Origin of the sequence: Siphonobacter sp. SORGH_AS_1065 (genome assembly GCF_030818595.1) — a bacterium.
Classification (GTDB): domain Bacteria; phylum Bacteroidota; class Bacteroidia; order Cytophagales; family Spirosomataceae; genus Siphonobacter.
On record NZ_JAUTAM010000004.1, the window covers coordinates 3,066,788 to 3,182,130 of the forward strand.

Below are 115,343 nucleotides of genomic sequence, written 5' to 3' on the forward strand. Positions count from 1 at the left end.
CCACCAGCCGAAGTGAATGGAGTGGGGGAGAACCGGGTCAGGAAATCATCATTGGCGATAACTATTACGATAGCCGTAATGGAAGCCGTATTCCCTGGTACCATCGACTGGATTTATCGGTAACGCGTAAGGCGAAGAAGAAGCTCTTTGGTAAAGGCGATGCCGAGTGGGTGTATTCGATTTACAACGTTTATAATCGTCGGAATCCTTTCTCGGTTTTTGTTCGTCAGAATGAGAACGATCCGCTTCGCACCGAAGCCGTTCGTTATGCCGTACTAGGCTCGCTGATTCCTTCTATTACCTACAACTTTAAGTTCTGATTCAACCATGAAACGATATAGTTTTTTTCTTCTGCTTTTACTGAGCATTTCTTTGATGTCTTGTGAGGACGTTATTAACTTAAAAACTGAAACGGCCCCGACCCGATTAGTAATCGATGGCTGGGTAACCGACCAGTCTGCACCTCAGTATATTAAGTTAACACTTTCTCAGAATTACTTTGATAACTCACGGGCTTTACCCGCCACTGGAGCCACCGTAACCGTTACGGATGATCAGGGGAAAGTGTATACTTTTCTGGATGAGACCCGGAATGGAACGTATACCTGGAAGCCCGTCGCCAAAGAAGCGATTGGTCGCGTAGGGGGTAGTTACAAACTGACGGTAATGTATAATAACGAAACCTACGAAGCTCAAACGCAGGTAAAACGCGTGCCCCCCATTGACTCGATCACGTATTATTATGATAAGCCCACTTTCGTGGCTGAGGATAGTCCGAAAGAAGGCTATGTAGCCGAGTTTTACAGTACTGATTTTAAAGGGTCCGATGATTGTTACTGGATTAAAGCCTATAAAAACGGAACACGGTACGATAGAAAAGCAACCGACCTGAACATTTCTTACGATGGTGGCTTCAGCAAAGGCGGAAGCACCGATGGTCTGGTTTTTATTCTCCCGATTCGTCGGTCCATCAACCTGAATAAGCTGTTCAGCGAAAATGACTCCCTTCGGGTAGAGTTATTTAGCATTACCCCAGCCACGCACGAATTTATTAACGCAGTTCGGTCAGAGGCGGGAAATCAGGGCTTGTTTGCTACGGCTCCTGCCAACGTTCCCACTAATATCTCCAACAAAAGAGCCGATGGTCCAAGAGCGATGGGCTGGTTTGGAGCTTCGGCGGTCAGCCGCCGATCAACGGTTTTTAAACGGGAAAACGCCATTCCAAAACCCTGATTTTTGCTGAAGTAGATTGTAGTTACTGAACTAAAAAGGGGAAACACTTTGGGATAATAATAAAAGACTAACGGCAGGTGAAAACCTGCCGTTTTTGTTGGAACAAGAGGCAGTCTCACACCAGAGGTGAAAAGGGACATGCTTTATTGCTACCAGCGTGGCCCGGCCCGTTTTTTGTGGATAGCTACTGATTCGCCTCCTATCGGCTAGAGCCGAACGACTTTGGCAGTTTTCATGACCAAGTAAGTTCCTTAAGTCAATAAGGTCCTTCGCTTCGCTCTGGATGACAGGTCAGGGGATAGAACGACAGGTAGAATCTGCCACTAGGGTAGGAACGAGAGAGAATCTAGCTCCAATAGTCAAGTTCGTATAAACATCTCACCTGTCCTCTCGAACGAAGTGAGAGACCTTCTGTAGAATGGGACGGTGTGAGGGTTAATAGAGTTTCTATAATGACAAGTACGTTCGCAAACCTATTATAAGGTTCTTCGCTTCGCTCTGAATGACAGGCTCCAGGAGAATGGCAGGCAGGAACGTGGCGTTTTTGAGGAATGAGATGCAATCTCGCACCAGTGATTTATTAGTTGTTAATCCAATAACTAATACCCATCAACGAACAACTACAAAGAGTTACAATAGCGAAATAACTCTACCACGGGTTTTTCGTCGAAGTTGTACCATTTCACGCGGTTAACGAAAAAAGCTACGTCTTCCCGGCGGTCATTCAGTGTTCTATAAATCTGTTTGAGGCGGCCTTTATACTTTACAATTTCTCCATTCGGTTGCTGGAAGTAATAAACATTCCGCTTTTGTTTTTCTTCCTGAAAAGGTACACGAATGACTTGTTCCCGACCAAGTAAGCGAATTCGCCCGTCTACTAACAACTCAAAAAAGGTAGGAACGAAGTGATCGTTATGCTTGAAAGACTCGACGACGAAATTTCGCATTCGATTGGCCTGATAATCGAAAAAGTAGAAGGACGCTACTTTATGAGCCGAAAGTACAGTAGTAACGCCATCAAGATTAAACTCCAGAAGACCCAGATCGGCGTTGAAATGCAATTCTCCACTCAGCCATTCCCCATTTTGTAATTGCACCTTTCCAGAGTTCCAGTGGGTTTCAGGGTCTGAAAGTGCAAAGCTTAAGGTAGCAATAGAAAGGCAACAACTGACCAAAGCAAATTTTAAGATAGTAAACGTTTTCATGGCAAATATTTCTCAGAAACTGAATTGAAGAAATTTATTAGAGGTACTTTTTGTATTATACCCAATAATCTTTGATTTATTTTGTACTCGTCAAAGTAAAAATTGGATTAATTAAACAAATGTGTCAAAATTTATCGATTACTTCCAAAGAAAATATCGATTTTTTAGTCCTTATTTTCAGAGGGTTAGGGGTTATTGATAGGGGAATTAATTCATAAAAAAACGTCTTCCCAAAACTTGAGAAGACGTTTTCATTTAATGATATATGTAATAAGTAAGTTCTTAGCATCATTGAACCATACATGGTACGGTTGTAAAACGTTGACTATCGATCAAGTACTTATTAAATCAAAGGCTTAAGTCCATTCAGTAAATGACCCATTTTATCACGCTTCGTTGTCAGATAACGCTCATTGTGCGGATTAGAAGGAATTTCGATAGGCACGGTTTCTACAATTTCGATTCCGTATCCCGCCAAAGCCGAACGCTTTTTGGGATTATTGGACATCAGACGGAGTTTGCTAACGCCTAGATCGCGAAGAATCTGAGCTCCTACGCCGTAATCACGCTGATCCATCTGGAAGCCTAACTCAAGGTTAGCTTCAACGGTATCGCGGCCCATTTCTTGAAGCTTGTAGGCTTTCAGCTTGTTCAATAAACCAATACCACGCCCTTCCTGAAACATATAGAGCACTACACCTTTGCCCTCTTTTTCTACCATCTGCATGGCCCGGTGTAACTGTTCCCCGCAATCACAACGGCAGGAGCCGAAGATATCGCCTGTTACGCAGGAGCTGTGTACGCGGGTCAATATGGCTTCACCTTCCTCCCAGGTGCCTTTCACCAAAGCCAGATGCGTGTCGTTTGTAGCTACCTGCGTGTAGGCAATCAGACTAAAATTACCCCATTCAGTAGGCATATCCACACCAATTTCCCGTTTGATGAGGGATTCAGTGCGTAAACGGTAAGCAATCAAATCTTTGATACTTACCAGTTTCATGTCGAATTTATCGGCGAAGGCTCGAAGCTGAGGTAAGCGAGCCATCGTGCCGTCTTCGTTCAGAATTTCGATGAGCGTACCGGAAGGTTTCAAACCAGCAAGAACGGCAAAATCAATTGCAGCTTCGGTATGGCCGGGACGACGCAAAACGCCTTCTGCCCGAGCTTTCAGGGGAAAAATATGGCCGGGGCGACCTAAATCTTCGGGTTTCGTTTCGGAATCTACCAGAGCCCGAATCGTTTTAGCCCGGTCAGAGGCTGAAATTCCGGTGGTACAGCCATTCCCTAATAAATCAACGGAAACGGTAAAGGCTGTTTCGTGATTGGATGTGTTATTCCCAACCATCATATCCAGGTCCAGTTCCCGGCAACGTTCTTCCGTCAGGGGAACGCAAATGAGGCCCCGGGCTTCCTTAGTCATAAAATTGACCATCTCGGGTGTGATCAACTCCGAGGCACAAATCAAATCGCCTTCATTTTCACGATCTTCGTCGTCAACAACAACAATGATCTTTCCGGCTTTAATGTCTTCTATAGCATCCTCGATGCGATCTAATTGAATGGGACTCTCTTCCATGGCTGCTTACCTATAATCGGAGTTTTAATGTCGGGTTTTGCCAAAATCAGCTTTAAAATATACGCCTGAGGCGATCTGATGCGTTGTGACTACACTGAACACGCAAAATTGGCGTTAGGTTTCGTCGGTAAAAAATGGTGTTTGGATATTCAAAACTACGGCCCTATTTTGGAATGATGGCAGGATTAACGGAAATTTGATTCGCCATACAGCTTTGACACAACCTTCAGATGCGAATACGGATACTTTTTTTGATTTTAGGAATAGCGTGTAAAAGCTGGGCTCAGTGCCCGACAGTAAAGGGTACTCAAGAAACGGGAAAGCTAGAAGTGAGGATTGGAAGTCAAAATGCTACTCCTATATCGATCACAGGGACCTCTAAAAATGTTCTGAAAATATGCAAAGGAGATAAGGTTTATACGAGTGATCTAACAACGGGCGGCGGAAATACAGGTTTTTGGTACGAATATCAAGACCCTACCATTGACTTTAATAATAACCTTAAATCTGAAACGGTTACCACGAGTCACCAATATGATAAAGCAGGGACTTACGGCCTGATAATGGTTGGTGCTGCGGGTTCAGGTTACTACGCTTGCCAAACTATTCAGGTAGTCGATAACCCCAAACCTCTTTTTACCGCCAAATCCTGTTCTAATCGTCAGGTAACTATAGAAATTCCACAGGATGCCTCGAAGAATCCTTACGATACGTTCATTATCAATTGGGGAGACGGAACTTCCGAAACGCTTACCAAGGACAAATTACCTTATACCAAAACCTATACGTACACCGCAAGTACCCCCAATACCGTAAACATAATTGTGTCGGGGGGATACACCGGAAGTGCCTGTACGAATACCAGCGACCCTTTAAGTGTTAATATCAACACACCCGCTACGTTTACCCCGGCTATTACGCAATTAGAGCTTGCTAATGATAAGAAAGCCGTAACCATTCAGTTTGTAGGAAGTACAGCTTTTAACCAAAACATTTACCAGAAAGAAGTAAATGGAATGTATCAGGCAACGGGTTTGGGCTCAGGCAATGGGGGAGCTACTTCGTTAACGGTTAATCAGTTAGATCCAGCGAAGCAATACTGCTTTCAGGTAAGGACGGAAGTGCCAGCGGGTTGCGGGAATAGCGGCATTTCGCCCGAAGTTTGCACGATTCCCCTAACGGTATCAGCCAGTTCTCAAAAAAATGGATATTAACTGGAAGGGGTATCCTAATGCTCCAGATTTTGAGTCATATACCGTTTATAAAGATAACAAAGAGGTAGCCGTTATTACAGATATTACCAAGCTGAGTTTTACTGATCCAGATGTAGTTTGTGGGAAGTCTTATTGCTATCGGGTAGTAGCTAGCGTAAAGGGGGTAGAGTCTATTTCAGATGCTATATGTAAAGAAATAGATTCCAATGATAAGCCCGAATCCATTTCGGACTTATACACAACAGTAGCCAAACAGGGAGTACTGGTAGACTGGAGCATTCCTGGCGGTGGAGAAGCCTTAAGCGAACGTATTCGGAAGGCCAATGGTGGCGGAAATTTTCAGGACATTCCTGCCAGTCAGGTTAAAAAACCGTTTGCGGATAGTGCCGTGGATGTCAATCGCTTATCCTATTGTTATCAGGTGGCTTACCAGAGTGCCTGCCGTACCAACTCCGATTTTTCATCATCTGTCTGCACTATTTTTGCCAGTCAACAAGACAATTACATTCAGTGGACTTCCGCTAATCCCTTTACAAGTGCCCTGGTCTCATACCGGGTTCAGGTGGTCGATGCTCAGGGAACTGTCATCGGTTCTCAGAACGTAGGGCTGCAAACGAAGGTCAGTTTAACGAGTTTAACCATTCCGATTCAGTCGGGGTATGCATACCGGATTGAAGCCCTTTCGGAGAGTGGGCGTGTAAGCGTTTCCAATACCATTCCCCTGTTCGAATCCGTTCGGATTTACGTTCCGCAGGCTTTTTCTCCCAATGGGGATGCCCAGCATGACATTTTTCTGCCGAAAATGCTGAACGTAACCCAAATGAAAATGGTCATTTTTGATCGATGGGGAAATCCCATTTTTTCTTCGGAGGATATGAATCGGGGTTGGGATGGTTTAGTGAATGGTTCCCCGGCTCCGGTAGGTAGTTATTCGTATCGGGTCGATATTCGTAACGATGCCGGTAACTCCTTCACCAAAAGAGGCGTTTTTTCAGCTCATTCGGTAAGGGAGGAATGTCCTATTGTCAGGTCTGCATTCGGCGGCAGGACTTTTTTGATGCTGAATTACCTACTTTTGCAATTAGTTAACAAAAACGACAACAGCACATGTTTGATATGATGGGCATGATGGGCAAGATGAAAGAAATGCAAGCCCGCATGAAAGACGCTCAGGAATCTCTGCCTTCCATTACGGAAACAGCCGAAGCCGGTGCCGGATTAGTAAAGGCAACCGTGAACGGTCGTAAGCAACTGATTCATTTGGAAATTGACCCTGATCTGGTGAAACCCGAAGACACGGAAATGCTTCGTGACCTGATCGTGGCTGCCACCAATAAAGCTCTGGAAGCCGTTGAGGCCAAAGTAGCAGATCATCTGAAACAGGCTACCGACGGATTATTACCCAATATCCCCGGCATGGACAGTCTGTTTGGTAAGTAATCATTCTTTATATATTTCAGAAAGAGAAAAGGCTGCTATCGGTCTTTTCTCTTTGAGTTTATTTCCCCCTTGCTCGGCTATCAGGCCCCGCAACATGATATGGATCTTTTAGCCATTGTTATTCTTAATTACAACGGTAAGGCTTACCTCGAAAAATTCCTTTCTTCGGTTGTCAGGCATTCCGGCGAGCACGCGGTGTATGTGGCTGATAATGGCTCGACGGACGAATCCGTTCACTGGCTGAAAGAACATTTTCCGCAGGTTCGGTTGCTCGTCAATGCTTCCAATTTAGGTTTTGCCGGAGGGTATAACGAAGCTCTGAAACAGATTTCGGCGAAGTATTACTGCCTTCTGAATTCAGACGTGGAAGTAACGGCGGGCTGGATTGATCCGGTGCTGAGTTTACTGGAGAATAATGAAAAAATTGCGGCGGTTCAACCCAAAATTCTGGACTATAACTACCGTAAACACTTTGAGCATGCCGGCGGTGTGGGGGGGTATCTGGACGTATTGGGTTATCCTTTTACCAGAGGACGGATGTTTAATTTTCGGGAAGAAGACCTGGGGCAATACGATACCGATAAACAATGTTTCTGGGCTTCTGGAGCCTGTTTTTTTGTTCGGGCGGATATTTTCAAAGGCTTGCATGGATTTGACAGCGACTTTTTCGCCCACATGGAGGAGATTGACCTGTGCTGGCGAATTCAGTTACTAGGCTATCAGGTCTGGGCGACGCCGAAATCAACCGTCTACCACGTCGGGGGCGGCACGCTGGATTACCAGAATCCGCGAAAGACTTTTCTGAATTTCCGCAACAGCCTGGCGATGTTATATAAAAACTTACCTGCTCATCACTTGTATCGGCTGGTTCTCATTCGACTGGTGCTGGATGGTACTGCCGGAATCCGATACTTTTTCGCGGGCTTCCCACGTTCTTGTTGGGCCATTGTTCAGGCTCATTTTTCCTTTTATGCCGAATTGCCCAAATGGCACCGCAAACGAAAAGAGATTAAAACATTACGCAATCTGGGCAATCCAGTGGAGCGGTATGAGAAGAGCATTGTATCGGCATACTTTTTTCACAGATACCAGAAGTTCTCGGAATTAAAGGGCATAAAGTAAGTTATTGATTATACGATAGTTTACTGGGCTCAACTAAAGTATATGAATAGCAAATCAGTCCAGTTTCAGTATCCAGCTGAATTTCCCGAGCAAGTCCGAATGCTTGAGAAACTGAATCTGCTATTTACGGGGATTGTCCACGTGTACGATCTCGAAACCCGCCGTATTATCTACATCAATCATCGTTTCACGGAGTTATTAGGGTATTCTTTACAGGAATTGGAGGGTTGGGACGGTAATCTGGAAGTGCCCGTATTGCCCGATGATTTATGGTCCCAGAAAGAGGAAAAGCTTGAAGCTTTATTACGGAAAGAACTAAACGCGATCGAGTGCGAAACCCGGCTGAAGCACAAAGACCAGTCCGAGCGGACCTATAAAACCCGGCTTACCATTTTTCGGGAAGACGAATACGGCAAACCACTGGAGTTAATCGGGATTTCGGAAGACATAACCGAGCAGGTAAATCGTTACAAAACCCTTTTGCAGCAACAGGAAATGCACCGCATTACTGAACAGGCTTTCCACTTCGGCAGTTGGGAGAAAAACCTGGAAACCGGGGAGTTAGTCTGTTCGGATGGACTGTATAAAATCATGGGTCATTCGCCAGAAATGATGAGTAGTAACTGCGAAGAGTACACCTCACTATTCACTTTTCTGGATAAGAGAGATGACACGATGGTGAGCCAGACGGTGCAGGAAGCCATTCGAAATCATCAACCTTTTCGGTTGGAACACCGGGTATTAACTCAATCGGGCAAGAAAAAAGTATTAATGGTGGTGGGTCGCCCCGTACTGAATGAAAACGGCACGGTAAGCCTGTTGGTAGGAAGTATTGCGGACATAACCATGCTCCGCCAGTACGAACAGGAGTTGCGATTGAAAATAGAAGAATTACAGCGTTCGAACGGTGAGCTGGAACAGTTTGCGTACGCGGCTTCGCATGACTTGCAGGAACCCCTGCGGAAGATTTCATCCTTTGTTACGCGGCTGCGGGCCAAGTTAGGAGATACGCTGGAAGACGAAGCCGAAGATTACATGCGACGCACGCTACAGGCTATCGACCGCATGAAAAGCCTTATTGATGCGTTGCTTTTATTATCCCGGGTAACCCGACAGGGAAATGTCAAGGAAAGCGTTTCCCTGGCTCATATCGTGCAGGACGTGTTGGATGATCTGGACACTCAGATATCCGAGAAAAAAGCCTTTATTGAGATAGACGAGCTGCCGACGATAGAAGCGGTACCCGTACAGATGCGGCAGTTGTTTTATAACCTACTGGGAAATGCTCTTAAGTTTACGGACCCTTCCCGCGTGCCGCATATTCAGCTAAAGGCCACGCCTTTGCCGCTGGAAGAGGCCCGCGAAAAAGGGTTATCAACTCATTTTCAGTGGATGAAAATAACCATTAAGGACAACGGTATTGGTTTCGAGCCGGAATATAAGGAACGCATCTTTCAGGTTTTTCAACGCCTGAACGGACGTTCCGAGTTTGAGGGTACGGGCATTGGGTTGGCCCTTTGCCGAAAAATCGTAGAATTCTGTGGAGGCACCATTACCGCCGAAAGTCAGTTGGGCCAAGGCACTTGCTTTACTTTTTATTTACCTGCCGCCCTTTAATTCAAGGTACTGGGTCATGCCCATGACCACCCCAGGGATGACAACTGGCGATGCGGCGAATCGCCAGCCAGCCTCCTTTCCAGGGACCGTATTTTTCAATGGCCTGAATGGCGTATTGCGAGCAGGTGGGCGTATAACGGCAGGAATTACCCAGGTAAGGGGAAAGAGCTCCCTGATAAATTCGCACCAGAATGATCAAAAACCTACGCATAAGTGTGGTATAGTAGGGTAGTTTATTTTTAAAGTAATTGTTAAAGCGGGAAATCAGTTCTTAGAAATGAAACGTTCTATGAAAAAAATGGATCGCTAAAGTGAATATTTTCTTACTTTTGCCATATATCCCCAACAGTTCTTCCTCAAAATAGAGAGCATCGTGACGTTGATTAAATCTATCTCCGGAATCCGGGGAACCATTGGTGGAAACGTGGGTGAATCCCTAACCCCCGTTGACATAGTTAAATTTTCCGCAGCATTCGGAACGTGGTTAAAACTTAATTCTCCCGAGAATAAAAAAATTGTCATTGGACGTGACGCCCGTCTTTCGGGTGAAATGGCCGTACGTCTGGTTTCTGCTACTTTGCAGGGACTTGGACTAAATGTGATTGATCTGGGATTATCAACGACTCCAACCGTTGAAATGGCTGTTCCCGCCGAGCAGGCTGCTGGTGGTATTATTTTAACGGCCAGTCATAATCCGATCCAGTGGAACGCTTTAAAGTTATTAAACGCAAAAGGCGAATTTATTTCAGCCGAAGAAGGAGCTCAGGTTTTGGCAATTGCTGAGGCAGAATCTTTTTCTTTCGTAGAAGTGAAAAAACTAGGTAGCTACCAGCAGGATGATACCTATCTTCAGAAGCACATTGATGCCATTCTGGCTCTGCCGCTGGTAGATAAAGAGGCCATCGCTGCGGCTAATTTTAGTATCGTTGTGGACGCCGTCAACTCTTCAGGAGGGATTGCCGTTCCTATGATTCTGGAAGCTTTGGGGGTAACTAGAATTGTAAAACTTCACTGTGAACCAACGGGTTACTTCGCTCACAACCCTGAGCCCTTACCCGAACACCTGACCGACATTCGTAAAGAACTTCGTTCTGGAAAGCATAGCCTGGGTATTGTCGTAGATCCTGATGTAGATCGTCTGGCGTTTGTGGCTGAAGATGGCGAACCTTTCGGTGAAGAATACACGCTGGTTGCTGTCGCGGATTACATCCTCAAAAACAACGTAGGTAATACGGTTTCAAACCTTTCATCGACTGTTGCTTTGCGGGATGTTACCCAAAAAGCCGGTGGTACTCATTACTCGGCTGCCGTTGGCGAAGTGAACGTAGTCACCAAAATGAAAGAAGTAGGAGCCGTGATTGGTGGTGAAGGAAATGGCGGTATCATTTACCCTGAGCTTCACTACGGACGCGATGCATTGGTAGGAATCGCCCTCTTTCTGACGCACTTAGCTAAGTTTGGTAAATCTGTTTCGATGCTGCGTCGTTCCTATCCAAATTATTATATCTCAAAAAACAAGATTGAGTTAACTCCAGAACTGAACGTTGATGTAGTGCTGGAGCGAATTCAAAGCAAATACGCTCGTCAGCCGATTAATAGCGAAGACGGGGTGAAAATTGAGTTTGGTAACGAATGGGTTCACTTACGTAAGTCAAATACCGAACCCATCATTCGGATTTATTCAGAATCTGACTTTATGACGAAAGCAGAAAATCTGGCTAAAAAGATTATTCAGGATATTAAAGAAGTAGTTGCTACGCTTTAATAAGCTTACTTCAGGTGAATAACGAAGAAACCCGACGACAACCGTCGGGTTTCTTTTGCTTTATAGCTATAGCGACTAGACACCAATTTCATTACTTAGTCCAAATGCTTTGGCACTGGCCTGAATGGTTTGCAAGAGCTCGGTATAACTAAAAATGCGTCCCTCGATATAATCCCGTTCGGAAGGATCACAGAAGGCCAGGTGATCCCGAAGTTCGTGAATGCCACTATGAACCGTAATGAGTACATCGTGAATGAATTCCAGGTATGTCTCGGGCTGCTGCATGGATATTATCGGTTAATAACGGCTTCAAAATGATTCCAGTCAATTTCCCGGAAGTCGGCAATGACCGCTGAAGTAATGGGTGCGAGTTCGTCTTCGCTGTGACTGGTAGAGACCCCAATGACGGGCATACCTGCCGCTTTTCCAGCCTGAATTCCCAATAAGGCGTCTTCAAAAACAACGCAATTTTTGGGATGAACTCCTACTAACTCCGCTGCTTTCAGGTAAATATCGGGAGCAGGCTTGCCATTCTGAACCATCGAAGCATCGACCACTACATCAAAAAGTGGACGTAAGCCCGTTCCATCAAGCGTGAACGCTACGTTTTCGATAGGAGCAGAAGTGGCTACGGCACATTTCACCCCGTGTTCACGTAAGACATTCAGAAAGCCAATCAAACCCTCGGCAGGTTCCAGGTGAGGGCCATAATTGTTCCGATACATTTCTTCTTTTTCAATGGACATCTCCCGAAGTTCTTCGGCTGAAGGCTCACGACCCAGCAGAAACGCAAAAGAATCGAATGAGTTTTTGCCATTGAGCTGGGTATAATACATTTCCTTACTGAAAGCAAACCCGTGAGCTTCACAGAATATACGCCAGGCAGTTTCGTGGTAAGGCATATTATTGACAATCACGCCGTCCATGTCAAAGAGAGCGGCAAGGGTAGTGGGATCAGGTAAAATACTCATGCAATGAATGTTTTGAGAAATTATCTAAAATGTATAATCGTAAAACCATACTACGAGTGATGGTTTCTGAAACCTTTACCGATTAAGCATCGGAAGGTTTCTCTGTTCATCTGCGACGCTCAGCGTTACAAACGCTCTTTTTTGCGTAATCCGAGTTGGAAACGCGGAATAACGCCTGATAAAAAGTACATAGAGAAAACGAGCAGGCTCCTTCGCTCTGGATGACAGGGAGGAATGAAAATGCTTCCTCGAATGAATGGAGAGAAAATGCACGGTCTCTCTATTTCATTAAAATGTCTTTTTCAGACCAGTTCCTAAAATCAGGAAACAAAAAATCGGTACCACTCGGGTCGAAGTGATCGCTGAGTAAATGCAAGAAACAAAGAAATGCGTAAGGAGGAATAGATTATTCCAGGGTAATTTTCAGCCCATCATACGCCAGATGCACGTGTGGAGGTAGCTCGGCCTCAACAGCCGCGTGTAGTCCCATATTATGGCTAATGTGAGTAAGATAAGCGGTTTCGGGCTGAACCCGCTCAATTACTTCCAGAGCTTCTGGTAAGGTATAATGCGAAAGATGTTTGGGGCCTTTATGCAAGGCATTAACAACCAGAACCCGCGTACCTTTCAGCTTTTCCAGTTCTTCTTCCGCAATAAAATTAGCGTCAGTAATGTAGGAGAAATCGCCAATCCGGTAACCAAAGACGGGCAGCTTATGATGCATGACCTGAATGGGTGTGAGGGTGAGACCTAACACTTCAAAAGGTTCGTTCTGAATGGGATTTAGCTCCAGACGGGGAATGCCAGGATATTTTTTTTCAGCGAAAGCATAGGCAAATTCAACTTTAATCTGCTCCAGTACTTCAGGCTGACCATACAGAGGAATATCCGAATTCTGACGGAAATTGAAAGGGCGTACATCATCCAGACCAGCCGTGTGATCTTTGTGAGCATGCGTAAACACAACCGCATCCAGATGCAGAATATGCTCCCGAAGCATTTGCATGCGAAAATCTGGTCCGGTATCAAAAACCAGACTACGACCTTCGACTTCCACATGAATGGAAACGCGTAGACGCTTATCCCGAAAATCAAGCGAACGGCAGACCACACAGTCGCATCCAATGACCGGAACGCCTTGAGAAGTACCCGTACCAAGGAAAGTGACTTGCATATAAAACAGGCAAAGATGAGCGGAAGCTTCCGCTCATCTTCTAAAGAATGATGGATAAATCGAGGTAGAAAAAACTATTCTACAACGCCACCCGTGTATTCACGAACTTTAGCTACGAGAGCATCAAAGTTAAGGGGCTTGATCAGAATGTCGTCAAAACCAGCAGACTTGAACTCCTCGGGAGAATAATTGCGGGCATTACCTGTGATGGCAAGAATAGGGGTTTTGGCCTTGTTTGCATCGGGTAATTTCCGAATCTGACGGGCACATTCCATTCCATCCATAACGGGCATGTTGATGTCTAACAACACCACGTCATAATTTTCTTTTTCAAGGAGTTGTAAAACTTGCTCGCCGTTTTTCACGGAAGTAATCTCGAAATTCTGAAATTCCAGGATTTTCTTAGCCAGGTTTTGAATGACGGAGCTATCTTCAGCAATAAGAACGCGTTTGAAGGCCATTGTCGAAATATTGGGTTTCGGAGTAAAATGATAAAGCGAAATAACAGCTAATTACCGGAGAACCTTCAAAAAAATAAAAAGGAATCGTCCTGTCCTGTGGGTGTATTTCCAAAAACGTAAAGATAAAGTCGTGGTTGACAGTAGCTTGTCTTTCAGAAAAACAAATAAAAATAATCAGCGGGTCTACAGGTCATCCTGCTTCATTACCTACAGGACTTTATGTACCTTCTGATACCCTATCTAACCAAAAATTTAACCCTGAAGTTTCGGGTTATTCAAATGCCGGGTCGCGTCGCGGATGTTTTTCTTTTCGAGGTTACGCTCAAAAGCTTCCGTCAGATTAATTCCGGTTTGATTAGCCAGACAGATTAATACCCAGAGGACATCAGCCATTTCATCGCCCAGATCTTTGCCTTTGTCGGATTCCTTTTCGGATTGTTCTCCGTAGCGGCGAGCCATAATCCGGGCCATTTCGCCGACTTCCTCCATCAGAATAGCCGTGTTGGTTAACTCATTAAAGTAACGAACACCGACGGTTGTAATCCATTCGTCGACTGTTTTCTGAGCTTCTTCTAAGGTCATTTAGATGCGGTTTTTTGAATCTATGATAATCGTAACGGGACCGTCGTTCAACAAGGCGACTTTCATATCCGCCCCAAATTCGCCCGTTTGAATGGATTGTCCTAACTCTTCTTCCAGTTGGAGAATCATTTTTTCGTACAAAGGAATCGCCACTTCGGGTCGGGCAGCCTCAATGTAACTTGGGCGGTTACCCTTTTTGGTGCTGGCAAATAATGTAAACTGACTGATTAATAGGATATTACCATTGACGGATTTTAAATCCAGATTCATCTTTCCTTCTTCATCCCCAAAAATGCGTAAGCCCGTAATTTTTCGGGCGAGCCACTGCAAATCTTCTTCCGTATCGGTATGGGTAACGCCCAATAACACCAGTAAGCCTTGGTCAATCTGACCTTTGATGAGTCCATCAATCGTTACGGAAGCCTGAGTAACCCGTTGAATCACTGCAATCATAATTTAGTTTTCAGTTTACGGTTTTCCGTTTTCAGTGGTAGAGACGCGATTGCTCGCGTCTGGGTAGGGTTAGTTTTTAGTGATTCTTTTTCAGTTTGCCATTACCATACGCCGATCTATTTATTGATGCTTAGTCATTTACGAAATGAATTATAGTCTGTAAACATATTCCTTTTTCTCTCGATTAGGTTGTTATACCGCTACCAGCGTGGCCCGACTGGCTTTTTGGCTGGTCGCAACAGCTTACTTCACTAAAATAGACCTCCTAGCCTAAGTTAGTGCTGCCAGCGAAAAAAGCTGGCAGCGGGTTTGTCGGTTAATTACTATCAGCGAAAAAGCTGGCCGGGCCACGCTGGCAGCAATGAACTAGAGACTATTTTTTTGAGAAATAAATTTATTTGATAAACAACTAACAACTAACAACTAACAACTAACAACTAACAACTAACAACTAACTAACAACCCCTCACCAGTTATAAAGCAAATAAGCAATTCCAAAATAGACACTGTAGCCTAGAAAGTCGTTGGCGGTGGTGATAAAAGGCCCGGAAGCGACAGAGGGGTTAATGCCGTATCGATTCAGAATGATGGGCGTAACGGTTCCGGTGAAGGATGAAAGTAATACCACGGCCATCAGCGAAACAGCTACCACCAACGAGAGCTTAACCGGGTGGGAGAGAATCAGATAGGTAATCAGAAATACAAATGCTGCAATCATCACGCCTTTTAGTAAGGCAACCGTGGCGATTTTAAGCATTCGGGGCCAGAATTCACCCGTAAAACCCGACTTGTCGCTCAGAATCTGCACCATGAACGAGGAAGACTGAATACCTACATTTCCGCCCGTTGAACCGATAATGGGAATAAACAAAGCCAGAGCCGGAACCATCATTAGCAGGTCGTGCTCGAAAATACCGAGGAACTTGGCTGCCAGCAAACTGCCGATCATACCAATGCCCAGCCAGGGTAAACGCGAACGCGTGATCTTCCAGACGGAATCGTCCTCTTCGACTTCTTCCGAAACCCCGGTAATGGCCGCAATATCTTCCTGTGCCTGCTCGGTAATAACATCAATGACGTCATCAATTGTAATTTGTCCAAGTAAGCGTTTCTGAACATTTACTACGGGCAGGGCGTCCAGGTCATAGCGTCGCATGAGCTCGGCTACGTCTTCGGCGGAATCATAAGTAGAAGTATAAATTACTTCATGATCGTAAATCTGTTCAATGCTGCTGCCTCGTTTGGCCAGAATAATATCCTTTAGAGAAACAATACCGAATAAGGTATTCTCGTCGTCAACCACGTAAACCGTATATACTTTCTCTACCTCTTCGGCCTGCCGACGAATTTCCTCAACGCATTCCGTTACCGTTTGCCGAACGTTGATTTTTACTAACTCCTTCTGCATCAGCCCTCCGGCTGTGTCGGGCTCGTACGGTAACAGATCTACAATAAAACGGGCCTGTTCACGGTCTTCAATCAGGGCAATAACTTCCTCCCGAATTCGAACGGATTGCTCGATTAATAAATCAACGGCATCGTCCGAGTCCAGCACATTGACGTATCGGGCCATCTGAGCGGAGTCAAACAGAGCCAGTAAGTCCCGACGAATACTGGCATCCATTTCCGCCAGAATTTCGGCCCCCGTTTCAATATCCAGCAATTGAAGCACATAGTAAGCCTGCTCGGGTTCGAGTTCACTCAGTAATACCGAGATATCCGCCGAAAACAGATGCTCCAGTTCCAGCCGAATAAAAACCTCATCTCGTTGATCAACGGCGTTACTTAGCTGTTCAACATACTCTTTAGTAAGCTCGAAAGCCATACAAAAGGGGCTATTTGAAGGGTGGAAGAAAGGATAAAAAAGTGGTCAGGAATTTAAGGCTGAGCTTTTTTGGCCTGTTGGATGGTTTGCGTGATGTCCACAAATTCGGCTACCCCTAACTGTTCGGCCCGTTTATCCAGCAAAGGATGATCGAAGATCACCCCGATGGGCTTAAGAGCGTTTCGAAGCGTCTTGCGGCGTTGGTTAAAAGCCGTCTTTACGACATTAAAAAACAGTTTCTCATCACAGGCTAACTCGGCTACGGCGTTGCGTTCCAGACGAATTACGCCGGATTGTACTTTTGGTGGAGGATCAAATGCTCCGGGAGGAACGGTGAAGTGATACTTAATGTCGTAAAAAGCTTGAAGTAACACGCTCAAAATGCCGTAATCCCGGCTCCCCGGAGGTGAGGCAATGCGTTGAGCTACTTCTTTTTGTAGCATGCAAACAACCTCGGGAATCAGATCCCGGTGTTCGAGCACCTTAAAGAAAATCTGGCTGGAAATGTTATACGGAAAGTTTCCAATCACCCCAAAAGGCTCTGTGGAGAACGTGTTGAGATTCCAGCGTAAAAAATCGTAGTTATGAATTCGGGGTGATAACTCCGGGAAATGGACGTTCAAGTAATCCACCGACTCGCGGTCAATTTCCACAACGTGCGTTTCAAACTGCGGTTTCTTCAGCAGAAACTGCGTTAATACTCCCATCCCCGGGCCGATTTCCAGTACCGTGCGGTAGTTCTGATATCCCGACAGCAAATCAGCAATTCGCTCGCAAGCGTGTAAGTCGCGGAGGAAATGTTGCCCTAAATGCTTTTTTGCTTTTACTTTCATTCAAGAAGTTAGTAAAATATTCAGTCGTGCTTCCTTCTGAATACGAATCCTGGCTTGTTACTGAACTCAAAAACTGGATTTAATCTTTAATAAAAAGAATTAAATTTAGATAGACTTTAGTTTAGTTTGAAAGCCGTTATTGAAATGTAGGCCAAAATTACCCTGATTTTTGTAGTTTTAACGAAAATGGGACGTTATAATCCGTAAATCAGATGCTGATACCTGAGTATATCGCATTTTACGAATCGCCGCTGGGTTGGATGGAGTTGAAAGCTTCGGCAGAACAGTTACATTCGGCACGGTTTGTAACGGCAAAAGGCCAGCAGAGGCTAACGCCACTCCTGAAGGATGCTCATCGACAATTGCAGGAATATTTCGTTGGAAAACGGAAGGATTTTGACCTGCCGCTGTATCTGAACGGAACGGCTTTTCAACAGAGCGTCTGGCAGCAATTGCGGAAGTTACCCTACGCCGAAACGATTTCCTACATCAATCTGGCCCGCACGATGGGCGATGAAAAAGCGACCCGAGCCGTAGCGGCGGCTAATGCCAAGAACCAGATTGCTTTGATTGTTCCCTGTCATCGGGTGATTGGTTCGGATGGAAAACCCGTAGGTTACGCCTGGGAAATCTAGCGGAAACATTGGCTGTTGCAACACGAACAGCGAAATGCAGAGAAAGGCCAATTGTCATTATTTTAAAACGAAAAAGCTAAACGTCTGCGATTAACCGGGCGTTTTATCATCATAACCCATGAGTAAAGTTAGTATGGCCGAACCTGTTTCAACCTTGCGACAAACTTCGCCGGGGTTACCCCTGAGCTCGGCCTCTTCAGAACTACAGGATCTGATCCGTAATACTACGGATTTGATCCAGATGATTGATTTACAGGGACGCTTTCTGTACGTAAACAAAGCCTGGAAAGATACCATTGGTTATCGGTCGGCGGAGTTGAATCAGATGAATCTTCGGGATGTTATTCACCCGGAGTTTATGGAAGAGACACTGAGTAGATTTGACCGGGTGAAGAATGGGGAGCAAATCCCTGATTTTGAGGCGGTCTACCGTCGGAAAGACGGTCGCCGGGTGTATGTGTCTGGTTCGGTTAACTGTCGGTACGATGAAAATGGTAATCCTATCGTTTTTCGGTGTATTTTTCACGATACCACGGCCAAAAACCGGGCCGAAAATGCTCAGAATCTTTATTACCAGATTGCCAACTCGACTTTGAGTACGCGAAGTCTGGACGATCTGTATCAGTTCATTCATGAGGAATTGGGGAAGGTAATTGATACCAAAAACTTCTTCATTTCGCTTTACGATCCTTCTAAAAGTTACCTCTATTTTCCGTATTACGTGGATGAATATTTTGATAAGAATATTCGATTTACAAAGCGGAAACTGGGGAATGGATTAAACGAATACGCCATTGTGGCCAACCGGCCTTTGATGCTAACGGAAACAGAAATCCAGGAACTGGCCCGTCAGAAAGTATTATACATCTACGGACAAATTCCGAAGGTAATGTTATGCGTACCGCTTCGGATCGGGGATCGGGTCACGGGGATTATCGGGGTTAAATCCTACGAGCGTACCAACAAATACGATATCCGGGATCTGGAGTTACTGGAGTTTATTTCGGGTCAGGTTGCCGTTGCGATTGAAAGAAAGCAGGCGGAATCGGATCTGGCTAAACAAACGGCTCGTCTGCATGCCATTTTTGAATCATCGAGTCACCTAATGTGGACGGTGAACCGTCGTTTGCAGCTAACCTCCTTCAATGATAATTACCTGAACCTGATTCAAAGTCAGCTTCATGTACCACCGCAGGTAAACGTCACGACCGACCAGTTTGCCTGGCGACTGATGAATCCGGCGAACCGGAAAATCATGGAGGATAAGTATAAAGGGGCATTTCGGGGAAAAGCCGAGTCGTATGAAGTACACATGGATAACATCCGGTACGGCGAAGATATCTGGCTGGAGGTATACCTGAACCCCATTTTGCTGGCCGATGGTCGCATTGAAGAAGTAGCAGGTATTGCCCGGGATATTACGCCGTTGAAGCGATCTGCCCGCGAGTTACTGAAGGCCAAAGAAGAAGCCGAGCGTTCGCTGAAAGTAAAAGAACGGTTTCTGGCGAACATGTCGCACGAAATCCGTACGCCCATGAACGGGGTTATCGGGATGATTGACTTACTGAGCAGTACGCATCTGGAAGAAGAGCAGCGGGAATACGTTCATACGATTAAAAAATCTTCGGAAACGTTACTTAATATTCTGAATGACATTCTGGATTTATCAAAAATCGAAGCCGGAAAAATGGTGCTGCACGAAGCTCCATTTGAGTTCAGAAGTATTTTCGATAAGTTAACCAGCCTGTTTGGACAGACTGCCCGAATCCGGAACAATACCCTGAGTTATGACTTGGGCGAAAATCTACCGCAGTACATCATTGCGGATGAAACACGGTTACTGCAAATTCTTTCCAACCTGACTTCCAACGCCCTGAAATTTACCGAGCATGGTTCGGTTCAGGTACGGGTAACCAATTTGTCGACGCACGGCAAGTGGCACAAAATCAAGGTTGAGGTTATTGATAGCGGCATCGGAATTTCTTCTGAAGGCTTGAAACAGCTTTTTGGAGCCTTCCAGCAACTGGATAATACGACTCGCAAATCCTTCGGAGGAACGGGGCTTGGGCTGGCGATTTCCCGCGAGTTATCCCGACTGATGAAGGGAGAAATGGGCGTGGAATCAGAAGTAGGGAAGGGAAGTACCTTCTGGTTTACGGTGGAATTAAAAGAAACCATGATTGCTCCGTTTCAGGAGAAAAAATACGCGGAAGAGTTTCAGATTCTGAATTACCTGGCTCAGGAGAATCCCCACATTTTGCTGGTGGATGATAACGCAGTAAACCGGAAAGTAGCCAGTGAAATTCTTTCCAAAGCGGGTTGCCGGGTTCAAACAGCCGATTCTGGGCGGAAGGCTATTCGGTTGGTTGATGCCAGTGAAAAAGCGGAACGCTATGACCTCATTCTGATGGACATTCAAATGCCAGATATGGATGGTCTGGAAACGACGCATGAGTTAAGGAGGTTGTTCGGAGAAAAATTGCCGCCCGTGCTGGCCATGACGGCTTATTCCATGAAAGAAGACCGCGAGCGGTTCCTGAGTCAAGGCATGAACGATTACGTGTCCAAACCCATCCGAGCCGAAATGTTGGTGCTGAAGGTGAAAGAATGGGTAGATCGAATGGCCAGTCGCCAGCGGGAAGCGGTTCGACTAGAAACCAAAGTAAAAGAGCCTGAGCCTGTTATACAAAAACCAGCCTCTGCGGAACTGAACGAGCTGTACGATTTTGAGGTCGTGAACCAGTTAGCCGAACTGGCGGGAAAAGAAATGGTCGAGCAGGTATTTGCCGAATTTGAACAGGAAGCAATCGAGCAAATCAAACTAGCCCAGGAATTTTTCGAGACGCAGGATTTTCAGGGCGTTGAATCGAATCTGCATACCCTGAAAGGTAATGCCGGAACGCTGGGCATCACGCGATTACACGAAGCCGTGAAAACGCTGGAGCATAAAACAAAAGTGGGTAACTTCAGCACCTTTGCTACTGAATTTCCACCCATTAAAGATGAGTTTAACATCTTCCAGGAAACCTACACGCAGGTGTTGGAAACGTTAGCCTAACTCTAGAAATCTACCAAACAAAAGAGCGATCAGAAGACAGCCTTCGGATCGCTCTTTTGTTTAAATATCTTCGGAGAAACTTTATTTACGAATCAGCTTCGCCACGTACGCCCACATCCGGGAAGGAATGGACAAAAACCAAACAAGCACATTAAACGCTAAATAGAAAACCGCAATAATGGGGTAAGCCAAAATAAAAATGATGTTGAAAATAATGGCACCGGGCGTTATGTATTTGGAGCGTTCGGGTCTTTTGATCATATACGTGTGTTTTTACAAGATAGTAACGATAGAACGAAAGAAAGGTTCCGGTCAGGATTTGAGTTTTTTATGAATCAGCCAGTTAAGGCTTTAAATGCTGATTTACAGGATAATTATTATTGTTCAACGGCCAGATAGCTTACTTCTGCACGGACGCGGCGGTCTGTAGGCATGAGTTTCTCAAAGGCCCGGGCTGAAAGTCGCACAATCACGCCCCCGGCTGGACCCGTATCGGGTAACTTGCCAATTACTTTCACAATCACACTTTGGTTATTCGCCTCATTCCGAACGGTTAACATCGTTCCGACGGGAGCTGAGCGGTGCAAGGCCAGATACTTACCCGATTTATCCTGAGCATCAATTAACTCGCACAAACCGATCTCTGTAACTTTCTTCGCTCCCGTGCTTGCATTGGGAACGGGGTCATTTTCGGTACGAACGGGAGTTAATACTTCGGCTTCTGGTTTGGGAGTGGTAACGGGTTTGCTCCCCGTGGGTTGAGGGGCGGCTTCGGGCTTCGTTTTTGTCGTCGTATCCGCTTTTTTAGGGGGTTCCTGAACGGCTACTTCGGGTTTATTTACTACGACAGGAGCTTTGGGTGCTTCCGTTTTTACGGGCTCTGCTTTGGTTGGTTCTGGTTTACGGGGTTCCGTTACGGGTGTTTTGACGGGAGCTGCCGCTACTTCCGTTTTACCAGAATCAGATTTACTCGGATCCGAAACGTACAAAACCTGACCGAATTTTACGGTACCATCGGCTGGAATATTATTCCATTTTTTCAATTCAGCCGTTCCTACTTCATACTTACGGGCAATGCTGAATAACGTTTGACCGGACTCTACTTTATGCGTTTTGGCTACCGAAGTAGTTGCCCCAACGGAGGTTGCCCCAACGGAGGTTGCCCCAACAGAAGTTGCCGTTGCTGGTGCGGCATGGTCTGAACGACGCCAGGGTCGTGGAATTCGTACAACGGATTCTGACCGCAGATTACCCGAGAAATCAGGATTAACGGCTTTGAATTCATCCAGGGTGACGTTATACTTCTTCAAGAGGCTATATAAAGTCTGTCCGGGCGTTACCTGATACACAATCAGCGTTTTACCATTCTTCCACTCCGTCCCGATAGAATCCAAAGGAATGGATCGGGCGGAAGTTTGTAACGAATGAAGACAAAAAAGGCCGAAGAGGGGGAGTAAAAAATTATGATACCGCATAGCAGCAAAGATAAACCTGATCTTTTATATAAATGAGTTGGTGTCGCCAGTTGATAAAGGTCGTATGCCCTTGTGCATCGCCGAGTGAAAGCGGCTCATGAAACTGAACCTGCCCCGTATTAGTAACGACTAAGAGGTTGTTTTTAAGCTTTTCAGACTCGTAAAAATAATAAGAAATAATGATCAACGGTGTTAATTCCAGATAATCACAGGCACCGATGGGGTGGTTTTCAGTGGTATAACGTATTAATTTCTGTAAAGTCGCCAGGTGCACATTTCCTTCCGGGTAATGAACCGGAAGGCGGATTTCATGCAGAGCAGACTGAGAAGGCATTTGGGGAACGGATTGTCCCGTTCTCAAATCCAGAAACTCATAAGATTCCTCCCCAGACTGTACCCGAACGATTGTATCCAGCGTTTCCTGCCAGATTCGGTTAGATACCGTCCAGAGGAATTCTCCCGTACGTCCATCCAGAGCATGTAGAGCAGTGGGACGGGGCACTTCCGGTTCTTCGAATGAATGATACAAAATAACCCCATGAAAACAGCCCAGCATATTAACCCACCAAGCAACCTCTACCAGAGGAGTCTGATTTTGGGAGAAAAAATGCCCATCTTCAGCACAGGCCAGTGACTGGACGTAAGCCTTTCGTTGCTCCGAATCCCGAATTTCAATGCCTACGTAGGGATCATAGGGATCTGGAGAAATTTTATAGATGGGATGGGAAAATTCAAGACGCTGCATACCGATACACTGGAATAAAAATTTTGAATTAACAATCTTATGCTTTTCGCTGCCGTTACTTCTATACAGGTGTATTGAAAGCAGCGAAGCTTCCTTAACTTGCCAGCAGAAGGATAAGGTTCCTTCTGGCTTAACCTTCCATTCTTTCAACTGAGTAAAACTTCAGTTTATACGTATGCAAAAGTATTCCATCCTTTGGGCCGATGACGAAATTGACCTGTTAAAACCATATATTCTTTTTTTACAGCAAAAAGGCTATGAGGTAACTCCCGTTAACTCAGGGGCCGATGCCCTGGAACAACTCGAAAATAATACGTTCGATTTAGTCTTCCTGGACGAAATGATGCCCGGTTTGACGGGCCTCGAAACGCTTGCTCAACTTAAACAGCAGTGGCCAAACCTTCCGGTGGTCATGATTACCAAGTCCGAGGAAGAGCACATTATGGAGGGAGCTATCGGTTCTAAAATTGCCGATTACCTCATTAAGCCACTCAACCCGAATCAGATTCTGCTTTCGGTACGTAAGATTCTGGATTCAAGACGATTAGTAGAGGAAAAAACCAATTTGAGCTACCAGCAGGAATTCCGTCAGTTATCCATGCAGTATCAGGATCGTATTGGTCATGAAGAATGGGCTGATATTTACAAGAAGCTGGTTTATTGGGAGTTAGAAATTGATGATACTCCTAATAAAAGCATGGAAGAAGTAATGAATATGCAGAAGTCGGAAGCTAATGCAAACTTCTGTAAATTCATTGAAGATAATTACGAAGACTGGATTAACGAGCCCAAAGCCGACAAACCGATTCTTTCGAATATGTTACTTCGGAAAAAGGTTTTCCCACATTTGCAGGCTGGTAATCCCTTATACTTTATCCTGATTGATAATTTTCGCTATGATCAGTGGAAACTCATCGAGCGAACCTTGACGGAATACTTCACCATTGATGAAGAAAGTCACTATTACTCGATTCTTCCCACGACAACCTCCTTTGCCCGTAACTCCATATTCTCGGGTTTATTACCCAGCGAAATAGAGAAACAATACCCACGTCTCTGGGTACACGACATTGAGGGTGATCAGAAAAATGATGAAGAAGGTCTGAATGTGCATGAGGAAGAGTTTCTACAAATGCAATTGCAGAAAAGTCGTTTAGGCCATATTAAAATGTCCTATCACAAAATTCTGAACGTCAATCAGGGAAAAGCACTCGTCGAAAACTTTAACAATGTCTCCAATAACGATCTGATCGCAGTAGTTTACAATTTCGTAGACATGCTTTCCCACGCTCGGACGGACTCGACGATGATTAAGGAACTGGCTGCCGATGAATCAGCTTATCGAAGCCTGACTAATTCCTGGTTCCAGCACTCGCCTTTATTGGATTTCCTGAAAAAAATTGCGGAAAAAGGAGGACGAGTAGTACTAACAACCGACCACGGAATGATTCGGGTTCAGAAGCCCGTTCGCATCATTGGCGACCGTTCCGTTAATACCAATCTTCGCTATAAGCAGGGTAAAAACCTGAATTTTGATGAAGATCACGTTTTGGTTTGTCGCCGTCCCGAAGCCTTTGGCTTACCGAAATTTAACGTTTCTTCGGCCTATGTCTTTACCATGGAAGATTACTTCTTTGCCTATCCCAATAACTACAATTATTACGTCAATTATTATAAAGACACTTTCCAGCACGGAGGAGTGTCGCTGGAAGAAGTAATTGTGCCGGTAGTACAGTTAAAAGCAAAATAAACGCCCTGTTTCTGAATAGCTATAAAGCCCATTCTTATCTTTGAATGGGCTTTATAGCTATATAATTGTATACCCCAGAATAATATATTTTTAAGGTTTACGCCGTGGTTGGTGTCTCACCAACCACAGTTTGCGTACAAATGGCTGGTGAGACACCAGCCATGGCAGGGAAAGCTAAACGCAATGAAGTCGCGTCTTACTTAATGAAACTTTCTTATAACCCGCTGTGCGTATAAACAAATCGCAGATGACTGGTAGGATTTTGGATCGCTAATCGCTGTATTTTAGATCAAAATGATGGGCCTATTCGAAAGTTTTGCGAGGGGAAATGTTAGAATTTTGTCTTTTTTTGTGCCTTCACTGCTAGGGAATGGTCATACGCACAATGGGTATAATTGTATACCCCAGAATAATATATTTTTAAGGTTATAGTCGAGAGAGTCTAGTGTGAGCTAAAATTTCTTACTTTGCATACATTAATAAGGTAAGGAGTTTTGTACAATTCCATATCTTTACGGTATCCACCTAACCCATGCTTTATGCGTTTTTTTACCTACCTGTCTTTAGGTATTCTACTAGGCTTTTTCAACCCGGTCTTCGCTCAGGACGACGACGAAAGTAAATCTTCAGGATCTTATTATGTACAGGCCGCTACGACGGCTCTTTCTACGTCAGGACGAACTCCGTTCTGGTTGCAAACCAATCAATACGGAACCATTCCAATTAAACCCCAGGCTGGTTTATTCACGATCGGAGCTAAATACCACGTCCCCCTTTCGCCTCATACCCATCACTGGTCTGTAGATGGAGCTTTCGAGGGCCTTCTTCAAACGCAAAACCCTAATGTGAAAGGAATTATCACGGAAGGATATTTACGTCTGAACTTTAAAAACTGGGAATTATACGGGGGGCGAAAAAGAGAATACGTTGGTTTGTCAGATACCTTAACCGGGACGGGTTCTTTGAACTGGTCTGGTAACGCCTTGCCTATTCCCCAGATTCATCTCGGGACGAAAAAGTTTGTCCCTGTCCCTTTTATTGGCAAATGGCTGAAATTCAAAGCCTATTTTGCCCACGGCTGGGTTTGAAAACTATAATTCTTTTTCCAAAGATGCTTACCTCCACCAAAAAGGATTTTACCTGAAATTTGGTAAGGAAAACTGGCTCATCAATTTGTATGGCGGATTGAGTCATTTTGTTCAGTGGGGTGGCTATGCTCCAAGTCTGAAAGGTGACCCGGGCATTTTATCTAAAGATGGGAAGTTCAACGACTCTTGGTTTGCTTACTGGAATGGCGTGGTGCTGGCTAAGAGTATGCAGGTTAGATATGGCTATAAAGGATATCCTATGGATGACTTTATTTCGATTGATGTAAACCGGATTGGAAACCATTTAGGGACAGTGGACGCTGCACTTGAGGTGAAACATTGTGATTTTAACCTGTTTTTCTACCGTCAAAGTATGTTCGATGACGGCTCCCTATACTATCTCATTAATATTGATGACGGCCTGAATGGAGTGCGGTATATTAATCACATACAGCAGGCTTCAGACGTTCATTTGGAACGGGTAGGTTTTGAATACTTAAGCACGATTAGTCAGGGCGGAAATGACTTTATTATTGACGATCCTTTGAAAAGGGGCGGGGATAACTACTTTAATCACAGTCAGTATCAGGATGGATGGACGTATTTTGATCGCTCGATTGGAACCCCTTTCGTCCAGCCGGATAGTGATTTGAAAAAGGATATTCAGACCCATGTGCGTGGAATGCCCAATAACCGGGTTCAGGTCTTTAATCTTACCTTTCTGGGTAAATACAAAAAACGGACAACCTGGGAAATTCGCGGTTCTTACAGCCGGAATTTTGGCACTTATAATAACATGCGAGAAGAGCCTTACGTAAACGGCCCATTCAAACAGTTTTCGGGCTTAATCCGCGTAGGGGTAAAAATGCCCTGGCTCAAGGGAAGCGAGTTTTCGGGTGCTCTGGCTTACGACAAAGGCCAGATGTATGATGACACCTTCGGAGCCTATCTAATTATCCGCAAAACGGGCTTAATCGGAAGAGCTCGTTAGAGATATTCTATCCTATTTCATGCGTTTTGATTGCCTAGGTCATTAAGACTCAGGTAGTAAAAACGCATGACCTGTAACGGAACTACTGAAAGATACAGAGGATTAAAACATTATAAATAGTTACTAGTTCTGCTCTATACATAGTTTATGAATTAACCACTATTCGTTAATTATTCCTCCATTTAAATGTATTACAAACCCCTTCAACGAAGTGTTTTCTTATTATTTTTTTGCAGCTTATGGGTACAGGCACAGGATACTACCAAATATCGCCCTTCAGGAACGTACTTTATTCAGCTCGCAACCACTGCTCTCTCTACCAGCAATCGCACGGCTTTTTGGTTACAGGCTAATCAATATGGGATTATTCCCTCAACGCCGCAGAATGCTCTACTTTCAGCCGGGGTGTATTATGCCATTCCATTGTCAAAAAAATGGACTATTGATGCTGCGGTAGCAGGTGTAGGTCAAAGTAATAATCCTGATTACAAGGGAATTATTTCAGAAGGATACCTGCGATTGAAGTTCAAGAAATGGGAACTGTACGGCGGACGTAAGCGGGAGTACATAGGGTTGTCAGATACACTGCTAGGCATGGGCTCCATGGTTTCTTCCACGAATGCCTTACCTATTCCACAGGTTCGATTTGGGACGTACGATTTTATACCCATTATTGGAAAGTGGTTTTGGGTAAAAGGGTATTGGGTTCATGGCTGGTTTGAGAATAGCCGCCCTTTTGTTAAAAACGCCCTCCTGCATCAGAAAGGATTGTACGTAAGATTAGGCGGAAACAAGTCCCCCCTCGTTTTACACGCCGGAGTTAACCATTCAGTACAATGGGGAGGTTATGCCGAAACGTTCAGGCAAGATAATGGTAACATGTCCCGCTATGGTTACTATGAGAATTCATGGCTGGGGTATCGTGGGGTTGTTAGCGGGATGAGTATGGCCGAGTACGCCGTTGCTCATCCCGGTCGGGTTATTGTTTTTGACCAAAATCGCGTTGGTAATCATCTGGGCACGATTGATTTAGGTTTACAGATCAGATTCAAAGCATTTGATTTGTTTGCCTATCGGCAGATCATGTTTGAAGATGGCTCTTTATTTTATCGGCTACAGGCCGCCGATAGCTTCAACGGACTTCGCTGGCTTAATAAAAAACGATCTGATCCTGCGTTTTACCTAAGTCGAGTTACTGTAGAATTTCTGAGCACGATTGATCAGGGCGGAGCTGAATTTATGGATACGGATCCCAGAAAACGGGGGCGAGATAATTACTTCAATAACAGTCAGTATCAGGATGGCTGGATGTATTTTGGAAGAACACTTGGCACTCCATTTATCATTCCTGACAGTGAGTTAAAGCAAAGCGTGCGAAGAAATGCCCTGGGTTTCACCAATAATCGGATAGAGGTAGGGCACCTGGGGCTAGCGGGTCGGATTCATCGGAGAACATCCTGGGAGTTAAAGCTTTCGGCCAGCCGGAATTACGGTACTTACATCATGCCTTATTATAAAGCCTTAGACCAGTTTTCAGGATATTTACGCATCGGAACGCAGCTTAAATGGCTGAAAGGAGGAGAAATTAGCGGAGCTGTCGCCTATGATGACGGACGAATTCTGGATTCTACGTTAGGCGGATTTGTTAGTTTTCGTAAAACAGGGACTTTCTAATGAGAAGAGCGAAGAAATCGAATTCTTCCTGCATTGGTTAAAGTGAGGTCATTCCTTCATACTGTTAAGCAATGGCTACGTTTTCCTTGAGTAGAGACGCGACTTTATCGCGTCTGGGTAGACGCGATGAAGTCGCGTCTCTACTAGTGAAAAGGGACGGCCTCGTTTGGAGCCGTCCCTTTTCGTTACTAATGAATGCTTTTGTTTTCCTTGATTAGAGACGCGACTTCATCGCGTCTGGGTAGAGGCAGTTTTACTACTACTTACACTCTTCTCATTTAGCTACCTACGTAATCATTCCGTTCAAAAACCCGGTTATTTTCACAACGTAGCATTCGCTGCGGAAACTTGCGAATCAGGTCAAAGTCGTGCGTAGCCATCAATACCGACATGCCCGATTTATTAATGGAAAGAAATAGACGCATGATTTCTTCCGAAACTTCCGGGTCGAGGTTACCTGTAGGTTCATCGGCCAGTAAAATCTCAGGATCATTCAGCAGGGCCCGGGCAATGCCTACACGTTGCTGCTCGCCACCGGAAAGCTGATAGGGCATTTTATTCATGGAACTACTAAGACCTACCCGAATCAATACTTCGGCTATCCGGGTTTTCATTTTCATAGAATCCGTCCACCCCGTAGCTTTCAGCACAAACTCCAGATTTTGAGTGATGTTACGATCCATGAATAACTGAAAATCCTGGAAAACGATGCCTAATTTCCGACGTAAAAAAGGGATATTCGACCGACGGATGGAATTAAGCTCATACCCGGCAATCTGAGCCGAACCCTTCGTCAGGGGTAAGTCCGCGTAAAGCGTTTTTAGTAGAGAACTTTTGCCACTGCCCGTTCTTCCAATCATATACACAAACTCGCCCTTACCAATGGCGAAGTTCACATTCTCCAGGATAAGCTTATTTCCCGCCTGGTAAATGTCCGCATTAATGACCTGAACAATGGGTTGATTCGTAAACGCTGTATTAATCATACACTAGTTTTCAGTTTACTGTTTTCAGTCTTCGGTTTAGCTTGTAAACGAAAAATGAAACCGTTCCAGTTTGGGGGAACAAATGTGAGGTACTTCTAAAACAAGCACTCAGACAAATAGTTTGCAAATTAAACGCCGAATTGCTTTAACAAAAGTCAGAAGCATCGAATTCAGCTCAATTCTGGGAAACAGCTTTGGAAAGCCCGTAGATACAGGCTAATTTTGTATGAAAATAAGTTACCCGTAATCGATTAGTTTACTGAGCGTTAGCAGTAATGAGCTGACTATTAATGAGTTTTGTTCACCCTTTTACACCTTTGAAACTAATCGTCTCTATCACTTTTTATTGTTAGGTCTTCGAATTAAGCTATGGAAGCTACGCAAACGTACATCCCTTACAAAGTAAAAGACATTTCGCTGGCCGAATGGGGTCGCAAAGAAATCCGCCTGGCCGAAGCTGAAATGCCAGGTCTGATGGCTATTCGTAAAGAATATGGTCCTCAGAAACCACTTGCTGGTGCTCGCATAGCCGGATGTCTGCACATGACGATTCAGACGGCTGTTTTGATTGAAACTTTAGTGGAACTGGGTGCCGAAGTAACCTGGTCTTCCTGTAATATTTTCTCAACGCAGGATCACGCTGCCGCAGCTATTGCCGCCGCAGGTGTTGCTGTTTATGCCTGGAAAGGCATGAACGAAGAGGAGTTCAACTGGTGCATCGAGCAGACTTTGTTCTTCGGCCCGGATCGCAAGCCTCTGAATATGATTCTGGATGACGGTGGCGATTTAACCAATATGGTTTTTGACGAATACACCGAGCTGATCGACGGCATCAAAGGTCTTTCTGAAGAAACTACTACGGGTGTTCACCGTTTGTACGAGCGTTTCCGTAAAGGAACCTTATATCTGCCCGCTATCAACGTAAACGATTCAGTAACGAAATCGAAATTTGATAACAAATACGGTTGTAAAGAGTCGCTAGTAGATGCCATTCGTCGTGGGACGGACTTAATGCTGGCGGGTAAAGTAGCCGTTGTTGCTGGTTATGGTGACGTAGGAAAAGGTTCTGCGGAATCACTTCGTGGAGCAGGTTGCCGCGTATTAGTGACCGAAATCGATCCTATTTGTGCTCTTCAGGCTGCTATGGATGGGTATGAAGTAGTAACCATGGACGACGCTGCTCCCCGGGCTAATATCTTCGTAACGGCTACGGGTAACGTTAACATCATTAAGGAGCGTCACTTCCGGGCGATGAAGGACAAGGCTGTTGTTTGTAACATTGGTCACTTCGATAACGAAATCGATATGGCCTGGTTGAACAGTGCTTACGGTTCTACCAAAACACAGATCAAACCACAGGTTGACCTGTACGAAATTGATGGTAAAGAAGTAATCGTATTGGCTGAAGGTCGTTTAGTGAACCTGGGCGTTGCCATGGGTCACCCTTCTTTCGTGATGTCTAACTCGTTCTCAAACCAGACGTTGGCTCAGATCGAATTGTGGACGAACACTGATAAATACGAGAAGAAAGTATATGTGTTACCGAAACACCTGGATGAAAAAGTAGCGGCTCTTCACCTGGACCACATTGGTGCCAAACTGGAAAAGCTGGAGCCTGCTCAGGCTGAGTACATCGGCGTAACGGTAGAAGGTCCGTTTAAATCCGATCAGTATCGTTACTAATCGTATCGAAATGGGTTGAAAAGCCAGGCTCTTGTATGAAAGGCCTGGCTTTTCTTTTTTTATTTGCACTGTGTTTGTGGTTTTGTGTTAGGTTAATGATTGACTTTTTCCTCCTTCATGAAAAAAATCATAATTATACTCGGTTGTATGTTTCTGGCTATTTCCAAGGGCTGGTCGCAGGTATCACCGGAGGAAAATTTGCGGGCGAATCTGAATCAATTTCGTAGTAATTATGATGTAACTTACTATGAGCTTGAGGTAAAGGTTATACCTCAGACACAGTCGCTGGAAGGTACCGTAACGATGCATTTTCAGACACTCGAAAATCTTCTTCGCTTGCAGGTAGATCTGGATCAGAATCTGGAGGTTTCTACGATTACCTACCAAAAACACAAGCTAGCATTCAAGCGGCAGGATCGGGCTATTTTCGTTGACTTTCTGGAACCAATTCCCAAAGGAGAGCTAGCTTCGATTCGGATTGAGTATAAAGGTCGGCCTCCAATGACCCAGAACGCTCCTCAGCAGGGCGGCTTCGACTGGCGGCAAAACCTATCAGGAAAAGACTGGATTGCCGTTTCTCCCCAGCAAACCGGAGGGAGTGGGTGGTGGCCCTGTAAGGATCATATTTCCGATCAGGCTGATTCCATGCGGATTAAAATTGCGGTTCCGAAGGAATTAATAGCCGTTTCGAATGGCCGATTAACCAGCGTACTGAAAAATCGTTCGGATGGTTTCTGGTCGTATCAGTGGAAAGTGAGTGAGCCCATTCAGACGACGAATGTTATGCTGAGCATCAGCAATTACGTTCTCATCAAAGATACCTACGAGTCCGATGAATACGGAAATCTGGAGTTGAGTTACTACGTCTTACCCACTAACGAAGCCAAAGCCAGAACTCACTTCAAGCAGGTAAAAACCATCTTACGAACGTACGAGCGGATACTGGGAAAATATCCTTTCTGGCGGGACGGATATACGGTTGTTGATACTCCTTTTCAGGGTGTCTATGCACACGGACTTATTCCTTACGCCAATTTTTACCGGAATATTCCCGAACAAAACGTAGATTACACCTTACTACACGGCACGGCTTCGCAGTATTTTGGTAATAGCATCAGTAATGAAAACGAAGCAGCTTTGTGGATTCCCGAAGCTTTTTCTACTTACGCGGAAGCCTTATTCATCGAACGCCGAAAGAGCTACGTAGATGCTCTGGAGTACCTCAAAAAGTACCGGAAGAATATTAAAAATGCGGCTCCGTTGGCGAGCCTTTCCCCAACGGTTCAGATCCGTTCTGATCAGGACCCGGCTTATAAAGGAGCCTGGATCATCCATACGCTCCGAAAAATCGTTAACGATGATTCGGCATGGTATGCCCTTATGCGGGACATTCCCCAGCATTTTGCTCACCAGCTTATCACCAACGAAGCATTGGTACGCTATCTGAATCAGCAATCAGGGATCGACTGTACCCCTTTCTTCAATCATTACCTGTTTCAACTTGACCCGCCAGTGTTTGAGTTTATGGCGGTGGACAACCCCAGACGTTACAAGTTGACCTACCGCTGGCGTTCGCGGGTACCGGGCTTTAAAATGCCGATGCGGGTAACCTTTGGCGATCGTTACCAGACGTTATACCCTACTCAGGAGTGGCAAACCATCACCTTACCCAAGCAGGATGGGCAGAAGTTTGTACTGGATATGGATCGGTTTTACGTGTTTGGAAATCACTTACCCTTGCCTGACTGAAGTTGGTACGGGATTTTCGAGCTTACAGGGAAACTAAAGAAATACAGTTATGGCTGAAGTAAAAGAGTTATCCCAAAGCGAACAGATCGCCTTACTTAAAGATAAAATCAAAGAAGTGAAAGTGGCGATGTTAACTACCTTCAACGATGAGGAGGGGTTACGTAGCCGTCCCATGGCAACTACCGAAATGGAAGAGGATGGGACCTTATGGTTTTTCACGAAAGAGCATTCCCGTAAAACGGACGAGGTCGAGCAGGATCATCGGGTAAGCGTATCCTACGCCGATCCCAACAGTAATACATACGTGAGCGTACAGGGACGGGCCAAAGTGGTTACGGACAAAGCAAAACTGGAAGAGCTTTACTCGCCGGTCCTGAAAGCCTGGTTCCCCGATGGTATAGATGACCCTGAGTTAGCTCTGCTGAAAGTAAATGTGGAAGAAGCTGAGTTCTGGGACAGTTCTTCCAACAAGCTGGTGAACGGTTTCCGAATGCTGAAAGCTGCCATCACCGGCACTAAATTTGAAAGTGGTCAGCACGGAACAGTAACTTTATAAAGTATGTAGCAAAGAGATCTGGTTACCAATCAGATCTCTTTTTATTACTTGTACCAATCAAAGTAGAAAGTGCTGCCAACGCCGGGGGTGGATTCGAGCCGAAATTTTCCGCCTTGTTCTTCCACTAACACTTTTAATATATTTAAGCCAACCCCTGTTTTGACGTCACCCGTTTGCGAAGGCGTATCGTTGACGCCAAATAACTCGAAAAGGCTATCCTGGCCTTCCTGCGTAATACCCGGACCGTTGTCCCTGACGTAAAATTCATAAGCATTAGGCATCTCGTGGCAACCCACCTCTACCAGTCCTTCGGCCTTATCATTATACTTGATTGCATTACTGATCAGATTCTGAAACACCTGCTGTAACTTCAGTTTCCGGGTAAAGAAAGTAGGCATTTGGCCTTGGATGTTGGTCTTGATGGTTCGGGGAGGGAATAGCAATTTGAAAATCTGCTCTACCATTTCCTGCACATTAACCTCTTCAACGGTCTGCTCAGCCAAGCTTTTTCGGGAATAATCCAGAATTTCAGTAATCATGTTTGAAAGGTGATAGGTTGCCTTTTGGGACATGTCCATGTATTCCCGAAACTCTTCCTTACTCAAACTTCCGTCCTCGTATTGCATTTCCAGTAAAGAAAGCATACTGATAATGCCGTTCAGGGGGGACTTGAGGTCGTGAGCCACAATGTAGACGAAATTCTCTAGTTGCTTATTGGTTCGGCGAAGAGCATCCGCTGTGTTTTTTAGCTGATTCTGGTACCGGTATAACTTTTCGAAGACACTAACTTTGGCCTGGGTTACACGAATGTCAAGGGGTTTCTGGAGGTAATCAACCGCTCCCTCCCCGTACCCTTTCAGGACGTATTGCTGTTCTTTATTGAGAGCGGTAACGAAAATGATGGAAATATCCCGGGTTTTAGGGTTGGATTTCAGGATGCGAGCTACCTCGAATCCATCCATTTCGGGCATTTGTACGTCCAGCATAATAAGCCCAATCTGGGGGTTACGCAGGACTATTTTCAAAGCCTCATTTCCTGATAAAGCTTTTATAAAAACCCGATTATTCTGTGCCAGCATTTCTTCCAGCGAAATCAGGTTTTCTTCCCGATCATCCACCAGAAGAATGACAAAATCAGTTAAGGAATCGGTATTGGTCATGAGGTAACTTATAGATTTATAGAGAAAAAAGAGAGTTTATAAGCTCCGAAGGCTTCACTAAAGTCGCGTTGGGCACTAACTGGAGGCCTGCCAGGGGCATAGCCGGAAATGAACTGAATGCAGGGTCCTGAATAAAGGCCTGGCCACCCATTTTAGCCAAATGAGCCAGGCCTTCGGCTCCGTCATGATTAGAGCCACTCAGCAAAATTCCGGCGGCCCGATGGGCATACACATCGCCGACACTTTCAAACGTAGGGTCCAGAGAGGGCCTGCTGTAATGGATGGTTTCCGAATAATCCAGACTAAAACTTCGGTTATCTTCTACCAGTAAATGATAATTCTGAGGAGCCAGATAAACCTGATTCGGTAGAATCAGGTCTTTATCGTTCGGCTCGATAACCTTCGTATGTTTGTTTAAACTCAGCACCTTATCCATTTCACTGGGGCCGGATCTTTGTCGATGCAGCACCAGTATCAGGGCAAAAGAAAAGGTTTCAGGTAATTGTTCAAGGAGTTTTAAAACAATCGGAAAACATCCGGCTGAACCGCCTATCACGACTATTTCCGGTCCTATTTTCGTTCTCAAATCTACGGACGTTAGCTAGCTTTTACGTCTGAAAATCTTGGCATCGTCTTTAATGGTATCAAATTTCGGACGTACATCCATAAATAACAAGGACTCTTTCATACCCAGGGCCATGTATCCCAGCGGGACCAGACTGTCGTAAAACAAGTGTAAAACTCTGTTTTGTAAAGTCTTGTTGAAATAAATCAAAACATTTCGACAGCAAATAAGCTGAAATTCATTGAAAACCTGATCGGTTACCAGATTGTGTTGCGAGAAAAGTACGTTTTTCAACAAACTGGAATCCAGAATAACATGATCGCGTTTAGCTTCGTAATAGGACGAAAAATCCTCTGTTCCGCCCGAGCGTAGGTAGTTCGCCGTGTACTCTTTCAGGGCGTTCAGCGGCATAATGCCCCGGCGGGCTTTTTCAAGATTCGCCGGATTCAGATCCGTTGCATAAATGCGGGTTCGGTCGAGTAAGCCAGCTTCCTTCAACAGAATCGCCATGGAAAAAACTTCTTCGCCCGTAGCACACCCGGCGTGCCAGATTTTAATAATCGGGTAGGAGGCCAGCCGTGGAATCACCGTTTCCCGTAGGGCCTTGTAAAAAATCGGATCCCTAAACATCTCGGTAACATTTACCGTCAGGGTTTGCAAAAACCAGTTAAAAAACGAAGGTTCGTTTAGTAAATGATGCTGCAAGTCGGAAACGGTTTTCACACTGGAGGCCTGCATGCAATGCTTGACCCGCCGGGTGAAAGAAGCTCGGGAGTAATCTCCAAAATCATAGCCGTATTGTTCTCGTATAATCTGAATAATATCGTCTATTTGTTCCGGTAGAATATCAATCCATTCATTCATAAATCGCTTTGGCTAATGCTTTTTCACAAGCCAACAGCTGGGTTAACCTTGTGAAAGCCAGACTCGTATTAGGGATAATAATTGTTTACTGTCAATGGGTTTAGTAATGTAATCAGAAGCCCCAGCCTCGATGCACTTCTCCCGATCTCCCTGCATAGCCTTGGCGGTCAGGGCAATGATGGGCAGTTTCTCGAAGCGTTTGTTGGCCCGGATGTGCCGCATGGCTTCGTACCCGTCCATTTCCGGCATCATAATGTCCATCAGCACCAGCGTTGTATCGGGGTTATCTTCCAGCGATTCCAGCGATTCCCGACCATCACCAGCAGTAATCACATGCATTTCGTGTTCTTCCAGTAACGTGCTCAGGGAGAAGACATTCCGCATGTCATCATCAACCACCAATATCTTTTTGCCCTTCAAAGCTTTTTCAGGAATAATGGCCTGAGCTTTGGGTAATACCGGCGGGTTTTCTACTTTAAACAAAAACAGTTCCAGCTCGTCGAGCAGACGATCTTTAGCCAATTGGGAGTTCCGAATAATGACGTCTGACACCTTTTTCAATTTGGCTTCGTCGGCAGGTAATAAATCCTGATTCATGAACAAAATCGTCGGAATCCGCCGCGTACCCCGGGCTAGCTGAATGGACTGAAGGTTTTGAAAAGATTTTTCAGCCGAATCACCTGCGTCCACCAGAATGCTATGGAAATCCTGATTCATTAATCGGCTACAAGCTTCTTCAAGGGTGGTAACAAACTGCGTATGGATGTGATAGTCACGCTCTTCCAGCCATTTGCCAATGGAATTTTCCAGGGTTTTATTCTCCGTCAGAATCAATAATTTCTTCTCGTTGGAAGGAACCTCATCCGCAAACTGAGTAAATACTTCATTCAATGTATCATGAGCGGAGGCTTTATTCGTATAAGTTTCGGCCCCTTCGATTACTTCCCGTGGCTTGTCTTCCGAGGTAATGATATGAACAGGGATGGGCTTGAGAAGAGCATCACTTTTGAGGTATTTCAGCACTTCCCAGCCGCTAATGCCGGGTAACTGAATATCCAGTAAAATGGCTGACGGGAAAAATTTGCGGGCGTAATACAGCCCTTCTTCACCACTAATAGCCACGATGGTTTTATACCCTTTGGTACGGACGTAATCGCGTAGTAAATGAGCAAAAAGCGGATCGTCTTCAACGATTAAAACACTTCGGTCATGCGACTGGATCGAATCCCGGTCATCATGCACTACGTCCTGCTCTGTTCGGTGTTCAGGGAAAGTGACCTGTTCCAGCTCTGCTTCTTTTTCGGGAACGGGAACAGGCGTAGAGGCTTTGTAAGCCAGGGAAGGCAGGTAAAGTGTAAACTTACTTCCTTTTCCGACCGTGCTTTCTACGCGAATTTCCCCACCTAGCAGATGAGCCAGCTCTTTGCAAATGGATAATCCTAAGCCCGTTCCGCCGTATTTTCGGTTGGTTGAGCCATCGGCCTGCTGAAAGGCTTCAAAGATTAACTGCTGTTTTTCGGCGGGAATACCAATGCCGGAATCCTGAACACTTAGAGCCAGGACTTCACGGGCTTCGTTGAGGTTATGGGTAAAGAAACCACTGCGGGGTCGGATCAAATCAATGCTGAACTTGATCGTGCCTCCTGCTGGCGTAAATTTGAAGGCATTGGAAAGTAAATTCTTGATAATCTGCTCGATGCGTTGTTGATCGCTGGCAAAACTTTGTGGAGCCACTTCCCCACGAATGGCCTGGAACTGAATACTTTTTTCATCAGCTAAAGCACCGAATAATTCCTGCATATTTCTCAGGATGTGAGCCGAATATACTTCCTCCTGAATAACGTCGACTTTCCCTGCTTCGATTTTCGATAAGTCCAGAACATCATTAATCAGGGTTAACAAATCATTACCCGATTTGAAAATGACCCGGGCGTGTTCCACCTGTTTTTCTGTCAGGTTACCGGGCTTATTATCCGCCAATAAACGGGCCAGAATCAGCACACTGTTCAGCGGTGTACGTAACTCATGCGACATGTTAGCGAGAAATTCCGACTTGTATTTACTCGTCATTTCCAGTTCACGAGCCTTGGAGGCGAGAGCCTGTCGGGCCGATTCCATGGCTTCGTTACGCTCTTCGAGTTCAGCGTTAACCTGCCGCAATTCTTCTTCCTGTACCCGCATTTCCTCTTCCGAAGCTTGAAGAGCTTCGGTTTGACGGGTTAATTCTTCATTCGTTTCCCGCAGGTAGTTCTGCTGGTCTTCCAGTACTTTCTTCTGCTCCTGAACCTGCGTAAGTAAAAGATTATTGGCCTCCTGAATCAAACTGGCATCCAGAGCAACGGCAATGTTATCTTCTACCGTTTGTAATAAAGCCAGAGCCGCCTCACTGAAAGGCTGGAACGAAGCTAGCTCAATGATCCCTTTTAGTTTATGATCTACCCATAAAGGCACAAAGACCAATTCTCCCGGAAGAGCCGAACCTAGCCCTGCTTCCAGACGCCAGAAGTCAGCCGGAACCTGATTCAAGTGTTGTAAGTGCTTACGCTGAGCAGCTTTGCCAATTAACCCGGCTCCTAAAAGGTATTCGATGGGAGCATTCTGAGGAAGACCAATGGCGGCTTTGCGTAATAATTTATCTCCCTCAACCACATACAATGATGCAGCCTGAATATTCAGGTATGAAACCAACTCATTAATCACCGTATTCGTCAGGGATTCTGTATTATGTGTAACGTGTAAACTGTCATTAATCATGGAAACGCCCGTTAATAACCAGTTTTTCTGTTCGGCTTCATCGTTAAGTTTGGAAACCACATCCAACTTAAGGCTCAACTCCTTCTGGGTAGCCTGACGTTGTTTTAATTCTGCTAAAATCAAATAGATGAATAAGGAGGCAATGAGGATGGCGATGGCCATGGAAATCAGAATCGTAATGGCCGCCACCCGAAAAGCCGAAGCCTGAGTGGCTTGCCGTTCTTTCAGTAGGTTTTCCTCAATGCTTATCATCTTATCAATGCCCGAACGAATGGCACTGATGCGAGTACTTTCGTCATTGATGGTTTTGAGGTTATGGATTGAATTTTCTGGCAGCGACCAGAATCTAAGGATTGCTTGTAAGGCATCCTCAATTCTGGAAAGGTGAACGGTCTGAGCGGCGTTGTCAGCCATCAGTTGCTCCAACGTCTTGATTTGAGCTTCCAGTTGGTTATGAGCAAGGGTAAACTCCTTCGTGGAGTTTTTATTGAGCGGATTAATCCGTCTATCCCGCTGAGCTACGTGCATTTTCTGAAGCAGGTGGCGGGAATTTTCCAGGTGGTTGATTGTTTGATAGGTATGGGTAACCCAATCGGAGTCTTCCGCTTGTTTCAGAAACGTGCGATAAGTAAAGACTCCCACCACAATTAATAGGGAAATTCCAAGAATAAAAATTAAATTAACTTTACTTTTAGCAGATATCGAATTCATAAACCAGGCTCTGAGAAGAAAGGATTACTGATGGAAGTACACCATCAGAACGGCAAATTACGCACGAGGTAAACATTTGTGAAGGAAAGCAAAAGGTATTTTAGTAAAATCGTAGAAAATAGGTAGATTGCTGTCTATAATCTGCTCAACGATTATCAATTGCATCTACCGGAGATTATTTTGTATTTAAGTAGAGAATTGATAGTACAAGCGATTCATCCAGCGGATCTGTTGAAGAAATTTTCATGCGTAAACAGCATGATTTTGAAGCATTCAACCAGAAAAGAATCGATTGATCGTAGGCTCTGACCTTGTTCGTATGAATTATAAATCTCCTTCGATAGTAATAGCTGAAGACGAGGCTTTGACGCTAAAGATGTTAACCTATCGTCTGCAAAAAGAAGGCTTTGAAGTACGTTCGGCATCGGATGGCAAGCAAGCTTTGGCATTACTAAGTGAGTCTACACCCGATCTGGTATTGACCGACTTGCTTATGCCCCATCACACAGGTATTGAGATTTTAACGTATGTAAAAGAGCAACTGGGGAACGACATTCCGGTAATCATATTATCGGGTCTAGGGCAGGAAGCCAGTGTTACCGAAGCCATGCGTTTAGGGGCCGCCGGATACCTTGAAAAACCCGTTAATCCCAATGATCTGGTTCGTACCATCAGGAAGATAGTACAGGGAGTACTTTCCTAAACACAATGAAGGCCCGATCAATGTCGGGCCTTCATTGTGTTTAGGAAGAAGCAATTAATCACGTAAATCAATCACTTCTACGCCTGGGTATCTGGCTTTATTGAAGGTGAATTGATTATCTGCCACTGCTACATTAGGTGTAAATTTGCTGATTTTGAAATGCTGTACTCGGCCCGATTTATCCGTAATCTGCCAGCCTTTGAGCGTGTTATCTTTCTGAGAAATCGTCAGTCGTACTTTAGATACATTCGAAGACTTCCCTTTGTTTGGCGTTAGGTCAATTACTGCGTTACCAGCTTTTCCTGCTTCCACCAGTTTATAAGTGTACCCATTTTTGTAGATGTTGTAAATATTCGCCGGACTGAATTCATTACTGGCCGGATCGTTGCTGGAGATATTCACCTCATTGGCCTCTTTCACGTAAGTAGCCACGGTCTTGCCATCATTAAAAACTTCCTGACCGGCTAGTTTCAGGTGATATTTTCCTCCTTTAGTCGTGATGACTCCCGCGTCTGAACCATAGTTAAAGGCCGCAGTGAAGGAAGAAAAAGACTGATATTTTTTGCTCATGGCATCCAGAATCGCAGCGGCTTTGGCATCCTGGGCCTGGCTAACGATTGGAGAAATGAGTAGGAGGGTTGCAACAAACAGACGTTGAATATTCATGGTATATCGTTTCATGGATTACAGAAAGTAACGGAATGGGCCATTACTTGGTTTTGGGGAAATGTTAAAAATTGTGAACCAAAGGATCGTTACACATAAATAGCCACGAACGTTCATCCGTGGCTATTTGAAGTCTTCTGAAAAGAGAAGGATTATAATCGCAATTCTTTAAATAACTCCTCCAGCCGTTCTTCGCTTTGAATCAAAACTTCGCGGGCTTTTGAACCTTCAAAGGGACCGACCACGCCCGTGGCTTCCAACTGATCCATGATACGGCCCGCCCGGTTATACCCGAGTTTCATTTTCCGTTGAATCAGAGAAGTAGAGCCTTGCTGATGAATAACAATCAGTCGGGCCGCGTCTTTATACATTGGATCGAGCTGAGCAAGATCTACATTTTTCTCTTCATTACCGGATTCGTCACCCTCAAATTCAGGCAATAAGTAGGCATCCGAATACCCCTGCTGTTCGCCAATGAAATCGCAAATCGCATCTACTTCGGGCGTATCCACGAAAGCACATTGCAGACGCGTCATGTCTGAGCCTTGCAGGAAGAGCATATCGCCCTGACCTACGAGCTGATCTGCTCCGCTGGTATCCAGAATCGTCCGAGAATCGACTTTCTGGGTTACCTTGAAAGACAAACGAGCCGGGAAGTTAGCTTTGATTTTACCCGTAATAATATCCACCGAAGGACGCTGCGTGGCAACAATCAGGTGAATGCCAATGGCCCGAGCCAACTGAGCCAGACGAGCAATGGGCGTTTCTACCTCTTTTCCCGCGGTCATCATTAAGTCCGCCAGCTCATCAATCACCAACACGATGTACGGTAGAAAACGGTGCCCTTTTTCGGGATTCAGACGACGTTCAATGAACTTCTGATTGTATTCTTTCAGGTTCCGGCAACCGGCGTTTTTGAGTAACTCATACCGCGAATCCATTTCCACGCAAAGCGAATTGAGCGTGTAAATAACTTTCTTGGTATCTGTAATAATAGCGTCTTCCGTACCAGGTAATTTCGCCAGGAAGTGTCGCTCGATTTTACTAAACAAACTTAACTCCACCTTCTTCGGATCGACCAATACCAGTTTGAGCTGAGAAGGGTGTTTTTTGTAGAGTAAAGAAGCCAGAATAACGTTCATCCCTACGGACTTACCCTGTCCGGTAGCCCCGGCAATGAGTAAGTGAGGCATCTTTGCCAGATCGGTTACAAAGATTTCGTTGGAAATGGTTTTGCCTAGAACCACGGGTAACTCAGCCGTTGATTTCTGGAATTTCTCGCTTGCCACTACCGCCCGAATACTAACCATTTCGCGGTTTTTGTTCGGAACTTCAATGCCAATCGTTCCCTTTCCGGGCATCGGAGCAATAATCCGAATTCCCAAAGCTGCCAGCGACAGGGCAATATCATCTTCCAGCGACTTAATCCGGGAGATTTTTACCCCTGCCGAAGGAATGATTTCATACAGGGTAACGGTTGGCCCTGGCGTAGCTTTAATACTGGCAATACTGATGCCGTAGTCACTCAGGGTGCGAACGATGGTATCTTTTTTCGACTTTAATTCCTCCTCCGAAACCTGAGCTTTATCCGGAGCATATTCCTTCAACAGGTCAACTCCTGGATACTCATACCGAGCCAAATCAAGCGTTGGATCGTATAAACCCAGTTCCTTGATTAGATTTTCGTTGGGCTTGGTATCGAGTTTTTCAATTTTCTTCTGAGGTAATATTTCTTCTGCCGGAACCTGTTCGATGATAAAATCTGGCTCGGCATTTCCTGCCTTGGGGGTGGATTTATTTCCGCTACCATTAACCGTTACCGGAGGAACATAGGCTTCTACTTCCTCGAAAGCAGGCTCCGGTTCAGGCTCAACTTCAGGTTTCAGCTCTACGGGCAGACGAACGGGCGTTTCCAGCACCCGTCGGGCATCTTCAGCCAGACGATTTACTTTTTCCAGCTGAATCTGCTCCAGATCCTCTTCGGGTTCTTCTGGCTCCGGTTCTTCTTCGATTTCTATTTTGGGTTCCACCGCAAACGGTATACGGGGGGCAGGTTTAGGGATTTCCTTCGCTACCGGAGCGGGTTTTTCTGTTTCCGGTTCTAGCTCTTCTTCTTCCTCTGTTTCTTCTAATTCCTTGAATAAATTTTTAAACGGATTACTGATGCTGGGCTTCGGAACCTTCATTCCTTCGACTTTCTCGGCAACGTGTTCCAGTGAATCAACCCGGTAGAAATAAATCACAAAAACAAACAAGCTTGCCGCAATGACTGCAATAGAGCCCCAACCAATTAAATTATACAGTAACTGGTTGATTAATAGGCCAATGCCGCCGGAAAGTGTGCTGAGATTTGCCTGAGAATTGGAGTATAACACCACAAAGCCCAGAACTGAACTAACCCAGAGCGTATAGAAAATGGCCTGATAGGTTAACCGCTTTAACGGAAAAATTTCCCGGGCAAAAGTCATTTTTATACCCGCCACCAGTAATACCGGAATGATCAGAAAAGAAGCGATTCCGAACCATTGGAACACGAAAAAATGAGCAACAACGGCTCCGGTTAAACCCAGCCAGTTTTGTACTTTCTGCCCGGATTCGTGAATGGAGGTCTTGAAAGCAGAGCCCACAACGCTCTGATCGGCCTCACCCGAAATGAGGTACGAGAAAAAAGCCAGAAACAGTAATACCGAAAGTAATATGGTCAATCCTCCTACGACCAGCCGCGTACTGGGTCCAGGGGCTTTGGGCTTAAAGCTTTTAGCGGCTAGACTAGCTGGTTTTGAGGAAGATTTTTTAGCAGAATCTACCTTTTTTGCCATGTATGGATACTAATAATAAAGCGAAACCCTAGAAATGAACTAGCGTTATCAGTGGGAGGAACGGTCTGATTTAAGATCGAAAATTTACAAAAGTAAACTGGCGAAATGAATTTATGTTCCAGATAAATTTTAATTAAGCGGGATTCTGTAGTAAATACTTACAAATTCGCTTCACCAGACCCGGGCCTTCGTAAATGAAACCCGTATAGACCTGTACCAAACTGGCTCCGGCCTGAAGTTTTTCCCAGGCATCTTCCGGTGAATGAATCCCGCCAACGCCGATGATGGGAAACGAGCCACCTGAGTGCTGGTGTAAGTAACGAATGACTTCCGTAGAACGATTCCGAACGGGTTTACCGGACAATCCGCCTGCTCCGATGCTTTCAATTACGGAAGCGGGCGTTTTTAGGTTTTCTCTGGAAATCGTCGTGTTGGTGGCAATGACTCCGGCAATGCCGCTGGTTTGTACAATTTCAATGATATCATCCAACTGACTATCCGTTAGATCTGGAGCAATTTTCAGCAGAATAGGTTTGGGTTTGGCCTGTTTCAGGTTTTCTGTTTGCAGGGTAATTAACAATTCCGTCAGTGGTTCTTTTTCCTGAAGGGCCCGTAAGTTAGGCGTATTGGGCGAACTTACGTTTACCACAAAGTAATCCACCGTTTCCTTCAAATCGTGAAAACAGGCCAGATAATCCTGAACGGCATTTTCGTTGGGCGTTACCTTATTCTTACCAATGTTTCCGCCAATTAATACCTTACTTTTCCGGCGTTTGAGTTTCTCGGCAGCTACCCGGGCTCCTTTGTTATTGAAACCCATGCGATTAATTATACCCTGATCAGCTTTCACGCGAAACAAACGAGGCTTGTCATTACCGGGCTGAGGGCGGGGCGTTACCGTGCCCATCTCAATAAATCCAAAACCCAGGTCTGCGAGTTCGTCTATCAATTCGGCATTTTTATCAAACCCAGCTGCTAGTCCAACGGGGTTTGGAAAGCGTAATCCGAAAACTTCGCGTTCCAGCCGGGGATCTTTTATCGTAAAAAACTGACGGGTTAATGCGGATACAAAAGGTATCTTGGCACTAAATTTCAGTACATTGAATGTAAAGTAATGAACCTGTTCAGGATCGAAGCAGAAGAGAATGGGGCGAATCAGAGCTTGGTACATGGGACAAAAATACGCACTTTGTAGCTATGAAATCGTTGTTATTGCTTTTCGTTTTAGTGACTTTTCCTAATTTTCTCTTTGCCCAGGGAACACTCAAGGGCCGGGTAATTAATGCCGAAGACCAGAAACCCCTGCCTTTTGCTAACGTTTTTCTGGCGAACACCACCAAAGGAACGACTACTTCTGATGTAGGTGCATTTACCCTGACCCAGATTCCCGCCGGAACGCAGGAGTTAGTGGTTTCTTACGTTGGTTTTCAAACGCAAACGCTTCGCATCGAAGCCAATAACTCAGAGCAAAGCCTGGAAATCAAGCTCAAACCTAACCCTAATCAGTTAGCAGAAATTAAAATTAAATCAAAACGAGACAAAAACTGGAATCAGCGTTACGAGCAGTTCACGAGCTTATTTCTGGGAACGACGGAAAATGCCAGAAGAACAAAAATTCTGAATCCTGAAGCGGTCTGGATTAATGAAGATTCAACCAAAACCTGGATAACCGTAGGCAGTCGAGAGCCTCTGCTGATTGAATGTCCGGCTCTGGGGTATCGAATTAAATACCAACTGGAAGGCTTTGCCTATCACCAGAAACAGGGGTATTTATCATACATCGGTTACCCGGTTTACGAAGAAATGATGCCTAAACGAAGCTCTGATTCGACCACCTGGCAAAAAAATCGGGCGATGGCTTACTACGGTTCGTTAACCCATTTTTTGCGATCGATTCATGAAGGCAAAATGGAAGAGGCGGGTTTTAAAATTCAGCAAATGGTGGAGTTGAAGAGTTCGCCGCTGAATGCCTTACTCTGGCAGAGTGAAAAACTCAGCAATCCTGTCCTCACGGGCTTTGAACGGTATAAAGTAATTCCCGAATTTCAACCCGCTTCGGCCATTGTGGTTGCCCGGTTGTCTACCAAAGAACAAACCATTTTAAGTTTTCAGGGGGGCCTGCAGGTAAGTTATGTGGAGAAGAAGAATCGAAGTGCTGCCGGAGAGGTCAATAGCCGGAGAGACCAGATAAGCGTGGTTGAGTTGATGAGTCAGATGGTAAAGATCAAGCCTAACGGACAAATTTTCCCGGTAATGGACCTGCTGGTTTCGGGGGCTTTTTCGCATCAGAAAGTAGCTGACTCCTTACCGTTTGATTACGTACCTACCGAGTTACCCTGAACGATTCGATTCATTGGGCTGGCAAGAATGTTTTTAGTAGTACAAGGGTTAACTAAACAGAAGGTGGTAAAAATGAATACCTTCATTAATCAGAAGAAACATGGAAACGTATCAGACGCTGGCTCCGGCTTATGTAGAATTACTGCAAAAGGCCATTGGTAATAAAAATAGACTGGAATATTTCAACGAATATCGGGAGTATAAACTTGCGGATTCTCCCTTGAAGCAGTTGATTACAAACGAAAAAGGAGAATTTCTGGAGCTGGCCACGGGGCAGACCATTCCTTTGAATCAAATCATTAGTCTAAATTCTATTTTCTTTCCCGGCTACGAGGATTATCAGGAAGTACTGAGCGTTCGTTGCAGTCGTTAGTGAACGGAGGGAGTTTATTCGAAAAAATACCTTACTTTCGAGGCTATCTCCAGTTGTTATTACCTATTTGACTTATGAAGTATTACCTCGGCATTGAAATTGGTTCGGGTAAGTTACACCTGGCCGTTGCGGATGAGACGAATACAGTTCTGGAACAGATTCGTCACGCTGTCACTCCCGAACAAACGGCGGATGATCATCGAAATTTGTTGGAAACCTCCATTGGGGATTTACATACTCGGTATCGGTTTGCATCGGTTTGCGTGGGTTTTAGTGGCCCGGTAGATTGGCAGCAGGGTAAAACCATTCGATCGTATCGGGTAAATGGCTGGGCTAATTTTGATCTGAGCGACTGGCTGGAAGATATTCTACGGTGTCCCTGTAAAATTGAAAATGATGCGAATCTGGCCGCGTTGGCTGAAGCTTTGCAGGGGTCAGGAAAGAATTATCCAACTGTTTTCTATTTGAAACTAGGATATGGAATTGGGGGAGGATTGATTCAAAAAGGCCAGATTTACCACGGTGCCCGACCCGGAGAATCTGAAATTGGAAAGATACGTCTGGATCGCTCAGGAACGACGCTTGAGAATGTAGCTTCTATTCGGTCGATCGTAGAAAAAATCAAGACAGAAGTAACACAACATCCCGATACAGATCTTGCAAAAGCGTTTTCTGAAAACAACGTAAACGATTACCTAACCAAGAACATCGGGCAGGATGCCTGGGCAACGCAGGTAATGCAGGAAACGGCAGATCATCTAGCTTTTGGACTTTCGCACGTGATTCATTTATTACACCCTGATCTGATTATTATCGGCGGTGGTTTCCTGCCCCTAAGCGATCATTTACGATCGGTTATTGAAAAGATATTGCCCACGTATGTAGTAGAAGCTTTCCGTCCCTTACCCAAACTTGCCATGGCTCAACTAGCCGACGAAGCTGTAGTTCGCGGGGCATTATTGGTGGCTCGGCAGAATAGTTATCTTTAGCGTTTGGAGCGGCCGCCGCTGCGGTTTGGAGTTTGGAGTTTGGAGTTTGGAGTTTGGAGTTTGGAGTTTGGAGTTTGGAGTTTGGAAAAGAGAAAACCCGTAAAGATAGAGAAGACGTTTTGAAATGGGAGATATAACCCCGGAGGGGTTTAATATGAATAGCCCCGGATGCCAATCCGGGGTTTTCGTATATATAGGTACATATTCCCTCCCTGGCTGGTGTCCTCACCAGCTATTATTTAAGTGGTTGGTGAGGACACCAACCAGGGAGGAGGGCGGATGATTGCCCATCCGAAAAAGCATAGCAATTAAGCATTCAGGTAGCGACGCGACTTCATCGCGTCTGGGTAAGAGGCGGTTTTTTGTTAAGATTCGAAGGATTACGCATTCCCGCCTTGGCTGGTGTCTTCACCAGCCATTACTTAAGTGGTTGGTGAGGACACCAACCAGGGCGGAGGGCGAATGATTGCCAACCCGAAAAAGCATAGCAATTAAGCATTCAGGTAGAGACGCGACTTCATCGCGTCTAGGTAAGAGGCGGTTTTTGTTACGATTCAAAGGATTCGCATGTCCCGGCCAGATGTGATGAAGCCGCTTCGCTACCAAGAGGGCACTAGATCCCTAGCTACTCCACACAACTTACTTTTGCCAGACGCCATTTTCAGATCAAAACCGTTTTTGAACCAAAATAAGTTTGGATCATTCCGTTTATCCTTTCTGTGCAAGGAAAGACCCGCAGTTCTTTGGGCTTGTTTAATAAAATGCATAGAATTGCCTCATAATCAATCTCCTTATCTCTGACTATCTATGGAAAATCAACCGTACTCTCAAACCCCAATACCCCTGAGTGATCCTGATTCCCGTACCTGGGCGATGCTGGCTCACTTGAGTAGCATTATTGCCAGCTTTCTAGGCGGCATGGCCTTCCTCGGACCACTGATTGTCTGGCTCATTTTTCGCGAACGTTCGTCCTACGTTGATTATCACGGTAAAGAAGCTTTAAACTTTCAGATCCTGATGTCGATTGTCATCATTGGTGGTGTCATACTCGGTGTTGTTACGTGTGGATTGGGTTTTGCAGTCTTTCCTGTTATTGTAGTCATTGATGTTGTTTTCGTAGTAATCGCTGCGATTAAAGCGAATAATGGTGAATACTACAAATACCCCTTTAACTGGAGAATCGTCAAATAATTAGCCAGTGAGGGCATAAAAAAAGAGCAACCGGTGTAAACCGATTGCTCTTTTTTTATGGGTAATCAGGAGCAATTACTTTGATTCATTCTGACGAACCGACTGCGGAGCCGAGTTCAGGAAAATGTTGGTTTCGTGACGGCGAATGGCCCAGAATATACCAACCAAACCAAACAACACGGCTGGAACACTCAGAAGCTGACCAAGGTTATAGGTCATCTGGTCTTCAAACGTTACTTGATTTTCTTTGTAAAATTCGTACACAAAACGAAGTGTAAAAACCACAACCATGAAAATTCCAGTGGTTAAACCCTGTGGTAAATTGGTTTTGTATCGACGCCAGATCAGGTAAAGCACGATGCAGAGAATGAAGCAGGAAATGGCTTCGTATAACTGCGAAGGATGACGCGGCACGGGAGAAAATTCCGTGTTATTAACGAAAATAAAGGCCCAGGGCACACTCGTAGCTTTGCCAACGATTTCAGAATTCATAAGGTTACCCAAACGAATGAAACAACCCGCCAGGGCAACGGTAATGACGATACGATCGGTAATCCAGAAAAAGTGAATTTTTTTGGCTCTGGCGAAGAGGTATAATCCCGTAAAAATACCAATGGCTGCTCCGTGGCTTGCCAGACCCGCATAGGGGGGGAGTAACATATCCTTGAACCAACGCCAGGGGTTGGCAAAGAACATGGGATATTCGTAAAAAATATAATGACCCACGCGAGCACCGATTACGGTTGCCAGTACCATGTATAAGGTGAGGCTATCTACCCAGTCTTCGGGTAAACCTTCTTTGCGGAAAATGTGCAGAATGATTCGCTGACCAATCAGAAAACCGAGGGCGAATAATAACCCGTACCAACGAACCGAAAAAGATCCGATGTTGAAAATTTCGGGGTTAACGTCCCAGACAATATAGTTTAACATGCAGAAAGGAGTTTCAGGCGGTAAAAATAGAGGGTATTTCTTAGGTTGAGGCGGCTTTTACCAATTTTCGCTATCTTACTACCACTTTACGGGTAATCTTTCCACGGGTAGCGGTCTGAATTTCAATAAGATACATGCCTGTAGGAAGGCCTTTTAAATCTAAGGTATAACGTTGAGCGGTCACGCGTGTGACCTGCCCCAGCCATTGCCCCAGCATACTATAAGCCTGAACCTGAGCTTCAGCGTCGGTTTCAATAACCAGTTGCTGCTCGTAGGGATTAATCGGGTTGGGGTAAATCTTTACCATTTCCGAACCCGTATTCGGCGTAGGCTTTAGCTTTTCAGATTTATTTTTCAGGAAACGTAATCCACCCGTAGCCGTCCCTGCGATCAGATCGGGCAGGCCGTCGTTATCCAGATCTCCGGCAGCAATGGAAGCAGGACCGCTGAGTCGAAGCGAAGTAATACCAGCGATAGAACCTGTGATGGCACTGGTATCCGCCTTTAACTCCGACTGATTCAAAAAATCATTAAAAACGCTCATCGATCCATTGGAATAGGTAGCCAGCAAATCAGGACGTTCGTCGCCATTGACATCCGCGGAGGTAATGGAAAAGCCCCGGTTTAGGTAATTTTCCTGCAAACCACCATACGTTTTCGTTTCGACTTGGTACACTGGCTGGGTGTTTGTTCCGATATTTCGATGATACTGAATGCTTCCGTAATACGTGCCCAGTAACACATCAATTTTTCCATCACGGTTTACGTCCTGATACACCGGAACTGCCCCAAAGTAATAACCATCGGGCAAGGGTAAGGAAGTTAAGTCAGCACTGTTCAATTGAAAAGCAGCGTTTCGACTGCCTTTATTAGGAATGTAACGAATCATTGAACTCACAAACGTTTCAGCCGTAAAACCCAGATCCGGGATGCCGTCGCCCGTGAGATCGGTCACGAAAATCTTCACCTCCGTAATTAACAGATTTTCTTTACTCTGAATCTGAGCGGCCAATCCAAGGTAATCTTCTGTCTCCAGCACAAAATGAGCTTTCTGAGGCGTGCCCGTATTTCGGAATAAGGCAATTCCTCCGCGATACCCCTGATCTGAACGTACACCAGCGTAACCCACCAGCAAATCCAAATCGCCATCGCCGTCAATATCGGCAAGGGCGGTGGTAGCGTTAGTGCCCAGGTCTACCATTTCATCCTGAAGAAAATTTTCTTTTCGGAAGGTAATCGCAGGTTTAGCGGAGGTGCCAGTGTTTTCATACAGCCAGGCCGATTTCCGAAAATTGATTTGTTTCAGTTGATCGTCCTGATAAACGTTAATGGCTGAAATGAAATCTGGTTTTCCATCGAAAGTAACGTCTTCCGCAAAAGAAGAAGGGAAAATATAAAAATCAACGGGGTGGTCATTGGGGAAGTTATAGTCGGCGGAAGCAAATTTGGCCGTTTGCTTCGTACCCACGTTCGGCATATAGGCAATGCGATTTTGGGTCACGTGTCCAAAGAAGATGTCTTTCAGTCCATCGCCGTTAAAATCCCAGAGTAACAGCGTATTCCCCGTATGCTTGGGACGACCGCCGGGGTTGGTAACATTGCTGGTATCGGCACAGTGACTCATGCCCGTGTTACAATCCATATTAAAGCAGATGTCGCCATAGTGTTCCTTAATGAAGTTACCCCAGCAATACCCAATCTTCTGAAAATCAAGCCCAGCCTTGCCCGTTCGCTCGACGCTCATGTTCTGGTGGTATTCCGTAAAGTTTCCCGAAGGATCGAACAATACCAGGTCTATATCGCCATCGCCGTCAAGGTCTTCAATGCCCGGAATATCTGGTGAGGAAATCTGTAGGTTCACTTTGCCGGAAAACCCCTGCGTCATTAGGGGAACAGCGGCGGGTTCCCATTTAAAGTTCCCATCGCTGGTGGCTACATTCCGGTAGACCTGCACGCCAGCAGTATGGCGGGCGAATAAGTCTTTTCGACCATCCTGATCAAAATCACGCAGCAGCATCCAGCTATCCATCTCTGGAAAAATCGCTTCGTATTGAGGAGCATAACGCCAGACGTAACTGCCTCCCTGAGCTACGGCTACGAAGGTGAAAACTTTACTGGTAGTACGATCAAACACCACCAAATCCTCCACTGTATCCTGATTCAGATGCATTTTGGAAAACTGGGGAGCGTTCAGTCCACCCGCCCAGGCATTAGGAAGCGTACGACCCTGAATACTTACCTGAGCAGTGGTATCAAAGGCAAAGGAAAAAGTCTGTGCAGAGGTAGAGAACGAAATAAAACAATAAAGCAGCCCAAGGGCGGTTAACAGGTAATGGTTTTTCATTGCATCTTTGTCGAATCAGTAGTAAAACGAACAGAACTCCGGTTTAGCGTTTAAAGTTTAGATTGAATAAACGGCCAAACGCTTCTTCCATACGAATTTCAGATGATGATTACAGAACTTCACCAAAAGTACCTGACTTGCAGCAGTGTTTCGATTGATACCCGTAAAATTGAGCCGGGAGCCCTGTTTTTTGCTCTGAAAGGAGAGAAGTTCGATGCCAATACCTTCGCGGCAAAAGCCCTGGAAAATGGAGCGGCCTACGTCGTGATGGATAATGCCGAATATGCCGTAGATGAGCGTTGCCTGGTGGTAGACAATACCTTACATGCCCTTCAGAAACTGGCCTTAAATCACCGCAGGTTACTTCAGATTCCTTTTATCGGAATTGGCGGTTCGAATGGAAAAACGACGACCAAAGAATTGGTTAATCGGGTATTATCGAAGAAATATAAAACCTTCGCAACGCCCGGAAATTACAATAACTACATCGGCGTTCCATTGACGATCTTGTCCTTACCGAAAGACGCTGAACTGGCCATTATTGAGCTGGGAGCAAATCAGAAAGGGGATATTGATGAGTTAGTTCGTATTTGTGAACCCGGACTTGGCCTGATCACCAATATTGGTAAATCGCACCTGGAGGGTTTTGGTGGCTTGCAGGGCGTTCGTGAGGGTGAAGGCGAGTTGTATGATTTCCTCATTAAAACCAACGGTCAGATTTTTGTAAATCAGCAAGACGTAACACTCATGGACATGCTCCAGGAACGTCAGGCTACTGCGGAACGAATCTTGCCTTACCGAACCGATGTCGAACTGGTGGAAAGTAATCCGAATGTCATTTATCAGCAGGGGGAGAATCGGATCGAGACGCATTTAATGGGAGATTATAACTTCATTAACATGCGAGCGGCCATGACGTTGGGGAGCTTCTTCGGAGTAGCGGAAGAGGAGATTCATGAAGCCATTGCGGGGTATGTGGCGGAAAATAATCGTTCGCAGATCATTGAAAAAGGGAGTAACACGATCTGGCTGGATGCGTACAACGCCAATCCGAGTTCGATGGGAGCAGCCCTGAAAAACTTCGAAGCTCTGAAAGCTGAGAAAAAACTGGTGATTTTGGGCGATATGTTTGAGTTGGGCGAAGAAGGCCCTTACGAACACGAAATGATGGGTAAACTCATCTCCGAATGCCATTTTGATTATGTGTTGCTGGCAGGTCCATTGATGCAACATGCCCTGAAATACTTACCCCGGGCGTATTACTTCCCCGATAAATTCGGTCTCCATGTTTGGCTGGAAGAACACCCCATGACAGACACCCATTTCCTCATTAAAGGTTCAAGGGGTATGGGGCTGGAAAGTACGCTGGGAATGATTCGATGAGTTAGAGCGGCCGTCGCTACGGTTTTGAGTTTTCAGTTTTCAGTTTTGAGTTTTGAGTTTTGAGTTTTGAGTTTTGAGTTTTGAGTTGGAAAGAGAAACCCGTAAAGGTAGGCAAGACGTTTGAAAATGGAGATCTTAACCCCGGAGGGGTTTAATATGGATAGCCCCGGATATTAATCCGGGGTTTTTGTTTCAGGTACAAGCCCCCGCCGTGGCTGGTATCCTCAACAGCCCTTACTAAAAGCCTAGTAGTTGGTGAGGACACCAACCAGGGCGATTTTGATTGCCAATCTGAAAAGCATAGCAATCAAGCATTTCAAGTAGAGACGCGACTTCATCGCGTCTGGCTGGGAAATTCGAATCATTCTAATTGTAACCAAAGTCGCGTTTCTACAATAAGGAAACGTAATAAAAATCTATAGAGCGTAAAGTCTACAAATCCATGATCTGGTAGGATATAAAATCCCTGGTCATTACCGATAAATAGAAAAACCGACTAGCTAAGCTATTACCTTTACAAAGTCTTTGGCGAGCAAGAACAAATTACCCTACTTTTAGAGTTCAACATTTGATAGGTTCTGGTTAATCACAAAAACACTGGAACTGGTCCAAAGCAAATGCTAAACTCACCCTATCTTTGCATGTTTTTTCATTCTATACTTTCAATTTCTGGACACAACGCCGACTCCAATCCGGCATCGTTTCGTGACTTATGACGACGACTACGATTCAAAAACCCGACATCCGTACGCTTCTTAAAAACCGTATTCTAATCCTTGATGGAGCGATGGGTACGATGATCCAGCGGTATAAGCTGGAAGAAGAAGACTATCGGGGCTCTCGCTTTGCCGACTGGCCCCATCCGCTTAAGGGTAACAACGATTTACTCGTGTTAACCCGACCCGACATTATCAAAACCATTCACGGTGAATACTACGAAGCCGGAGCTGATATTGTAGAAACGAACTCATTTTCAGGTACATGGATTGCCATGGCTGATTATGGGATGGAAGAGTTAGTGTATGAACTGAACTATGAATCGGCCCGCATTGCCCGCGAGGTAGCGGATGAATACACGGCTCGCAATCCTGAGAAGCCGCGTTACGTGGCCGGTTCTATGGGACCAACCAACCGTACCGCCAGCCTTTCGCCGGATGTAAATAACCCTGGTTACCGGGCCATTACTTTCGATCAGCTCGTCGGAGCCTATTACGAACAGACGAAGGCTCTGGTAGAAGGAGGTAGCGATATTCTGCTGGTTGAAACCATTTTCGATACACTCAATGCGAAAGCGGCTCTGTTTGCTATTGATACCTATTACCAGGATGTAACCAGCGGTAAGCTACCCTGGCCTGTCCATATTCCAAAGGCAGAGAAATTTGAAGTGCCCATTATGGTGTCAGGCACTATTACCGACGCTTCGGGACGAACGCTTTCGGGCCAAACTACGGAAGCCTTCCTGACCTCTGTTTCCCATTTACCTTTACTTTCCGTTGGGTTGAACTGTGCGTTAGGAGCCGATCTGATGCGTCCTTACGTACAAACCCTGGCAGACAAATCTCCTTTCTTTACCTCGGCTCACCCCAATGCAGGGTTACCGAATGAGATGGGAGAGTACGATGAAACGCCCGAGCAAATGGGCGAAACCATTAACGGTTTCCTGAAAGATGGTTTGATTAACATCATTGGGGGTTGTTGTGGAACGACCCCCGGTCACATTCGTCGGATTGCTGAAATCGCGGAAAAACATCAGCCTCGTCATCTTCCCGTGGAAGAGCCCGTGCTGAAGCTTTCCGGACTGGAACCCATTGAAGTAACCAAGGAAAAAGTTCTCTTCCTGAACATCGGTGAACGTTGTAACGTAACCGGTTCGAAGAAATTCGCTCGTCTGATTCGTGAAAATAAATACGATGAGGCACTGGTTGTGGCTCGTGAGCAGGTAGAAAGTGGAGCTCAGGTTATTGACGTAAACATGGATGAAGGGATGATTGACGGGGCTTCCGCCATGACGACTTTCATGAACCTGATTGCTTCTGAACCGGACATTTCGAAAGTTCCCCTTATGATCGACTCTTCCAAATGGGAAGTGATCGAAGCCGGACTGAAATGTGTGCAGGGCAAGGCCATCGTGAACTCGATCTCGCTGAAAGAAGGGGAGGAAAAATTCAAGGAATACGCCCAAACCGTCAAACGGTACGGAGCCGCCGCCGTGGTCATGGCTTTTGATGAAAACGGCCAGGCCGATAACTACGAACGCCGAATTCAGATTTGCGAACGAGCATATCGAATTCTGGTAGACGAAGTAGGTTTTCCTCCACAGGATATCATTTTTGATCCCAATATCCTAACCGTTGCGACGGGGATTGATGAACATAACAATTACGCCGTAGACTTCATTAATGCCACTCGCTGGATTAAAGAAAACTTACCCTACGCTAAGGTATCGGGTGGGGTGTCTAACGTGTCGTTCAGTTTCCGAGGGAACGAACCCGTTCGCGAAGCCATTCACTCCGTATTCCTGTATTACGCGATTAAGGCGGGTATGGATATGGGAATCGTAAACGCCGGTCAGTTGACGATTTACGATGAAATTCCCAAGGATTTTCTGGAGCTGGTTGAAGACGTTATCCTCAACCGTCGCCCTGACTCAACGGAACGTTTGGTGGCGTTTGCGGAAACGGTAAAGTCGAAAGGCAAAACCGATACGGGCCCGGATTATTCCTGGCGGCAGTTACCCGTAAAAGAACGCTTATCGCACGCGTTGGTGAAAGGCATCGCCGATTTCATTGATGAAGACGTAGAAGAATGTCGCCAGGCTTACGAAAAACCCATTGAGGTGATCGAAGGTCCATTGATGGACGGCATGAACATCGTCGGTGATTTATTTGGTGAAGGAAAAATGTTCCTGCCTCAGGTGGTAAAATCGGCTCGCGTGATGAAGAAAGCCGTAGCCTACCTGCAACCTTTTATCGAAGCAAGCAAAGAGGCTGGTTCTACTGCCGGACGCATTTTGCTGGCAACCGTAAAAGGCGACGTGCACGATATTGGTAAGAATATCGTGGGCGTAGTGCTGGGCTGTAATAACTACGAAATTGTTGACTTAGGGGTAATGGTGCCAACGGATAAAATCCTGGAAGCTGCCAAAACGCATAACGTTGATATTATCGGATTATCCGGTTTGATTACGCCCAGTTTGGACGAAATGGTGGGTGTGGCGAAGGAAATGGAACGTCAGGGTATGAAAATGCCCCTCCTCATTGGCGGTGCTACCACTTCCCGCATTCATACAGCCGTGAAAATTGATCCGCAATATTCCGGCCCGGTTATCCACGTGCTGGATGCTTCGCGTTCGGTTCCGGTGGCAGGTCGTTTGACGCAGAATAAGCAAACATTAGCGGAAATTCACAGCGAAATCAAGCAGCAATACGCCAAGCTTCGGGAAGATCACGCCAAGCGTAAATCGGATAAAAACTTTGTAACGATTGAAGCCGCCCGTCAAAATAAGGTGAAGATCGACTGGGATAATTTCAAAGCTTACAAACCGAGTTTCTTAGGTACGAAGGTATTTGAAGATTATCCGCTGGCCGAAATTGCCCAATACATTGACTGGACGCCTTTCTTCCAAACCTGGCAGTTGCACGGCAAACACCCAGCCATTTTTGAAGATAAGGTGGTAGGAGATGAAGCCAAGAAATTGTACGAAGACGCGAATAATCTTCTGTTGGAAATCATTCACGATCAATCGTTAAAAGCAAAAGCCGTCATTGGTTTCTGGCCTGCCAATAGTCACGAAGACGATATTATTCTGCATCCTTTCGAAGAGATCAGGAAGGAAGTAGCCTGCGAACGCCACGGCTCGCATACGCATCTGGAATACAAAATCAGTCGGGCTTCTCAGGAAGGTAAGATCGATGAAACGGACGTAATAGCCACCCCTGCGTTGGCGACCTTACATCAGTTACGTCAGCAAAGTCTGAAGGCTGGAAATCTGCCAAATTACTCATTGGCTGATTTCATTGCTCCGCTGGAAAGTGCTCATACGGATTACATCGGCGGCTTTGCGGTGACGGCGGGTATTGGAATTGAAGCCTTACTCGAGAAATACGAAAAGGATCACGACGATTACGGCAGCATCATGGTTAAGGCCATTGCCGACCGTCTGGCGGAAGCCTTTGCGGAGTTAATGCACGCCCGGGTTCGTAAGGAATTCTGGGGATATGCTTCCGATGAAAAGCTGGATAATGAGTCTTTGATTGACGAAAAATACCAGGGGATTCGTCCGGCACCGGGGTATCCGGCCTGTCCTGAACATACCGAAAAACGGACGATGTTTGATCTGTTAGGAGCGGAGGAGTTGGGGATTGTCTTGACCGAAAGCTTTGCCATGTATCCGGCTAGTTCGGTTAGTGGCTGGTATTTCAGTCACCCTGACAGCCGTTACTTTACGATTGGTAAAATTCAGAAAGATCAGGTCGAAGATTATGCCAAACGCAAAGGCATGACGCTTGAGGAAGCCGAAAAATGGCTGGCTCCAACGCTCGCTTATTAAAGAGGCTAAAGACTTACTTTACTGATCTAAATAATAAAACCGCTTTCAACTCTGTCTTAGAGTTAAAAGCGGTTTTATTATTTCAAATCTTAAAGGCTAGTTAAGAGGATCTTCCCGCAGTCGCTTGGCTCCAGTGGTGCCTAGTTCTAGGCCTCTGGCCGGTAGGATGCGAAATAACAGCTAGTAACAAAATACCTTTCTCCATCCCAAAACAGCGTTATTCGGCTAGAGTTGAGCGATTGCGATGGGTTGACAATTGGATGTTAGACGAATGATGCCAGCAAAAAAGCTGGCATCGGTTGGGCTGAAGTCTATGGATTTGTCCCTTTCCTGTTCTTATATTCACTCGGATAAAGATGAGTGACTCTAAGAAAATCTGTGAGGTAGTAAACTCCCGCAGTCGCTCGGCTCCAGCCGAGTGACTACCTAGCTCTAGGCCTCTGGCCGTTGGGAGGCGAAATAGTAGTTAGTAAGTAAGATACCTTTCTCCATCCCCAAACAGCGTTATTCGGTTAGAGCTGAGCGACTGCGATGGGTTAACAATTGGATATTAGACGAATGATGCCAGCAAAAAAGCTGGCATTGGTTAGGCTGAAGTCTATGGATTTATCCCTTTCCTTTTCTTAGAGTCACTCGGATAGAGATGAGTGACTCTAAGAAAATCTGTGAGGTAGTAAACGCAGTTAAACCCGAAATTTTGGTTTTAAAAGGGTAGAGACGCGATGAAGTCGCGTCTGGTTGGGAGATGGAAATAGTATTCCCCGCCATGGCTGGTGTCTCACCAGTCCACCAGTCATGAGTACGCAAATAGTGGTTGGTAAAACACCAACCACGGCGAAGGAAGGAATACAGAGGTAACCCCAAACCGCCTCTTACCCAGACGCGATGAAGTCGCGTCGCTACTTGGGAACTTGTAATGGAGTCTGCTTTATCAAGAATTTTGGTTTAACTAACTAAGACCGACTGGTGCGAGATTCCCTCTTGTTCCTCCCAAGTGGCAGGTTCCCACCTGCCTTTATTTCACAAACCTGCCATCCACTTACATTTTTCTGATCAAAACGGTAATCGCCGCTTCTGGTTTTCGAAGTCGAATGGCCAGCCAATGTTGGACTTTAGGTAATAAACTCCCGTCTGGTTTTGCCATTTTTAGTAAACAAACCGTTTGCTCCTGATTGGTGGTGCCATCAGTCGATAGGTGTTTCCCGATGGACACCTCTACAATTTCCGGGTAAATGGCTTTTAGTTCCTGAGCAATTTGCGGAATCTGTGTTTCCAACTGGCTATTTTTTCGGAGGGAATCCATCTCCATCCGTTGCGTAAGTAATAGCTTTTCCGTTTCGGTTAATACACTCCGGGACGTTTCCGCCAGAATGGTATCATCAAAGCCGTAACGGAAGGATAACTCGGTATGATCTAGCCGATAACGAGGTAACTGACTTTTTAGCGAGTCTAACTCCTGGCTGGAAATACGCTGACCCACGATTAATAACTCCACCTTTCTGCCTCGAGCCGAAGGCAAAACCGTTTGCTGAATGACGTAATGGTTATTACCCCTGATTTTTTCGTCGATGAAAAGCTTGAGATTTCTGCGATAAATGGAATCCGCCACGAGCTGATAAGCTAAATAAATACTGGGAAGCAAAGTCAGAATCATCAGCCAGGTCATGGTTCGGCGTACCCAGTTCTGCGTTTCTTTTTCTACGTATTGATACGGTTCAAAATTGAGGTAACGCACTACCAGATAGGTAGAGAATGCGATGCAGATTCCATTAATGGTAAACAGATAGAAAGCTCCCGCCACGAAAGACCAGTTTTGATTGGCGATTCCATAACCCGCTGTGCAAAGCGGTAACATCATTCCGGTAGCGATAGCCACACCCGTAACGATGGTTCCCTTTCGGGTTCGGGAGGCTCCCACGATCCCAGCGACCCCACCAATCAGAGCAACCAAAACGTCCCAAACGCTGGGGTGCGTATAGGCGATCATTTCGGGTTGTACTTCTTTCAAAGGACTCAGCCAGAAATAAATGGTTGAACTACCCAAGCTGAAAAGAACGAAAATCAGCAGATTGCGAAGGGCACTTTTAAAGAAGGCAAAATCGTAAGTTGCCAGGCTTAAACCAATGCCATAAATCGGGCCCATCAGCGGGGAAATGAGCATGGCCCCAATGATGACAGACGTGGAGTTAATGTTCAATCCAATGGATGCAATGAAAACGGCTGCCACCAGAACCCAAAGGTTAGTTCCCCACAGAACGGCTCCTTTTTTGATGGACTGAACAATCTCCTGTTCTTGTTCTTTGTCTTCTTCAAGGCTAACGAGTCGAGTGATTAATAGTCGAAAATTGTTTAATTGCATAGGATATTCATTCGATGGTCAGGTTGGGACGTTTGTACACAAACGAAAAACGAAATAATAAGGTAAGGCAGCGAAAAACTAGATGATGAGGCATTTTTTACAATCGCTTATTGTAATTCTTGGATTGGCGAACCTGGGTATCGCTCAACAGAAAATCGTGGTTTTTCAATCCGATTTTGGTCTGAAAGACGGAGCTGTTTCGGCCATGAAAGGCGTAGCAATGGGCGTTTCTCAGGAGTTGAAGTTATTTGATTTAACGCACGAAATTCCGGCTTATAACATTTGGGAGGCCGCTTACCGGTTGGAACAAACCGTACCGTACTGGCCCAAAGGAACCGTATTTGTCTCAGTGGTGGATCCCGGTGTTGGGACCAGCCGGAAGTCGGTAGTACTAAAGACAAAAGCGGGTCATTATATAGTAACGCCTGATAACGGAACGCTGACGTTACTAGCCGAATCGGAAGGAATTGATGAGGTTAGAGAAATTAACGAAGCGGTGAATCGCCGGAAGGATTCAGGTAAGTCCTACACGTTTCATGGTCGGGATGTCTACGCTTACACCGCTGCCCGGCTGGCCGCTGGAGTTATAAAATTTGAAGAGGTAGGAGAGGTCTTACCTAAACAGGTCGTAACGATTCCCTATCAGAAAGCCAATAAACAAGGTTCGGTTCTGAAAGGGAATATTTCGATTCTGGATGTTCAATACGGGAACGTCTGGACCAATATTCCAGCAACGTTATTTCAGGAACTAGGTGTGAAAACGGGTGAGCTGTTAACTGTTCGGATTTATCAGAATCAAAAAAAGAAATACGAAGGTAAAATGCCCTATGTTCAGACGTTTGGAGCCGTCAAAGAAGGGCAACCTTTAGTTTATCTGAACAGTCTATTACAAGTTTCACTAGCCCTGAATATGGATAACTTCGCCGAAAAATTCAAGATAGCAAGCGGTAATGAATGGAGTATTGAAGTAAGTAAATGAGATTGAATGATTGAATGATTGAATGATTGAATGATTGAATGATTGAATGTTTGAATGTTTGAATGTTTGAATGTTTGAATGTTTGAATGTTTGAATGTTTGAATGTTTGAATGTTTGAATGTTTGAATGTTTGAATGTTATTGTTTTCAGAGATAACTTTCTCAAACTAAATCAAACGTCAAACTAACATCAAGATTCTTCGCTATAAATCGGAGTTTTTCGTTTGCGGAGCTGACCGCCTTCGCGATGCGAGAAAACCGTTCTGATTTCCGCTAAAATGGATAAGTCGATCTCTTCGGGCGTGGCTGCTCCGGTATCCAGTCCGGCTGGACTATAGGTTCGCTGAAATTGTTCGGTAGAAAGCGTAATCCCTTCGTCATCCAATCGCTGAATCATCTTCTCAAAACGCTTTCTGGGACCTAATAAGCCGATGTAAGGCACCTGAGTTGCCGTGATGTAACGTTGGTAATTCTGAAAATCCGTTTCCAGATCGTGAGCCATTAGAACCACTGCGGTATAATCGTCGGGTTTAATTTCGGTGTGTTTCTGAACAACATGATCGGCCCAATCGAACAAAGATTTATTGATTTTCTGAGGATTACAGAAAACGGTGCTTAGCCAGCCTAACTCTTTTGCCTGCCGAACAAGTGGGAAAATGTCATAGTTACCACCGTGAATGAAGAGGTGAATAGGCGGCGGGATGATTTCCAGTAAAAGGGTAATGCTGCCAAAATCGCCCGTTAATGTTTGTAGAGCTGATTTCTCGTTTGTTAAGCAAGTGTGGATGCAATCCATTACCTCTTTTCTTGCAATCGGAAATTCAAAGTTTTCCTGCGATTCAAAGCGATGGACGGAGCCTTTGGGTAACTCGTCTAAAACACTATCAATCACGGTAATAACTACCGAGGGTTGTCGACGGAAAACCAGCGGCTGTAACTGCAAAACGGCATTATGGGTATCGTTCGGATCCAGTGGACTTAGTAATACATCGATAATTCCATTACAACCGAGTCCAACACCAATCTGATACGGATCGTCATCTGTGGTATCATACGTGACCATGGAAGCCTTACCCGTTGACATAGCCAGTCTGGCTCGTTTGAGAGCGTCGCCTTCCAGACATCCGCCTGAAATACCTCCAATCCATTGTCCGTCTTCGGTAACCAGCATTCTTGCCCCGACCCGGCGATAAGACGAACCTTCCACCCGCACCACTGTTGCCAGAGCCGCTCGCGTTGTCGAAAAATCAATTTTTAAGTAATGCTCGATTATGGACTTTATTTCTTTCATTGCGTTTGTTTACCGTTTTCAGTTTGGGGTTTTCAGTTGAAAAGGGAAAACCTATTAAGGTAGGGGGAGACTTTTGACGATGAATGTAATAACCCCAAAGGGGTTAATTCTGAGTAGTCCCGGATGATAATCCGGGGTAATGTTCGGAGTTTAATACCCACCGTGGCTGGTGTCTCCACCAGCCGCTGTACTTTATATGAATGGTTGGTGGGGACACCAACCACGGCGGAAACTTTAGCGTCCCAGACGCTCTTCTCACGAATCTGAGGCGAAACGCAGACTACCAGTTTTAACTGAAAACTAACAACAGTCAACTACCACACTCTCACCTTCACCCCACCAAAAAAGGCTCGACTCGTGGCTGGTTCGAAGTATCTGCCGCCGGCAGCGTTGATTTGTACATTCGCAAAGTACTTCTGATTCAACAGGTTATTAATCCCACCAAAAGGTTCCAGCGACCATTTATTCCACTTGATTTGCCAGCCAAAACGTAAATTCAGCAAGCTAAAAGCTTCCGTTTTTACCTGATTGGCATCGTCAGCGTAGAACGTGCCGTTTCTACGGAACTGAACGATTCCATAAAAGCCTTTGGGACGAAAATAACGTAGTTCGCCGTATCCAAAGTGCGGTGGAATACCCGGTAGTTGATTTTCATCAAAAGTCCCGGAAGTCGTGGTGTAATTCAGGTATTTAAAGTCGGAATACGTGTAATTTGCATAAGCAGTTAATCCCTCCACTAACTGAGCCGTCAGCCCTAATTCAACGCCACGACGGCGGGAGTTACCCGCATTTCTGTAAAAAGTACGGCCCGGAAACTCGCTTAACTGATAAGGGACAATTTCACCCCGAACATTAACCTGAAAGACGGCTACATCAACTTTTACTTTGTTAAAAGTAGCCTTCGTTCCCACTTCAAAATTCTGAGCCCGCATTGGCCCGAGTTCGGGGTTAAAGCCGCCCAGATTACTTGGATTCGTACCTAATTCCGTCAAAGCAGGGGTTTCAAAACTGGTAGAGAAATTGGCGTAAACGCTGCGTTCGGGCTGATACTCCCAGTTCAGACCAGCGGTTGGGCTAAAGCGGTGATAATTCCGGCTACCCGACTGATCGCCATCACTCAGGAATTCATCATTAACGTTCAGGCGAATAGCATCGTAACGCGTACCAATGGTTAATAAAGTATTTTTCAGCAAGCCAAACTCCTGTAAAGCATACGCTCCGATGTTATGAAAGGTTTCTACTTGTTCCAGTGAGAGCGGGCCTTGCTGACCGTCAATGTTATTATATCGTTTCCGGTTATCCTGTTGGTTTTCAATATCAACCCCTGTTTTTAAACGGTATGAAACGGACCCAAATTGATCGGTGTATTGGTAACTAACGCCACCCCCCATGTAATTACGGAGAAACTGAACGTTGCCCCCGGCAAGAAAAGCCAGCCGGTTTTCAAAGTCTCGATTGGTCCAGAATGTGCGGGCCTGAAACTGATGTTTTTTACCAATTAAATGGTCATAAATAGCTGCGATACGCTGTTGAGTAGCTCTCGAAAAAGCCTGGAACTGCACGTTTTGCGGACGAGCCATACGACGGTTTTCCCCGACTTGCTGAAGAGTTAATCCGCCGGGATCTTCGGCTGTGTTTTTTGAAAGATTGTAGAGGATGGTTAACTTATTGGAAGCCGTAAATTCGTGCTGGAATTTTAGATTTAGTAACCAGTTATTCATAGAAGAATATTCCCGGTATCCATCCTGAAGGTTACGACTGGCATTCAGCAACAAGGTCGACTGCTTCCATTTCTGACCTACTTTCAGTTGATACCGCTGGAAGCCATAACTACCCGCTACGGCCTGAGCTTCCACGAAATTATACGCTGGCGTTTCGGTAGTGTACGAAAGAATGCCGCCAGAAGCATTTCCATACAAAGCCGAAGAAGCCCCACGAATAACTTCGAGTTGCCCCAAACTTCCTACATCAAAATTATTCACCTTGGCCTGGCCGTCGGGCGTTGATTCGGGAATGCCGTCAAGTAATACTTTCAATCCCCGAATGCCAAAAGAAGAACGGGCTCCAAAACCCCGAATGGAAATGCGTAAGTCCTGGGCAAAATTGTCTGGGTTCTGGGAAAAAACACCCGGAATAGTCCCCATCGCGTCGAAAAGCGAAAGCTGAGGTTGTCCAATCTGAAGGCGGGACTGATTCAATACGGACACCGAAAATGGACTCCGGTTTTCGGCAATTTGAAGTCTGGTAGACTGGATCTCTACGGGCTTCAAATCGCGGGTTCGCAGGCTGTCCTGAGCCTGAGTAATCATAGGTATGCAACTAATCAGTAGAGCGATTCGAAAATACATAGAGCGGATTAAATGTTGAATGAGTAAAGGAATGATGATGGAATGGAAGGCTGATACAGTACATAAAACTCTGAGCCATCAGATAGAGGTAATAATTCTAATCACCAAAACCAATTATTAAACTCATAAGTATAACTTTTCCGCGATATAAAACGTTTTATATTATAGTTAGAATAAATTGGATATTGTAAGTATATTGCCAGCCTTCAGAAGAAATACTTCTGAACTTCAGAAGATCGTAATGCTATGAAATCGGATTCTTTGTTTGATCTCAGAAGTCATTTGAGAAATCGCCGGTTAGAGCAGGTCGTTGAAAATCGAACGGCTTATACGCTGGATACCGCTGAACTGAATATTTACGAAACGCATTCGCAGGCCCGGGCCGTAGAGTTAACTTTTCACAGTCCGGTGCTGACGAGTATGATTCGGGGCAAGAAAGTCATGCACCTCGAAGATACCCCGGATTTTGACTATCATCCGGGAGAGTCGGTGCTGGTTCCGGGTAATCGAACCATGCGAATTGATTTCCCGGAAGCTACTTTTTCAACGCCAACGCAATGCCTGGCTCTGGCCATTGGTCAGGATCAGATTGCGAAGTATACGGATCTTTTAAATGAAAACATTCCACTCGTTGATTCACCCTCGGGATGGCGATGGTCGGACAGCAGTTTTTACTTCACGAATTCTTCGACGGTAAATAGCTTGATTAGTCGGCTGATAGACATTTTTACGGAGAATAATCCGGCCAAAGATTTCTTCGCTGATCTGGTCATGAAAGAATTAACCATGCGATTGATTCAAACGCAGGCTCGTCGGTTATTAATTGAAAACAGTCAGCAACACAGCAGTACGAATCGGCTGGCTTTTATTACTCAATACATTAAGGATCACCTACATGAAACCTTTAATGTCAGACAGTTAGCCGATAAAGCCTGCATGAGTGAGCCTAGTTTTTATCGACAGTTTAAAGCTCAGTTTGGCCTATCGCCACTGGAGTTTATTAATCAGCAACGGATACAGTTGGCTCAGCGACTACTCAAAACAACCAATCGGAGCGTTGGTGATATTAGCGTAGCCTGCGGATTTAATAATCTGAATCATTTTCTGAAACTCTTCAAACGCTATACGCAAAGCACGCCCGTTCAGTATCGGCTTAATTAGTGGATACGTATTCGTTCTTGAGAAGGCCAGCGAATTCGCTGGCTTTTTTTGTGGTTTGCTGGTGGCCTTGCTTTGATGCTAATTGAAAGTTTTCAGATTCAACCTACTGGGTTTACTAGTAACTCATGCTACCAGCGGAAAGCTGGTAACGGAAGATGAGTTTTTCCTTGATATGATTTATGATTTGCTGCCAGCTTTTCTGCTGGCAGCGGTTGTTTTACGTGTATGTTCTTAGTTAGCGGTTATTGAAAGTTAGAATTCAGCTTACTGGGTTTACTAGTAACTCATGCTACCAGCGAAAAAGCTGGTAGCGGAAGATCGGTTTTCCTTGATATGATTTATGATTTGCTGCCAGCTTTTCTGCTGGCAGCGGATGTTCTACGCGTATATTCTTTGAAGGTTACTGAATTCAGCTTACTGGGTTTACTAATAACTCATGCTACCAGCAAAAAAGCTGGTAGCGGAAGATCAGTTTTTTTGTTGGTGGCTTTGCTTCTAGGGATAATGGAATAGTGTAGGATTCAGCTTACTGGGTTTACTAGTAACTCATGCTACCAGCGAAAAAGCTGGTAGCGGAAGTCCAGCTTTTTCGCTGGCAGTCTTGCTTCTAGGATCATTGAGAGTTACGAAAAGCATTTCTGTAGGTTTACTAACGGTTCTTGCTGCCAGTAGAAAAGCCGAGCGGCGTTTAATTTTTGATTAGGATCATTTCTTTCACTTCGCCTCAAATTGATAGAATCGTTACTTTCTTTGATAGGATCAATCCAATAAAAAATAGACTAATTCCTGATCTTTGTCTTAGTAAACCTCTTAAACAATTGGATTATGGAAGCGACACTCGAAGCTCCGGTACGGACGGATCGTCCGACCTTTAAAGAACGATACGAAAATTACATTGGTGGAAAATGGGTAGCTCCGGCTCGCGGTCAATATTTTGATAATATTTCTCCCATCGATGGGAAAGTATTTTGCCAGGTAGCCCGATCGACTGCCGAAGATATAGAAACGGCCCTGGATGCGGCTCATGCGGCTTTCCCGAAATGGTCCAAAACATCAGTAGCGAATCGTAGTAATGTACTGCTAAAAATTGCTGACCGCATTGAGCAGAATTTGGATTATCTCGCCAAAGTAGAGACGATTGATAATGGGAAGCCACTTCGTGAGACTACCGCAGCGGATTTACCACTGGTTATTGACCACTTCCGGTATTATGCAGGGGTAATTCGGGCTGAAGAAAGCTCGGTGGCAGAACTGGACGAAAATACCGTTTCGCTGAACATTCACGAACCCATTGGCGTAGTAGGCCAGATTATTCCCTGGAACTTCCCATTGCTAATGGCTACCTGGAAAGTAGCTCCGGCCCTGGCGGCGGGATGTACCATTGTGCTGAAACCAGCCGAGCAGACGCCAACGAGTATTCTGGTTTTACTGGAATTAATCGGTGATTTATTACCTGAAGGCGTACTGAATGTAGTGAATGGTTTTGGTCTGGAAGCAGGTAAACCACTGGCTTCTTCTAATCGGGTGGCGAAAGTAGCCTTTACGGGTGAAACGACCACAGGCCGTCTGATTCTTCAATATGCGGCTGAGAATCTGATTCCAGCTACAATGGAATTAGGGGGTAAATCGCCCAATATCATCTTCCCCAGCGTGATGGATAAGGATGATGAATTCCTGGACAAAGCCGTCGAGGGAGCCGTATTATTCGCCCTGAATCAGGGAGAAATCTGTACCTGCCCTTCGCGATTACTGGTGCATGAATCCATTTACGAAAAGTTCATTGAGAAAGTAATTGCCCGGACAAAAGCAATCAAGATGGGTAGTCCACTTTCGGCAGATACCATGCTTGGAGCTCAGGCTTCGAAAGATCAGTACGAGAAAATTCTGTCTTACATCGAAATTGGTAAGCAGGAAGGAGCTCAGGTATTAACCGGCGGAGCGGCCTTCCATCAGAATAGCGGTCTGGAAAATGGTTATTACATCCAGCCAACCATCCTGAAAGGACACAACAAAATGCGGATTTTCCAGGAAGAAATCTTTGGTCCGGTTTTATCCGTAACTACGTTTAAGGATACGGAAGAAGCCATTTCTATTGCGAACGATACGCTTTACGGATTAGGTGCAGGAGTCTGGACGCGTGATGCTCACGAATTGTACACCGTGCCCCGTGCCATTCAGGCCGGACGCGTTTGGGTGAACTGCTACCATGCTTACCCCGCACATGCTCCGTTTGGTGGCTATAAAAAATCAGGTTTTGGTCGCGAAACGCATAAAATGATGCTAAGTCACTATCGCCAAACCAAAAACATGCTGATTTCCTATGATAAGCATAAGTTAGGATTCTTTTGATGAGTTTTGAGTTGAGGGTTTTGAGTTAATGGGCTAACTCTCAACTCAAAACCCCAAACCTCAAACTGCTATGGTATCTCGTGTATTAGTTACCGATGCGGCAAAGGCCATTATTGATCAGCTAAGAGAGGTACATGGCGAATTGCTTTTTCACCAAAGCGGAGGTTGCTGTGATGGATCTTCGCCCATGTGTTTTCCCGTGGGAGATTTTAAAATCGGTAGCCACGATGTGTTGTTAGGGAATGTACATGGCTGCGATTTCTGGATGAGCGATTTTCAATTTGAATACTGGAAACATACCCAACTGACCCTTGACGTGGTGCCCGGACGTGGGGCTAGTTTTTCGGCGGAAATTCCCTTAGGGGTACGTTTCCTAATCCGATCACGGTTATTTACGGAAGAAGAATTAAATCAACTGGAGCCCGTTACCGTTGGTGAAAGCCCTGATTAAGTTAGTAGGTTCAGATTACAGGTGTACAAGTAGAGCTACCCGAATCGTTTTTCGGGTAGCTTTTTATTTTTCAACTTTTAAGAGCTGTCTAGCATTTATACTAGAAGACCTTGATACGAATCAGGGTTTCTGTAATCTTGAGCGATTGCGAATCGGAATGCGATCCTTGGCTTTGCTAGGGCTAATAGCCCTGGGAGAACGGCAGGTAGAACCTGCCTTATTTAAGAAAAAAGATAGAATCTCACACTAGTGATTAACCCCCAGCTGTCATCTCGAACGAAGAGAGAGAACTTCTGCCGAATGGGGCGGGGTTGATTTATTCAAGTTACCGCATGCCCCAACAAGCTCGAAAAAGAGCATAAGATTCTTCGCTTCGCTCTGAATGACAGAGGCGGATGATCACGTAATGATTATCCTTTAGGTATGAGATAACTATTATTAACAACCGTGTCCCCGGATTTTATCCGGGGAAGGAGCATTCCCGAAGCTTCTCCGATTCACTCTCGATGACAGATCGCTGTATAAACTCTTCCTCCAATGGTCCTCCCGAAGTGGGGAGAGACCTATTTCCCTTTATCTAACTCTTAGTTTTAGACAGTCTCTCAAATAGTTAAGTTAATGATGTATTTATTTGTTGTAAAAGGTTGAATAGTAATCTATCAACTTACAACCGCTAAAAATGATCAACTACCTGGCGTACGCTAAACTAACCGCTCCGCCCCATTATAAATATTGGCGTGAGAATTCCGAAGAAAGCCTATTAAGGTAAGACCATGTTCCTGAGCCAGTGAAACGGCTAGACTGGAAGGAGCCCCAATGGCGGCAATCAAAGGAATACCAGCCATGACAGCTTTCTGAACTAGCTCAAAACTAATGCGTCCACTCAGCAGTAAGACTTTATTACTGAGGGGTAAATCGTTAGCATTCAAAGCATAACCCAGTACTTTATCTAGAGCATTATGACGACCTACATCTTCGCGGAGTATTAATAAATTACCTTCGTTATCAAACAAACCCGAGGCGTGAAGACCGCCAGTTTGATCAAAAGTTGATTGGGCCTCCCGGAGCAGTTGAGGTAATCGAAAAAGCGTCTCCCAATGTATCAAAGGAGTTACTTCTGAAATGGGGTAACGAGCCGTTTGCCGAACGGCTTCCAGTGAAGCTTTGCCACAGACGCCGCAACTCGAAGTCGTATAAAAGTGACGTTGCAACCGTTCGGATCGTTCGGCTACAATGGGTAATACTTCTACGAAAACCTTATTAATTAGAGAGCTAACCCGTACTTTCTGCACTTCCGAGCGATCCAGTAATAAGCCTTCCGAAAAGAGAAAACCCAAAGCCAGTTCTTCATCCTGACCCGGCGTTCGCATGGTTACGGACAGACTTTTCTGCTGCCATTTTTCATTCTCTCTCCAGGCCAGTACAATTTCCAGGGGTTCTTCTACTGCTAATACATCGGGTAAGGTTTGGGCCGACTCGTTCAGACTAACTTTCTGAATAATAATGGGCTGAATAGAAGATATTTCGTCAAAATCAGAGGTCACAACTGTGGGAGGATAGTAGTTTCAATTCGATCCATCATATTCAAAAAAATGGATTCCATCGGAATGAAGGGTAAGCCAGAGCCGGGGTTTTCCAGCATTTGTCTTACTTCAGTTAGTGAAACGTATTTCAGTTCTGCAATCTCTTCCGCCTGTGGCGTAAATGAGGATAATTCGAGTTGCGTTTTCCAGACGAAAACACCCGTAAACTCCCGATCAAAAGACTGCGTTTTTGCATCAAACCCATCCATAGTCCAGACATCAACGAAGTGTAAAGCTGAAGAGGGGACCTGAATGCCCAACTCTTCCTTGACTTCCCGGATTGCCGCCGTGCGATAGTTTTCACCCGGCATTAAATGTCCCGCTATGCAAACATCCCAGAGATTGGCAAAAAGGTCTTTGTCGGGATGGCGTAGGTTTAGTAACAGCTCCTGATTTTGATTAATAACCCACACTTCCGTGCTGCGGTGCCAGTCGCCGTCGCGGTGTACGTCCGACCGTATTTTGGTTTGCCAGAAGGGAAGGTTCTGTTCGTTGTATAACTCAAAAAGCTCCATGAATGGTCAAAGGCTTATGAAATGGGCTCGGGTATGGGCAACAGTTTCAGTAACGTACCGAATCGCCAGTGTAATATCTTCAGCGGTAGTAAAACGTCCCAGGCTAAACCGAACGGATGCATGGGCTAGCTCATCGCTTAACCCCATAGCTTTCAGCACGTGCGAAGGATGAACCGAAGCTGAAGTACAGGCCGAGCCATTAGAAACGGCGATTTTTGTCAGATTTAATAACAAAGCTTCTCCATCAACGCCACCAAAAGCCAGGTTACTAACATGCGGCAAACGATGCGTAACCGAGCCATTCACCTGAACGTTGGGGATGAATTCCAGAATCGTGCGTTCGAGGTAATCCCTTAAATCAGCCAAACGCTTACTTTCGGTAGGTAACTTCTCGTAACTCAGCTCGCAGGCTTTTCCTAAACCAATAATTCCAGGAACATTCAATGTCCCTGAACGTCGCCCGCGTTCGTGTCCGCCGCCGTGCATTTGAATGGCCAGAGGTGTTTTTCTGCGAACGTACAAGGCTCCAGCTCCTTTCGGGCCGTAAAGTTTATGGGCGGAAAGACTGAGTAAATCAATGAAATCGGCCTCTACATAAATGGGGAGTTTGCCCACCGCCTGCGTAGCATCGGTGTGAAATAAAACGCCGGTATCGCGACACATTCGACCAATTTCCCGAATCGGTTGAATCATACCAGTTTCGTTATTGGCCCACATCACGGAAACCAGTAAGGTATCTTCCCGAAGGGCTTCCTGAACTTGTTGCGGGGTGATTAATCCCTGAGAGTCCGGCTGTAAATAGGTAACTTCCGCACCCTGTTTTTCCAGATAGTTACAAACGTCCAGAATCGCTTTATGCTCGGTCTGAACGGTAATAAGGTGTTTTTTGCTGGAAGAAGCTTCAAAACTACCCAGTAAAGCCAGGTTATTCGATTCAGTGGCTCCGCTGGTAAAAACGATCTCTTTATCCTGAGCCCCCAGGATCTGAGCTACTTGCTGACGGGCATTTTCAACCGCTTCGGCGGCTTCCCAACCCCAAAGATGCGTGCGACTGGCGGCATTTCCGAATTGTTCCGAAAACCAGGGTAACATCGTTTCCAACACCTGAGGGTCTACGGGTGTGGTTGCGTTATAGTCCAGATAAATCGGTCGGTTTATCATTAGCGTTTGAGGCGTTAGCGTAGGTTTGATAAATATAATACGCACGCTAAAAAAATCGCCCCGATGGTGACCGGGGCGATTCATTTAAGCCTGTTTGTTGATTAAATCAATTAATAAATCAACGTATAAAGGACTGTTATTCAAACTTTCTACCAGTTGCCAGTGCTGACCTCCGTTTTCCTCAAATAACTCTTTATATTCTTCGCCTACTTCAATCGTCGTTTCGAGGCAGTCGGCCACAAACGCAGGGCTGAAGGCCAATACGCTTTTCTTTCCTTGTTTAGCCAGATCAATAATCACCTCGTCGGTGTAGGGTTTAATCCAGGGCGTTTTTCCCAGACGGCTCTGGAAACTGGTGGTATACGTACCTTCTTTTAAACCCAACTCCTTCACGAGCAGGCGGGTAGTGGCGAAACACTGAGCCCGGTAACAATACTGATTATCCTTATGAATATGATCGCAGCAACTGCCAAACTTACAGGTATTACCCGTATGATCGCCCTTGGTAATCTGGCGTTCGGGTAAGCCGTGGTAACTGAACAGGAAGAAGTCGTACTCGTGTTCACGCATGTACTTGCGAGCTGTTTCCGCAAAATGTTCAATGAATTTGGGATGATCGTAAAAGGTATTGGTAAAGGAAATTTCAGGAATAACCTGCCATTTACCTACAATTTCCATGACCTTTTCATACACCGAACCCGTTGAAGCAGAAGCATATTGAGGGAAGAATGGAACGACAATAATCTTCTTCAGTCCTAACTTTTGAAAGCGATCCAGACCGGCTTGAATGCTGGGATTCTGGTAACGCATGGCCAGCTCTACTTCGTAATCTTCACCCAGACGCTGTTGAACCAGTTCTTTAATATCTTCTCCGTAAAACTTGAGTGGCGAGCCGCGTTCTTCCCATAATTCCCGGTACACTTTAGCGGATTTGGGAGCCCGGAAGGGAGCAATAATCAGGTTGATTAAAGCCCAGCGATTCATGAAAGGAATATCAATGACGCGGCCATCCATCAAAAATTCCTGTAAATATTTACGTACGTCCGGTACATTGGGACTATCGGGTGTGCCCAGGTTAACCAGTAAAATACCCGTTTTCAGTTGTTGAGTCGTGCGAGTGGACGCTAATTCTGTGACCTGCATGTTTGGAGGGTTACCTGAATAGATGTAACCTTAAAATACGTTCTGTCTATCTCTTCTTCGCTCGTGGCGTTTCGGGGACAAAGGTCGGAAATCTTTGCCGTTCTACATATATAAAAACCTTCCCCGGAAGAGGAAGGTTTGAAGTTTGGTTAAGTTTGAGCAGGTTTAATTAATGTTTGGTCAAGTTTGAGATAGTTTGACTTGGTTAGAAACGGTTTGATTGGTTAGGTGGATTTGATCCTAAACCGCCAGGTTACAAATAACTTTTCAAACCGAAATCAAACTTCAAACTACCTCAAACCCGCTCAAACTTTGTAAACCTTCTCGCTAGTTAACTTCATGCTTTTTAGGCATCGCATTTTCTACGTTTACGCCTAAGCCCTGAGCAATACGCATCCCCAGACCAATGTCGGCCCGGAAGAAGTGGCACAACTGACGGTTAATGATTTCGTCACGTTTAGGACCCGTAACGCCGCCCAAAGCACCCACGATGGTTTCTACCAGGTGGCTTTTCTGCTCATCGTCCAGAACGTTGCGATACAAGTTACCGGGTTGGGTGTAGTGATCGTTCTCACCTTCACCGTTGCGGTCGTACCAGCCAGCTATATTCGAATCCAGTTCCCAGGCAGGTTCCTGATAGCTTTGATCTGCTACGATGTTATCAAACGAGTTAGGGAAATAGTTGGGATTACGGCCACCGTTACCATCAACCCGCATTTGTCCGTCACGCTGGTAGTTAGTGGTAGCGAAAGGACAACGGTTTACGGGAATCTGTTCGTAGTTACCTCCTAAACGATACCGCTGAGCATCAGGATACGAGAGCAGACGGCCCTGTAACATCTTGTCGGGCGAATAACCAATGCCATCCACCACATGAGCGGGAGCAAAGGCCGCCTGTTCTACGTCCTGGAAGTAATTATCAGGGTTTCGGTTTAATTCAATTTCACCGACTTCAATCAGCGGATAATCGGAGTGAGGCCATACTTTCGTCAAATCGAAAGGATTGATATGGTATGTTCTAGCTTCCGCTTCGGGCATGATCTGAACCTGCATCGACCATTTTGGGAAGTCACCCTTTTCAATGTGTTCCAGCAAATCACGCTGAGCAAAATCCATGTCTTTCGACTTCATTTCATCGGCATCTTTACCAGTGAAATTTTTAATGCCCTGTTTGGTCAGGAAGTGGAATTTTACGTAAAAACGCTCATTTTCTTTATTAATGAACGAAAACGTATGACTTCCAAATCCGTGCATGTGACGGTAGCCATAAGGCGTGCCGCGATCAGACATCAAAATCAGAACCTGATGTAAGGATTCAGGGTTCAGCGACCAAAAATCCCACATCATGGTAGGTGATTTCAGGTTAGTGAAAGGATCCCGCTTTTGCGTGTGAATGAAGTCACCGAATTTCTTGGGATCTTTGACGAAGAAAACGGGTGTGTTGTTACCTACTAAATCCCAGTTACCATCTTCGGTATAAAACTTGAGAGCAAAACCGCGAGGGTCGCGTTCGGTATCAGCAGAGCCTTTTTCGCCACCTACGGTCGAAAAACGCAGGAATAAAGGCGTTTGCTTCCCAACTTCACTGAATACTTTTGCCCGAGAATATTTCGTAATATCATTGGTAATGGTCAGGGTACCGAAAGCACCAGAACCTTTGGCATGCACTACCCGCTCTGGAATTCGCTCGCGGTTGAAGTGAGCCATTTTTTCGTGTAAAATATAGTCTTGTAGCAATAAAGGACCACGGGGACCTACGCTTTGTGAGTTTTCGTTTTCAGCATAGGGGCGTCCTGAAGCGGTTGTTAATTTTTGTTGATCCATCGCTTGCTTAGTGATTTTGAAGTAAGAACTGAGACAAAAGTATAAGGAAGAAATTGATAAGTAAAATCGATTATATTGATGAATGTATAATAAAACATAATGACCACCCTACTTAAGGATGGTCATTAGTTATAACTTATTTATTATCAGATGTTAAACCATCAATAAACGCCATACGCCAGATAAGACGACCATCACTAAAGCAAGAGGCGTTAAGACTTTCCAGCCTAAATACATTAACTGATCGACGCGAAGGCGAGGGTAAGTCCAGCGAACCCAGATTTGAACGAGGATTAACAAAGCAGCTTTGGCCAATAACCAGAACATACCTGAGAAGTTACCTAACAGCGTTCCCGGTGCACCGGAAGTCCAGTCCGCTAATTTTACTGCACCTATATTGGGTAAGGGGGTATTCCAGCTACCCAGAAACAACACTACGCCGAGAATACTAACCAGCATCATCATGGCATACTCGCTGAGGAAAACCAGGGCCCAGCGGAAACCGGAATATTCCGTATGAAAGCCACCTACCAGCTCAGATTCCGCTTCGGGTAAGTCGAAAGGAGCCCGGTTGCATTCGGCCAGCGAGGCGATGAAGTAGATAATAAAGGCAATAAAGAAAAGTGGCATTCGGAAAATATTCCAGCTTAGAAAACCACCGTTGGCTGTTACATCCAATCCCCAGCTTTTTATACCGAAGAAATAGACATTTTCCTGAGAATAAATGCCTTGCTGAAAACTAATTTCCTGTAAATCAAGGCTCTGGCAAATCATGGCTACGCAAAGCACCGAAAGCCCCAGCGGAATTTCATAACTCACAATCTGAGCTACTGAGCGAATAGCTCCAAACAGGGAATATTTATTGTTAGAAGCCCAGCCTGCAATGATAATACCCAGCACATCGAGAGAAACGATCGCCATGAGCCAGAAAACGCCAATGGCGGTGCTGGAGCCAATCCAGTCGGGGCCGAGCGGAACGACGGCATAACCTAGAAAAATCGCCACAAAAATCAGACAGGGAGCCACCAGATACATCCAGCGATCTGCCAGTTTGGGCACAATGTCTTCTTTCTGGAGTAACTTCAATAAATCGGCAAATAACTGGAGTAAGCCATATGGACCCACTTCGGTAGGGCCGAGGCGATCCTGAATAAAACCCGAAATTTTTCGTTCAGCGTATACTCCCACTACAACCGTAGCAAGAGTCAGGGCGAGGCATATCAGTAAAGCAGGAAGCAAAATAGTACACGTTTACAGGTTTGGGAATTTCCCGCTGCAAATCTAAGCCGATGCTCGGATTAATTTAGAATGGAACTAAAAAAGACCGTTTCTTAGGAGAAACGGTCTTCACAAATAGAGAAAATCGGGTATTAGAACTCTGCTGATTTAGGGAAACGGGGGAAAGGAATCACATCGCGGATGTTACCCATACCCGTTACAAACTGAATCAGACGCTCGAAACCTAAACCAAAACCCGAGTGCGGAGCCGAACCGAATCGACGCGTGTCGAGGAACCAGTCCATGCTTTGAGGCTCAATGCCGACTTCTTCCATCCGGGCTACGAGTTTTTCCAGATTATCTTCCCGCTGACTTCCGCCAATCATTTCACCGATACCGGGGAATAATACATCCATGGCCCGTACCGTTGGCCCTTTGTCTTCGGGACGATCCACTTCCTGTTTCATGTAGAAAGCCTTGATCGCCCGGGGATAATGGGTCAGGATTACGGGTTTCTTGAAGTGCTTTTCAACGAGGTAACGCTCGTGCTCACTTTGCAGGTCAATACCCCATTCTACAGGGTACTGGAACTTCTTCTCTTTGTGAGGCTTCGACTGAAGCAAAATTTCAATAGCCTTCGTATAAGTCAGACGCTCGAACTCGTTTTCTACCACAAACTGGAGCTTTTCCAGTAGTGGCATGGGACTACGCTCGTTCTGGGGCTTGTTCTTTTCTTCCTCAAGCAACCGTTTTTCGAGGAAAGCTAAATCGTCCTGGCAGTTTTCCAGAGCGTATTTAATCACGTACTGAACGAAATCTTCGGCCAGAGCCATGTTATCTTCCAGTTCGAAGAACGCCATTTCGGGCTCAATCATCCAGAACTCGGCTAAGTGACGAGTCGTGTTTGAGTTTTCGGCCCGGAACGTAGGACCAAACGTATAGATTTTACCCAGACCCAAAGCCGCTAATTCGCCTTCCAACTGCCCTGATACCGTCAGGTTAGTTTCTTTGCCGAAAAAGTCTTCTTTATAATTAATCGAACCATCTTCGTTCAGAGGGGGATTTTTAGGATCCAGCGTGGTGACGCGGAACATTTCACCCGCTCCTTCGGCATCCGATCCCGTAATAATGGGAGAGTTCCAGTAGAAAAATCCATTATCACTGAAATACTTATGAACGGCGAAAGCCAGGGCATGACGTACCCGGAACACCGCCGAAAACGTATTGGTACGAGGACGTAAGTGAGCAATTTCCCGTAGAAACTCCAGCGAATGACGCTTGGGTTGCAGCGGATACAGATCAGGATCGGCTGTGCCGTATACTTCGATGGACTCAACTTTTAATTCAACTGACTGGCCCGCTCCCTGCGAATCGACCAGTACCCCGGTAGCTGCAATGGCAGAGCCGGTCGTTACGAGTTTGAGAATATCGTCCGAAATCACGCCCGCTTCAGCCACAACTTGCAGGTTATTGATGGTCGAGCCGTCATTTAGAGCAATAAAATTGACATTCTTGCTCTCTCGCTTGGTTCGAACCCACCCCTGAACCGTTAGGGTCTGACCCACAAAACCGTGGTGACGGAGGTAATCTTTAATTTGATATTTCATGATGAACTTCGATCAGCGGCGGAACACTCGTCCGCCTGTAATGGTCGCAAAATTAGCTACTTCCTGTTACCAGAGAAAAAAAATCCGGTAATGAACCAACCTTTCTGCGTCTTCGCGGCTCTTTTGATTAGAAATTGCCCCTATGGATGACCTGTCAGCCCTTATTGAAGCCTGTATTCGGCACGATCGTATTGCTCAGCGTACGTTGTATGATCGTTACAAAAAAGCCATGTTTTCTTTGGCCTATCGAATGACGGGTGACTTTGATATGGCTCATGATGTTTTGCAGGAGGCATTTATTGAAATGTTTCGCCATCTCAATGATTTCAGACAGGAAGCTTCTTTAGGACGATGGTTAAAAACAATTATCATTCGGAAGGCTTACCGATACATTGAGAAAGGTAAGCTCTGGATAGCTGAAGTGCCGGAAGAACTGGTATCGGATACGGGTTATGCTCAGATAGAAGCTGCTCACCTGGAAAAAGCCATTTTGAGTTTACCCGATGGGTGCCGTGCCATTTTTCTGATGATTGAAGTGGAAGGATACAGTCATCGGGAAGTGAGTGAGCTACTGGATATCTCGGAAGGAACTTCAAAATCGCAGCTTCATGCCGCCAAACGGAAGCTGAGAGAACTACTAAAATCACCTGCTTTAATCAGCTAAAGACTATGGAATTTCCAACTTTACCCGAATATGAGCCAGATGAAGCGTTATGGCAAAAAATTGAAGATCAACTTCATTGGCAACAACTTCCCCATTATGAGCCCGCAGAGCGGGCCTGGGAGAAAATTGAATTACACTTACCCCGAAAAAATAAACCTCTGCGAAGCTGGATGAGCAGCCTGGCCGCAGGATTGGTTCTGGTGACCGGACTTTCTTTCTGGCTGATTACTCCGCGAAATTCGGTGAAGGTTACTAGCGAGCCGATGGAGTGGGCGAAGGTGGGGGAGTCTTCACTGGATCAGCAGCAGAAACGGCTGGAATTGATGTGTGAAATGCAAGTAATCACCTGCCAGCAACCGGAAGTACGGGAAATCAGAACGGAATTAGCCCGACTCAGAGAAGCCAGCGAACGACTGCATCAACGGACTGGCGTGTACCATAATGATCCTCAGGTAATTGCTTGGGAAAGTCAGCTCGACGACCAGCGGGCTGAATTATTAAAGCGTCTTGCCCAACTCATGTAATTAAGGTATGAAAATGAGTATTCAACGATTAGGATTACTGAGCGTCGGGTGGCTGTTAACCGTCGTAAGTTATGCCCAGACGACGCTTCAGGTAGTTAGCCGATCCCTTGAGCAGCATTATGAAGGAATCCTGGGTTTGAACATTGTAGCAGATCGGGCAGACGTAGAAGTTCGGGCCTGGGATAAACCAAGCGTACAGGTACAGGTAAACTTATCGGCTCGCCACCCGGACGGAAGTATAGCCCGACGAGAGCTAGAGTCGCTTCAATTTGTAGGAGAACGATCCGGCAAGCAGTTATTTCTCAGGAATCTGGTCGTTATGCCATCTTCGGGAAAGTTGACTTCTTCCTTCAAGACCAGTCTGATTATCTGGTTACCCGCTTCCTGTGGCTTAACCATCAAACAAAATTTTGGCGTTTTGAAGCTGGAGGGTCTTCGGGCTAATGTTCAGGCTTCAACGGAGTTTTCGAACATGAGTATTGATCAGATAGTGGGGAATATAGAGCTAAAAAGCCAGTACGGAAATCTGGAAGCCTCACGCATTACGGGGAAAATTAGGGTAAACTCCGAGTATACGAAACTGAAAGTGGAAGAGCTCAGAGGCATTTGTTCCGTCTACGCTCAGGGAGGCAGTGTCGAGATAAAAGCCACGAGGCAGTTAATGAAACTGGAAGTAAAAGCTCAAAAAACAGCCGTCCGACTATTAAACGAGGATGATACTCCTTTCAATTATCAGCTTCAGGCTTCCTACGGTAGTCTGGACTTACCCCGCAAACTCAACTTCACCTGGGAGCAAAATACGCCTGACGAACGAAAAGCTTTCCTAAAATCTAAAAAGGGTGGCCTGATTGACATCCAAACCTCCTTTGCTACAGTCAGCCTTCAATAATAGCTATGAAGAAAAGTTTATTAGTGCTGCTTTTGTCTGGATTAACCCATACCCTTTATGCTCAGAATGACAGTACGTATGTGCAATATTCCACGGACATTGATACCTCATTTGTTGAGAAGAAACGATTATTGGACACCTATGGAGATGTTTTTCAAAGTCAGGTAACCGCTAAGAGCATATTCAAAATTGTAGTGCCCCTGGCAACAGCCAAGTATGGATTTCCACCACTAATGCTCATTCCCGATGGTTTCGAATACCGTACACTTCAACGGGTAGGGTTTATTCGCCTGGCTTACGAACGAAAGCTTAGTCCGGCCTGGTCTATTAACGCTGAATTGGCTATACCGTCTGCCGTAGGTAGCTATCTGGTTAGTTCTTTACGTTTTATGATTCAGCCTCGCTGGTATTACCGCATGAACGAACGGATACGAATGGGGAAAAGTGTTAATAATGTTTCCGAAAACTACATAGGTCTGTCGCTGGAATCTTCCTTTCGGTTCATGCTTACCAAGAGTATCAACGACCCTGGTCTGGGTTACAGTAATCAGGACATTGCAGTGGTATACGGTATTCAGCGGCGATTTAAGAAACGAGGACTGATTGATTTCTCCGTTCTTGGCGGATTGAATTTCAATCGATATAAAGATAATTTCAATCCCAACTTTTACAATTCGGGTCGATATAACTGGTTTATTGAAACCAGAACTTTACTGGGCTTAGGGTTTACCAAATACTCACAAAAAACTTCTTCTAATTGTGAAATACTAAGCTGTTTTGAGCCCATCCGCTCGCTCTGGAAACTGGATTTAAACAATCCCATTCGTTTTTCCAGCGATGATAACTACCTCAGAACATCGTTGGCGTATGAACGGAAATTAAGCTCCAGTCCATTTTCCTTCCAACTGGAAGGCAGCGTGTATGGCCGTAGTTTCCAATTTCGGAGTAAGTACGTTGACCCGGAGGAGCTTAACCAAAGCCAAGTAGCCTCTCGAGTGGGGCAGGTCAGTTTAGCCCTTGAAAGCCGCTATTATTACAACATGAACAAGCGAATTCGGCGGGGGAAACAATCGGATAACCTGTCTGGAAATTTCCTGACGATGGGCTACATGAGGGAAAAGTTTTGGAGTAAAGTCAATGGTACTAGTAATGTGGCAAAAATCAGTGAATTAGAGCATTACGTTAGTATCAGTGGCGGAAATGATACGTATGGGGATGCCTATCTGGCCTGGGGTGCTCAGCGACGGTTATTTACCAATGGTTTTCTGGAGTTAAAGGCCGGGCTGAGAATGCCGCTATCACAATCCACTAGTAATCATTACGAGGTAACCCATACAACTAATGGGCAACTAATGATAAGTAATTGGGTAGAGGCGGGTGCTTACGACAAACGTCGTCATTATGTTATCGGTGGAATTTATCCTTTTGTCGATCTTAAAATTGGTCTGGCTTGGGCTAAGCGTAAATAAATCCTAAGGAATGTATTAAAAATCACCTCAGACCAGCTTTGCTCTTTGGTGAAGGGCGTACGGGAAATTACCTTTGTTGTTAGTCGAATCACAAACTAGACCTTAACACTTGAATACCGCCCTTGCCCGTTTCCTTTCGTTTGTTCTGCATCCCTTATTAATTCCGACCGTTTTATTCGGAATTATTTTTTACGCAGCCACGCCTGCCGTTGCCAATCTGGCGGCGTTCAATGGCGAGCAAACCATCGATTTTTTTGGTATCAAATTATCCTTCAGAGCAGGGCTATTGTTACTGGTTTTCTTTTTTACTTTTCTGATTCCCAGTTATTTATTATACGTACTGTATCGGCTGAAAGTGATTAAAAGCCTCACCATGGAAAATTTACAGGACCGGCGATTGCCTTACCTGGTCATTGTGATGCTGTATACCATTTTCTCCTATGCGTCGTTTCGCTACATGGCGTTGTTACCCGAGGTAACAGTAGTAATGGCCAGTATAACCTTTTCCATTTCCTGTGTCGCTTTTATCAGTCTCTACTGGCAAATTTCAGCTCATGCCACGGGAATGGGCGGAGTATTGGGCGGTTTACTGGCCCTAACCCTGAAGCTGGGACTGAGCAGTTTACTCATGCCTTTCCTGATTGTTACGTTATTAACGGGTTTTCTGATGAGTGCCCGTTTGTACCTTAATGCTCACACTCCCCGGCAGATTCTGATGGGGCTATTATTAGGAGCTATCGTCTGCGGAACTACCTTCTACATTTTTATCTAATTCTCCTGAAGGGCTATAATGCAAAAAGCCATCCCCGTCAAAAGGATGGCTAAATATGCCGTCGTAAGGGATTGTTGAATCCGTTACTGCAACTATTGTTGCTCGCTTTCCTGCATCTTCTGACGGTAAGCCGCCTTGATGACCTGGTGACGACGAGTGATTGATGGCTTCGTAAACGCCATACGAGAACGAAGTTCACGCATTACGCCCGTTTTTTCGAATTTCTTCTTGAAACGTTTGAGAGCCTTGTCAATGCTTTCGTTTTCTTTAACTTGAACGATAATCATGTGTGTTATTCGGCAATTTGAATGGTTCAACTCCAAAACAGGATTGCAAATATACGCTTCTATTTCAAAATTTCAATAGTTTATTAACAACTTTGGCGAAGGATTCGATCAGTAGGGAATTCTCCGCGGGAGATGTTGGGCATAGCCCCTCCCTTTTTCTTTTTATTTATAGGTAAATGGCCTCATCATCAAGGCATACGACACATGAAACGTCAGGCGATCATAGATTTGGGTACGAATACTTTTCAGTTGGTGGTAGCGGAAATGGAGCAGGGGAATTTTAAAATTCTGCACGATTCCAGTTTACCCGCCAAAATCGGCGAAGGTGGAATTTCGGAAGGTAAAATTTCTGATGAAGGGATCCGTCGGGCCATCGGGGTATTGAAACAGTTTCGACAGATTACGGATGAATATAACATTGAGCCTGAGAAAATTACGGCTCTGGGTACAAGTGCCATTCGCAATGCCTCCAATCAGGCCGAATTTTCCCAGCGAGTGCTGGAAGAAACCGGCATAACGGTTACCATCATCAAAGGCGAAGAAGAAGCAGGCCTGATTTATGAAGGGGTAAAAGCCGGAATGAAGCTTAGAAAAGAAACGTCACTCATTGTGGATATTGGCGGTGGAAGTGTAGAATTTATTCTTTGCAACAACGAGAAACTGTTCTGGAAACAAAGTTTTGAAATTGGTGGGCAACGATTGATGGATCGCTTCAATCAAACCGATCCAATTTTGCCCGATTCGATTAGTAAGCTCAATGAATACCTGGAACAGCAACTGGTGCCTTTAACCAACGCCGTACACCAGTACGAAGCCCACGAACTGATTGGATCGGCAGGTTCTTTCGAGACTTTACTGGACATTCATTCCATTCGTGAAACCGGCGAATTGCCTGATCTATCGTTAACTAGCGGAGAGTTGCCGCTGGCTTCGTTCATTGATTCCTACGAAAAATTCATTACTTCTGATCATGACCAACGCCTGGAAATTCCCGGTATGAAAGCGTATCGGGCGGATATGATCGTGGTAGCTAGTTGCCTCATTGCCTTCCTCCTGCGGAAATACGGTCTGAAAAATATCCGCGTTTCGATGTACGCCATGAAGGAAGGATTGTTGTCCCGAATGAGTAAGCAGGAATCATAGAATTGTTAAAAAAGCTCAACATCGCACGATACCAGTCCGTTTTGCGTATCTTTTTGAACAAGTATTTGGTAAAGAAGGTAGTTGATTAAGATTTTGGAGGCGATAAAAAAGCTAAAAAGATCAAGTACTACTAAACCTTTTACGCGTTCATAGGTTGCCTAAGTATCAACGAGAACATCACTCCAAAACCTGCATTATTAAGACGGATTGATTTGCGTAATGGAAAGAAGACACTTCCTTAAATTCTGTTTAATAACACCTTTGGTGGGCACCCTACTGACTCAGAATCCGGTTAAGCGATACCCGGTTGAAAAAACTGATTCAGAGTGGAAGCGAATTCTTACTCCCGAGCAGTATTTCGTAACCCGGCAGAAAGGGACGGAAAGGGCTTTTTCCGGAAAGTTCTGGAACAATCGGGAGAAAGGAAGCTATCGCTGTGTATGTTGTAATGCTGAATTGTTCAAAACGGATGCCCAGTTCGATAACGGTAGTGGCTGGCCCACGTTTTCGCGGGTAGCCAATCCTCGTAATGTAGAGGAAACAGAAATGCCCGGTGGCCGAGGTAATGAATTGACTTGCAGTCGTTGCGGGGCTTACCTGGGGCGGTCTACGCCGGATGGCTCCGCTCCGGGGCGATTGAAGTACACTATTAATTCGGCGGCTTTACTGTTTGAACGAAATAAATAATTACCCAGGGCCAGCAGAGAACTGCTGGTCTTTTTTGTATTTTTCCAACCAGAGGGCTTTTTTCTCATACCCAAATTTGTAGAGTAATTCGGTATAAGATTTGGTATATCTATTGTATGCTTATACTTAATTGGTTATTTTTCCGATTATGTAGAGGTTTTAATAATTGTTTAAGGAATTTTTAGATTTTATAACAACTGGACACCTATGGAATTTTCCTATGACAATTATCAGACGGAAGGTTTTTTCGATGAGATGTTTGATGCCGACGGAAACGTTCGGAAAGGATACGAAGCTTTTAAGCAACGAAGTGAGCAATTAACCTATGAAGAAATGGTTCGGCGACACCAAGCCGCCGAGCGGTCATTGATGGCCATGGGTATTACGTTCAATGTATATTCTGAAAATGAAGGTACCGAACGTATCATGCCCGTTGATATTATCCCCCGTATTATTCCGAATGAAGACTGGGCCAAGCTGGAAAAAGGTCTGATTCAGCGAATTAAGGCCATTAATATGTTCATCGACGATGTCTATAATGAACAGCGAATCCTGAACGATGGCATTGTTCCCCGCGATTTGATTGAATCGTCGAAGTGCTTTCTACCCGCCTGCAAGGGCCTTAAACCACCCAAAGGAATCTGGTGCCACATTACCGGAACGGATTTGATTAAAGGCGACGACGGCGAATACATGGTACTGGAAGACAACCTGCGTTGTCCTTCAGGCGTTTCATACATGCTCGAAAACCGGGAGTTACTCAAGCAGACCTTCCCTGAAGTTTTTGCCCGTACCGACATTCGTCCGGTTTCCGATTACCCAAGCCGATTGTTGCAGATGCTGCAATACATTTCGGGACGGCCAGATCCTACGGTTTGCGTGTTAACTCCGGGCATTTATAATTCAGCGTATTTCGAGCATTCTTACCTGGCTCAGCAAATGGGCGTAGAATTGGTAGATGCCCGTGACCTGGTAGTTCACGATGGTTACGTGAAAATGAGAACTACCAAGGGTTTTCAGGTAGTAGACGTTATTTACCGTCGCATTGACGATACCTATCTGGATCCTCAGGCCTTCAACCCGGACTCGCTGATTGGCATTCCGGGGATTTTTGATGTGTATAAAAAAGGCAGAGTAGCCCTGGCGAATGCTCCTGGAACGGGCGTTGCGGATGATAAGGTGATCTACGCCTACGTACCTCGAATCATCAAATATTACCTGGATGAAGAGCCTATTATTCCTAACGTTCGGACGTACATCTGTCGGGAAGAAGAAGACCGTGCTTACGTGCTGGAGAACATTGAAAATCTGGTAGTAAAGGAAGCCAATGAAGCAGGCGGTTATGGCATGCTGATTGGTCCCAAAGCCACGAAAGAAGATCACGCTCTTTTCCGGGAAAAAATCAAAGCAAATCCCCGAAATTATATTGCTCAGCCTACCATTTCTCTGTCACGGGTACCCTGCCTGGTAGACGGTGCCATTGAAGGCCGTCACGTAGATTTAAGACCTTATATTCTTTATGGTGAAGACGTTAACGTCATTCCCGGAGGTTTAACCCGTGTAGCTTTGAATAAAGGCTCGCTGGTAGTAAACTCTTCGCAGGGTGGCGGAAGTAAAGACACCTGGGTTATGTGGTAAATACATCATACTTTGATAAAGAGTCCTCTAGGTTAAAATCATTGACCTGGAGGACTCTTTTTTATTCTTCAGCGAATGTAGCCTGATCAACAAAGCCTGTTTTATACTACGAATTATCACTTTTAAAGCCTTCACAATCGAAAGGAGTTCCTTGGCTATGACCCTCGCAGTCGCTCGGCTCTAGCCGAGTGACGAGGTAGTTTGGTAGGCCTCTGGCCGATGTTAGCAAGCTTGTTTTGGTTTGGGAAAAGTTGTTTTATGACCCGCTAGGGGTTCGCCTCTACCGGCCAGAGGCCTAGAGCTAGGTAGCCACTCGGCTAGAGCCGAGCGACTGCGGGTAGCTTTTCGAACGTAACAAGAGCCCTTGGGTAGAACGGGGCGGGGTTGGTTTAGTCAAGTTACCGCATGCCCTAATACGCTCGAAAAAGTCATCAGATCCTTCGCTTCGCTCTGGATGACAGACGCTGATGATAAATTAGTTGGGTGTCATTTAAGTCCCCGGATAAAATCTGGTTAAGAAACTAAGTAAGCTCCTACCGTCTAAGGCAAAGAAATATAGCAAGAAACAAAGGGCTTGGTTAACTGGAAGACCTTACTTAGGATTGAAATCACCTTCCTTGATTGTTAGTATGTCAAAAACCAGTAAGTTGCTCTAAATGACAAGCTTGAAGGGATAACGACAGGTAGAACCTGCCACTTGGGAGGAACGAGATGGAATCTCAAACCAGTGCTGAGCACTTCTGTAGAATGAGACGGCTTTGATGTTTTTAAAGGTATCGTATGATCTAATACGTTCTCAAGGTAATGAAGGTTCTTCGCTTTGGAGGACAGACGACGGGGTTTTCAGCAATGAAACGAGAGACTCAAGCAGGGTCTCTAACTTATAATAAAAGATCAATTTAGCCAACCTCTAAGACTTTCAAAAAACAGAACTTTTAGAACCCGAATTGGGTTACGAACCAGCGGAATCAGACTCCGCAGGAACAATTATTTTTATTTTGTAGCTTAATCGATAACTTCGTGCTTTGCTGCGTTTATTAAGAGTACATATTGTTTACAACTGGATTTATAACGTTTGTACCTTCAACAAGAACATGTCCGAATCTTTAGCTAGTTCTGATCTTCCTGTGCTAAAAGTATTATTGGTAGACGACCAGCCTTTTAATTTACAGATAGCCCAGCGGGTAGTCGCCAAAACGAGTGCGTTGGTCCAGACAGCAGAAGGCGGGTTAGCCGCCATAGAATTGGCTCGTAAAACGTCTTTCGATTTTATTTTAATGGATATCCAAATGCCTGATTTGGATGGTTTTACAGCCAGCAAAGAAATCAGATCATTTGATGCTAAGGTGCAGATCTACATTATGTCTGGAGATGTGCCAACGGAGGAAATATTGAATTCTGAAGCCGTTAATGGCTACATTATGAAGCCTCTGCGTCCTCAAGCCCTATTGTCTTTACTAACTGATATATCATCTAAATAGCTCTATTATAACTATAAATTAAAAATATTCAATACGACTGCACATTCACGGATGCGACTTAAATTCTGGATAGGTTTAATGTTAGGGGGAGGGTTTCTTATAGAAGTCCTTCTGGGAATTAATGGGCATCAGACGATCCAACGGCTGGTAACGACCAATAACTGGATTACTCATACGCACGTGATTCTCGAAAAAGCGGAACAGGTTGACACTCGACTGACGCATATCGACAATGACTTGCGGGGACATTTGCTCAGTAAAAATCCCTATTTCCTAGCAGATTTTAATCGAAACGCAAAAGATCTGATTGATCAGTCGAAAGATCTAAATGACTTCGCCCGAACGGACCTCCAGAAAAAGAGATTACGTTTTTTTAATCAGAAGCTTCTTGAAAAACTAAACCTAGGGCAGAAGCTATTCCTTCAGACTAGTATACAGGATAGTATGCAGAAGCTGGATTCGGGGCGGGCTTATCTGGATAAGACCTATGAATTGCGGGCTTTGTTGGTTGAAATTCAGGACGATGAACAAACCCTGCTTGCCAAACGCGTACAGGAGAGTGAAGAGTCGGCGAGCGAAGCAATTCTAAGCATTTTTGTTGGAACACTTGTGGCGGTTATTATTATTCTCGGAGCCGTTTTTCTGCTGTTTCGAGTATTGAAAAGCCGAACGAAACTTAACCTGGAGTTACAGGAAAACGAAAAACGACTGAAGGAAATTCTGGATGCCATTCCAGCCGCCGTTATTGTCTATGATCAGCAGGGAAAGGTGTTTTATACCAACAAAAACACGCGTACGATGCTGAGGCAACAGTCGGTTTTTGATTCGTACCATACCTTATTCCGCTCCTTACAAATTTATCGTTTTCCAACTGGCGAAGAATACCCGCATGAAGAACGACCTTACTTCAAGGCCCTCGAAGGACGGGCTGTTCAGGTGGACGATATGGAGTTGCGGATTGGAGAAGAACGTACCTTGTTATTGAATTCAGCCGTCCCTGTGTATGATACAGACGGAAATATTCAGTATATTGTTTCGAGTTATGTTGACATTACAGATCGATTATTGTCACATACGCGACTGCGGGAAGCCAAGGAAATGGCTGAGAAAGCGGCTTTGATGAAGGAAAACTTCCTGGCAAACATGAGCCACGAAATCAGAACGCCCCTTAACTCGATTATTGGATTTACAAACTTGCTGGAAACTAGTCCGTTAACTCAGGAGCAGATTGAATATTTAAGAGCCGTTAATACCGCTAGTCGTAATCTGCTAACCATTGTTAACGATATTCTGGATATTTCTAAAATTGAAGCAGGCATGCTTCAGTTCGAGAAAATACCATTCAGTATTACTGCTTTGGTGCAATCCATTAAAATTATGCTTCAACCAGCGGCTTTCGATAAGCAACTGGCTTTGGAAGTGCAGATTGATCCGAATTTACCCTCGGTGGTACTGGGCGATCCAACGCGATTAACCCAGGTATTACTAAACCTGGCTTCGAACGCTATCAAGTTTACTGAGAAAGGGAAAATACACATTAGTGTTCATTATAGCCGCCAGGAAGGTGACGTAGCCTGGGTGAAGCTGGTTGTGCAAGATTCAGGCATTGGGATTGCCACAGACGTATTACCCCACATTTTTGAACGATTCCGGCAGGAAAGTTCATTTACTACGCGTCAGTATGGCGGCTCGGGTTTAGGATTAAATATAGTTCATTCGCTGGTAGAGATGCAGGGAGGATCTATTGCGGTGATTAGCACGCCCGGATTGGGCTCTACCTTTACTGTCGATATTCCCTACGAAGTGGCCCGGCAGGAGGTACTCGAAGAATCAGAGGTTGCTTCTTCGAGTAGCCAGTCTAATCTACATATTAAAGTCCTGATTGTAGAGGACAACCCTATGAATCAGAAGCTGGCTACTGCCGTACTGAGCCGAATGGGTTATTCGTCCGAAGTGGCAGGCAATGGAATAATAGCCCTCGAGAAATTAAAATCGAACAGGTACGATCTGATTTTGATGGATATTCAGATGCCCGAAATGGATGGCTATGAAACTACCCGTCAAATTCGAACCGTTTTGAAACTGGATGTGCCGATCGTAGCCATGACGGCTCATGCCCTGGTGGGAGAACGGGAGCATTGTTTGCAGGTGGGTATGAATGATTTCGTATCCAAACCTTTCCAGATGAATGATTTATATAAAATTGTTCGGAAGATGCTTCAGATTAATACGCCTACCTTTGTACATTCTGAAAATGCTCTAAAAAACGATCCAAAAATGATGGCTCCTACACTTAATCTTGATTATTTGAACGATGTAACCGGCGGAGATCACGAATCGATGGCGGACTTATTAACCGTATTTTTAGAAGAAACACCTCTACAGCTCCAAAAAATGAATGATGCTTTGCAGGCGGGTAATGTGGAGGAAGTAGGGAAAATTGCCCATGCCCTAAAATCGCCCGTTCAGATGATTGGAGCAGAAGAACTAACGCCTACATTTATTAAGTTACAGGAGTATGGTACCAAAGGTGCGGATATTAACCTGGTTCAGCCGTTGGTACATGAGGTGCAGGTACGCATAGATGCGTTATTACCCCTCGTGGAAGAAGCACGCAAAGAATACTTACCTGCCTAATGTCACGTACAAAGGCGATCTAACAGCGATTCATTTTTGTAACAGGAAAATAGTTACTTCCGCAAAATGCCGTAATCAGAACCTGGATTACGGCATTTTTTGAATAAGATTTTACCTTCGCAGGGTTATTCAAGCTTAATTGCATCCAATGTCAGCATACATCGTCGAAGGTTTTCGCCTGCCTACGGGTAAAGCAAATGGCTATTACAAGACCGAAATTCCTGAGCGATTAATGGCTGAAATACTCCGGGAGTTTCTTCGTAAACATCCTTCTCTTTCGGTAACGCTGGATGAAGTAATGCTTGGAAATGCCCTGGGGACGGGTGGAAACATGGCTCGTTATGCCTTACTAGAAGCCGGACTTCCAGTAGCTATTCCGGCTACGACCATTGATATGCAGTGCGGAGCGGGACTGCGGTCGGTGATCATGGCCGAAGCCCAGCTTCGAAGTGGAATGAGTCAGTGTGTGATTGCGGGAGGTATGGAAAGCAACAGCCTGGCCCCCCGAAGACAGTATCACACGCGTGATTTTCGGTATCAGGATGAAGACACGTACTATACGCAGGCCACCTTTGCTCCCGAAAGTTGGGGTGATTCGCGATTGACCGAAGCGGCTCGTCTGGTTGCTGAAACGTATGGCATCACGAAAGAAGAAATGATCCGCTGGACGCTTCGAAGCCATCAGTTAGCCAGCCAGTCGGAACAGCTATTGAAGGAAATTCGTCTTCCGTATCAAAATTTTTTCAGCGATCAGCCCATCCGCAAAAATCTGTTGGAATCTCAGTTATGGGCAACGCAAACCTCAGCTTTAATTGACCATACCAATACCGCTCATTTACATGACGGAGCTGCCGGAGTTCTGTTAATCAATGCACCGGAAAAAGCTGATTTTCAGCCCAAATTCAGGATTGTAGCTTCGGCTCTTGCAGGGGGGGGACCTACGATGGCTCCGGCTGGGGTAATCTGGGCTACGGAGCGGTTATTAAGCCAAAGTAAAAGGTCGATTCAGGAGATTGATTTATTCGAAATCAATGAGTCATTTGCGGTAAAACCACTCGCATTTATGCGGCACTGGAATATTTCCGAAGAAAAAGTGAATATCTTTGGGGGCAATTTGGCTTACGGACATCCGTTCGGAGCCTCTGGAATCATTAATTTAATTCACCTCATGCGGGCTCTCGAACATACCCGCAAGCGATTTGGACTCGTAACGGTCGGTGTTGCCGGAGGACTCGGAATCGCTCTAATGATCGAAAATCTCAACGCGTGATCGTTCAGAGAATTCTTCATACCGCTGAAAAATTTCCTGAAAAGCAGGCCATCGTGTACGGCCTGCAGAGTCTTTCGTATGCCGAGTTGAGTGAGGAGATTAAGTATCGGGCGGGGGCTTACCAGCACCGAGTCACTGCCCCCAAAGTTATCCTGACGCACGCCCATTCGCTGGAAAATCTGCTGGATTTACTGGCGTTACTGGCTCTTGGGAAAGCCAGTATTATGGCTTCTACTCAGCTAAATGAGGAGCAAATTCAGGGCTTGCTTGAACAGGAAGAAGCGACGACTTTACCACCAAGAAATCAGGAAAGCGTAGCTCTGACCGATATACAGTCCGCTACCTTGACAGATCGGTTTTTGGGTGTATTAACCTCTGGGACTGAGTCAACTCCCAAAGTAATCTGGAAAGACTACCAGAGCTGGGTAACGGCTTTCCCGCATCAAAGTGACGTATTTGGCATTACCCCAGATGACCGTCTGTTTGTGCTGGATGCCCTGAGTTATTCGGCTAACCTGAACAGCGTGCTGCATATGCTCTGGCAGGGAGGCACGGTGGTCATGACTTCACTGAAGTCGGCTGCCAGCTGGCCCCGACAAATGCAGGAGCAGCAGATTAGCTCAGTGTTTATGGTGCCTTCGCACTATCGGCTTTGGGCAAAAAAATCATTATCGCTGCCAGGAATCCGGTCACTGGTTAGTGCGGGGGAAAAGCTGGAGGCTTCATTAGCGGAAATTCTGCTGGCATGTTGCCCCGACGTTTTATTGACCGAGTATTACGGTGCTGCCGAGTTAGGGCACGTCAGTTACCAGCAGAATCAGGAGATTATTCAGCATAGTTACGCGGTGGGGCAGGCCTTTCCCGGCGTAAAAATCAAAATCGTTGATCAGCGAATTTTGGTTGAAAGTGACTATGTATCACCCGATTACCGGGGCGTTAATACGGTTTTTGATTTAGGGTTAATCGAAGACGGACGCCTGATTCTGATGGGCCGTTCGGGCCGGATGTTTAATCGTCGGGGGCTGAACGTTTTTGCTGAAGAAATAGAAAACAGTGCGAAACTGCTACCTTTTGTTACCGAAGTAGCTGTCATAGGCTTGCTTCGGGAGGACCTTTCGCACGATATCTATCTGGTGTTTAGTGCCAGTTACCCGGGTCATGTTCAGGCAAATTATAGCCAGCAGCTAAAAACCCATTTATTACATTCCTTACCTACGTTCAAACAGCCCAGACGTATTCTGGAGTTACGCAATCTTCCCCGAAAAGATAATGGAAAGATTGACTATCAGGCTGTTGCTCGGATTTTTTCCGAAGAAGATTCCCTTGCTACGCTCGAACGTTAAGTTCGATTGATCGGGTTGTTCCTTTGCTGTGAATCTTCAGGGTTCACTAGCCTTTACCCGATTGTACCCTGTTTTTCTTTTTCTTAACTCACTCACAGAAGTGTGATGGAATTCTAGTGCCCAGGCATTCATGAATGATCCATTTTAAATCTTGCTGAGTCCTTATGCTTTGTTTATTACATGAAACGTATAGTATACATCGTTGCATTTCTCCTTTCTGCCCATTTGTACGCTCAGGATTCCACTAAAACTGTTGGTTTATCGGAAGTTACAGTGACCGCTAACCTACAATCAACGGATATTCGGAAAACGGCCCGTAACGTCACCGTTATTACCGCTCAGGAAATCGAAAAAGCTCCCGTTAAGACCCTGGATGGCGTATTGCAATACGCTTTGAACGTCGACGTGCGGTCGAGAGCTCCGTTGGGTGTACAGGCCGACGTGAGTATTCGCGGCGGGAACTTCGATCAGACGCTGATTTTGGTGGATGGTGTTAAAATGAATGATCCGCAGACGGGCCACCATTCGCTCAATTTGCCTTTTCCATTGGAAATGATTGAGAAAATAGAGATTCTTCAGGGCGGAGCTTCGCGTGTGTTTGGTCCCAGTGCTTTTTCAGGGGTTATTAACATCATTACCAAAAAGAATCAGCCCAGTCAGGTACAAATTGGAGCCGCCGGAGGTCAATATGGTCTGTATCAATTAAATACAGCGGTTGGGGTTAACCACCGAAAAACAGACAACACTCGTAGCGGCTGAAAAAATTCATAGCGATGGATATGCCTATAACACCGCTTTTGACCGACATAATCTGTACGGAAGAACGGCTTTCCACTTAGACCGGACGACGCTGGCCTTGCAGGGTGGTTTTATGGATAATCAGTTTGGAGCTTCCAATTTTTATCATCCCAAATTCAACAATCAGTACGAGCAGGTAAAGCAGTATTTTGTGGTGGCTCAAGCTGACCGACAGCTAACCAAAAGCTGGTATTCAAACCTGACGGGTTCCTGGCGGCGGCATTATGATATGTACGATTTCAATAACTATCGCTACACCAAACCGGCTTCCATTAACTTTCACCAAACCAACGTCTATGATATCGAATGGCGTAACAAGTGGACGAATGCCTGGGGTACCACTTCCTTTGGAGCCGAGTGGCGGCGGGAATCCATCATTAGTAACCGTCTAGGAGATGCTTTAGCAAAGTCGCGGGAAGTGCCGGGTTTTTTCGGTAATAATTACACTTTAGGCAAAGACCGGGATAATGTCAATTTTTACCTGGAGCAATTCAAACGCTGGGATCGGCTGACGCTGGTGGCAGGGACGCTATTTAACATCAACTCGCAGTTTGGTAACGAATGGTACCCCGGACTGGACGCTTCTTATTCGCTCTCTGAAACACTTAACATTTATGGAAGTGTGAATCGGGCGGTGCGTTACCCGACTTTTACGGAGATGTATGGTAATACCTCTACCGTTATTGCTGACCCCAATGTGCGGCCAGAAAAAGCCTGGAGTTATGAGGTAGGAACGAAGCGATTTACAGCGATTGACCAAACGACTCTTTCTGTTTTCTATCGGCAAAGCAGTACGGCTATCGACAAAATCAAACGTCCCGATCAGGCCGTTCCCCGCATTGAAAACATTAATAATCTGAACACGATTGGGGCGGAAGTAGCGTATACTTTAAGAATGGCTCAGGTGTTGGGTAATGAGAAACACTGGTTTCAACGACTAACTTTCAATTATGCCTACATCTGGGCGGATAAGAAGCAAAATAACTTCCAGTCGTTTTATACCCTGAATTACCTGCGGCATAAATTGAGTGTAGGAGCGAATGTGCGGCTGGCCAAAGATCTTTCGCTGGATCTTTGGTATACGCTCAAAAAACGCGAGGGTGAATACCAATGGGATGCCACTACTGCCCCCGAGCCTTACGCCACGATTCACCTGGTCGATACCCGCCTCTCCTGGAATCGTCCAAAGTTCCGGTTATTCGTCGATGCCAATAACCTGTTGAATCAGTCTTACTTTGAACACGGATTTGTACAGCAACCCGGTCGCTGGGTGACGAGTGGAATCTCGTTGAAATTGTAATGACTTTTGCCGCTGTCGGCTTGTAAAGTGTATGGAAGAGTAGTTGCTGCCAGCGGAAACGCTGGCAGCGGCGTTTATAGACTAGTAGGCTGTTGAATTATTATTGTTTTGAGCACGGAATTATACAGCAAGCTGGCTGGGCCACGCTAGCAGCGGCATTATTAGGTTATCAGTTCATTAAATTGATTTTTTGAACATAGACTTGTACAGCAATTCGGTCGCTAGGTTACATTCTTTGCCACTGGAAGCAGCATTTGTAGGCATCATCCATTGTCGATAACGACCATCTATTCCTACCCTGGTAGAGTTCTATAGAAAAGCATAATTACTACTATATAATTCTTATTGAAATTTTTGAACCAAAAAATGTGTACGTTTCTTGTTCGATACGAGAAAATAATTCTATATTTGTTCAAAAGTTATAAGAATTGACTAAAAAAAATGGATAATATATCTGCTGAAGAGCTAACACAACCGGACTTTTTTTCCAGAAATCTAGTTCAGTTACGCGGTCGATTAGAGGGGAAGGTTTCTCAGCAACGTCTGGCGGATGAATTAGGATTAAAAAAGTCAACCTGGGCTGCTTATGAATCTGGACGGGCGGAGCCTCGCTACGGTGATTTAGTAAAAGTAGCAGATTTCTTTCAGGTAAGCGTAGATGACCTACTTCGGAAAGATCTCAGTAAAGAGCCTGTAAACATGCCTAAAGTTCCTGAACTTCGGGTATTAGCCACAACGGTAGATACGCAGGATCAGGAAAACGTTGAATTTGTTCATGTTAAGGCTTTAGGTGGGTACGCAGAAGGCTACGGTGATCTGGATTTTATTGGCAAATTACCTACGTTTCACCTGCCTTTTCTGGCTCGCGATCGTAAATACCGGGCCTTCCCTTACGAAGGTGAGTCCATGCCTCCTTTACGCGATGGAGCGGTAGTCTTTGGGGAATACATCGAAAATTGGGAAGCGGTCAAGAATGGTTCGATTTGTCTGGTCGTTACTCAGGATGAAGGAGTCGTATTAAAAATGATTTATAACTACCTTGCCGAAAAGGGAGTGCTTGTACTAAAATCATTGAATGATCGCTATGCCCCTTATCCCGTTCGCCGGGAAGATATTCGGGAATTATGGCGTTTCGCGGGCTATTTTGAAAATAATTTCCCTATTCAGCGGCTTTCCGAGTAGTGTATAAAAAAAGTGAATAAATGTCTTTATTTTTTGTATAATTTTAAATTTTTATTTTATATTTGTACAAAAGATATAGACTTTATTGAGTCGCTAAAAAAACACTATGGCTATGAATTCATCGAACCCAGTAGCACTTGCTTCGTCAGAAAAAGGAAATCTCAAATCGTATCAGATTGAGCGAGTGGATGAAGAAACGGGAGCAATGGTTGCAGAAAGCAAGTTTCTGTATCTGGAAGGCCACCCACGCGAATATCGATTCAACGGTCAAAATGGCCAGTTTAATTTATACGGAGAACGAATCCTGACGGATTCCATCGGTAAGCCCGTTACTGAATTTTCATTTCAACCCATCGCGTACCGGATTTTTGAAGATACGCTCTTTACCAGAAGTGAGCAGGAAGTATGGGCGGAGTTTTTCTTTGTAGATTCGGATAACTGCGTGGCTTCGCTGATGTTTAACAACACATCCGTTTCAGAGTTGTACCGTATGATGCAACCCGTTTTTTACGAAAGAAAAACGCTGTGTGATTTAATCATTACAGTGAAACCAGAGAAAGTGACGAGCAAAGCAGATTCAGGAAAATCCTGGTACATCGCTCGGTTCTCGTACCGGACGGGCAATGAAGAGCTTGCGAAAGAATACCGCGATTTTGCCCGGGATCATCATTTGTATCGGGCCGAAACATTGACGGATTCAGCTTTACATCGGATTGTGTCTAAATTCTACAACCGATTACCCGAAGCTGAACTGGTTTCTTTGCCAGAATCGCCGAAAGAATTGGCTAGCAAAGCGGCCTAACCGCAAAAAGAAAGACCGCCAGCTGGAAATGACTCGTGAGAAAGTGAAGTTGGCGGTTCTTTCTAATTACTAAAGACTGTTTTCGGTTTGAGTAGGCTTAATGCTACCGATAACGTCACGAAGAACAACGATTTGTTCTTTAAGGAGGGCAATAACCTCGTCGCGATCATGAACTTGTTTTTCAAGAAACTGAATCTGTTTTTGCAGTAACTCCAAACCAGAAAGGGGTCCATTCGTTTCAGCATTGATGGCTTCAGAGGGGTAAGTAGGGAGGGTTTGAATAAAAATATTACCCGTTCCCCGAAGTAACCAGTTGCAATCAAGATCATCGTATACGGAAGCAATCGACAATAACGTATCGTAACTCGGTTGTGTTTTACCTTTTAAAATGGAGTAAAGTTTGGCAGGTTTTGAGAAGCCTAATTCCTGACTAAACCGGTAAGGAGTCAGTTTTTTACTTTGAATTAGGTGAGATAACCGTTCGTAGATAGTTGCCATTGAGGTTTGTTCCATATCCGTGCAAGAGTTTTTGTGGACTTCAGCAAAAGTAGTCAAATGATTTTTAAATTATTGCTGAAAATGCTCAATAATTTTTTGATATTTCTAAAATAATGGGGTTTTCCCGAAATTGAAATGATCAAAGTGCATAAAGAGCCAGCGATAGGCCGTTTGGCCACGCTTCCATCTATCGAATATCAATTATTACGGGAAATTCAACCCTTAACGGTTCGGCAGGTGGCTACCCCGTCTCCGGCATTGCTGGAGTTGTATGAACAGGTTCGGGAAAACTCCACTTTTGGAACGGCCTGGCGGTTTCCAAAGTGTAGTGAAATCAGTAGAAAACTGGGAAAAGATACGGTAATAAAGCTTTTAGCGATTACGCTGGCGGATTTGTCACAGATTGCCCACGCGGATTGCCGTTTATTTCCCGCTCAAATTACAAGCCTAGCTGAAGAATTGGCCCAGCAGTTTCCATACGAAAGTTATCGTGAATTTGTAGTGGCGTTTAAAGAAGTCCGCAGTCGGGTTAGTCGCTGGAGAAGGCCCCTGAGCCGTCGGCGAATCATCCAGCTCTTGCATATTCACTTTGAGCGTCGGGCTGAATACCTGGAACGCTTCCACGGAAGCTATTCCGAGAAAAATCCTGCCTACTCACAAAGGGCCTAATGATTTGTGAACCTTTAATTCTTTATTCCCATGCCTTCAAAACTAGTTACATCCTCGGTTATTCCTGTTGAGGTAATGGCCCCGGTGGCTGCTCGTACGCGTAAAGCTCCCAAAGTGCCCAAAGATTTCGTAGGCAAGGTGTCTGCTCAGGTTTGGCAGGAAATACAACCGTTAAAGACCGATTTTAAAGAACCCAAACGTTGGCCCAAGCACTTACTGCTAGATACGCCAACGCTGGATTACCTCATTCGGGATGCTTACCGACTGTCACAGACGGCGGTGGTGGCAATCAATGAGCCTGGCATTACCTGCTATGTGAGTGAATGCTCCTGGCTGGAACTGGCCGAAAAGATGAAACGTGATTTATATGAAATCAATGTCAGCTTTGGTGAATTCATGAACCAGGTAATGACTCACTATAAATTACAATTATTACCCATGGATGCTCTGGCTCTGGAGAAATACCGGAACCTTTCCGCTTTACCAAACGCTGCCAGCCGCATTACCTGTGGCTGGTTGGTAGCTCAATCTTTGGCCATAGGGGCCACCTTAATTTCTCCAGATGGTCATTTTGAGGCTTATCGTTCGCAGGGATTGAAGCAGCTTTGGTAAGCGTATATTGTATAACGTTATTGATTCCACCCGCCTAAAACAGGCCCAGTCAGGATTTTCTGGCTGGGCCATTTTTTTTATTAGTCCAAAAAAGCAATCAGCATATGACGAAGAAAAAAGTAACCAAGGCCTTCAACTATACACTTGATTTTAAGCAAACAGACTTTCGTGAACATCCCGAATTATACCGGGTTGGGGTGGGAGAACAGGGGGTATTGCTGGTGGAACCCTATAAGTCTGAACTATTACCTTTATGGCGATTTCGAACGGAGCTCATGGCCAGAGAATCGGCAGAAGCTATTTATGAAAAGTTTAAAGCATACCTGCATGAAAAAGATTTTGTAGGGGCAGATATGGCCCGAAAATATTTGCAGATGGGATTTACCCGGGCTCGGCGTTATGCTAATCACGCCAGCGGTAAAAAATATACGGAAAAAGAAGACGATGGAAAAGGTGAGCAAAAATCATATCCGTATTCACAGGGTAGTATTCACAAGGGAAATGAGATTCGCCCCCAGGAAGAAGATGCTTTAACCAGCGAAAAGGCGAAAGCGGCGGCTATTTTCAAGCATTATTGGGACGAAGCCCGGCAAAATCCTGATTACTTACAGCAGAAAAAAGAGTTTACGGAAAAGTACGTAAGCTAATCTGTACTTTTCCGTAGCTATTAAAAAGCGGGCTGGGTGCTGGTATGAGCTACTAGCTGGCTCATATCCAATTGTGGATATAACTGGCTGAGAGCCTGCCAGTTCAGTTTGGTTTCTACAATAATTTGCTGCGTTGCAGTAGTAATAATCGAGGTATCCGATTCAATTTCAACGCTTTCAATGGTTTCAGCCTTAAGCAGCCAAATGCCACGGCTTCCCTTCAGTAAAATCATATTGAACCTCCTTCCAGGTTTCTATTAAAAATTGATATTTCTTCCGACCCTGTTCTAAAAACTCAGGGCTGGTTTTAAACCAGAAAATGTCATAGGGTTCCTTTTTCTGAACGCCGACGAAAATGAATTCTTTACCCGAACCTCCCAGGCTATCCAAATAAAAAGCTGCCTGTCGGTCATATTCCAGGTTATGGCACTGATTCACAAAGTCAGCAAATGAATTCGCCGAAGTCGTTTTAAGATCCAGAACCACCTGATTTCTGAACACCATATCCAGGCGGGCTTTGCAGGGAAGAGAGGTAGTTACGTCCGTGAATAACTGAGCGTGCTCTTTCTTCGAATACTGACGATACCAGTTGAATTCTTTATGAGCCCGCAAATTGGCTTCCAGACGCGTCAAACGCTCCTGATCTTCCGTATGAATGGGAATCTCCGGGCGGTGCGGCTCCAGCAAAGTAGCATGTAAAGCCCGACCAAAAGTGGCTGTTCGGGGTGGTATGTAGGATTTACGTCCGAACAGGTAATCCCTGAACCGACTTAAATCGCTGTTCGAAATGCGGCGTAACTGCCGGTATTCGTCTTCGTTCATCGATGTTTCCATTGCTGATACAAGTGCAAACCCTGAGCCGTCGCTTCTGACAGCTCACGGGCCGACAATTTATATTCCCGGTAAATCTTCATCCCTTCAGGCGTCAGGTGACCGTGGGTAGCCACTTCCTGCCGAATGCATAGTAATGCGAATGATTTGGTAGACATACAGGACTTGAGGAGTTAGGAAGCCAGTTTAGTCGTGGCAAAAGGAATCTCGTCCACTTGCTTGGGAGCTAGTTCCCGTAACAGTGCCTCCGTCTGATTAAAAGCATCTGCATAGGCAGCAGCCGAAGTAGGTAAGCATCCATAAGCATATAGCATACCGGGCCAGTAACGAAGTCGTTGAATGGCTGGGCAATCTTCACGCAAAGCAACGATGGTTACGAAACCTTCCGTATGACGGAAAAAATGCTCTCCGTCGGGTGTCTGATAGAACAAATCTCGTTGAATAGTCATGATTGGATTAGTCAAAAGTTTATATACAAATATAATAACTATTTACCTTATTTGATTAATTATTCTAGATTTTATTCACATTAAATGAATATAAATTGAAAATATAGGTAATAAATTTTGTATATTTGAATAAAAATAATGGTCAACATGGAGAATAACATTGTTCGGCAGAAATCCGTCAAGGAAGAAGATCGGGAATTCGAGCGGGCTCTTCGACCGCTCTCTTTTGATGACTTTACGGGGCAGGATAAAGTGCTTGAAAACCTAAAGATATTTGTTCAGGCCGCCCGGCAACGGGGGGAAACCCTGGATCACGTATTGCTCCACGGCCCTCCGGGTTTGGGCAAAACTACCTTGTCTCATATTCTGGCTAATGAAATGGGAGCCGGCCTGAAGGCTACTACGGGGCCAGTATTAGAAAAACCCAGCGATTTGACGGGAGTGCTAACAACCTTGCAGAAAGGGGATGTGTTGTTTATCGATGAAATTCACCGACTGAATCCTGTGGTAGAAGAATATCTATATTCAGCAATGGAGGATTATCGAATTGATATTTTATTGGATAGCGGTCCGAACTCCCGGACGGTGCAGATTGGTCTCAATCCTTTTACCTTAATTGGAGCGACCACGCGGGCGGGCTTACTGACTTCTCCTTTGCGGGCTCGTTTCGGGATTAACTGCCGACTGGAGTACTACGATGCCAACTTGTTATCTACAATTATTACCCGGTCGTCATCCATGTTAGGAACCCCCATTCAGCCGGAAGGAGCACTGGAACTGGCCCGCCGGAGTCGGGGAACGCCACGTATTGCTAATAACTTACTACGCCGAACCCGCGATTTTGCTCAGGTATTAGGCGACGGTACGATCAGCCAGAAAATTGCAGAAACATCTTTGAAAGCCTTGGAAGTAGACGAAGGAGGATTGGACGAAATGGACAACCGAATTCTGTTGGCTATTATTGAAAAATTTAAAGGTGGCCCGGTTGGACTTTCTACGATTGCCACTGCAATTGGAGACGAAGCCGAAACGATTGAAGAAGTATACGAGCCTTTTTTAATTCAGGAAGGTTATCTGATGAGAACACCTCGAGGAAGAGAAGCAACCGAGAAAGCGTATCGACATTTAGGGTTTGATTATCCAATAGGAAATAACCCATTTCAAATGGCAGCTTAGTAAATTAAAAGGCGATTTAAGTCAAAATAAGAGCTTCTAATTCGTAATTATTCTTAATTAATATTTTTTGTTAATAAAAAAGAGAGATTTGTATAGACTGTTTTAAAAAACAGTCTATATTTGTACATGCTCTTTAAATTACGAACTCAGCAATAAGAGCTAATTAAAGCGAAGTTGGCGGCTTAGCTTTAATAAATAACGAGGGAAGCATCGATGTTTTTAACATCGATGCTTTTTGTTTTATAACTAATAAAAATAGAAGGTACTTTAAAAACAATAGGTATTATTCAATAATAAAATATTGATACTATATACTTAATGTATTGTAAAAATATTATTCTTTAACAAAGAATTAATTTGATTAAAATAATTTGACGGTAGATATACTTTAATAAGTAAAAAAAGCTATTCACGTGAATTAAGCCCTTGTTTCTTCAGTAATTAAAACGGGTAAATCCAATAAACGGGCTACTTTTAATTCTGCTTCTCTAAATTCACTTTCACTACAAGGATCACAGGCTAATTTACCCAAAGTATCAGGTCTCATACGAGTACGTTCTACCAGAGGATTAAACTCATAAAGACAAATAATTTTCACCTCCTCACCCTGGCATTTAAAATATTGCCCGCCGCCTTTTGATTTCATAAAAATGGGTTCCTGATTCATGGCTTTAATTTTATAAGTAGGTATAACTACATTTAAAAAGATGAATAAGTGAAGAACATTACTCTAGGTTTTGATAATGCCCTTCACTTAAAGTATGACTATGCTGCCCGACGACCGGGTAATGAAATTAAATGCATGTCTAATTCCGGTTTAATTCGTTCGGTAAACCGCCGTTGTACAAAACCATTTTTTAAATAATCGGGTAGTGTACCCAGAAACTCGCGGTAGGCCGTTACACCCATGGCTTTTACTACATAGGCTTCGTGGATGGCGTTGATATGATCCACGATATCCAGTAAAGACACGTGAAAAAGTTTGAAATCAACATCCACATTGACGAAGCGTTCAATCTCCCGGTTAGTTGACGAAATCCGAAGGCGGGAGAACAAATCCAGGAAGGTGGTTAAACCTACCCGTTCCGATAACTCCTGCCAGTGTTGGGCACTGAATTTCTCCAGAATTTTACCCGTCCGTTCGCTTCGCAAGGCCAGTGCCGGGTTACTCTGTAATTTCTGACGCAGCGACCGTAATTGTAGGGTACGCGTAGTCCGTAAAAACTGTCCGATCTGAGCCTGAGCCTCAAAAGGACTATCGGCCAATACCAGACCGGGATTCCGTTGGCCTTTCGGTAAACGATGAACGTGGTAATGATCCAGCGGGCCGTCGGCGTAAAAACTTAGGTAACGAGGGTAATACGAATTAGCAACTAGTCGGCTGGTACGACGGCGAATGTTTGCTTCGTCGCTCGTTAATACGCCCTGAGTGGCCAGGAATGCTCGCAGACCGTACCAGACACAGTAATAAGCCTGTGGGAAGGTCCAGTGTAAGGCATTGGATAAAAAGGAATCGTCACCCATCGTTGCGGTATTTCGCAGGGCGTATTCCGTATTCCACGCGTTGATTAACATTCGTTTGGTTACTTCAAGCGTAGTATCATTCATACGGGGAGAGAAGTTACGGAAACGCTCCAGATCGGAGAGTTTTCCGGCGGCTTCGGTTTCCCGAATGTGGTAATGAATTCCAAAAAAATGGTTCAGAAAAACGCGGGCTGCGATGGATTGCCGCCACTGTTCGTCGTCTTCCTGAAGGATCGATAACTGTTGCTGATTTTCTTGCATTTTTTCAAGTAGGCTTATGGATTAATATAACCAAATCTACCTGCTTCGTGTTCCCTGATAATGAATATTTTTTATCTATATAAGCGATTGTTTATCAGTATCTTAATAAGTGGATTTTGAAAATTATTGGATTGTAAATCCTGCTCTTGAACAATAGTATTTATTAAAGAAACAAACCTGGTAAATGAGTGCTGGTTTTATTCTGAAAAAGGCTGAATCCAGCCTTTCCTTCCGTCGGATAATCGAATGAATTCATAAGAAGAAGCGATCCCCAACAGATCGACTGGAGTGCCTGATTTTAGCGTGTCTTCAGTGGTGGCGTCCCAGTTGGTTCGGAAGAACACATCCGTCGAAAGTTTCCGGCGATTCAGCCGTTTTTCGGGTAACTGCATACTTGTGGCCAGAACATAGCCACGAATGCCATCGGGCGTACTTACGCGGTAGTAACCTTTAGTCGAAGCCTCTACCCAGACAATTGTATGTTTAGGAAGCCGTTGCCGGGTTACTTTTGAAGGAGGCAGGCTGCTGAAGAGTGGGGTCGCTTCCCGAGTCCGTAGCGTATCTCCCAACCGCCGGGTTACGGTGGCAGCGGGTAACTGTGAAGGTTCCACAAAAGCCAGTGGGTTAATGGGCCCTGAGCCGCGACGGTAAATGCCAAAGTGAAGGTGCGGGGCGGTGGTGATCGCATTACCGGTATTCCCCACGGTTCCAAGGGTATCTCCGGCTTGTACCCGTTGGCCTGACTGCACTAGGGGCTGGTCCAGGTGAGCGTAATAAAGCGAAAGATTCAATCGGTCAGCGGATAGATTAACTACATTTCCTCCCAGATTATTAACGCCAACGTTCGTAATCGTTCCGGAGACGGAGGCAATCAGAGGAGTGCCTCGGGGAGCGATGACGTCAATACCTTCGTGCGAACGGGCTCCGCCGTCACGGGCCGCTCCCCAGAAACTAATGATATGCTGAGTCGATTTTCCGGCCACTGGAAATTTGAGAATAGGCTGCGTACTCAGGCGAAGCGAAAAATCTTTTTTAGTCTGATCGACAGGAATTTGTACGCGTAAAACCAGTGGAAGGTCTTCGGTGGTTTCGTAGGTGATAACCTCATTTTTAGGCTTGGCATAGGCTAGTCGCTGAGGCTTACCATTGGGCTGGAGCCGAAATAAATCCAGGAAATACAGACTATCAGAATGAAATAACTGAGCTTCCAGCCGCCGACCAGCAGGTAAGGTAAACTGGTAACTAAAAGCCCGTTGGCCCCCGGCTGGAAAAACGCCGTCTTCACGAAAGGGAAGGGAGATGATTAACGAATCAGCGAGAGCCGCCTCGCCCGCCAGCATCCAGGTTTGAACTGCCTCGGTTTCCAGTATTTTCTGCTTACGCAAACTTCGAATGTATTCGTCCCGGGGAGATTGCTCTCCCAGTAATGCCTGAATACCCGGGCCGGTTTTACAGCTATGGAGCCCAATCAGTAAGGCAAGGAGGCATACATTATAAACAAATCTTTTCATGGCTAATGGAATGGGTATCAGGGTGATAAACCCAGAAAAGTGAATGCCAGTAACATTGGCTGGGGTGAAATATCTACGGAATCAGTTGGTTGATTGAAAGGGAAAGAGGGCCGGAAATCGTCTTGAGTAAGAACCTAAGAATGCCCATGAGAAAACTACTGATTCTAATTCTATTACTGGCAACCCTGGCTTTTCAACTGAAAGAGAGTCCGACGCAGGTATTCCTCATCGGTGATTCTACCGTGTCCAATAAACCCAATCCCGCCGATCCCGAACGCGGTTGGGGACAAGTGTTACCTGAATTTCTGGACGAAAAGGTAAGCGTTCAGAATCATGCGGTTAACGGTCGTAGTACAAAAAGTTTTATTAACGAAGGCCGTTGGAGAAAGGTCGTAGAAGGCTTGCGTAAGGGCGACTGGGTACTGATTCAGTTTGGGCATAATGACGAAAAAAGCCAGGATACTTCGCGTTACGCAGCCCCGCAGAGTACTTATCGTGACAATCTAAAACGTTTCATCAAAGAAGCTCGGGCAAAGGGAGCAAACCCCGTGCTGATTACGCCGGTGATGCGTCGAAAGTTTAATGAAAAAGGCCAGTTTGAAGATACGCACGGGGATTATCCCGCAGCGGTTAAAGCCGTAGCGGCTGAGCAGAAAGTACCCCTGATTGATTTACATGCCAAGAGTCGCCAGGTTATCGAGAAAATGGGGGTTGAGGAATCGAAAAAGCTGTTTTTATGGTATACGAAAGGGTATTACGCCACCCGCCGGGAGGGCGTAAAAGACGACACCCACTTCTCGGAATACGGTGCCCGCACGATGGCCGCCCTGATTGCGGGTGGTATTCAAGAAGAGAAGTTAGATTTAGCCAGTCATCTGAAAAAGAGTCCGTTTGCAGAGAAACTAGCGTACGAATTACCGATCATTTATCAACCCATTTTTCGGAAAGATACCTTCAATATTATTACATACGGAGCAAAAGCTGACGGGCAAACGCTGAATTCAGAGGCGATTAATCGGGCGATCAAGGCCTGTAGCGAAGCGGGTGGCGGAACGGTCGTAATTCCTTCCGGCCTTTGGCTGACGGGTCCGGTTATCTTTCAGAGCGATGTGAATCTGCACCTTGATCGTGGGGCTGTGCTGCAATTCAGCGAAAACAAGGATCATTATCCACTCATCAAAACGACCTGGGAAGGACTCGATGCCATTCGTTGTCAGGCTCCGCTGTATGGGAGAGATGTGCACGACATTGCCATTACCGGCGAGGGTTACATTGACGGAGCGGGCGATGTCTGGCGGGCCGTGAAGAAAAGTAAGCAAACAGCTCCGGCCTGGGATAAACGGGTGGCTTCAGGTGGGGTAGTCGATGGCGACATCTGGTATCCTTCCGAGCAGTTTTTAAAGGGAGCAAAATCGAAGGTTGCGGTTAGTATTGCCAACGGATTTGACATGAAAAAGTCAGCCGAAATCCGGGATTTCCTACGTCCCAACCTGCTGAGTCTAACCAACTGCCAGAATATTTTATTGGAAGGAGTTACCATTCAGAATTCCCCCGCCTGGTGTTTGCATCCACTGCTCTGTCAGGATATTAGTCTGATTAACCTCAAGGTTCGTAACCCCTGGTACGCTCAGAATGGCGATGGTATTGACCTGGAATCCTGCAAAAATGCTTTGATTGATGGCTGTACGTTTGATGTCGGAGATGACGGCATTTGTATCAAATCTGGTCGTGATGCCGAAGGTCGCAAGCGGGGGGTACCCACGGAAAATGTGATTGTAAAAAATAGTACGGTTTTTCATGCTCATGGGGGCTTTGTGGTAGGTAGCGAAATGTCGGGAGGGGCCCGGAATCTGTACGTGTCTAACTGTAACTTCTTAGGAACGGACGTGGGGCTACGTTTTAAAACGGCTCGCGGTCGGGGAGGTATCGTGGAAGACGTCTATGTGGCGGGTATTCAGATGACGAACATTCCCGGTGAAGCTATTCTTTTTGACATGTATTACCTGGCGAAAGATCCGGTATTATTAACGGGTGAAAAGGCTGATCCACTGGCTATTCAACCTGAACCCTTGAACGAAGGAACGCCCCAATTTCGCAGATTTTATGTTCGAGATGTAGTCTGTAAAGGAGCCGAAACGGGCATTTTAATTCGCGGATTACCCGAAATGAATATTCAGGATATTTACATTGAAAACTCCGTAATTGAAAGTAATAGAGGGTTAGTCTGTATTGAAGGGCAACGCATTACCCTGAAAAACGTGCAGCTATTAACGAAACAAACGCCCGTTTTGTACGTGCAAAATAGTCAGCATATTACCTTCGATAAAATGGGTTATAAACCTTCATCGGATCTGTTGTTAAAAGTTTCCGGGGAGCGTTCAAAAGACGTTGAGTTATTACATACCGATATTTCAAAAGCCAAAAAAGTAAGAGAAGGCAAGTGATACCCTTTGGATAAGAAAATTCTGAATAAGAGACGCGATCAATCGGATCTCCTTTTGTATGGAACGGTTTATTACGCATTAATTCAGCAATTATAACTACAGCAACTAACCTCTATCTAAGAAGATTATGACACTCAATCCGAAAGAACTACGCTTTGTAAAAGCGAATGAGATTCCCTGGGAAACCGTAGGCGATGGACTCAGACGCAAGGTATTCACCTACGATGCAACCCTAATGATGACCATGGTAGCCTTTGAAATGGGAGCTGTGGGAAGCATGCACCAGCACCCCCATACACAGGTGAGCTACGTAGAAAGCGGGGTGTTTGAAATTACCATTGGTGAAGAAGTAAAGGTCTTGCATAAGGGTGACGCCTATTACATTCCACCGAATATTCTGCACGGAGCGGTCTGTCGGGAACCGGGAGTTCTAGTGGATGTTTTTACGCCCATGCGGGAAGATTTTATTGAATGAAAAGGTAACCTAACCAGTTACCTTTTTTATTATGCCGACATAAGTTCATACGTTAGAATAATCATCTATTTTCGATAAAAATCGCTTCTAAACCATTTGCAATGAGATCTATTTTAATTCATTACGGCGTCTACTCGCTGGCTTTGAGTATGATGGCTTGTCAAACCCACTCAAAAGCTAGTGAGACAAGTCAGGATTCAACGAAAGCATTACCTAAACCTCTGATCACTGAGCTTTATACGGCTGATCCTTCGGCTCATGTTTTTGAGGGAAAAATTTACATTTATCCTTCGCATGACATTGAAACCGGAGCGAAACAGGATGAAGATGGAGGGCATTTTGGAATGAAAGATTACCACGTGTTTTCGTTGGATAGTGTGGGGGGAAAAGTAACCGATCACGGCGTGGCTCTGGATATTAAAGACATTCCCTGGGCGGGGCGGCAACTTTGGGCTCCCGACGCGGCTTTTGTCAACCGAACGTATTACCTCTATTTCCCGGTAAAAGACAAGCAGGATGTATTTCGAATGGGCGTAGCTACAAGTCCTTCGCCCAGTGGTCCCTTCAAGCCCGAGGCTAAGCCGATGGAGGGAACGTATAGTATTGATCCTGCTGTTTTTACGGATGATGACGGCCAGGCTTACCTGTATTGGGGTGGTATCTCGGGAGGGCAGTTGCAACGCTGGCGAACGGGAACATATGATGCAAAAGGCACCGAACCTGGAAAGGATGAAGCGGCGTTGAGTCCGAAAGTGGGTCGGTTAACGAAAGACTTTTTGAAGCTGGACGAGAAAGGGCGGGACGCTCAGATTGTGGATGATGCGGGTAACCCTTTGAAAGCAGGAGACCACGACCGTCGTTTCTTCGAAGGGGTCTGGATGCACAAATACAAGGGGCAGTATTACCTGAGTTATTCCACGGGCGATACGCACTTTCTGGCTTATGCCGTAGGTTCTTCGCCCTATGGTCCGTTTACGTATAAAGGCACGTTTATGAACCCCGTAAAAGGCTGGACTACGCATCATTCCATTGTTGAATTTAAAGGCAAGTGGTACCTTTTTTACCACGACTCGGAGTTATCGGGTAAAACGCATCTGCGAAACATTAAAGTCCGAGAAATCAAACACATCGCTGATGGAGGGCTCGAAATGATTGAGCCTTATCAGTAAATAGAAAAGGGTTACGAATCTGTTTTCGTAACCCTTTTGGTGAAGCCCTGTATTTCGATTATTTAGGTAATAAAGCCGTTACCTGCTCTACGAATTCGTCGCTGTTATAATTAGCCATCCCTTCGTTTCTGTAAACGATTTTACCTTCGGAGTCAATCAGAAAAGTAACCGGAATAGCCTGCGTTTCAAACTGCTTGGGTAAGTTACCCGTTGGAGCATAAACCGGGAAGGTAAAGCCTTCTTTTTTCATGAAATCGCGGGCAGCCTGGATGTCTTCGTCTACGGTTAGCATCACGAATTCAACGGGTTTCCCCTGCATTTTCTTATAGAGCTTTTCAATGTCGGGTAACTCCGCCCGGCAGGGAGGACACCACGTCGCCCATACGTTCATGAAAACCACTTTCCCTTTCAGATTACTCAGATTAGTGGTTTTACCGTCCAGCGTTTGCAGGGGGAAATCGCCCGCTTCGGCGGTAGTTTTTACGGAATCAGCAGAAGCAGTTGTTTCGGCAGTTTCAGTTTTTGACTTACTCTGGCAACTGGTTTGAACATACGAAAGTCCCGTGAGGCACAGGATGGTAAGGATTACGGATGCCGTACGTTTCCCGAATTTCATGAAGAGTTGTTTTATTTATACCAGGTTTTTAGCGAAACATCTTTTGAATGTTCCTGAGCATAGCTCAATAATGCTGCAATATAAGGGATGTTTTTAACTCCTTATTCATGATCAGACACGGAGTTTACCAGCTCACTTTTAGGTTTTTGGGTTAACTTACCCACCGTAAGCCCCTGAACAATAAGCGAGAATACGACAACGAAGTAGGTAATGGCCTGAAATAAATCGCTATTGAGGTGTTCGTCAATGGAAAGGGCCAGAGCCACGGATACCCCGCCCCGAAGTCCTCCCCAGAGCAGAATAATCATAGACTGACGATCCAGTTTTTCACGGAAAGGAATAATCGCCGAAGGCACCGCGATGGAAATCAGTCGGCCCAGTAATACAACAACAATACTAATCAGCCCAATTTCCCAGTATTTACCCAGATCGGGGATCAACAAGAGTTCAAAACCAATGAGCAGGAACAGACAAGCGTTCATGATTTCATCAATCAGCTCCCAGAATTTTTCCAGATAATCCTGGGTAACTTCCGACATGGCCTGCGTTTTTCCGTAGTTACCTACCACCAGGCCAGCGGCTACCATCACTAGCGGACCCGAGATGTGCATGGCTTGAGCGAGGAGGTAACCTCCCATCACAATAGCCAGCGTAATCATGACGGAAACTTTGTAGTCGTCGATTCTTTTGATGGCTTTAGAACCGATAAAGCCCAGCACCAGGCCTACGGCCAAACCACCTATCGCTTCTTTCACTAATAATAAGGAAATCGTACTTAAAGAAAAGTTGGTTTCGCCTTCCCGGGCCATTTCCAGCAGCGTCAGGAAAACGACTACAGCTACGCCATCATTAAATAAAGATTCGCCCGCAATTTTGGTTTCCAGTGATTTAGGAACGTCGGCGGCTTTCAGGATACCCAGCACGGCAATGGGATCAGTGGGAGAAATCAAAGCTCCAAACACCAGGCATTGTACAAAGGGAATTCCCATATTCAACCAATTGAGGGCCAGGTACATAAGTCCGCCCACCAGTAAGGTAGAGAGGACAACGCTAATCGTGGAGAAGACAATGACGTATCGTTTTTCTTCCCGTAAATCATTAATGTGAATATGGATGGCTCCGGCGAAGAGCAGGAAGTTTAGCATTGCTCCCATGAGGATTTCCTCAAGGTTGGCACCTTTAATAAAGCGGGCAGCATTATCGAATAAATGCGGCCAAAAACGGCCCACGCTTACCAGAAACAGCGATGAAACCAGGGCCATAACCATGATCCCAATCGTAGCGGGGAGTTTGAGATACCTTAAGTTGAGATAGGCAAATATGGCAGAGACAACGATAAGTACAGAGAAGGTGTAATAGAGTTCCATAGGGTGATGAGTTGATACACAGCTTACTAAAAAACAACGCCTGGGTAGTAGAGTTGTTTTAAAGTCGGTTTAAGTTTTGCGGAATTTCCTATTAGAAAATTTTAATGTGCTGCTTTGTTCTTTCGGATTTGCAATTCTAAATCGTCAACCAGTTCCCCGGGTTGTCACCCGGGGCTATTCATAATTAAACCCCGCTGGGGTTATGGAGGTGCGTTGAACAGAGTCTGCTTTTTCGGATTTGTTCCGCCCTGGTTGGTGTCCTCACCAACCAGTATGCTTTTAGTAATAGCTGGAGATGACATCAGCCAGGGCGGGAGAATTTATAATTCCAAATCATCAATTAGTTCCCGGGTTGTCGCCCGGGGCTACTCGTAATTAAACCCCGCTGGGGTTATGGAGGTAAGTTGAACAGAGTCTGCTCTTTCGGATTTGTAATCCGAAAGCCATCTGGTTGGGATTTGTAATCCCAAATTTTTAATTGAACAGCTATGCCTTCGTTAACCCAAGGCTATCTACATTAAATCTCGCTAGATTACTAAGCCAGAATCACTTCTTATGGCCGATTAATAAAAAATTCGTATTCAAACGAAGATATTCCTGCTTAGTCTGTAATAGAATGGGCTTTTTACTGTCGCGTTTTTAACGGTTTCCTGTATCTTTGCCCCCCGAATTACGTTTTCTAAACATTCGATTTTTCGAAAGACCTTTTATGGCCGAACAACAAGAACCCGCTGGCTCGCTCAAGGACATCATCGCCCATGCCAAGGAGTACGGCTTTGTTTTCCCTTCTTCAGAAATTTACGACGGATTACAAGCTGTGTATGACTACGGTCAATACGGCGTTGAACTAAAAAATAACCTGAAATCGCTGTGGTGGAAAGCCATGACGATGCTGAATGATAATGTGGTAGGGATTGATGCCGCCATTTTTATGCATCCCCTTACCTGGAAAGCTTCTGGTCACGTTGATTCCTTTAACGATCCGATGATCGACAATAAGGATTCAAAAAAACGATATCGGGCCGACCAGTTACTCGAAGCAAAAGCCGAAGAGTATGCCAACAACGGTCATACCGAACGTGGAGATGCTTTATTACACCAAATGGGCCGTCTGCTCGACGCAGGTGATCTGGAAGGTGTACGGGAGCTGATTATTTCGGAAGGAATCAAGTGCCCCATTTCTGGAACGGACAACTGGACGGAAGTACGTCAGTTTAACCTGATGTTCTCGACTCAGGTAGGTGCCGTGTCGGACGATGCCAGCCTGATTTACCTGCGTCCCGAAACGGCTCAGGGGATCTTTGTTAACTTCCTGAATGTTCAGAAAACGGGCCGGATGAAAGTTCCTTTTGGTATCGCCCAAATTGGTAAGGCATTCCGAAACGAAATCGTAGCCCGTCAGTTCATTTTCCGAATGCGTGAATTTGAGCAGATGGAAATGCAATTCTTCTGCCGCCCTGGTACCGAGATGGAATGGTACGACAAGTGGAAAGAAACCCGCATGAAGTTCCACCAGGCTATCGGAATTCCAGCGGATAAACTGCGTTACAAACCCCACGATAAGCTGGCTCACTACGCCAACGCTGCCGTGGATATTGAATACAAGTTCCCCTTCGGTTTCCGCGAAATGGAAGGAATTCACTCGCGTACCGATTTCGACTTAAGCAGTCACCAGGAGCTTTCCCGAAAGAAGCAGCAGTACTTCGATAACGACCTGAATGAAGAGGGTAAGCCTTATGGCAATTACATTCCTTACGTGGTTGAAACATCCGTAGGAGCGGACCGTCTGTTCCTGGCGGTGTTGAGTAATGCTTATACGGAAGAAACGTCGGAAGACGGAAAGTCTCGCACGTATCTGAAATTCCACCCTGCTATCGCTCCGATCAAGCGCTGCTATTCTGCCCATCGTGAAGAAAGATGGGTTGCCTGACAAAGCTCGTGAAATCCAGAATGCCTTAAAATACGATTTCAACGTATTCTACGAAGAGCGTGACAGTATCGGAAAACGCTATACCCGTCAGGATTTGATCGGAACGCCTTTCTGTATTGCCGTTGACTACCAGACGCTGGAAGACAACACGGTAACCATTCGTCACCGGGACACGACAGAACAGCAACGCGTAGCTATTTCTGAATTGAAGAGCATCATCGGCCATGCGGTTTCACCTGAACGCGTGTTCGAAAAATTATAATCGTACCATTTTGAATAAGGGGTATTGGCTGGTAACGGTCAATACCCTTTCTGTTGTTTATGATCAAAACTCAGCGAGAATCTGCCCATTCAGCCGATGCTACTTTATTAATCGGTGAAGCCGTGCAGGAGTTAAGGCGGCGTTACCCCGGCTTTGAAGCCAATGAATATGCAGCCAGCGAAGCCGATCAGACGGGAGCCGCTTTTGTTATCGCCCGTCTGGATGGAGTACCCGTAGGCTGTGGAGCTTTACGTCCCTTTGAAACGGCGGACTCGGTCGAGATCAAGCGAATGTTTGTTCGGGATGCCTACCGTCGGCAAGGGATTTCCAGGCAAATTCTGGCTTTTCTGGAGCAAACGGCCCGGGAGTTAGGGTATCAAAAGATCGTGTTGGAAACGGGTACCAAGCAGCCTGAAGCCATTCAACTGTACCACGTATCGGGTTATCATCGGATTCCCAACTTTGGCGAGATTACGGACGAAACCATCTGCGTATGCTTCGCCAAGGAGCTGTAGCAAATGCTTAACTATGGTATAACTTTTTCTGGGCGGGCAAAACAGAAAAAGTCGCCTCATTTTGAGGAAATCTCAGGTTAAAATGAGAAAAATTATACAAAAATAAAAAAAGTTATATCTCAATCGACGCTTTAGAAGTGGCTTGTTAACTAGCTGGTTTCTAGTAAATAAAATATTTTACAAAAAATCTTTCGGTGAATTTGAGGCTTAAAATAGCCTTAAAGCCGCCGAAAGATTTTTTTTATTCTAGCCTTCGTGGGCTATCTTTATGAACCTCGTTGTGACAACTAACCGAATTTTATGCTAAGAAAAGTTCTTCTGGCAGGTATTTTTACTTGCTTCCTGAATGTATCTTTTGCTCAACAAGCGGCCAGTAATCAGGTTCAAGCTACCCGAGTCGAAGGTTTTACCAACAAAGTACTTGATTTCGCCGAACAGCATCTTCACATTCGCTATCGGTCCGGCGGAACTACCAAAGGTGGTTTTGATTGTAGCGGTTTCGTTCGCTTTTGCTTCAAAAACTTTGGTATGTTATTACCCCACTCCAGTGCCTCCATGGGTTCCATGGGCCACGCCGTAGGAGTGGACGAGTGCCGTCCCGGAGATCTGATCTTCTTTAAAGGAAGTAATTCACGAAGCCGTAACATCGGTCATGTAGGCATTATTTCTGAAGTGAAGGATGGTAAAATCAAATTCATTCATTCTGCTTACAATGGTGGTGTACGTTTTGACTGGCTCGATCAGGAAAGATATTACCAAAACCGTTTTGCAGGTATTCGCCGGGTGGTAGGTGTGCTAGATTTATTACCCGATCAGTCCTAGTATTCATTTGATTTCAAATGCAAAAAGAAGAGGCCCCGATGAGTCGGAGCCTCTTCTTTTTTACACGAGGGGTATTCATCAGGTCAAACTTTCAAACCTAATCCAACCCCTTAGTAACTAGGCATTTTCAAACTGACGCAGGAAACGAACGTCGTTTTCTGAATAAAGGCGTAAATCACGAACCCGGTATTTCAGGTTAGCAATTCGTTCGATACCCATGCCAAAAGCAAAGCCTGTGTATTTATTCGAGTCAATACCGCAGTTATCCAGCACGTTAGGATCAATCATTCCGCAACCCAGAATTTCTACCCAGCCGGTGTGCTTACACATGGAGCAACCTTCGCCCTTACAGATCGTACAGGAAATATCCATTTCTGCACTGGGTTCGGTGAAGGGGAAGTAAGAGGGACGGAAACGTACCTTGAACTCCTGACCAAATAGCTCCCGTGTGAACTGGTACAGGGTATCTTTCAAATCTTTGAAACT

At 45.2% G+C, this 115,343-nt stretch carries 99 protein-coding genes and 1 pseudogene (2 of these 100 running past the window's edge); 54 read left to right on the forward strand and 46 right to left on the reverse strand.

Translation table 11 applies throughout. The features are described 5' to 3' along the window. Both QE390_RS13285 and QE390_RS13290 read left to right on the forward strand, forming a co-directional pair. Window positions 1-320: the end of a TonB-dependent receptor gene (locus tag QE390_RS13285; RefSeq protein ID WP_307142496.1), read on the forward strand. The gene continues 2,059 nt to the left of window position 1, outside the view; only the last 320 of its 2,379 coding nucleotides appear in the window; its start codon lies off the left edge, out of view; it ends in the stop codon at window positions 318-320. Between the two features lie 7 nt (window positions 321-327). Then, window positions 328-1,233, forward strand: coding sequence for a DUF4249 domain-containing protein (locus QE390_RS13290; RefSeq protein WP_307142497.1), 906 nt, complete (start codon window positions 328-330; stop codon window positions 1,231-1,233). 620 nt (window positions 1,234-1,853) lie between these two features. Here QE390_RS13290 and QE390_RS13295 read toward each other — a convergent pair. Continuing rightward, window positions 1,854-2,438, reverse strand: a complete 585-nt coding sequence (locus tag QE390_RS13295; protein WP_307142498.1) for a hypothetical protein — start codon at window positions 2,436-2,438, stop codon at window positions 1,854-1,856. Between the two features lie 343 nt (window positions 2,439-2,781). Then, a complete protein-coding gene (locus QE390_RS13300; RefSeq protein ID WP_106635419.1) occupies window positions 2,782-4,014 on the reverse strand; it encodes a bifunctional 3,4-dihydroxy-2-butanone-4-phosphate synthase/GTP cyclohydrolase II in 1,233 nt (410 codons plus the stop codon). Between the two features lie 329 nt (window positions 4,015-4,343). On the opposite strand from QE390_RS13300, the gene QE390_RS13305 reads away from it, so the two are divergent. The 5 genes from QE390_RS13305 (at window position 4,344) to QE390_RS13325 (ending at window position 9,407) form a co-directional block, all read left to right on the forward strand. Then, the gene (locus QE390_RS13305) at window positions 4,344-5,228 is read left to right on the forward strand and encodes a hypothetical protein (RefSeq protein WP_307142499.1); all 885 of its coding nucleotides are present in this window, start codon (window positions 4,344-4,346) and stop codon (window positions 5,226-5,228) included. After that, a complete protein-coding gene (locus QE390_RS13310; RefSeq protein ID WP_307142500.1) occupies window positions 5,218-6,348 on the forward strand; it encodes a T9SS type B sorting domain-containing protein in 1,131 nt (376 codons plus the stop codon). The genes QE390_RS13305 and QE390_RS13310 overlap by 11 nt, the downstream gene beginning before the upstream one ends. After that, window positions 6,336-6,668, forward strand: coding sequence for a YbaB/EbfC family nucleoid-associated protein (locus QE390_RS13315; protein WP_106635421.1), 333 nt, complete (start codon window positions 6,336-6,338; stop codon window positions 6,666-6,668). The genes QE390_RS13310 and QE390_RS13315 overlap by 13 nt, the downstream gene beginning before the upstream one ends. A 99-nt stretch (window positions 6,669-6,767) precedes the next feature. After that, window positions 6,768-7,790: a glycosyltransferase family 2 protein gene (locus tag QE390_RS13320; protein WP_307142501.1), complete on the forward strand. Its 1,023-nt coding sequence runs from the start codon at window positions 6,768-6,770 to the stop codon at window positions 7,788-7,790. 42 nt (window positions 7,791-7,832) lie between these two features. Then, the gene (locus tag QE390_RS13325; protein ID WP_307142502.1) at window positions 7,833-9,407 is read left to right on the forward strand and encodes an ATP-binding protein; all 1,575 of its coding nucleotides are present in this window, start codon (window positions 7,833-7,835) and stop codon (window positions 9,405-9,407) included. A 1-nt stretch (window position 9,408) separates the two neighbouring features. Here QE390_RS13325 and yidD read toward each other — a convergent pair whose 3' ends face one another. Next, on the reverse strand, window positions 9,409-9,618 hold the full coding sequence (gene yidD, locus QE390_RS13330; protein WP_106635424.1) for a membrane protein insertion efficiency factor YidD: 210 nt from the start codon (window positions 9,616-9,618) through the stop codon (window positions 9,409-9,411). A gap of 162 nt (window positions 9,619-9,780) precedes the next feature. Here yidD and glmM point away from each other — a divergent pair, with 162 nt between their 5' ends. Next, a complete protein-coding gene (glmM, locus tag QE390_RS13335; protein WP_106635425.1) occupies window positions 9,781-11,172 on the forward strand; it encodes a phosphoglucosamine mutase in 1,392 nt (463 codons plus the stop codon). A 75-nt stretch (window positions 11,173-11,247) separates the two neighbouring features. On the opposite strand, the gene QE390_RS13340 is transcribed toward glmM, so the two are convergent. From QE390_RS13340 to rsmA, 8 genes are all read right to left on the reverse strand, one after another. After that, window positions 11,248-11,457, reverse strand: a complete 210-nt coding sequence (locus tag QE390_RS13340; RefSeq protein ID WP_307142503.1) for a hypothetical protein — start codon at window positions 11,455-11,457, stop codon at window positions 11,248-11,250. 5 nt (window positions 11,458-11,462) lie between these two features. Next, a complete protein-coding gene (locus QE390_RS13345; protein ID WP_307142504.1) occupies window positions 11,463-12,143 on the reverse strand; it encodes an HAD family phosphatase in 681 nt (226 codons plus the stop codon). A gap of 406 nt (window positions 12,144-12,549) precedes the next feature. Further along, window positions 12,550-13,317, reverse strand: coding sequence for an MBL fold metallo-hydrolase (locus tag QE390_RS13350; protein WP_307142505.1), 768 nt, complete (start codon window positions 13,315-13,317; stop codon window positions 12,550-12,552). A 74-nt stretch (window positions 13,318-13,391) separates the two neighbouring features. Continuing rightward, window positions 13,392-13,778: a response regulator gene (locus tag QE390_RS13355; protein ID WP_106635429.1), complete on the reverse strand. Its 387-nt coding sequence runs from the start codon at window positions 13,776-13,778 to the stop codon at window positions 13,392-13,394. Window positions 13,779-14,030: 252 nt separating this feature from the next. Further along, window positions 14,031-14,360: a nucleotide pyrophosphohydrolase gene (locus tag QE390_RS13360; protein WP_106635430.1), complete on the reverse strand. Its 330-nt coding sequence runs from the start codon at window positions 14,358-14,360 to the stop codon at window positions 14,031-14,033. Further along, a complete protein-coding gene (gene dtd, locus QE390_RS13365) occupies window positions 14,361-14,813 on the reverse strand; it encodes a D-aminoacyl-tRNA deacylase (RefSeq protein WP_106635431.1) in 453 nt (150 codons plus the stop codon). 466 nt (window positions 14,814-15,279) lie between these two features. Next, window positions 15,280-16,638, reverse strand: coding sequence for a magnesium transporter (gene mgtE, locus QE390_RS13370; protein ID WP_307142506.1), 1,359 nt, complete (start codon window positions 16,636-16,638; stop codon window positions 15,280-15,282). A 53-nt stretch (window positions 16,639-16,691) separates the two neighbouring features. Then, complete coding sequence (rsmA, locus tag QE390_RS13375) at window positions 16,692-17,471, reverse strand: 16S rRNA (adenine(1518)-N(6)/adenine(1519)-N(6))-dimethyltransferase RsmA (protein WP_106635433.1); 780 nt, start codon at window positions 17,469-17,471, stop codon at window positions 16,692-16,694. A gap of 212 nt (window positions 17,472-17,683) precedes the next feature. Between rsmA and QE390_RS13380 the strand changes: the two genes are divergently transcribed. Then, window positions 17,684-18,106 (forward strand): methylated-DNA--[protein]-cysteine S-methyltransferase, encoded by a 423-nt coding sequence (locus tag QE390_RS13380; RefSeq protein ID WP_307142507.1) that lies wholly within the window; start codon window positions 17,684-17,686, stop codon window positions 18,104-18,106. Between the two features lie 118 nt (window positions 18,107-18,224). Continuing rightward, window positions 18,225-21,164: a PAS domain S-box protein gene (locus QE390_RS13385; protein WP_307142508.1), complete on the forward strand. Its 2,940-nt coding sequence runs from the start codon at window positions 18,225-18,227 to the stop codon at window positions 21,162-21,164. Window positions 21,165-21,245: 81 nt separating this feature from the next. On the opposite strand, the gene QE390_RS13390 is transcribed toward QE390_RS13385, so the two are convergent. From QE390_RS13390 to QE390_RS13400, 3 genes are all read right to left on the reverse strand, one after another. Beyond that, complete coding sequence (locus tag QE390_RS13390) at window positions 21,246-21,425, reverse strand: hypothetical protein (protein WP_106635436.1); 180 nt, start codon at window positions 21,423-21,425, stop codon at window positions 21,246-21,248. A 116-nt stretch (window positions 21,426-21,541) separates the two neighbouring features. Continuing rightward, on the reverse strand, window positions 21,542-22,558 hold the full coding sequence (locus QE390_RS13395) for a LysM peptidoglycan-binding domain-containing protein (protein WP_307142509.1): 1,017 nt from the start codon (window positions 22,556-22,558) through the stop codon (window positions 21,542-21,544). A gap of 67 nt (window positions 22,559-22,625) precedes the next feature. Next, on the reverse strand, window positions 22,626-23,384 hold the full coding sequence (locus tag QE390_RS13400) for a DUF4905 domain-containing protein (RefSeq protein ID WP_307142510.1): 759 nt from the start codon (window positions 23,382-23,384) through the stop codon (window positions 22,626-22,628). 175 nt (window positions 23,385-23,559) lie between these two features. On the opposite strand from QE390_RS13400, the gene QE390_RS13405 reads away from it, so the two are divergent. From QE390_RS13405 to QE390_RS13420, 4 genes are all read left to right on the forward strand, one after another. Next, the gene (locus tag QE390_RS13405; protein WP_106635439.1) at window positions 23,560-25,134 is read left to right on the forward strand and encodes a PglZ domain-containing protein; all 1,575 of its coding nucleotides are present in this window, start codon (window positions 23,560-23,562) and stop codon (window positions 25,132-25,134) included. Window positions 25,135-25,673: 539 nt separating this feature from the next. After that, window positions 25,674-26,222: a capsule assembly Wzi family protein gene (locus QE390_RS13410; RefSeq protein WP_307142511.1), complete on the forward strand. Its 549-nt coding sequence runs from the start codon at window positions 25,674-25,676 to the stop codon at window positions 26,220-26,222. Beyond that, window positions 26,203-27,213, forward strand: coding sequence for a capsule assembly Wzi family protein (locus tag QE390_RS13415; RefSeq protein ID WP_307142512.1), 1,011 nt, complete (start codon window positions 26,203-26,205; stop codon window positions 27,211-27,213). The genes QE390_RS13410 and QE390_RS13415 overlap by 20 nt, the downstream gene beginning before the upstream one ends. Before the next feature lie 186 nt (window positions 27,214-27,399). Next, on the forward strand, window positions 27,400-28,887 hold the full coding sequence (locus QE390_RS13420; protein ID WP_307142513.1) for a capsule assembly Wzi family protein: 1,488 nt from the start codon (window positions 27,400-27,402) through the stop codon (window positions 28,885-28,887). Window positions 28,888-29,165: 278 nt separating this feature from the next. Here QE390_RS13420 and QE390_RS13425 read toward each other — a convergent pair whose 3' ends face one another. Further along, window positions 29,166-29,873: a cell division ATP-binding protein FtsE gene (locus QE390_RS13425; protein WP_307142514.1), complete on the reverse strand. Its 708-nt coding sequence runs from the start codon at window positions 29,871-29,873 to the stop codon at window positions 29,166-29,168. Between the two features lie 369 nt (window positions 29,874-30,242). Here QE390_RS13425 and ahcY point away from each other — a divergent pair, with 369 nt between their 5' ends. The 3 genes from ahcY (at window position 30,243) to QE390_RS13440 (ending at window position 33,861) form a co-directional block, all read left to right on the forward strand. Further along, window positions 30,243-31,556, forward strand: coding sequence for an adenosylhomocysteinase (ahcY, locus tag QE390_RS13430; protein WP_307142515.1), 1,314 nt, complete (start codon window positions 30,243-30,245; stop codon window positions 31,554-31,556). 117 nt (window positions 31,557-31,673) lie between these two features. Then, window positions 31,674-33,305 carry a M1 family metallopeptidase gene (locus tag QE390_RS13435; protein ID WP_307142516.1) on the forward strand — a complete coding sequence of 544 codons (1,632 nt, stop codon included), beginning with the start codon at window positions 31,674-31,676 and terminating at the stop codon, window positions 33,303-33,305. A gap of 49 nt (window positions 33,306-33,354) precedes the next feature. Beyond that, complete coding sequence (locus QE390_RS13440; protein ID WP_106635444.1) at window positions 33,355-33,861, forward strand: pyridoxamine 5'-phosphate oxidase family protein; 507 nt, start codon at window positions 33,355-33,357, stop codon at window positions 33,859-33,861. Between the two features lie 44 nt (window positions 33,862-33,905). On the opposite strand, the gene QE390_RS13445 is transcribed toward QE390_RS13440, so the two are convergent. From QE390_RS13445 to QE390_RS13460, 4 genes are read right to left on the reverse strand one after another with little or no spacing between them, the layout of a single operon-like run. After that, the gene (locus QE390_RS13445; RefSeq protein WP_307142517.1) at window positions 33,906-35,021 is read right to left on the reverse strand and encodes an ATP-binding protein; all 1,116 of its coding nucleotides are present in this window, start codon (window positions 35,019-35,021) and stop codon (window positions 33,906-33,908) included. Window positions 35,022-35,037: 16 nt separating this feature from the next. Then, window positions 35,038-35,607 (reverse strand): chemotaxis protein CheB, encoded by a 570-nt coding sequence (locus QE390_RS13450; protein WP_307142518.1) that lies wholly within the window; start codon window positions 35,605-35,607, stop codon window positions 35,038-35,040. Between the two features lie 15 nt (window positions 35,608-35,622). Then, on the reverse strand, window positions 35,623-36,450 hold the full coding sequence (locus QE390_RS13455) for a protein-glutamate O-methyltransferase CheR (RefSeq protein ID WP_307142519.1): 828 nt from the start codon (window positions 36,448-36,450) through the stop codon (window positions 35,623-35,625). A gap of 42 nt (window positions 36,451-36,492) precedes the next feature. Continuing rightward, window positions 36,493-39,915: a response regulator gene (locus QE390_RS13460; RefSeq protein ID WP_307142520.1), complete on the reverse strand. Its 3,423-nt coding sequence runs from the start codon at window positions 39,913-39,915 to the stop codon at window positions 36,493-36,495. A 319-nt stretch (window positions 39,916-40,234) separates the two neighbouring features. On the opposite strand from QE390_RS13460, the gene QE390_RS13465 reads away from it, so the two are divergent. Next, window positions 40,235-40,618, forward strand: coding sequence for a response regulator (locus QE390_RS13465; RefSeq protein WP_307142521.1), 384 nt, complete (start codon window positions 40,235-40,237; stop codon window positions 40,616-40,618). Between the two features lie 54 nt (window positions 40,619-40,672). Here the strand turns inward: QE390_RS13465 and QE390_RS13470 are convergent, their stop codons facing one another. The 3 genes from QE390_RS13470 to QE390_RS13480 form a co-directional block, all read right to left on the reverse strand. After that, window positions 40,673-41,299 carry an outer membrane lipoprotein carrier protein LolA gene (locus tag QE390_RS13470; RefSeq protein ID WP_307142522.1) on the reverse strand — a complete coding sequence of 209 codons (627 nt, stop codon included), beginning with the start codon at window positions 41,297-41,299 and terminating at the stop codon, window positions 40,673-40,675. Window positions 41,300-41,436: 137 nt separating this feature from the next. After that, on the reverse strand, window positions 41,437-44,103 hold the full coding sequence (locus tag QE390_RS13475; RefSeq protein WP_307142523.1) for a DNA translocase FtsK: 2,667 nt from the start codon (window positions 44,101-44,103) through the stop codon (window positions 41,437-41,439). 133 nt (window positions 44,104-44,236) lie between these two features. Next, the gene (locus QE390_RS13480) at window positions 44,237-45,274 is read right to left on the reverse strand and encodes a quinone-dependent dihydroorotate dehydrogenase (RefSeq protein WP_106635453.1); all 1,038 of its coding nucleotides are present in this window, start codon (window positions 45,272-45,274) and stop codon (window positions 44,237-44,239) included. Window positions 45,275-45,300: 26 nt separating this feature from the next. Here QE390_RS13480 and QE390_RS13485 point away from each other — a divergent pair, with 26 nt between their 5' ends. The 4 genes from QE390_RS13485 to QE390_RS13500 all read left to right on the forward strand — a co-directional run bounded on the left by QE390_RS13485 (window position 45,301) and on the right by QE390_RS13500 (window position 48,996). Next, window positions 45,301-46,443 (forward strand): carboxypeptidase-like regulatory domain-containing protein, encoded by a 1,143-nt coding sequence (locus tag QE390_RS13485; protein ID WP_307142524.1) that lies wholly within the window; start codon window positions 45,301-45,303, stop codon window positions 46,441-46,443. A 100-nt stretch (window positions 46,444-46,543) separates the two neighbouring features. Beyond that, window positions 46,544-46,816 (forward strand): hypothetical protein, encoded by a 273-nt coding sequence (locus QE390_RS13490; protein WP_106635455.1) that lies wholly within the window; start codon window positions 46,544-46,546, stop codon window positions 46,814-46,816. A gap of 74 nt (window positions 46,817-46,890) precedes the next feature. Continuing rightward, window positions 46,891-47,805, forward strand: coding sequence for an ROK family protein (locus tag QE390_RS13495; protein WP_307142525.1), 915 nt, complete (start codon window positions 46,891-46,893; stop codon window positions 47,803-47,805). A gap of 807 nt (window positions 47,806-48,612) precedes the next feature. Beyond that, a complete protein-coding gene (locus tag QE390_RS13500; RefSeq protein WP_106635457.1) occupies window positions 48,613-48,996 on the forward strand; it encodes a DUF4870 domain-containing protein in 384 nt (127 codons plus the stop codon). A 75-nt stretch (window positions 48,997-49,071) separates the two neighbouring features. On the opposite strand, the gene lgt is transcribed toward QE390_RS13500, so the two are convergent. Together lgt and QE390_RS13510 are read right to left on the reverse strand one after the other, a co-directional pair. Continuing rightward, window positions 49,072-49,929, reverse strand: a complete 858-nt coding sequence (gene lgt, locus QE390_RS13505; RefSeq protein WP_307142526.1) for a prolipoprotein diacylglyceryl transferase — start codon at window positions 49,927-49,929, stop codon at window positions 49,072-49,074. A 70-nt stretch (window positions 49,930-49,999) separates the two neighbouring features. Then, window positions 50,000-52,273, reverse strand: a complete 2,274-nt coding sequence (locus QE390_RS13510) for a T9SS type A sorting domain-containing protein (RefSeq protein WP_307142527.1) — start codon at window positions 52,271-52,273, stop codon at window positions 50,000-50,002. Window positions 52,274-52,375: 102 nt separating this feature from the next. Here QE390_RS13510 and murF point away from each other — a divergent pair, with 102 nt between their 5' ends. Continuing rightward, the gene (gene murF / locus QE390_RS13515; protein WP_307142528.1) at window positions 52,376-53,656 is read left to right on the forward strand and encodes a UDP-N-acetylmuramoyl-tripeptide--D-alanyl-D-alanine ligase; all 1,281 of its coding nucleotides are present in this window, start codon (window positions 52,376-52,378) and stop codon (window positions 53,654-53,656) included. 712 nt (window positions 53,657-54,368) lie between these two features. Then, window positions 54,369-58,205: a methionine synthase gene (gene metH / locus QE390_RS13520; protein WP_307142529.1), complete on the forward strand. Its 3,837-nt coding sequence runs from the start codon at window positions 54,369-54,371 to the stop codon at window positions 58,203-58,205. Window positions 58,206-59,244: 1,039 nt separating this feature from the next. Here metH and QE390_RS13525 read toward each other — a convergent pair. After that, window positions 59,245-60,564 (reverse strand): DUF389 domain-containing protein, encoded by a 1,320-nt coding sequence (locus QE390_RS13525; RefSeq protein WP_307142530.1) that lies wholly within the window; start codon window positions 60,562-60,564, stop codon window positions 59,245-59,247. 82 nt (window positions 60,565-60,646) lie between these two features. Here QE390_RS13525 and QE390_RS13530 point away from each other — a divergent pair, with 82 nt between their 5' ends. Next, window positions 60,647-61,543, forward strand: a complete 897-nt coding sequence (locus tag QE390_RS13530; RefSeq protein WP_307142531.1) for an S-adenosyl-l-methionine hydroxide adenosyltransferase family protein — start codon at window positions 60,647-60,649, stop codon at window positions 61,541-61,543. Between the two features lie 189 nt (window positions 61,544-61,732). Here the strand turns inward: QE390_RS13530 and QE390_RS13535 are convergent, their stop codons facing one another. Both QE390_RS13535 and QE390_RS13540 read right to left on the reverse strand, forming a co-directional pair. After that, window positions 61,733-62,833, reverse strand: coding sequence for an XdhC family protein (locus QE390_RS13535; protein ID WP_307142532.1), 1,101 nt, complete (start codon window positions 62,831-62,833; stop codon window positions 61,733-61,735). A gap of 314 nt (window positions 62,834-63,147) precedes the next feature. Continuing rightward, on the reverse strand, window positions 63,148-65,142 hold the full coding sequence (locus QE390_RS13540; RefSeq protein WP_307142533.1) for a TonB-dependent receptor: 1,995 nt from the start codon (window positions 65,140-65,142) through the stop codon (window positions 63,148-63,150). A gap of 285 nt (window positions 65,143-65,427) precedes the next feature. On the opposite strand from QE390_RS13540, the gene QE390_RS13545 reads away from it, so the two are divergent. From QE390_RS13545 to QE390_RS13555, 3 genes are all read left to right on the forward strand, one after another. Beyond that, on the forward strand, window positions 65,428-66,342 hold the full coding sequence (locus tag QE390_RS13545) for an AraC family transcriptional regulator (protein ID WP_106635467.1): 915 nt from the start codon (window positions 65,428-65,430) through the stop codon (window positions 66,340-66,342). Window positions 66,343-67,167: 825 nt separating this feature from the next. Further along, on the forward strand, window positions 67,168-68,691 hold the full coding sequence (locus QE390_RS13550; RefSeq protein ID WP_106635468.1) for an aldehyde dehydrogenase family protein: 1,524 nt from the start codon (window positions 67,168-67,170) through the stop codon (window positions 68,689-68,691). 70 nt (window positions 68,692-68,761) lie between these two features. Further along, a complete protein-coding gene (locus QE390_RS13555; protein ID WP_307142534.1) occupies window positions 68,762-69,142 on the forward strand; it encodes a DUF779 domain-containing protein in 381 nt (126 codons plus the stop codon). A gap of 701 nt (window positions 69,143-69,843) precedes the next feature. Here QE390_RS13555 and fdhD read toward each other — a convergent pair. The 7 genes from fdhD to asnS all read right to left on the reverse strand — a co-directional run bounded on the left by fdhD (window position 69,844) and on the right by asnS (window position 78,193). Next, window positions 69,844-70,686: a formate dehydrogenase accessory sulfurtransferase FdhD gene (gene fdhD / locus QE390_RS13560; protein WP_307142535.1), complete on the reverse strand. Its 843-nt coding sequence runs from the start codon at window positions 70,684-70,686 to the stop codon at window positions 69,844-69,846. Further along, the gene (locus QE390_RS13565; protein ID WP_307142536.1) at window positions 70,683-71,240 is read right to left on the reverse strand and encodes an NUDIX domain-containing protein; all 558 of its coding nucleotides are present in this window, start codon (window positions 71,238-71,240) and stop codon (window positions 70,683-70,685) included. Before QE390_RS13565 ends, fdhD begins: the two co-directional genes overlap by 4 nt. 6 nt (window positions 71,241-71,246) lie before the next feature. Continuing rightward, window positions 71,247-72,485 (reverse strand): cysteine desulfurase family protein, encoded by a 1,239-nt coding sequence (locus QE390_RS13570; protein WP_373424542.1) that lies wholly within the window; start codon window positions 72,483-72,485, stop codon window positions 71,247-71,249. Further along, window positions 72,486-73,544 carry a ferrochelatase gene (hemH, locus tag QE390_RS13575; RefSeq protein ID WP_307142537.1) on the reverse strand — a complete coding sequence of 353 codons (1,059 nt, stop codon included), beginning with the start codon at window positions 73,542-73,544 and terminating at the stop codon, window positions 72,486-72,488. Between the two features lie 327 nt (window positions 73,545-73,871). Next, entirely contained in the window at window positions 73,872-75,368 is a 1,497-nt protein-coding gene (locus tag QE390_RS13580) for a catalase (RefSeq protein ID WP_307142538.1), read from the reverse strand. Window positions 75,369-75,521: 153 nt separating this feature from the next. Then, window positions 75,522-76,607: a complex I subunit 1 family protein gene (locus QE390_RS13585; protein WP_307142539.1), complete on the reverse strand. Its 1,086-nt coding sequence runs from the start codon at window positions 76,605-76,607 to the stop codon at window positions 75,522-75,524. A 131-nt stretch (window positions 76,608-76,738) separates the two neighbouring features. After that, window positions 76,739-78,193, reverse strand: a complete 1,455-nt coding sequence (gene asnS / locus QE390_RS13590) for an asparagine--tRNA ligase (RefSeq protein WP_106635474.1) — start codon at window positions 78,191-78,193, stop codon at window positions 76,739-76,741. Window positions 78,194-78,335: 142 nt separating this feature from the next. On the opposite strand from asnS, the gene QE390_RS13595 reads away from it, so the two are divergent. The 5 genes from QE390_RS13595 (at window position 78,336) to QE390_RS13615 (ending at window position 82,511) form a co-directional block, all read left to right on the forward strand. Then, complete coding sequence (locus QE390_RS13595; RefSeq protein ID WP_307142540.1) at window positions 78,336-78,857, forward strand: RNA polymerase sigma factor; 522 nt, start codon at window positions 78,336-78,338, stop codon at window positions 78,855-78,857. Window positions 78,858-78,862: 5 nt separating this feature from the next. Then, entirely contained in the window at window positions 78,863-79,381 is a 519-nt protein-coding gene (locus QE390_RS13600; protein ID WP_307142541.1) for a hypothetical protein, read from the forward strand. 7 nt (window positions 79,382-79,388) lie between these two features. After that, entirely contained in the window at window positions 79,389-80,270 is an 882-nt protein-coding gene (locus QE390_RS13605) for a DUF4097 family beta strand repeat-containing protein (RefSeq protein ID WP_307142542.1), read from the forward strand. A gap of 5 nt (window positions 80,271-80,275) precedes the next feature. Then, window positions 80,276-81,739, forward strand: coding sequence for a hypothetical protein (locus QE390_RS13610; protein ID WP_307142543.1), 1,464 nt, complete (start codon window positions 80,276-80,278; stop codon window positions 81,737-81,739). A 109-nt stretch (window positions 81,740-81,848) separates the two neighbouring features. Continuing rightward, window positions 81,849-82,511: a phosphatase PAP2 family protein gene (locus tag QE390_RS13615; RefSeq protein ID WP_307142544.1), complete on the forward strand. Its 663-nt coding sequence runs from the start codon at window positions 81,849-81,851 to the stop codon at window positions 82,509-82,511. Window positions 82,512-82,603: 92 nt separating this feature from the next. On the opposite strand, the gene rpsU is transcribed toward QE390_RS13615, so the two are convergent. Continuing rightward, the gene (gene rpsU, locus QE390_RS13620; protein WP_094811467.1) at window positions 82,604-82,798 is read right to left on the reverse strand and encodes a 30S ribosomal protein S21; all 195 of its coding nucleotides are present in this window, start codon (window positions 82,796-82,798) and stop codon (window positions 82,604-82,606) included. 204 nt (window positions 82,799-83,002) lie between these two features. Between rpsU and QE390_RS13625 the strand changes: the two genes are divergently transcribed. From QE390_RS13625 to QE390_RS13675, 11 genes are all read left to right on the forward strand, one after another. Then, entirely contained in the window at window positions 83,003-83,941 is a 939-nt protein-coding gene (locus QE390_RS13625; protein ID WP_307142545.1) for a phosphatase, read from the forward strand. A 264-nt stretch (window positions 83,942-84,205) separates the two neighbouring features. Beyond that, the gene (msrB, locus tag QE390_RS13630; protein WP_307143551.1) at window positions 84,206-84,628 is read left to right on the forward strand and encodes a peptide-methionine (R)-S-oxide reductase MsrB; all 423 of its coding nucleotides are present in this window, start codon (window positions 84,206-84,208) and stop codon (window positions 84,626-84,628) included. A 207-nt stretch (window positions 84,629-84,835) separates the two neighbouring features. Continuing rightward, on the forward strand, window positions 84,836-86,266 hold the full coding sequence (locus QE390_RS13635) for a circularly permuted type 2 ATP-grasp protein (protein WP_106635477.1): 1,431 nt from the start codon (window positions 84,836-84,838) through the stop codon (window positions 86,264-86,266). 1,094 nt (window positions 86,267-87,360) lie between these two features. Further along, complete coding sequence (locus QE390_RS13640; RefSeq protein ID WP_307142546.1) at window positions 87,361-87,747, forward strand: response regulator; 387 nt, start codon at window positions 87,361-87,363, stop codon at window positions 87,745-87,747. Between the two features lie 51 nt (window positions 87,748-87,798). Beyond that, window positions 87,799-90,384, forward strand: coding sequence for a response regulator (locus QE390_RS13645; RefSeq protein ID WP_307142547.1), 2,586 nt, complete (start codon window positions 87,799-87,801; stop codon window positions 90,382-90,384). A 148-nt stretch (window positions 90,385-90,532) separates the two neighbouring features. Beyond that, window positions 90,533-91,654 (forward strand): thiolase family protein, encoded by a 1,122-nt coding sequence (locus QE390_RS13650; RefSeq protein ID WP_307142548.1) that lies wholly within the window; start codon window positions 90,533-90,535, stop codon window positions 91,652-91,654. After that, on the forward strand, window positions 91,651-92,997 hold the full coding sequence (locus tag QE390_RS13655; protein WP_307142549.1) for an AMP-binding protein: 1,347 nt from the start codon (window positions 91,651-91,653) through the stop codon (window positions 92,995-92,997). The genes QE390_RS13650 and QE390_RS13655 overlap by 4 nt, the downstream gene beginning before the upstream one ends. 180 nt (window positions 92,998-93,177) lie before the next feature. Further along, window positions 93,178-93,756, forward strand: coding sequence for a TonB-dependent receptor (locus QE390_RS13660; protein ID WP_307142550.1), 579 nt, complete (start codon window positions 93,178-93,180; stop codon window positions 93,754-93,756). Further along, window positions 93,713-95,095, forward strand: coding sequence for a TonB-dependent receptor domain-containing protein (locus QE390_RS13665; RefSeq protein ID WP_307142551.1), 1,383 nt, complete (start codon window positions 93,713-93,715; stop codon window positions 95,093-95,095). The genes QE390_RS13660 and QE390_RS13665 overlap by 44 nt, the downstream gene beginning before the upstream one ends. A 441-nt stretch (window positions 95,096-95,536) precedes the next feature. Beyond that, complete coding sequence (locus QE390_RS13670) at window positions 95,537-96,277, forward strand: LexA family transcriptional regulator (protein WP_106635483.1); 741 nt, start codon at window positions 95,537-95,539, stop codon at window positions 96,275-96,277. Between the two features lie 112 nt (window positions 96,278-96,389). Then, a complete protein-coding gene (locus QE390_RS13675) occupies window positions 96,390-97,079 on the forward strand; it encodes a hypothetical protein (RefSeq protein WP_106635484.1) in 690 nt (229 codons plus the stop codon). 69 nt (window positions 97,080-97,148) lie between these two features. Here QE390_RS13675 and QE390_RS13680 read toward each other — a convergent pair whose 3' ends face one another. Beyond that, window positions 97,149-97,592: a helix-turn-helix transcriptional regulator gene (locus QE390_RS13680; protein WP_307142552.1), complete on the reverse strand. Its 444-nt coding sequence runs from the start codon at window positions 97,590-97,592 to the stop codon at window positions 97,149-97,151. 120 nt (window positions 97,593-97,712) lie between these two features. Here QE390_RS13680 and QE390_RS13685 point away from each other — a divergent pair, with 120 nt between their 5' ends. The 3 genes from QE390_RS13685 to QE390_RS13695 all read left to right on the forward strand — a co-directional run bounded on the left by QE390_RS13685 (window position 97,713) and on the right by QE390_RS13695 (window position 99,505). Then, window positions 97,713-98,246, forward strand: a complete 534-nt coding sequence (locus QE390_RS13685; protein WP_307142553.1) for a hypothetical protein — start codon at window positions 97,713-97,715, stop codon at window positions 98,244-98,246. A 30-nt stretch (window positions 98,247-98,276) separates the two neighbouring features. After that, window positions 98,277-98,858 (forward strand): type II toxin-antitoxin system VapC family toxin, encoded by a 582-nt coding sequence (locus QE390_RS13690; protein ID WP_157830213.1) that lies wholly within the window; start codon window positions 98,277-98,279, stop codon window positions 98,856-98,858. A gap of 104 nt (window positions 98,859-98,962) precedes the next feature. Then, window positions 98,963-99,505 carry a DUF4385 domain-containing protein gene (locus QE390_RS13695; RefSeq protein WP_307142554.1) on the forward strand — a complete coding sequence of 181 codons (543 nt, stop codon included), beginning with the start codon at window positions 98,963-98,965 and terminating at the stop codon, window positions 99,503-99,505. A gap of 20 nt (window positions 99,506-99,525) precedes the next feature. On the opposite strand, the gene QE390_RS13700 is transcribed toward QE390_RS13695, so the two are convergent. From QE390_RS13700 to QE390_RS13715, 4 genes are read right to left on the reverse strand one after another with little or no spacing between them, the layout of a single operon-like run. After that, window positions 99,526-99,738: a hypothetical protein gene (locus QE390_RS13700; protein ID WP_106635489.1), complete on the reverse strand. Its 213-nt coding sequence runs from the start codon at window positions 99,736-99,738 to the stop codon at window positions 99,526-99,528. Then, window positions 99,698-100,327, reverse strand: a complete 630-nt coding sequence (locus QE390_RS13705) for a PD-(D/E)XK nuclease-like domain-containing protein (RefSeq protein WP_307142555.1) — start codon at window positions 100,325-100,327, stop codon at window positions 99,698-99,700. Before QE390_RS13705 ends, QE390_RS13700 begins: the two co-directional genes overlap by 41 nt. Further along, window positions 100,324-100,494, reverse strand: a complete 171-nt coding sequence (locus QE390_RS13710; RefSeq protein WP_157830215.1) for a hypothetical protein — start codon at window positions 100,492-100,494, stop codon at window positions 100,324-100,326. Before QE390_RS13710 ends, QE390_RS13705 begins: the two co-directional genes overlap by 4 nt. 15 nt (window positions 100,495-100,509) lie before the next feature. Continuing rightward, entirely contained in the window at window positions 100,510-100,785 is a 276-nt protein-coding gene (locus tag QE390_RS13715; protein ID WP_106635491.1) for a hypothetical protein, read from the reverse strand. Between the two features lie 147 nt (window positions 100,786-100,932). Here QE390_RS13715 and ruvB point away from each other — a divergent pair, with 147 nt between their 5' ends. Then, the gene (gene ruvB, locus QE390_RS13720) at window positions 100,933-101,961 is read left to right on the forward strand and encodes a Holliday junction branch migration DNA helicase RuvB (protein ID WP_106635661.1); all 1,029 of its coding nucleotides are present in this window, start codon (window positions 100,933-100,935) and stop codon (window positions 101,959-101,961) included. A gap of 418 nt (window positions 101,962-102,379) precedes the next feature. Here ruvB and QE390_RS13725 read toward each other — a convergent pair whose 3' ends face one another. The 3 genes from QE390_RS13725 to QE390_RS13735 form a co-directional block, all read right to left on the reverse strand. Next, a complete protein-coding gene (locus tag QE390_RS13725) occupies window positions 102,380-102,628 on the reverse strand; it encodes a hypothetical protein (protein ID WP_106635492.1) in 249 nt (82 codons plus the stop codon). A gap of 98 nt (window positions 102,629-102,726) precedes the next feature. Then, complete coding sequence (locus tag QE390_RS13730) at window positions 102,727-103,746, reverse strand: hypothetical protein (RefSeq protein ID WP_106635493.1); 1,020 nt, start codon at window positions 103,744-103,746, stop codon at window positions 102,727-102,729. A gap of 197 nt (window positions 103,747-103,943) precedes the next feature. Continuing rightward, window positions 103,944-105,257, reverse strand: a complete 1,314-nt coding sequence (locus QE390_RS13735; protein ID WP_307142556.1) for a M23 family metallopeptidase — start codon at window positions 105,255-105,257, stop codon at window positions 103,944-103,946. A gap of 146 nt (window positions 105,258-105,403) precedes the next feature. Here QE390_RS13735 and QE390_RS13740 point away from each other — a divergent pair, with 146 nt between their 5' ends. The 3 genes from QE390_RS13740 (at window position 105,404) to QE390_RS13750 (ending at window position 109,345) form a co-directional block, all read left to right on the forward strand. Beyond that, on the forward strand, window positions 105,404-107,701 hold the full coding sequence (locus QE390_RS13740) for a glycosyl hydrolase family 28 protein (protein WP_307142557.1): 2,298 nt from the start codon (window positions 105,404-105,406) through the stop codon (window positions 107,699-107,701). A gap of 127 nt (window positions 107,702-107,828) precedes the next feature. Continuing rightward, window positions 107,829-108,176, forward strand: coding sequence for a cupin domain-containing protein (locus QE390_RS13745; RefSeq protein ID WP_307142558.1), 348 nt, complete (start codon window positions 107,829-107,831; stop codon window positions 108,174-108,176). A 101-nt stretch (window positions 108,177-108,277) separates the two neighbouring features. After that, window positions 108,278-109,345: a glycoside hydrolase family 43 protein gene (locus QE390_RS13750; RefSeq protein ID WP_373424543.1), complete on the forward strand. Its 1,068-nt coding sequence runs from the start codon at window positions 108,278-108,280 to the stop codon at window positions 109,343-109,345. 58 nt (window positions 109,346-109,403) lie between these two features. On the opposite strand, the gene QE390_RS13755 is transcribed toward QE390_RS13750, so the two are convergent. Next, on the reverse strand, window positions 109,404-109,961 hold the full coding sequence (locus tag QE390_RS13755) for a TlpA disulfide reductase family protein (RefSeq protein ID WP_307142559.1): 558 nt from the start codon (window positions 109,959-109,961) through the stop codon (window positions 109,404-109,406). A 101-nt stretch (window positions 109,962-110,062) separates the two neighbouring features. Further along, the gene (locus QE390_RS13760; protein ID WP_106635498.1) at window positions 110,063-111,328 is read right to left on the reverse strand and encodes a sodium:proton antiporter; all 1,266 of its coding nucleotides are present in this window, start codon (window positions 111,326-111,328) and stop codon (window positions 110,063-110,065) included. 709 nt (window positions 111,329-112,037) lie between these two features. Here QE390_RS13760 and QE390_RS13765 point away from each other — a divergent pair. The 3 genes and pseudogenes from QE390_RS13765 to QE390_RS13775 all read left to right on the forward strand — a co-directional run bounded on the left by QE390_RS13765 (window position 112,038) and on the right by QE390_RS13775 (window position 114,857). Beyond that, window positions 112,038-113,520: pseudogene (locus QE390_RS13765) on the forward strand (glycine--tRNA ligase). A 59-nt stretch (window positions 113,521-113,579) separates the two neighbouring features. Continuing rightward, a complete protein-coding gene (locus QE390_RS13770; protein ID WP_307142560.1) occupies window positions 113,580-114,035 on the forward strand; it encodes a GNAT family N-acetyltransferase in 456 nt (151 codons plus the stop codon). A gap of 300 nt (window positions 114,036-114,335) precedes the next feature. Beyond that, entirely contained in the window at window positions 114,336-114,857 is a 522-nt protein-coding gene (locus tag QE390_RS13775) for a C40 family peptidase (protein ID WP_106635501.1), read from the forward strand. Window positions 114,858-114,974: 117 nt separating this feature from the next. On the opposite strand, the gene pheS is transcribed toward QE390_RS13775, so the two are convergent. Then, window positions 114,975-115,343, reverse strand: partial view of a phenylalanine--tRNA ligase subunit alpha gene (gene pheS, locus QE390_RS13780; RefSeq protein WP_106635502.1) — the final stretch only. Its footprint extends 663 nt past the window's final position; the window shows 369 of its 1,032 coding nt (coding positions 664-1,032); its start codon lies beyond the right edge, outside the window — the gene reads right to left on this strand; the stop codon is at window positions 114,975-114,977.

Coding starts and splice junctions, on each gene's coding strand:
- QE390_RS13700 (WP_106635489.1), bottom strand. CDS start 99,738: ATGATTTTACTGAAGGGAAGCCGTGGCATTTGGCTGCTTAAGGCTGAA.
- QE390_RS13725 (WP_106635492.1), bottom strand. CDS start 102,628: ATGAATCAGGAACCCATTTTTATGAAATCAAAAGGCGGCGGGCAATAT.
- QE390_RS13425 (WP_307142514.1), bottom strand. CDS start 29,873: ATGATTAATACAGCGTTTACGAATCAACCCATTGTTCAGGTCATTAAT.
- QE390_RS13345 (WP_307142504.1), bottom strand. CDS start 12,143: ATGAGTATTTTACCTGATCCCACTACCCTTGCCGCTCTCTTTGACATG.
- QE390_RS13410 (WP_307142511.1), top strand. CDS start 25,674: ATGCGTTTTTTTACCTACCTGTCTTTAGGTATTCTACTAGGCTTTTTC.
- QE390_RS13670 (WP_106635483.1), top strand. CDS start 95,537: ATGGATAATATATCTGCTGAAGAGCTAACACAACCGGACTTTTTTTCC.
- QE390_RS13400 (WP_307142510.1), bottom strand. CDS start 23,384: ATGCAGCGTCTTGAATTTTCCCATCCCATCTATAAAATTTCTCCAGAT.
- QE390_RS13405 (WP_106635439.1), top strand. CDS start 23,560: ATGCAAAAGTATTCCATCCTTTGGGCCGATGACGAAATTGACCTGTTA.
- QE390_RS13730 (WP_106635493.1), bottom strand. CDS start 103,746: ATGCAAGAAAATCAGCAACAGTTATCGATCCTTCAGGAAGACGACGAA.
- QE390_RS13390 (WP_106635436.1), bottom strand. CDS start 21,425: ATGATCAAAAGACCCGAACGCTCCAAATACATAACGCCCGGTGCCATT.
- ruvB (WP_106635661.1), top strand. CDS start 100,933: ATGGAGAATAACATTGTTCGGCAGAAATCCGTCAAGGAAGAAGATCGG.
- QE390_RS13705 (WP_307142555.1), bottom strand. CDS start 100,327: ATGAACGAAGACGAATACCGGCAGTTACGCCGCATTTCGAACAGCGAT.
- lgt (WP_307142526.1), bottom strand. CDS start 49,929: ATGTTAAACTATATTGTCTGGGACGTTAACCCCGAAATTTTCAACATC.
- QE390_RS13580 (WP_307142538.1), bottom strand. CDS start 75,368: ATGGATCAACAAAAATTAACAACCGCTTCAGGACGCCCCTATGCTGAA.
- QE390_RS13530 (WP_307142531.1), top strand. CDS start 60,647: ATGATGAGGCATTTTTTACAATCGCTTATTGTAATTCTTGGATTGGCG.
- rpsU (WP_094811467.1), bottom strand. CDS start 82,798: ATGATTATCGTTCAAGTTAAAGAAAACGAAAGCATTGACAAGGCTCTC.
- QE390_RS13750 (WP_373424543.1), top strand. CDS start 108,278: ATGAGATCTATTTTAATTCATTACGGCGTCTACTCGCTGGCTTTGAGT.
- QE390_RS13525 (WP_307142530.1), bottom strand. CDS start 60,564: ATGCAATTAAACAATTTTCGACTATTAATCACTCGACTCGTTAGCCTT.
- murF (WP_307142528.1), top strand. CDS start 52,376: ATGATGATTACAGAACTTCACCAAAAGTACCTGACTTGCAGCAGTGTT.
- QE390_RS13490 (WP_106635455.1), top strand. CDS start 46,544: ATGGAAACGTATCAGACGCTGGCTCCGGCTTATGTAGAATTACTGCAA.
- QE390_RS13565 (WP_307142536.1), bottom strand. CDS start 71,240: ATGGAGCTTTTTGAGTTATACAACGAACAGAACCTTCCCTTCTGGCAA.
- QE390_RS13295 (WP_307142498.1), bottom strand. CDS start 2,438: ATGAAAACGTTTACTATCTTAAAATTTGCTTTGGTCAGTTGTTGCCTT.
- QE390_RS13455 (WP_307142519.1), bottom strand. CDS start 36,450: ATGAATGAATGGATTGATATTCTACCGGAACAAATAGACGATATTATT.
- QE390_RS13675 (WP_106635484.1), top strand. CDS start 96,390: ATGAATTCATCGAACCCAGTAGCACTTGCTTCGTCAGAAAAAGGAAAT.
- QE390_RS13315 (WP_106635421.1), top strand. CDS start 6,336: ATGTTTGATATGATGGGCATGATGGGCAAGATGAAAGAAATGCAAGCC.
- QE390_RS13320 (WP_307142501.1), top strand. CDS start 6,768: ATGGATCTTTTAGCCATTGTTATTCTTAATTACAACGGTAAGGCTTAC.
- QE390_RS13745 (WP_307142558.1), top strand. CDS start 107,829: ATGACACTCAATCCGAAAGAACTACGCTTTGTAAAAGCGAATGAGATT.
- QE390_RS13760 (WP_106635498.1), bottom strand. CDS start 111,328: ATGGAACTCTATTACACCTTCTCTGTACTTATCGTTGTCTCTGCCATA.
- yidD (WP_106635424.1), bottom strand. CDS start 9,618: ATGCGTAGGTTTTTGATCATTCTGGTGCGAATTTATCAGGGAGCTCTT.
- QE390_RS13385 (WP_307142508.1), top strand. CDS start 18,225: ATGAGTAAAGTTAGTATGGCCGAACCTGTTTCAACCTTGCGACAAACT.
- QE390_RS13465 (WP_307142521.1), top strand. CDS start 40,235: ATGAATTATAAATCTCCTTCGATAGTAATAGCTGAAGACGAGGCTTTG.
- QE390_RS13445 (WP_307142517.1), bottom strand. CDS start 35,021: ATGACCAATACCGATTCCTTAACTGATTTTGTCATTCTTCTGGTGGAT.
- QE390_RS13350 (WP_307142505.1), bottom strand. CDS start 13,317: ATGCAAGTCACTTTCCTTGGTACGGGTACTTCTCAAGGCGTTCCGGTC.
- QE390_RS13595 (WP_307142540.1), top strand. CDS start 78,336: ATGGATGACCTGTCAGCCCTTATTGAAGCCTGTATTCGGCACGATCGT.
- QE390_RS13440 (WP_106635444.1), top strand. CDS start 33,355: ATGGCTGAAGTAAAAGAGTTATCCCAAAGCGAACAGATCGCCTTACTT.
- QE390_RS13555 (WP_307142534.1), top strand. CDS start 68,762: ATGGTATCTCGTGTATTAGTTACCGATGCGGCAAAGGCCATTATTGAT.
- QE390_RS13300 (WP_106635419.1), bottom strand. CDS start 4,014: ATGGAAGAGAGTCCCATTCAATTAGATCGCATCGAGGATGCTATAGAA.
- QE390_RS13770 (WP_307142560.1), top strand. CDS start 113,580: ATGATCAAAACTCAGCGAGAATCTGCCCATTCAGCCGATGCTACTTTA.
- QE390_RS13545 (WP_106635467.1), top strand. CDS start 65,428: ATGAAATCGGATTCTTTGTTTGATCTCAGAAGTCATTTGAGAAATCGC.
- QE390_RS13610 (WP_307142543.1), top strand. CDS start 80,276: ATGAAGAAAAGTTTATTAGTGCTGCTTTTGTCTGGATTAACCCATACC.
- QE390_RS13635 (WP_106635477.1), top strand. CDS start 84,836: ATGGAATTTTCCTATGACAATTATCAGACGGAAGGTTTTTTCGATGAG.
- QE390_RS13340 (WP_307142503.1), bottom strand. CDS start 11,457: ATGCAGCAGCCCGAGACATACCTGGAATTCATTCACGATGTACTCATT.
- QE390_RS13715 (WP_106635491.1), bottom strand. CDS start 100,785: ATGACTATTCAACGAGATTTGTTCTATCAGACACCCGACGGAGAGCAT.
- QE390_RS13435 (WP_307142516.1), top strand. CDS start 31,674: ATGAAAAAAATCATAATTATACTCGGTTGTATGTTTCTGGCTATTTCC.
- QE390_RS13695 (WP_307142554.1), top strand. CDS start 98,963: ATGACGAAGAAAAAAGTAACCAAGGCCTTCAACTATACACTTGATTTT.
- QE390_RS13535 (WP_307142532.1), bottom strand. CDS start 62,833: ATGAAAGAAATAAAGTCCATAATCGAGCATTACTTAAAAATTGATTTT.
- QE390_RS13475 (WP_307142523.1), bottom strand. CDS start 44,103: ATGGCAAAAAAGGTAGATTCTGCTAAAAAATCTTCCTCAAAACCAGCT.
- QE390_RS13310 (WP_307142500.1), top strand. CDS start 5,218: ATGGATATTAACTGGAAGGGGTATCCTAATGCTCCAGATTTTGAGTCA.
- QE390_RS13570 (WP_373424542.1), bottom strand. CDS start 72,485: ATGAATCGCCCCGGTCACCATCGGGGCGATTTTTTTAGCGTGCGTATT.
- QE390_RS13680 (WP_307142552.1), bottom strand. CDS start 97,592: ATGGAACAAACCTCAATGGCAACTATCTACGAACGGTTATCTCACCTA.
- mgtE (WP_307142506.1), bottom strand. CDS start 16,638: ATGGCTTTCGAGCTTACTAAAGAGTATGTTGAACAGCTAAGTAACGCC.
- QE390_RS13485 (WP_307142524.1), top strand. CDS start 45,301: ATGAAATCGTTGTTATTGCTTTTCGTTTTAGTGACTTTTCCTAATTTT.
- QE390_RS13480 (WP_106635453.1), bottom strand. CDS start 45,274: ATGTACCAAGCTCTGATTCGCCCCATTCTCTTCTGCTTCGATCCTGAA.
- metH (WP_307142529.1), top strand. CDS start 54,369: ATGACGACGACTACGATTCAAAAACCCGACATCCGTACGCTTCTTAAA.
- hemH (WP_307142537.1), bottom strand. CDS start 73,544: ATGCAGGTCACAGAATTAGCGTCCACTCGCACGACTCAACAACTGAAA.
- QE390_RS13625 (WP_307142545.1), top strand. CDS start 83,003: ATGAAACGTCAGGCGATCATAGATTTGGGTACGAATACTTTTCAGTTG.
- QE390_RS13495 (WP_307142525.1), top strand. CDS start 46,891: ATGAAGTATTACCTCGGCATTGAAATTGGTTCGGGTAAGTTACACCTG.
- QE390_RS13550 (WP_106635468.1), top strand. CDS start 67,168: ATGGAAGCGACACTCGAAGCTCCGGTACGGACGGATCGTCCGACCTTT.
- QE390_RS13500 (WP_106635457.1), top strand. CDS start 48,613: ATGGAAAATCAACCGTACTCTCAAACCCCAATACCCCTGAGTGATCCT.
- QE390_RS13355 (WP_106635429.1), bottom strand. CDS start 13,778: ATGGCCTTCAAACGCGTTCTTATTGCTGAAGATAGCTCCGTCATTCAA.
- QE390_RS13710 (WP_157830215.1), bottom strand. CDS start 100,494: ATGTCTACCAAATCATTCGCATTACTATGCATTCGGCAGGAAGTGGCT.
- QE390_RS13600 (WP_307142541.1), top strand. CDS start 78,863: ATGGAATTTCCAACTTTACCCGAATATGAGCCAGATGAAGCGTTATGG.
- QE390_RS13325 (WP_307142502.1), top strand. CDS start 7,833: ATGAATAGCAAATCAGTCCAGTTTCAGTATCCAGCTGAATTTCCCGAG.
- QE390_RS13290 (WP_307142497.1), top strand. CDS start 328: ATGAAACGATATAGTTTTTTTCTTCTGCTTTTACTGAGCATTTCTTTG.
- QE390_RS13640 (WP_307142546.1), top strand. CDS start 87,361: ATGTCCGAATCTTTAGCTAGTTCTGATCTTCCTGTGCTAAAAGTATTA.
- QE390_RS13460 (WP_307142520.1), bottom strand. CDS start 39,915: ATGAATTCGATATCTGCTAAAAGTAAAGTTAATTTAATTTTTATTCTT.
- QE390_RS13540 (WP_307142533.1), bottom strand. CDS start 65,142: ATGATTACTCAGGCTCAGGACAGCCTGCGAACCCGCGATTTGAAGCCC.
- QE390_RS13690 (WP_157830213.1), top strand. CDS start 98,277: ATGCCTTCAAAACTAGTTACATCCTCGGTTATTCCTGTTGAGGTAATG.
- QE390_RS13685 (WP_307142553.1), top strand. CDS start 97,713: ATGATCAAAGTGCATAAAGAGCCAGCGATAGGCCGTTTGGCCACGCTT.
- dtd (WP_106635431.1), bottom strand. CDS start 14,813: ATGATTGCAGTGATTCAACGGGTTACTCAGGCTTCCGTAACGATTGAT.
- QE390_RS13735 (WP_307142556.1), bottom strand. CDS start 105,257: ATGAAAAGATTTGTTTATAATGTATGCCTCCTTGCCTTACTGATTGGG.
- QE390_RS13645 (WP_307142547.1), top strand. CDS start 87,799: ATGCGACTTAAATTCTGGATAGGTTTAATGTTAGGGGGAGGGTTTCTT.
- QE390_RS13510 (WP_307142527.1), bottom strand. CDS start 52,273: ATGAAAAACCATTACCTGTTAACCGCCCTTGGGCTGCTTTATTGTTTT.
- QE390_RS13605 (WP_307142542.1), top strand. CDS start 79,389: ATGAAAATGAGTATTCAACGATTAGGATTACTGAGCGTCGGGTGGCTG.
- QE390_RS13380 (WP_307142507.1), top strand. CDS start 17,684: ATGCTGATACCTGAGTATATCGCATTTTACGAATCGCCGCTGGGTTGG.
- rsmA (WP_106635433.1), bottom strand. CDS start 17,471: ATGAAAGTAAAAGCAAAAAAGCATTTAGGGCAACATTTCCTCCGCGAC.
- ahcY (WP_307142515.1), top strand. CDS start 30,243: ATGGAAGCTACGCAAACGTACATCCCTTACAAAGTAAAAGACATTTCG.
- QE390_RS13420 (WP_307142513.1), top strand. CDS start 27,400: ATGTATTACAAACCCCTTCAACGAAGTGTTTTCTTATTATTTTTTTGC.
- QE390_RS13660 (WP_307142550.1), top strand. CDS start 93,178: ATGAAACGTATAGTATACATCGTTGCATTTCTCCTTTCTGCCCATTTG.
- QE390_RS13740 (WP_307142557.1), top strand. CDS start 105,404: ATGAGAAAACTACTGATTCTAATTCTATTACTGGCAACCCTGGCTTTT.
- QE390_RS13650 (WP_307142548.1), top strand. CDS start 90,533: ATGTCAGCATACATCGTCGAAGGTTTTCGCCTGCCTACGGGTAAAGCA.
- QE390_RS13360 (WP_106635430.1), bottom strand. CDS start 14,360: ATGACCTTAGAAGAAGCTCAGAAAACAGTCGACGAATGGATTACAACC.
- QE390_RS13775 (WP_106635501.1), top strand. CDS start 114,336: ATGCTAAGAAAAGTTCTTCTGGCAGGTATTTTTACTTGCTTCCTGAAT.
- asnS (WP_106635474.1), bottom strand. CDS start 78,193: ATGAAATATCAAATTAAAGATTACCTCCGTCACCACGGTTTTGTGGGT.
- QE390_RS13755 (WP_307142559.1), bottom strand. CDS start 109,961: ATGAAATTCGGGAAACGTACGGCATCCGTAATCCTTACCATCCTGTGC.
- QE390_RS13470 (WP_307142522.1), bottom strand. CDS start 41,299: ATGAAACGATATACCATGAATATTCAACGTCTGTTTGTTGCAACCCTC.